General features: G+C 67.5%; 113 protein-coding genes, 2 tRNA genes and 1 pseudogene (2 of these 116 only partly in view). 48 read left to right on the top strand and 68 right to left on the bottom strand.

Going from position 1 to position 112,807, the window contains the following annotated elements; all coding sequences use genetic code 11:
• The 4 genes from P1L40_RS13730 to P1L40_RS13715 all read left to right on the top strand — a co-directional run.
• Positions 1-53 carry the 3' end of a hypothetical protein gene (locus P1L40_RS13730; RefSeq protein ID WP_284007794.1) on the top strand. 238 nt of this gene lie to the left of the window's left edge, so the window shows 53 of its 291 coding nt (coding positions 239-291); its start codon lies beyond the left edge, outside the window; it ends in the stop codon at positions 51-53.
• Positions 46-543, top strand: coding sequence for a hypothetical protein (locus P1L40_RS13725; protein WP_284007793.1), 498 nt, complete (start codon positions 46-48; stop codon positions 541-543). Before P1L40_RS13730 ends, P1L40_RS13725 begins: the two co-directional genes overlap by 8 nt.
• A gap of 207 nt (positions 544-750) precedes the next feature.
• On the top strand, positions 751-1,719 hold the full coding sequence (locus P1L40_RS13720; protein WP_379775910.1) for a tyrosine-type recombinase/integrase: 969 nt from the start codon (positions 751-753) through the stop codon (positions 1,717-1,719).
• 520 nt (positions 1,720-2,239) lie between these two features.
• Positions 2,240-5,986, top strand: coding sequence for a hypothetical protein (locus P1L40_RS13715; protein ID WP_284007791.1), 3,747 nt, complete (start codon positions 2,240-2,242; stop codon positions 5,984-5,986).
• Between the two features lie 125 nt (positions 5,987-6,111).
• On the opposite strand, the gene P1L40_RS13710 is transcribed toward P1L40_RS13715, so the two are convergent.
• The 9 genes from P1L40_RS13710 to P1L40_RS13670 all read right to left on the bottom strand — a co-directional run bounded on the left by P1L40_RS13710 (position 6,112) and on the right by P1L40_RS13670 (position 15,717).
• A complete protein-coding gene (locus tag P1L40_RS13710; RefSeq protein WP_284007790.1) occupies positions 6,112-6,864 on the bottom strand; it encodes a DUF7289 family protein in 753 nt (250 codons plus the stop codon).
• Positions 6,864-7,328: a DUF7266 family protein gene (locus P1L40_RS13705; RefSeq protein WP_284007789.1), complete on the bottom strand. Its 465-nt coding sequence runs from the start codon at positions 7,326-7,328 to the stop codon at positions 6,864-6,866. The genes P1L40_RS13710 and P1L40_RS13705 overlap by 1 nt, the downstream gene beginning before the upstream one ends.
• On the bottom strand, positions 7,325-8,221 hold the full coding sequence (locus P1L40_RS13700; RefSeq protein WP_284007788.1) for a hypothetical protein: 897 nt from the start codon (positions 8,219-8,221) through the stop codon (positions 7,325-7,327). The genes P1L40_RS13705 and P1L40_RS13700 overlap by 4 nt, the downstream gene beginning before the upstream one ends.
• A complete protein-coding gene (locus P1L40_RS13695) occupies positions 8,215-8,811 on the bottom strand; it encodes a DUF7288 family protein (RefSeq protein WP_284007786.1) in 597 nt (198 codons plus the stop codon). The genes P1L40_RS13700 and P1L40_RS13695 overlap by 7 nt, the downstream gene beginning before the upstream one ends.
• Entirely contained in the window at positions 8,805-9,320 is a 516-nt protein-coding gene (locus P1L40_RS13690; protein ID WP_284007784.1) for a DUF7287 family protein, read from the bottom strand. The genes P1L40_RS13695 and P1L40_RS13690 overlap by 7 nt, the downstream gene beginning before the upstream one ends.
• 16 nt (positions 9,321-9,336) lie before the next feature.
• The gene (locus P1L40_RS13685) at positions 9,337-11,382 is read right to left on the bottom strand and encodes a type II secretion system F family protein (RefSeq protein ID WP_284007783.1); all 2,046 of its coding nucleotides are present in this window, start codon (positions 11,380-11,382) and stop codon (positions 9,337-9,339) included.
• Positions 11,379-13,868 carry a type II/IV secretion system ATPase subunit gene (locus tag P1L40_RS13680; RefSeq protein ID WP_284007781.1) on the bottom strand — a complete coding sequence of 830 codons (2,490 nt, stop codon included), beginning with the start codon at positions 13,866-13,868 and terminating at the stop codon, positions 11,379-11,381. The genes P1L40_RS13685 and P1L40_RS13680 overlap by 4 nt, the downstream gene beginning before the upstream one ends.
• 212 nt (positions 13,869-14,080) lie before the next feature.
• The gene (locus P1L40_RS13675; protein ID WP_284007779.1) at positions 14,081-15,226 is read right to left on the bottom strand and encodes a pyridoxal phosphate-dependent aminotransferase; all 1,146 of its coding nucleotides are present in this window, start codon (positions 15,224-15,226) and stop codon (positions 14,081-14,083) included.
• Positions 15,223-15,717 (bottom strand): Lrp/AsnC family transcriptional regulator, encoded by a 495-nt coding sequence (locus P1L40_RS13670; protein ID WP_284007777.1) that lies wholly within the window; start codon positions 15,715-15,717, stop codon positions 15,223-15,225. Before P1L40_RS13670 ends, P1L40_RS13675 begins: the two co-directional genes overlap by 4 nt.
• A 127-nt stretch (positions 15,718-15,844) precedes the next feature.
• On the opposite strand from P1L40_RS13670, the gene P1L40_RS13665 reads away from it, so the two are divergent.
• The 3 genes from P1L40_RS13665 (at position 15,845) to P1L40_RS13655 (ending at position 18,134) form a co-directional block, all read left to right on the top strand.
• Entirely contained in the window at positions 15,845-16,195 is a 351-nt protein-coding gene (locus P1L40_RS13665; RefSeq protein ID WP_284007775.1) for a hypothetical protein, read from the top strand.
• A 57-nt stretch (positions 16,196-16,252) separates the two neighbouring features.
• A complete protein-coding gene (locus tag P1L40_RS13660; RefSeq protein ID WP_284007774.1) occupies positions 16,253-17,434 on the top strand; it encodes an MFS transporter in 1,182 nt (393 codons plus the stop codon).
• Between the two features lie 109 nt (positions 17,435-17,543).
• The gene (locus tag P1L40_RS13655) at positions 17,544-18,134 is read left to right on the top strand and encodes a thioredoxin family protein (protein ID WP_284007772.1); all 591 of its coding nucleotides are present in this window, start codon (positions 17,544-17,546) and stop codon (positions 18,132-18,134) included.
• 135 nt (positions 18,135-18,269) lie between these two features.
• On the opposite strand, the gene P1L40_RS13650 is transcribed toward P1L40_RS13655, so the two are convergent.
• Positions 18,270-18,644, bottom strand: coding sequence for a hypothetical protein (locus P1L40_RS13650; RefSeq protein ID WP_284007762.1), 375 nt, complete (start codon positions 18,642-18,644; stop codon positions 18,270-18,272).
• Between the two features lie 114 nt (positions 18,645-18,758).
• Here P1L40_RS13650 and P1L40_RS13645 point away from each other — a divergent pair, with 114 nt between their 5' ends.
• Positions 18,759-19,562 (top strand): BtpA family protein, encoded by an 804-nt coding sequence (locus P1L40_RS13645; RefSeq protein ID WP_284007761.1) that lies wholly within the window; start codon positions 18,759-18,761, stop codon positions 19,560-19,562.
• 72 nt (positions 19,563-19,634) lie between these two features.
• A complete protein-coding gene (dhaK, locus tag P1L40_RS13640; RefSeq protein WP_284007760.1) occupies positions 19,635-20,630 on the top strand; it encodes a dihydroxyacetone kinase subunit DhaK in 996 nt (331 codons plus the stop codon).
• Between the two features lies 1 nt (position 20,631).
• Here the strand turns inward: dhaK and P1L40_RS13635 are convergent, their stop codons facing one another.
• On the bottom strand, positions 20,632-21,999 hold the full coding sequence (locus P1L40_RS13635; RefSeq protein ID WP_284007758.1) for a bifunctional metallophosphatase/5'-nucleotidase: 1,368 nt from the start codon (positions 21,997-21,999) through the stop codon (positions 20,632-20,634).
• 71 nt (positions 22,000-22,070) lie between these two features.
• On the opposite strand from P1L40_RS13635, the gene dhaL reads away from it, so the two are divergent.
• Both dhaL and dhaM read left to right on the top strand, forming a co-directional pair.
• Positions 22,071-22,781, top strand: coding sequence for a dihydroxyacetone kinase subunit DhaL (gene dhaL / locus P1L40_RS13630; protein ID WP_284007757.1), 711 nt, complete (start codon positions 22,071-22,073; stop codon positions 22,779-22,781).
• Positions 22,781-23,161 carry a dihydroxyacetone kinase phosphoryl donor subunit DhaM gene (gene dhaM / locus P1L40_RS13625; RefSeq protein ID WP_284007756.1) on the top strand — a complete coding sequence of 127 codons (381 nt, stop codon included), beginning with the start codon at positions 22,781-22,783 and terminating at the stop codon, positions 23,159-23,161. The genes dhaL and dhaM overlap by 1 nt, the downstream gene beginning before the upstream one ends.
• Positions 23,162-23,166: 5 nt before the next feature.
• Here the strand turns inward: dhaM and ptsP are convergent, their stop codons facing one another.
• A complete protein-coding gene (gene ptsP, locus P1L40_RS13620) occupies positions 23,167-24,852 on the bottom strand; it encodes a phosphoenolpyruvate--protein phosphotransferase (RefSeq protein ID WP_284007754.1) in 1,686 nt (561 codons plus the stop codon).
• On the bottom strand, positions 24,849-25,136 hold the full coding sequence (ptsH1, locus tag P1L40_RS13615; RefSeq protein ID WP_284007753.1) for a phosphocarrier protein HPr: 288 nt from the start codon (positions 25,134-25,136) through the stop codon (positions 24,849-24,851). The genes ptsP and ptsH1 overlap by 4 nt, the downstream gene beginning before the upstream one ends.
• Positions 25,137-25,213: 77 nt before the next feature.
• Here ptsH1 and P1L40_RS13610 point away from each other — a divergent pair, with 77 nt between their 5' ends.
• The 6 genes from P1L40_RS13610 (at position 25,214) to P1L40_RS13585 (ending at position 31,415) form a co-directional block, all read left to right on the top strand.
• Positions 25,214-26,164, top strand: coding sequence for a mechanosensitive ion channel family protein (locus tag P1L40_RS13610; RefSeq protein WP_284007751.1), 951 nt, complete (start codon positions 25,214-25,216; stop codon positions 26,162-26,164).
• A 48-nt stretch (positions 26,165-26,212) separates the two neighbouring features.
• On the top strand, positions 26,213-26,887 hold the full coding sequence (locus P1L40_RS13605) for an O-methyltransferase (protein ID WP_284007750.1): 675 nt from the start codon (positions 26,213-26,215) through the stop codon (positions 26,885-26,887).
• 96 nt (positions 26,888-26,983) lie between these two features.
• Entirely contained in the window at positions 26,984-27,586 is a 603-nt protein-coding gene (locus P1L40_RS13600) for a chemotaxis protein CheC (protein WP_284007749.1), read from the top strand.
• 56 nt (positions 27,587-27,642) lie between these two features.
• Positions 27,643-29,298, top strand: coding sequence for a long-chain fatty acid--CoA ligase (locus P1L40_RS13595; protein WP_284007748.1), 1,656 nt, complete (start codon positions 27,643-27,645; stop codon positions 29,296-29,298).
• Between the two features lie 102 nt (positions 29,299-29,400).
• Entirely contained in the window at positions 29,401-30,555 is a 1,155-nt protein-coding gene (locus tag P1L40_RS13590; RefSeq protein ID WP_284007746.1) for an acyl-CoA dehydrogenase family protein, read from the top strand.
• 74 nt (positions 30,556-30,629) lie between these two features.
• Positions 30,630-31,415 carry an N-acyl homoserine lactonase family protein gene (locus P1L40_RS13585; RefSeq protein ID WP_284007744.1) on the top strand — a complete coding sequence of 262 codons (786 nt, stop codon included), beginning with the start codon at positions 30,630-30,632 and terminating at the stop codon, positions 31,413-31,415.
• A 19-nt stretch (positions 31,416-31,434) separates the two neighbouring features.
• Here the strand turns inward: P1L40_RS13585 and P1L40_RS13580 are convergent, their stop codons facing one another.
• Positions 31,435-32,154 (bottom strand): DICT sensory domain-containing protein, encoded by a 720-nt coding sequence (locus tag P1L40_RS13580; RefSeq protein ID WP_284007742.1) that lies wholly within the window; start codon positions 32,152-32,154, stop codon positions 31,435-31,437.
• A gap of 89 nt (positions 32,155-32,243) precedes the next feature.
• On the opposite strand from P1L40_RS13580, the gene P1L40_RS13575 reads away from it, so the two are divergent.
• The 3 genes from P1L40_RS13575 to P1L40_RS13565 are packed head-to-tail and all read left to right on the top strand — an operon-like array spanning position 32,244 to position 35,418.
• The gene (locus P1L40_RS13575; RefSeq protein ID WP_284007740.1) at positions 32,244-33,095 is read left to right on the top strand and encodes a DUF4129 domain-containing protein; all 852 of its coding nucleotides are present in this window, start codon (positions 32,244-32,246) and stop codon (positions 33,093-33,095) included.
• Positions 33,092-34,942: a DUF7269 family protein gene (locus P1L40_RS13570; RefSeq protein WP_284007738.1), complete on the top strand. Its 1,851-nt coding sequence runs from the start codon at positions 33,092-33,094 to the stop codon at positions 34,940-34,942. Before P1L40_RS13575 ends, P1L40_RS13570 begins: the two co-directional genes overlap by 4 nt.
• On the top strand, positions 34,939-35,418 hold the full coding sequence (locus tag P1L40_RS13565; RefSeq protein ID WP_284007737.1) for a DUF7519 family protein: 480 nt from the start codon (positions 34,939-34,941) through the stop codon (positions 35,416-35,418). Before P1L40_RS13570 ends, P1L40_RS13565 begins: the two co-directional genes overlap by 4 nt.
• On the opposite strand, the gene P1L40_RS13560 is transcribed toward P1L40_RS13565, so the two are convergent.
• Entirely contained in the window at positions 35,415-36,362 is a 948-nt protein-coding gene (locus P1L40_RS13560) for an AAA family ATPase (RefSeq protein ID WP_284007736.1), read from the bottom strand. The two genes, P1L40_RS13565 and P1L40_RS13560, sit on opposite strands and share 4 nt — an antisense overlap.
• A gap of 96 nt (positions 36,363-36,458) precedes the next feature.
• Here P1L40_RS13560 and P1L40_RS13555 point away from each other — a divergent pair.
• Positions 36,459-36,543 (top strand) — tRNA-Ser (locus P1L40_RS13555).
• A gap of 83 nt (positions 36,544-36,626) precedes the next feature.
• Here the strand turns inward: P1L40_RS13555 and P1L40_RS13550 are convergent.
• From P1L40_RS13550 to P1L40_RS13530, 5 genes are read right to left on the bottom strand one after another with little or no spacing between them, the layout of a single operon-like run.
• Entirely contained in the window at positions 36,627-38,489 is a 1,863-nt protein-coding gene (locus tag P1L40_RS13550; protein ID WP_284007734.1) for a DUF2070 family protein, read from the bottom strand.
• A 60-nt stretch (positions 38,490-38,549) separates the two neighbouring features.
• Positions 38,550-39,119 (bottom strand): GMP synthase subunit A, encoded by a 570-nt coding sequence (locus P1L40_RS13545; protein ID WP_284007732.1) that lies wholly within the window; start codon positions 39,117-39,119, stop codon positions 38,550-38,552.
• Between the two features lie 57 nt (positions 39,120-39,176).
• Positions 39,177-40,262: an ATP-binding protein gene (locus P1L40_RS13540; protein ID WP_284007731.1), complete on the bottom strand. Its 1,086-nt coding sequence runs from the start codon at positions 40,260-40,262 to the stop codon at positions 39,177-39,179.
• Positions 40,263-40,313: 51 nt separating this feature from the next.
• Positions 40,314-40,880: a DUF7097 family protein gene (locus P1L40_RS13535; protein WP_284007730.1), complete on the bottom strand. Its 567-nt coding sequence runs from the start codon at positions 40,878-40,880 to the stop codon at positions 40,314-40,316.
• Positions 40,881-40,906: 26 nt separating this feature from the next.
• On the bottom strand, positions 40,907-42,427 hold the full coding sequence (locus P1L40_RS13530) for a PAS domain S-box protein (RefSeq protein WP_284007728.1): 1,521 nt from the start codon (positions 42,425-42,427) through the stop codon (positions 40,907-40,909).
• A gap of 110 nt (positions 42,428-42,537) precedes the next feature.
• Here P1L40_RS13530 and P1L40_RS13525 point away from each other — a divergent pair, with 110 nt between their 5' ends.
• Together P1L40_RS13525 and P1L40_RS13520 are read left to right on the top strand one after the other, a co-directional pair.
• Positions 42,538-42,882 carry a DUF192 domain-containing protein gene (locus P1L40_RS13525; RefSeq protein ID WP_284007727.1) on the top strand — a complete coding sequence of 115 codons (345 nt, stop codon included), beginning with the start codon at positions 42,538-42,540 and terminating at the stop codon, positions 42,880-42,882.
• Between the two features lie 143 nt (positions 42,883-43,025).
• Entirely contained in the window at positions 43,026-44,570 is a 1,545-nt protein-coding gene (locus P1L40_RS13520) for a (R)-citramalate synthase (protein WP_284007725.1), read from the top strand.
• A 156-nt stretch (positions 44,571-44,726) separates the two neighbouring features.
• Here P1L40_RS13520 and tuf read toward each other — a convergent pair whose 3' ends face one another.
• The 3 genes from tuf to P1L40_RS13505 form a co-directional block, all read right to left on the bottom strand.
• On the bottom strand, positions 44,727-45,992 hold the full coding sequence (gene tuf, locus P1L40_RS13515) for a translation elongation factor EF-1 subunit alpha (protein ID WP_284007723.1): 1,266 nt from the start codon (positions 45,990-45,992) through the stop codon (positions 44,727-44,729).
• Between the two features lie 105 nt (positions 45,993-46,097).
• On the bottom strand, positions 46,098-46,754 hold the full coding sequence (locus P1L40_RS13510) for an HAD family hydrolase (protein ID WP_284007722.1): 657 nt from the start codon (positions 46,752-46,754) through the stop codon (positions 46,098-46,100).
• Positions 46,755-46,799: 45 nt separating this feature from the next.
• Complete coding sequence (locus P1L40_RS13505) at positions 46,800-47,252, bottom strand: bifunctional nuclease family protein (RefSeq protein WP_284007721.1); 453 nt, start codon at positions 47,250-47,252, stop codon at positions 46,800-46,802.
• 126 nt (positions 47,253-47,378) lie between these two features.
• Between P1L40_RS13505 and P1L40_RS13500 the strand changes: the two genes are divergently transcribed.
• Positions 47,379-47,681, top strand: coding sequence for a DUF8142 family protein (locus P1L40_RS13500; RefSeq protein ID WP_284007720.1), 303 nt, complete (start codon positions 47,379-47,381; stop codon positions 47,679-47,681).
• On the opposite strand, the gene P1L40_RS13495 is transcribed toward P1L40_RS13500, so the two are convergent.
• Genes P1L40_RS13495 through P1L40_RS13460 form a run of 8 tightly spaced genes read right to left on the bottom strand, consistent with a single transcriptional unit; the run spans position 47,678 to position 53,883 of the window.
• Entirely contained in the window at positions 47,678-47,914 is a 237-nt protein-coding gene (locus P1L40_RS13495; protein ID WP_284007719.1) for a DUF3194 domain-containing protein, read from the bottom strand. The two genes, P1L40_RS13500 and P1L40_RS13495, sit on opposite strands and share 4 nt — an antisense overlap.
• 4 nt (positions 47,915-47,918) lie before the next feature.
• Positions 47,919-48,308 carry a prefoldin subunit beta gene (locus tag P1L40_RS13490; RefSeq protein ID WP_284007718.1) on the bottom strand — a complete coding sequence of 130 codons (390 nt, stop codon included), beginning with the start codon at positions 48,306-48,308 and terminating at the stop codon, positions 47,919-47,921.
• 59 nt (positions 48,309-48,367) lie between these two features.
• A complete protein-coding gene (locus P1L40_RS13485) occupies positions 48,368-49,132 on the bottom strand; it encodes an aldo/keto reductase (RefSeq protein ID WP_284007717.1) in 765 nt (254 codons plus the stop codon).
• Positions 49,133-49,169: 37 nt separating this feature from the next.
• The gene (locus tag P1L40_RS13480; protein WP_284007716.1) at positions 49,170-49,577 is read right to left on the bottom strand and encodes a DUF7344 domain-containing protein; all 408 of its coding nucleotides are present in this window, start codon (positions 49,575-49,577) and stop codon (positions 49,170-49,172) included.
• Positions 49,578-49,635: 58 nt separating this feature from the next.
• The gene (locus P1L40_RS13475; RefSeq protein WP_284007715.1) at positions 49,636-53,109 is read right to left on the bottom strand and encodes a PAS domain S-box protein; all 3,474 of its coding nucleotides are present in this window, start codon (positions 53,107-53,109) and stop codon (positions 49,636-49,638) included.
• A gap of 41 nt (positions 53,110-53,150) precedes the next feature.
• Positions 53,151-53,417: a KEOPS complex subunit Pcc1 gene (locus tag P1L40_RS13470; RefSeq protein ID WP_284007714.1), complete on the bottom strand. Its 267-nt coding sequence runs from the start codon at positions 53,415-53,417 to the stop codon at positions 53,151-53,153.
• Positions 53,414-53,548, bottom strand: a complete 135-nt coding sequence (locus tag P1L40_RS13465) for a DNA-directed RNA polymerase subunit P (RefSeq protein WP_284007713.1) — start codon at positions 53,546-53,548, stop codon at positions 53,414-53,416. Before P1L40_RS13465 ends, P1L40_RS13470 begins: the two co-directional genes overlap by 4 nt.
• Positions 53,549-53,574: 26 nt before the next feature.
• Positions 53,575-53,883 (bottom strand): 50S ribosomal protein L37ae, encoded by a 309-nt coding sequence (locus P1L40_RS13460; RefSeq protein ID WP_379775907.1) that lies wholly within the window; start codon positions 53,881-53,883, stop codon positions 53,575-53,577.
• A gap of 185 nt (positions 53,884-54,068) precedes the next feature.
• On the opposite strand from P1L40_RS13460, the gene P1L40_RS13455 reads away from it, so the two are divergent.
• Positions 54,069-54,293 (top strand): hypothetical protein, encoded by a 225-nt coding sequence (locus P1L40_RS13455; protein WP_284007710.1) that lies wholly within the window; start codon positions 54,069-54,071, stop codon positions 54,291-54,293.
• Between the two features lie 38 nt (positions 54,294-54,331).
• Positions 54,332-54,973, top strand: coding sequence for a hypothetical protein (locus P1L40_RS13450; protein WP_284007709.1), 642 nt, complete (start codon positions 54,332-54,334; stop codon positions 54,971-54,973).
• A gap of 15 nt (positions 54,974-54,988) precedes the next feature.
• Here the strand turns inward: P1L40_RS13450 and P1L40_RS13445 are convergent, their stop codons facing one another.
• Positions 54,989-55,717 carry a DUF2103 domain-containing protein gene (locus tag P1L40_RS13445; RefSeq protein ID WP_284007707.1) on the bottom strand — a complete coding sequence of 243 codons (729 nt, stop codon included), beginning with the start codon at positions 55,715-55,717 and terminating at the stop codon, positions 54,989-54,991.
• A gap of 54 nt (positions 55,718-55,771) precedes the next feature.
• Positions 55,772-57,142, bottom strand: a complete 1,371-nt coding sequence (gene truD / locus P1L40_RS13440) for a tRNA pseudouridine(13) synthase TruD (RefSeq protein ID WP_284007706.1) — start codon at positions 57,140-57,142, stop codon at positions 55,772-55,774.
• A gap of 136 nt (positions 57,143-57,278) precedes the next feature.
• Here truD and P1L40_RS13435 point away from each other — a divergent pair, with 136 nt between their 5' ends.
• Positions 57,279-58,457, top strand: a complete 1,179-nt coding sequence (locus P1L40_RS13435) for an ATP-binding protein (RefSeq protein WP_284007705.1) — start codon at positions 57,279-57,281, stop codon at positions 58,455-58,457.
• Between the two features lies 1 nt (position 58,458).
• Here P1L40_RS13435 and P1L40_RS13430 read toward each other — a convergent pair whose 3' ends face one another.
• Entirely contained in the window at positions 58,459-59,802 is a 1,344-nt protein-coding gene (locus P1L40_RS13430; RefSeq protein ID WP_284007704.1) for an MFS transporter, read from the bottom strand.
• 138 nt (positions 59,803-59,940) lie between these two features.
• On the opposite strand from P1L40_RS13430, the gene P1L40_RS13425 reads away from it, so the two are divergent.
• Entirely contained in the window at positions 59,941-60,231 is a 291-nt protein-coding gene (locus P1L40_RS13425; protein WP_284007703.1) for a DUF7526 family protein, read from the top strand.
• A gap of 27 nt (positions 60,232-60,258) precedes the next feature.
• Here P1L40_RS13425 and psmB read toward each other — a convergent pair whose 3' ends face one another.
• From psmB to pth2, 3 genes are all read right to left on the bottom strand, one after another.
• Positions 60,259-60,951: an archaeal proteasome endopeptidase complex subunit beta gene (gene psmB, locus P1L40_RS13420; protein ID WP_284007702.1), complete on the bottom strand. Its 693-nt coding sequence runs from the start codon at positions 60,949-60,951 to the stop codon at positions 60,259-60,261.
• Positions 60,951-61,685, bottom strand: a complete 735-nt coding sequence (gene psmA / locus P1L40_RS13415; RefSeq protein WP_284007700.1) for an archaeal proteasome endopeptidase complex subunit alpha — start codon at positions 61,683-61,685, stop codon at positions 60,951-60,953. The genes psmB and psmA overlap by 1 nt, the downstream gene beginning before the upstream one ends.
• 78 nt (positions 61,686-61,763) lie before the next feature.
• Positions 61,764-62,102 carry a peptidyl-tRNA hydrolase Pth2 gene (pth2, locus tag P1L40_RS13410; protein WP_284007699.1) on the bottom strand — a complete coding sequence of 113 codons (339 nt, stop codon included), beginning with the start codon at positions 62,100-62,102 and terminating at the stop codon, positions 61,764-61,766.
• Between the two features lie 107 nt (positions 62,103-62,209).
• Here pth2 and P1L40_RS13405 point away from each other — a divergent pair, with 107 nt between their 5' ends.
• The 4 genes from P1L40_RS13405 to P1L40_RS13390 all read left to right on the top strand — a co-directional run bounded on the left by P1L40_RS13405 (position 62,210) and on the right by P1L40_RS13390 (position 65,121).
• On the top strand, positions 62,210-62,812 hold the full coding sequence (locus P1L40_RS13405; protein WP_284007697.1) for a Yip1 family protein: 603 nt from the start codon (positions 62,210-62,212) through the stop codon (positions 62,810-62,812).
• 66 nt (positions 62,813-62,878) lie between these two features.
• Positions 62,879-63,466 (top strand): dCTP deaminase, encoded by a 588-nt coding sequence (gene dcd, locus P1L40_RS13400; RefSeq protein ID WP_284007695.1) that lies wholly within the window; start codon positions 62,879-62,881, stop codon positions 63,464-63,466.
• Between the two features lie 111 nt (positions 63,467-63,577).
• Entirely contained in the window at positions 63,578-64,474 is an 897-nt protein-coding gene (locus P1L40_RS13395) for a thiamine-phosphate synthase family protein (protein WP_284007693.1), read from the top strand.
• On the top strand, positions 64,471-65,121 hold the full coding sequence (locus P1L40_RS13390) for a class I SAM-dependent methyltransferase (RefSeq protein WP_284007692.1): 651 nt from the start codon (positions 64,471-64,473) through the stop codon (positions 65,119-65,121). The genes P1L40_RS13395 and P1L40_RS13390 overlap by 4 nt, the downstream gene beginning before the upstream one ends.
• Positions 65,122-65,124: 3 nt before the next feature.
• On the opposite strand, the gene P1L40_RS13385 is transcribed toward P1L40_RS13390, so the two are convergent.
• The 7 genes from P1L40_RS13385 to P1L40_RS13355 form a co-directional block, all read right to left on the bottom strand.
• Complete coding sequence (locus P1L40_RS13385) at positions 65,125-66,387, bottom strand: glycosyltransferase family 87 protein (RefSeq protein ID WP_284007691.1); 1,263 nt, start codon at positions 66,385-66,387, stop codon at positions 65,125-65,127.
• A 36-nt stretch (positions 66,388-66,423) separates the two neighbouring features.
• Positions 66,424-67,185, bottom strand: coding sequence for a DUF7001 family protein (locus P1L40_RS13380; protein WP_284007689.1), 762 nt, complete (start codon positions 67,183-67,185; stop codon positions 66,424-66,426).
• 90 nt (positions 67,186-67,275) lie between these two features.
• On the bottom strand, positions 67,276-69,093 hold the full coding sequence (locus tag P1L40_RS13375) for a flippase-like domain-containing protein (protein WP_284007688.1): 1,818 nt from the start codon (positions 69,091-69,093) through the stop codon (positions 67,276-67,278).
• Between the two features lie 39 nt (positions 69,094-69,132).
• A complete protein-coding gene (locus P1L40_RS13370) occupies positions 69,133-70,872 on the bottom strand; it encodes a radical SAM protein (protein ID WP_284007686.1) in 1,740 nt (579 codons plus the stop codon).
• A gap of 23 nt (positions 70,873-70,895) precedes the next feature.
• Positions 70,896-71,252: a DUF4112 domain-containing protein gene (locus P1L40_RS13365; RefSeq protein ID WP_284007685.1), complete on the bottom strand. Its 357-nt coding sequence runs from the start codon at positions 71,250-71,252 to the stop codon at positions 70,896-70,898.
• A 39-nt stretch (positions 71,253-71,291) separates the two neighbouring features.
• Positions 71,292-73,193 carry an ABC transporter ATP-binding protein gene (locus P1L40_RS13360; protein WP_284007683.1) on the bottom strand — a complete coding sequence of 634 codons (1,902 nt, stop codon included), beginning with the start codon at positions 73,191-73,193 and terminating at the stop codon, positions 71,292-71,294.
• A gap of 59 nt (positions 73,194-73,252) precedes the next feature.
• On the bottom strand, positions 73,253-74,056 hold the full coding sequence (locus P1L40_RS13355; protein ID WP_284007682.1) for a DUF429 domain-containing protein: 804 nt from the start codon (positions 74,054-74,056) through the stop codon (positions 73,253-73,255).
• A gap of 118 nt (positions 74,057-74,174) precedes the next feature.
• Here P1L40_RS13355 and P1L40_RS13350 point away from each other — a divergent pair, with 118 nt between their 5' ends.
• Both P1L40_RS13350 and P1L40_RS13345 read left to right on the top strand, forming a co-directional pair.
• Positions 74,175-74,333, top strand: a complete 159-nt coding sequence (locus P1L40_RS13350) for a DUF7559 family protein (protein WP_284007680.1) — start codon at positions 74,175-74,177, stop codon at positions 74,331-74,333.
• The gene (locus P1L40_RS13345; RefSeq protein WP_284007678.1) at positions 74,330-74,803 is read left to right on the top strand and encodes an Hsp20 family protein; all 474 of its coding nucleotides are present in this window, start codon (positions 74,330-74,332) and stop codon (positions 74,801-74,803) included. Before P1L40_RS13350 ends, P1L40_RS13345 begins: the two co-directional genes overlap by 4 nt.
• A gap of 6 nt (positions 74,804-74,809) precedes the next feature.
• Here P1L40_RS13345 and P1L40_RS23405 read toward each other — a convergent pair whose 3' ends face one another.
• The 6 genes and pseudogenes from P1L40_RS23405 to P1L40_RS13320 all read right to left on the bottom strand — a co-directional run bounded on the left by P1L40_RS23405 (position 74,810) and on the right by P1L40_RS13320 (position 78,826).
• Positions 74,810-75,103 (bottom strand): FAD-dependent oxidoreductase, encoded by a 294-nt coding sequence (locus P1L40_RS23405; protein ID WP_336402192.1) that lies wholly within the window; start codon positions 75,101-75,103, stop codon positions 74,810-74,812.
• Positions 75,104-75,345: 242 nt separating this feature from the next.
• Positions 75,346-75,906, bottom strand: a pseudogene (locus P1L40_RS23400) (NAD(P)/FAD-dependent oxidoreductase); the annotation flags it as partial.
• A 6-nt stretch (positions 75,907-75,912) separates the two neighbouring features.
• Positions 75,913-76,530, bottom strand: a complete 618-nt coding sequence (locus P1L40_RS13335) for an NUDIX hydrolase (RefSeq protein WP_284007677.1) — start codon at positions 76,528-76,530, stop codon at positions 75,913-75,915.
• 48 nt (positions 76,531-76,578) lie between these two features.
• Positions 76,579-77,070, bottom strand: a complete 492-nt coding sequence (locus tag P1L40_RS13330) for an HTH domain-containing protein (RefSeq protein ID WP_284007675.1) — start codon at positions 77,068-77,070, stop codon at positions 76,579-76,581.
• Positions 77,071-77,182: 112 nt separating this feature from the next.
• Positions 77,183-77,647 carry a DUF7109 family protein gene (locus tag P1L40_RS13325; RefSeq protein WP_284007674.1) on the bottom strand — a complete coding sequence of 155 codons (465 nt, stop codon included), beginning with the start codon at positions 77,645-77,647 and terminating at the stop codon, positions 77,183-77,185.
• A gap of 42 nt (positions 77,648-77,689) precedes the next feature.
• The gene (locus P1L40_RS13320; protein WP_284011072.1) at positions 77,690-78,826 is read right to left on the bottom strand and encodes an MFS transporter; all 1,137 of its coding nucleotides are present in this window, start codon (positions 78,824-78,826) and stop codon (positions 77,690-77,692) included.
• Positions 78,827-78,943: 117 nt separating this feature from the next.
• Between P1L40_RS13320 and P1L40_RS13315 the strand changes: the two genes are divergently transcribed.
• Positions 78,944-79,114, top strand: a complete 171-nt coding sequence (locus tag P1L40_RS13315) for an HVO_0758 family zinc finger protein (protein ID WP_284007673.1) — start codon at positions 78,944-78,946, stop codon at positions 79,112-79,114.
• Here the strand turns inward: P1L40_RS13315 and P1L40_RS13310 are convergent, their stop codons facing one another.
• Genes P1L40_RS13310 through P1L40_RS13255 form a run of 12 tightly spaced genes read right to left on the bottom strand, consistent with a single transcriptional unit; the run spans position 79,115 to position 92,256 of the window.
• A complete protein-coding gene (locus P1L40_RS13310; RefSeq protein WP_284007671.1) occupies positions 79,115-80,200 on the bottom strand; it encodes an aldo/keto reductase in 1,086 nt (361 codons plus the stop codon).
• A gap of 36 nt (positions 80,201-80,236) precedes the next feature.
• Positions 80,237-81,433 (bottom strand): DHH family phosphoesterase, encoded by a 1,197-nt coding sequence (locus tag P1L40_RS13305; protein WP_284007670.1) that lies wholly within the window; start codon positions 81,431-81,433, stop codon positions 80,237-80,239.
• A 45-nt stretch (positions 81,434-81,478) separates the two neighbouring features.
• The gene (locus P1L40_RS13300; protein ID WP_284007669.1) at positions 81,479-82,366 is read right to left on the bottom strand and encodes an SDR family oxidoreductase; all 888 of its coding nucleotides are present in this window, start codon (positions 82,364-82,366) and stop codon (positions 81,479-81,481) included.
• Positions 82,363-82,791, bottom strand: coding sequence for a DUF5791 family protein (locus P1L40_RS13295; protein ID WP_284007667.1), 429 nt, complete (start codon positions 82,789-82,791; stop codon positions 82,363-82,365). Before P1L40_RS13295 ends, P1L40_RS13300 begins: the two co-directional genes overlap by 4 nt.
• Before the next feature lie 40 nt (positions 82,792-82,831).
• Positions 82,832-85,900, bottom strand: coding sequence for a DUF7286 family protein (locus P1L40_RS13290; RefSeq protein WP_284007666.1), 3,069 nt, complete (start codon positions 85,898-85,900; stop codon positions 82,832-82,834).
• Positions 85,900-86,784, bottom strand: coding sequence for a DUF7284 family protein (locus tag P1L40_RS13285; protein ID WP_284007664.1), 885 nt, complete (start codon positions 86,782-86,784; stop codon positions 85,900-85,902). The genes P1L40_RS13290 and P1L40_RS13285 overlap by 1 nt, the downstream gene beginning before the upstream one ends.
• Positions 86,781-87,170, bottom strand: a complete 390-nt coding sequence (locus P1L40_RS13280) for a DUF7285 family protein (protein WP_284007663.1) — start codon at positions 87,168-87,170, stop codon at positions 86,781-86,783. The genes P1L40_RS13285 and P1L40_RS13280 overlap by 4 nt, the downstream gene beginning before the upstream one ends.
• Entirely contained in the window at positions 87,151-87,618 is a 468-nt protein-coding gene (locus P1L40_RS13275) for a DUF7283 family protein (protein ID WP_284007662.1), read from the bottom strand. The genes P1L40_RS13280 and P1L40_RS13275 overlap by 20 nt, the downstream gene beginning before the upstream one ends.
• A gap of 31 nt (positions 87,619-87,649) precedes the next feature.
• Positions 87,650-89,332: a type II secretion system F family protein gene (locus P1L40_RS13270; protein WP_284007661.1), complete on the bottom strand. Its 1,683-nt coding sequence runs from the start codon at positions 89,330-89,332 to the stop codon at positions 87,650-87,652.
• Positions 89,329-91,173: an ATPase, T2SS/T4P/T4SS family gene (locus tag P1L40_RS13265; protein ID WP_284007659.1), complete on the bottom strand. Its 1,845-nt coding sequence runs from the start codon at positions 91,171-91,173 to the stop codon at positions 89,329-89,331. The genes P1L40_RS13270 and P1L40_RS13265 overlap by 4 nt, the downstream gene beginning before the upstream one ends.
• Positions 91,166-91,642, bottom strand: a complete 477-nt coding sequence (locus P1L40_RS13260; RefSeq protein ID WP_284007658.1) for a DUF7311 family protein — start codon at positions 91,640-91,642, stop codon at positions 91,166-91,168. The genes P1L40_RS13265 and P1L40_RS13260 overlap by 8 nt, the downstream gene beginning before the upstream one ends.
• A complete protein-coding gene (locus P1L40_RS13255) occupies positions 91,639-92,256 on the bottom strand; it encodes a DUF7310 family coiled-coil domain-containing protein (protein WP_284007656.1) in 618 nt (205 codons plus the stop codon). Before P1L40_RS13255 ends, P1L40_RS13260 begins: the two co-directional genes overlap by 4 nt.
• Before the next feature lie 118 nt (positions 92,257-92,374).
• On the opposite strand from P1L40_RS13255, the gene mre11 reads away from it, so the two are divergent.
• Positions 92,375-93,634 carry a DNA double-strand break repair protein Mre11 gene (mre11, locus tag P1L40_RS13250; RefSeq protein ID WP_284007655.1) on the top strand — a complete coding sequence of 420 codons (1,260 nt, stop codon included), beginning with the start codon at positions 92,375-92,377 and terminating at the stop codon, positions 93,632-93,634.
• Positions 93,635-93,647: 13 nt separating this feature from the next.
• Positions 93,648-96,317, top strand: a complete 2,670-nt coding sequence (gene rad50, locus P1L40_RS13245) for a DNA double-strand break repair ATPase Rad50 (protein ID WP_284007654.1) — start codon at positions 93,648-93,650, stop codon at positions 96,315-96,317.
• Here the strand turns inward: rad50 and P1L40_RS13240 are convergent.
• The 3 genes from P1L40_RS13240 to P1L40_RS13230 all read right to left on the bottom strand — a co-directional run bounded on the left by P1L40_RS13240 (position 96,314) and on the right by P1L40_RS13230 (position 97,487).
• The gene (locus P1L40_RS13240) at positions 96,314-96,739 is read right to left on the bottom strand and encodes a DUF7346 family protein (protein WP_284007652.1); all 426 of its coding nucleotides are present in this window, start codon (positions 96,737-96,739) and stop codon (positions 96,314-96,316) included. The genes rad50 and P1L40_RS13240 overlap by 4 nt on opposite strands.
• 25 nt (positions 96,740-96,764) lie before the next feature.
• Positions 96,765-97,208 (bottom strand): DUF7322 domain-containing protein, encoded by a 444-nt coding sequence (locus P1L40_RS13235; protein ID WP_284007651.1) that lies wholly within the window; start codon positions 97,206-97,208, stop codon positions 96,765-96,767.
• Between the two features lie 87 nt (positions 97,209-97,295).
• The gene (locus tag P1L40_RS13230; RefSeq protein ID WP_284007650.1) at positions 97,296-97,487 is read right to left on the bottom strand and encodes a DUF7331 family protein; all 192 of its coding nucleotides are present in this window, start codon (positions 97,485-97,487) and stop codon (positions 97,296-97,298) included.
• A 99-nt stretch (positions 97,488-97,586) separates the two neighbouring features.
• On the opposite strand from P1L40_RS13230, the gene P1L40_RS13225 reads away from it, so the two are divergent.
• Positions 97,587-101,621: a DNA polymerase domain-containing protein gene (locus tag P1L40_RS13225; protein WP_284007649.1), complete on the top strand. Its 4,035-nt coding sequence runs from the start codon at positions 97,587-97,589 to the stop codon at positions 101,619-101,621.
• On the opposite strand, the gene P1L40_RS13220 is transcribed toward P1L40_RS13225, so the two are convergent.
• Complete coding sequence (locus P1L40_RS13220; RefSeq protein ID WP_284007647.1) at positions 101,614-103,290, bottom strand: sensor histidine kinase; 1,677 nt, start codon at positions 103,288-103,290, stop codon at positions 101,614-101,616. The two genes, P1L40_RS13225 and P1L40_RS13220, sit on opposite strands and share 8 nt — an antisense overlap.
• Before the next feature lie 261 nt (positions 103,291-103,551).
• On the opposite strand from P1L40_RS13220, the gene P1L40_RS13215 reads away from it, so the two are divergent.
• The 5 genes from P1L40_RS13215 (at position 103,552) to P1L40_RS13195 (ending at position 108,182) form a co-directional block, all read left to right on the top strand.
• Positions 103,552-104,481: an ABC transporter ATP-binding protein gene (locus tag P1L40_RS13215; RefSeq protein WP_284007645.1), complete on the top strand. Its 930-nt coding sequence runs from the start codon at positions 103,552-103,554 to the stop codon at positions 104,479-104,481.
• Positions 104,482-104,517: 36 nt separating this feature from the next.
• Positions 104,518-105,948: a Fe-S cluster assembly protein SufB gene (sufB, locus tag P1L40_RS13210; protein ID WP_284007643.1), complete on the top strand. Its 1,431-nt coding sequence runs from the start codon at positions 104,518-104,520 to the stop codon at positions 105,946-105,948.
• A 2-nt stretch (positions 105,949-105,950) separates the two neighbouring features.
• Positions 105,951-107,165 carry a Fe-S cluster assembly protein SufD gene (gene sufD / locus P1L40_RS13205; RefSeq protein ID WP_284007641.1) on the top strand — a complete coding sequence of 405 codons (1,215 nt, stop codon included), beginning with the start codon at positions 105,951-105,953 and terminating at the stop codon, positions 107,163-107,165.
• A gap of 131 nt (positions 107,166-107,296) precedes the next feature.
• On the top strand, positions 107,297-107,602 hold the full coding sequence (locus P1L40_RS13200; protein WP_284007639.1) for a putative quinol monooxygenase: 306 nt from the start codon (positions 107,297-107,299) through the stop codon (positions 107,600-107,602).
• A 73-nt stretch (positions 107,603-107,675) separates the two neighbouring features.
• Positions 107,676-108,182 carry a GNAT family N-acetyltransferase gene (locus tag P1L40_RS13195; protein WP_284007638.1) on the top strand — a complete coding sequence of 169 codons (507 nt, stop codon included), beginning with the start codon at positions 107,676-107,678 and terminating at the stop codon, positions 108,180-108,182.
• Between the two features lie 14 nt (positions 108,183-108,196).
• On the opposite strand, the gene P1L40_RS13190 is transcribed toward P1L40_RS13195, so the two are convergent.
• Positions 108,197-109,831, bottom strand: a complete 1,635-nt coding sequence (locus P1L40_RS13190; protein WP_284007637.1) for an alpha-amylase family protein — start codon at positions 109,829-109,831, stop codon at positions 108,197-108,199.
• Between the two features lie 256 nt (positions 109,832-110,087).
• Between P1L40_RS13190 and P1L40_RS13185 the strand changes: the two genes are divergently transcribed.
• The 5 genes from P1L40_RS13185 (at position 110,088) to P1L40_RS13165 (ending at position 112,697) form a co-directional block, all read left to right on the top strand.
• The gene (locus P1L40_RS13185) at positions 110,088-110,570 is read left to right on the top strand and encodes a ferritin-like domain-containing protein (protein WP_284007636.1); all 483 of its coding nucleotides are present in this window, start codon (positions 110,088-110,090) and stop codon (positions 110,568-110,570) included.
• Entirely contained in the window at positions 110,567-111,001 is a 435-nt protein-coding gene (locus tag P1L40_RS13180) for a metal-dependent transcriptional regulator (RefSeq protein ID WP_284007634.1), read from the top strand. Before P1L40_RS13185 ends, P1L40_RS13180 begins: the two co-directional genes overlap by 4 nt.
• A gap of 53 nt (positions 111,002-111,054) precedes the next feature.
• A tRNA-Gln gene (locus tag P1L40_RS13175) sits at positions 111,055-111,158 on the top strand.
• A gap of 191 nt (positions 111,159-111,349) precedes the next feature.
• Positions 111,350-112,090, top strand: coding sequence for a hypothetical protein (locus P1L40_RS13170; RefSeq protein ID WP_284007632.1), 741 nt, complete (start codon positions 111,350-111,352; stop codon positions 112,088-112,090).
• Between the two features lie 55 nt (positions 112,091-112,145).
• Positions 112,146-112,697, top strand: coding sequence for a hypothetical protein (locus tag P1L40_RS13165; RefSeq protein ID WP_284007630.1), 552 nt, complete (start codon positions 112,146-112,148; stop codon positions 112,695-112,697).
• Here the strand turns inward: P1L40_RS13165 and P1L40_RS13160 are convergent.
• On the bottom strand, positions 112,694-112,807 hold the end of the coding sequence (locus tag P1L40_RS13160; RefSeq protein WP_284007628.1) for a DNA-methyltransferase. Its footprint extends 870 nt past the window's final position; only the last 114 of its 984 coding nucleotides appear in the window; the start codon falls outside the window, past its right edge; its stop codon occupies positions 112,694-112,696. The genes P1L40_RS13165 and P1L40_RS13160 overlap by 4 nt on opposite strands.

Here is a 112,807-nt window from a genome sequence, read left to right as displayed (position 1 = left end):
CGATTGTCCGGGCCGCGGCCTACGCCGAACAGCAACGGAGGAACGATGGCTGAGGACGACCGAACGATCACCCGCACTCGAACCGAACACCGCGTCGAGGAGGTCGAGGAGGAACTGCACCTGTGTCGGAACTGCGACCAGGCCTACCAGCCCGACGAGATGCTGACCGTCGGCGTCGATATCAGCAAGCACGATCGCGCCTACGCCAAGCGAAAACTCTGTGCTGGGTGTGCCGACTCCGTGCTGGACTACGCGGAGCCCCAGGACAGTCGCGACCACCTCGAAGCAACGTTGGTCGAGAACCGGCGGACGGTCTGGCTGGCCGGGCTACCGTGGCTCGCTGGCGGGGTCGCGATCCTGACCGCAGCGGTGTTCGGCGACGTGGTCGGCGTGTTCGAGGGGGCGGCGGCGATCATCGCGACTGGGTTCGACCAGAGTGTTGCGGCACTCACCGCGCCGCCGTTCGCGCTTATTTCATACCCGATGGGCATGCTCGGGTTCCTTTGGGCGATGCTGGTCGTCATGAAAGTTCTTGAACCGTAGTTTCAGACCCCCACAGTGGTGAAAAGCGGGTGCAAGTCCCGCTGGGTCCATCGGTCGCGTCCCGCGGCAAGGTACCAATCTCTCGCGGGGCGCGGCCAACTGTATCAGACCCATGTACGAGTTAGCAGACCCAGCAGTTGGGCTTTATGGCAGAGGTGTCGGGCCGTGACCGACCTCCGGCCGATCGAGCCGCGCCGGGCCGTCGAGATGTATCTGGAGTTTCGCGAGAGCGACGTATCCGAAAAGACACTCCAGAACCACCGCTACCGGCTGGATACGTTCATCGAGTTCTGTGAGGTCCACGATATCGAGAACCTGAACGAGCTTGATGGTCGCGATATCCACAGCTATCGGACCTGGCGCGGCGAGGACATCAAGCCACTGACGCTGAAAACGCATCTCGCCACGCTGCGCGTGTTTCTGGAGTTCTGTGCGTCAATCGACGCCGTCGAGGACGGCCTGCGTGAGAAGGTCGTGCTGCCGAACGTCTCGGCCGCAGAGGAATCGAAGAGCGTCCAGCTCGACGCCGACCGCGCGCGTTCGATTCTGGACTTTCTCGACGAGTATCGCTACGCGAGCCGGGATCATATCATCATGCTGATTCTGGCTTATTCCGGGATCAGGCTCGGGACGCTCCGGGCGCTGGACGTGGGGGACTGGGATAGCAAAGCGCTCCTCCTGAAGATTCGCCATCGACCAGACAGCGGGACTCCGCTGAAGAACCGCGAGCCCGCCGAGCGCTCGATCACGGTCAGCGAGGAATATGGGTCAGTTATCGACGACTACATCCGCGTGAACCGGGTGAACGTCACGGACGATCACGGCCGCGAGCCACTGATCTCCAGCCAGTTCGGTCGGATGTCCGAGGGTGCGATTCGGGAGACTGTCTATCGGCTCACCCGACCTTGCATCATCGACCAGGAGTGCCCGCACGATCGTGACCTGGCCGACTGCGAAGCGACCCAGGACAAGCAGGCTCGGGAGTGTCCGTCGTCGGTTTCGCCTCACGCCGTCCGCCGTGGCGCGATCACGCGGATGCTCCGCGACGGCACTCCTGAAAAAGTCGTCAGCAGTCGCAGCAACGCGACTTCAGATATACTGGAGAAGCATTACGACGAGCGGTCAGAACGCGAACGCGCCGAAATCCGACGTGAGTTCTTGGAGGATTCCCTATGAGCAAACCAGACTCCCTCTCCAGAGGGACCGACCAGACGCATCGACCTACTGACCAGCCAACGACCGATGGGATTTGGTCTCCCGGCGAGTCCATAATTCCTGTCGCTCGCAAACTCGCGAGCGACGTAATTTTGTCTGTTCGAGACGGGATTTGAGCCCTGGAAGTCGCAGCGTCGAGCGGAGCGAGACGACCGTCTTCCTCTGGTTCAAATCCCGGCGAGTCCACTCACATCCGTTCGTTTCCTCGCCGACTTCCCGCTCACTCCGTTCGCGGGAATCCCGGCGAGTCCATTTCTTCGATTCGTCGTTCCCAGAGAGTGTTCGGAGATCGAGCAGGGCCTGCAGGAATCTCACCCACCTCGGGACGGGAATCAAACAGGCGAGAATTACCGCCGAGAGATCGTTATGAAAGTTACATAAGTTTATCGAAAGAATTTACTTATCGCGTGTCAAGTATCAGATTATGAATTTAGAGGGGCGCAAAGGGGCCGATAAGCGTGGGGTATCGTCCGTCGTTGCGGTGGTGCTTCTCATCGGTGTCGTCACGGTCGGTATCGCTATCGTTTTGCTGGCTGGGTCGGCGGTGGTGGAAGACCTGAACACGGACTCGAACGAGGAGATCTCCGAGGAGACGATGCTGAAAGTCGACAGCGTCTTCCAGCAGGCCGACGAGGAGGGCCAGACCTTCGAGATCAGTGACGAGGTCGACAAGGATGTCTCGATCAACCGGAACGCGACGTACAACCTGACCCTCAACGACAACGGAGTGTGTTCGACCGGACCGCGGCAGATGGGGACGATCAGACACGACGGGGCAGAGACGGTGACCGCCTACGAGGCAGGCGGTGTCTGGAAGATGACAGAGGCGGGCGCAGTGATGAGCGCGCCGCCGGATCTGAACTACAACAACGGTTCGCTCTCCGTCTCGTTCACGAACGTCACCGGCAACATCACCTCCAGTGGAACCCTGAAAGCGACATCGAACGTCACGCAGGAACTGGACGAGCAACGTGAGATCACCGGCAAGCTCTACAGCGACCCCGCCTGCTCGCCGACGGCGGTCGACAACGCGTCGCTGAAGATCAGTAACAGCACGTTCGCCCGCGCCTGGGCGAGCTGGGCCCGTGACAACTACGACGACAGGCGTGTGAGCGTGAGCGTCGACGGCGGGGCACCTGCCGGCCCCTACGACAACGTCACGATCAAATTCGAACTCGGCGACGTGTCCGACCCCGATTTCAGGGCCGAGAACGTCACCGTGACACCAGGTCCCGGATCGAACTACGAGGTCACCGCCGAGGTCACGAACGTGGGGGGACTGAGTGGGACCGACGAAGTCACGTTCGATTATCACAACGGGACGGCCACGACAGACACCGACGTGACGCTCAACGGGAAGCAGACGAAGACAGTCACGTTCACGCTCGACAGCAGCGATATCGTCCCCGGGAGCCCGCACAACGTCACGGTCGCAGCAGATACGAACTCGACCGCGAAGGTCCAGTTCAACAGCCCCACGGCCACACCGAACGCCCAGTTCTCCGCGGAGAACATCTCCAGCGGGACGACCGTCGGAAATGCGTCCAACGGGCACGTCTGGGTCGAGAACACGGGCGGGATGACGAAGACAGCGACGCTCAGACTCGAGGTCACCGGCCAACCGGACACCACCTGGAACGCGACCATCCATCCAGGCGAGAACGTCAGCACCGACGTGAGCGATGCGCTCCCGATCGACCGTCCGGGTATGCATCAACTGAAGTTCAGCGTCGGGAGCGACTCGATGCAGCGACCGTTCGTCGTCGGCCCGCCCGGTCGGTTCGACATCACCAACGTCGTCTACGACACGCCGACACGGGGCGAGACGAAGGTGTTCTCGGCGACGGTCCAGAACGCCGGCAACCAGACGATGACCGGCTCCGTCAACGCGACGATCAAGAACGAGGACACCGACACAGTCGTCGCCACCACCAACGCGACTGAGACGCTGTCCGATTCGAGTACCGTCACCCGAACGGTCTCACACACGTTCCCCAGTACAGGGTCGTACAGTCTGACAGTCACGACGCCCAACCAGACCCAGCGGAGCACGTTCTACGTCAAAGCCGGCAACGCGGCGCCGAACTTCGTCATCCAGCGCCTGGAACTCGACCCCAGCAGCGTCAGACGGACCAACGATGTCGCGATCAACGTCACCGTGACCAACAGCGGCGGCACGACCGACGAACAGACGATCGATCTGGACAACGAGCGGACGAACACCGATCTCGAAGCGTGGGACGTGACGCTGAGCCCGGGCCAGACGACGACAGAGCGGTTCGTGACGACCGTCGAGAACGACTCGAGCCGGTTCGAGTTGGGCCAGAACACGATCGAGGTCGAGACCGACAACGGCAGCCTGGGCCAGATTCTGGAGGTGAGAGAGCAGGGGTCCGGTGTCGAGGAAAATCAAGACAGTGACGGCAGTGAGTTCCTGGAGTTCACCAAGAACGCCCGAATCAAGATCGTCGCAGGCGGTGCGGAACTCGAGGGACTGACCCGGGGCCCCAACGGGAACTTGTGGGAGTTCTCGGCCCCGACGACGGTCCGGACGTACGTCGAAAACGACACCATGTCCGAAGTCACCCCGCTATGGACGAGCGAGTACAACGGGAACATCAACCACCCACACGCGGAACAGCGGATGTACCAGCCCGATATACCGAACCCGTACGTCGAGCGGATGACCGTCAGCGCCGGGTCGGAACTCTCTATCTGGGGAACGTCGTACAACTGTAACGATTACGATTATTCCGACGATAACGGGAACTACTACACACACGACCGGAACGGCTACCGGTTGGGTGGCCAGGTGTGTGACGACAGAGGCCGCGAACGGATCGAGATTACGGATACGAAGAGTTCCAGCAACGTCGTCATCCTCGGCAACGGCGACCCGGCACCCGCGCCCGGACAGGCCGACTGGTACCAGCTCGAACTGAACCAGATGCTCGATACGGTCAACGCGAGCCTCGACGGCGACGGGAACCTCCAGCTCGCGGAAGACCAGTACATCTTCATGTACGAGCTCTCGAAGGAAAACGCGAGCGCAGAGAACGCCGCCGGACCGAACGATCCGGACTACAACGACGCCGTCGTGTCGCTGAAAGTCGTGAGTACGGAGCGTGAGAACGTCCAGCCCGCGACGTTCAACATCACCGACGTAGACGCACCGGCACTGGTCACAAGCCCCAGTGGCGCCGGCACCAACGTCGACGTGACCATCGAGAACACCGGCGAGAAGGCCGGCCAGGCGACTGTCTATCCGGCGTTTGCGGGCGCTTCACAGAGCCCGGTGAGCACGAGCGTTCTCCAGCCCGGCGAGGAGACGGACGTGACACTCACCCTGCCGACGACGAGCTACACTCCGGGCACCTACAACTGGGAGGTCGAGGTCGCAGGGACCGACGGAACTGTCGACGACGCACAGACACAGCAGCTACGGATCGGAAGTACCAGCGGTCCCTACTATCAGGTGACGAAACTCGAAGGCCCGGCAGCCGCCGAGATCAACGCCGGTTCCGACGACACCGACGACAGCAACCCAGTCATCAGGGCACGCGTCGACAACACTGGGAGCGAAGACGGGACCGACATGGACGTGACGCTGGTCTACGAGAACACCGACACCGGGACGAGCTACACCGTGACCGAGACTCACACGATTCCGTCGGGCAACAACAAGGAACTGGACTTCGAGATCACCGCGACCCCGGGCCGTGAGGGGACGTACAACTACTACGTGGTGACGCCCAACACGACGAGTGCGAACCAGTCGATCGAGATCGGCCACTCGCGTGTCACGCCCACGAACATCAACATCGGGACGAAAAACTACACGCCGGGGACACAGATCATCCGCCGCGGACGGATCTCCCGACTCAACGTCGGCGTCGAGAACGTCGGTGTCGTGAGCGACGAGCGGGAAGTCCGCCTGCGGATCACCGACGGCGGAGGGGGGACGGTCGTCGACGATTCGAAGACCGACACGGTGTACACCAGCGCGACCCAGCCGACGCAGTACGGCTTCGATGTCAGTGCGCTCTCGACCGGGAACACCTACGACTACGAGATACTCGTCTACAACGACACCCAGAGCGCACAGAGCGGGCCGACGGTTACCAGTAGCGGCGAGTTGTTCCTCCAGAAAGTCCCCGACGGCGTCAGTACGCGCGAGGACTCGCCGGTCAACGTCGACTCCGATCTCGTCAACGTGACCGCTACGTAGCGCGGTCCCGGCTCCGTCCTCGTCGTCAGTTCTCACAGTCTACCAGCACTATCAACAGCAGCGCTGCCGGACGGGACCGCCCGAAGGCGGGACGAAAGCGACCGATCGGACCCCAGGTGTGACGATCAGGAGATCGCCTGGATGTCGATAGACGTGTTCTCGACGACAGCCTGGTCGATCCCCGCACACTCGTACACGCCGGGCGTCCCGGTAGCGGACCACTCAAGATAGCGCTCGAACGTCCGCTCCCACGCGGTCCGGTATTCGGTCCCGGAGACATCCACAGTCACGCGAGTGGTGATCGCCGATCCGGAGGACGGGTCCGGGAAGTACAGCGACCGGTTCCGGAGTTGGCTCCGGAGAGTCACCCGCCCGGACGAGGACTGGTTGATGTCACCGGTCACGCGGACGAACGAGAGGTGGGCACCGGTGGTACCGCAACGAAACGGCGGGACACGAACGACGCGGACACCGCCGTTTTCGTCGGCTCGGAACACCGCGCCGCTCGTGTACACCAGGTCCGTATCACTGCCCGTCGTTCTGACGAGTGTCCCCGTCGAGATCGTCTGTGTGCCCGAGACGCCCGCGACATCGACGACGAACGACGACGATTGTCGGCTGAGCGAATGGCCCTGGAGCTTGATCGTCGTCTCGCGCCGCGGCGCACGCTCGTTTCTGTGGTCGGCCAGCGTCTCCGCGTAGCCGACCATCGTCGCTTCGGCGGTGTTCGTCTCGGCGCCGTCCCTGACGCCTTCCAGTGCGGTGAACCCACCGACGGTGAGAAAGCCGATCGAACTGATGATGATACTGAACACGAGCGTGAACGCGATCAGATCCGAGACCGCGCGCCGGGTGCTATCAGGCGTGTCTCCCAGCATTAGTCTTCGATCTCCATGCACTGTGCGCCACTCGACGTGTCGAACCGGACCGTGACCGTGCCGCCGTCGGCGGTCCCCGGGCAGACGCGGCTCTGGTTCTCGAAGCGGACGACCGTCGAGTAGTCTTCCACGGTCGAGTTGACGTAGATCTTGGTCTGACTGCTCGTCGGAACGAGCGTGATCCGGTACTGCTGGCCGGCGACCCGTTCGGGATAGCGTGACCGGAACTCGACATCGGCGTTCAGCGTCGACGTGTTGAACTGGTCGAGTCGAACCAGATCGGTCGCGACGCCGGACCCGATGTCGATCAGCCCTTCACGAGCGATGTCTTCGGTCTGGCCGTCGACGAGCGCCCCGCCACCGATCAACAGGCCGGTGACCAACACGGTCGAGATACCGATGGTCAGCGCCTGCGTGACCGCCGGCGAGACGCCACGACTGTCGGCGAACAGTCGCCCGATCATGTCTCGTTCTCCAGTACGATCGTCCGGTTGTAACTGGTCTGTGGACCGGTGTAGGTGAGGTCGACGGCCGGGGTGGCCGGGTAGCCACCTGTCTTTCCGTTCGAGAAGGTGCCCGTCGAGGCATACCAGACGTAGCCCCTGAACTTGTTGCCTTTTTGCACTGCGATCTCGTCGTACGGTTCGTCGACGCTGCTCTCGAAAGTCGCAAACGTCGACGTAGTGCCACCGACGGTACACGTCCCCGCGACGAGATCGACATCGATGTCCTCGCCCGGGCTGGTGCTGGAACAGACCGTCGTCGCGGTGCCTCCGGGCGGTGTGACGACGACCTCCCCGTAGCCGCTCGAACCGGTGATTTCGAGTTCCCACACGTCGCCGCTGTCACCCTCGACGGTGAGAACGAAGTCTTCGGAGTCACCCGTCGCGGTGAAGTTGAACACAGAGACGCTGTCGACATCTTCCGCGACGACCCAGTCGGAGGGGTTCGGTGGCGTCGGGGCGCGGAACCCGACCGGGGTGATAGACGGCGTCGACCTGATGTACCCACCGTTCGAAGCCGTCGCGTTCAACGTCGCGTTGATGTAGACGCCCGACTGTGAGCCGCTGACTCGCGTTCGATAACGCGTGTAGTTCTGTAGCGACGTGTTGAACGTCGAGTTGAAGTTCGAGAACGTCGTGTTGTTGCGGACCGCCGCGGCGACGGTCGTGAGATCCTGCCGGACGGCCGTCTCGCGGTCCTCGACTTCCTCGATCCGGTCGGCGCTCTCGGGAGTCGCCGTGTACGTGGTCACGACGAGGCTGTTGGTCAGGATGATCGACAGCAGGAACACGATCGCGATCGCGATCCCGCCGACGAGCAACAGCTGGCCCCGAGTATCGGCAGTGCTCACCATACGATCAGTCGCACCTCCACCAGATTGTACAGTCGTGTGTTGTTGTCGGCATCGGGGATGTAGAAGCTCGATAACGATTTCACGCGCGGTCCCGCGTTTCCGCAGGCGTTCGACGGCGAGTTAGTGCGCACCGACATGTTGTCGGTCAGGGCGACGGTCCGTGTCGCGACCGCGGCACCGGTCGACGGCCGGTTCGCGCTCGCGGGCGAGTTCTCCGAGACCAGTTCCGTCACACGCTGCTCGCCGGTCTCGTTGAGATAGTTGAAGTAGATGTTGTACTGCTCGCCCCGGGAGTCGAAGGTCAGGTTGAGCATCCGCTCGAACTCCGCGGGACGGCTGGAGTTGTTCCCGTTGATCCGCGTCCGACCGGAGTTGTAACACAGGATGGCGTTCTCCAGCGCGCCCGTGTTCTTACCGACCGTGAGGAGGTCGTCGGCCCGGGTTTCGAGCCGCCGGGTTTCCTCTCGGGTTCCGTCTTCCCACGCACGGGTGTCGATGGACGTGATCCCGAACACCGTCGCCGAGATCACGAGGATCGCCGCCAGGACGCCTTCGAGCGTGTACGCCTGGCCGCGGCGGCCGCTCACCATGCACGCACCACCAGCCAGCAGACCGGCTCACAGGTGACCCTGTCGTTCCGGAGCCTGATCACTCGCGTCGAGGTCGACGCGGTTTGGTTGTCGTACGCTTCACCCCACGCCAGCGTCTTGCTCCCCGCTCTGGCCGGCCGGAGTTGTCCGGACTGCAGCGTCGAGTTGTTCACGATACTCACGTTGAGCGTCGGGTCCGTCCGTCGGGACGACGAGACGTTGACCGCCGCGTGTGCGGTGAGGTTCGCAAGCTCCGTGTCGTTCGACAGCGTTCTATTGAGACCGCCGGACTCGTTGTGTAAGACGATGTTGCGCTGGTCTCCGACGCTGTAGTTCTCGACGAGATACGACGCGATCCGGTCTGCCTGTGGCTGTTCGATCTCCGTCACGGGATCTTCGTACACCGAGAGCGCGCCGCCCTGAATGAACGCGAACGCCCCGATAATCGTAACGAGCAGTATGCTCGCCCCCACGGCGAAGTCCTGTGGCGTTTGTCCCCTCTCGTTCATATGACCACCAGATAGGTTACCCCACCGCGATCCACACCGCGAGCGCGATCGTCTGGAGGACGACCGCGAACTTGACACCCGCCGCTATTTTCACCTCGCGTATATATCCGGCGATGAACGACGAGAGGAGCGCCTGCAGCGTCACCGCGTGGAAGAACAACATCGACAGCGCCTGCGTGTCGACGTTCCCGCCGAACTGCCCGCCGCCAGCGCCCGAACCGCTCGATCCCGACGCCTGGGTCGCCAGTCCCGACATCACGTCGAGGAACTGTGTCTTCAGCAGTGCCATCACGCCGAGCAGCGTGAGATACGTCATAAGAATGATGACAACTTGCATCCTGGTCCGGGACTTCCGATCGCGATCGATGTCGTCCTGGTTCTCGGAGGCCTGTGCGGCCGTCGACAGCACGTCCTGAATCTGGCTGGACGCCTCCTGTGCCTCGGCGATCAGTTTCACCGTGCGTGCCAGCCGCGGGACGTGGTACTTGTTGTTGAACTCCCTGAGCGACTGTTTCAGGCTGGTCCCGTAGTTGACCTTCGCGTGGATCGTCTCGAACTCCTCGGAGAGCTTTCCCGAAGAGGTCTCGGAGACGACTTTGATCGATTCGAGCAGCGTCATCCCCGTGTCGTTCGCCGAAGCCAGTTTGCGCAGGTTCTCCGAGAGGTTCTTGACGATGGCGTTGCGCGAGCGCTGGTTCCACTCGTAGAAGATCGTCAGCGGGACGAAGTTGATGTACATGGGCAGGTACACCCAGAAGAACGTCGCCCTGACCGGGTTCTGGATGAACCCCCCGGGGCCGTTCAACTGGAGCGGGGCGAACCCCAGCAACACCGACGCGACCACCGCGACGATCGAGAGCGGGATCGTCAGCCCCAGCACCAACAGCGGGTGGTCACGGAAGAAGTAGTGGGGCTCGGCGAGGATGTTGACGAGTTCGTAGGTCCCCTCCCGGCTCTTGATCCGGTCGAAGACGCTGAACTCGCCGGTGTAGCGCTCGACGAGACCGAGGTTGAACACGCCGACGCCCTCGTCGACGACGATCTCCTCCTCGCCGGCGTTTGGCCGGAGGTAGCCGTCCCCGATGGAGTCCTGGGTGACCGTCGACGTGAGGACGAGAAAACCGATCCCGACCAGCGGGATCAAGACGTACACCGTCCCGTAGATGAGCATCTGCTGGGCGTTGCCCATCATCGACATGATCACGAGGATGATGATGAGAAGCAGCGGGAACAGCGAGAGGGTCATGTACATCTCGCCGAACAGCTCCAGGGTCTCGAGCATCTTCTCCTGTTCCTGGCGGGCGGTTCGCATGTGTTTCTCCTTCTGATCTTCGAGGAATGAGGTCATGTCCCCACCGGAGTTGATGATCGAGAGCATGTCGGTGAGGAACTGCGAGAGCTCGTCCGACGGCGTCTCCAGCGCCTGGTTGCGGACGGCGGTCCGGTAGTCGGTGTCGAAGTACTCCGTCTCCAGAACGATCGACTGGAACTCACGGGCCACCTCGCCGTAGGTGTCGTCGGCCTGGGCCATCGCCTGGAGGATCTCCAGTTGGTTCAGTCCACCCACCGACAGCGCGTACATGAACGAGACGGCGTCGGACAGCAAGACGTTGATCTCGCGCTCGCGGGCGTTGGACCTGAAGTAGGGGATCGAGACCAGTGATCCGAAGCCGATACCGAACCCGATCGCACCGAACACCAGCCCGGTTATCAGGATCAACAGCGGGATCTTCAGCATGTTGATGACGCTGGCGACCGAGTCCGAGACCGCGATCCCGAGCAGTTCGAGTTCCTCACCGGTCAGCGAGAAGAACTCGACCAAGACGACGCCCAGAAAAGTTCCAAGCAGCCACAGCGCGATACCGGAGATGACACCGACAGCGAGCGCCCGGGCGAGGAACATCTCGACGTTGTCGGCCATCCTGGCCTGGGAGAGTTTCTTCTCGACGCTGCTGACGAAGTCACTCTCCTCGTCGAACAGCATCTGGTAGGCCGGATAGAACGTGTCCCCCAGCGTCCCGCTGTCGCTTATCTGTTGTTGCCCCCGGGTGTCGAGGCTCATCCGTCGTCAGCCTCCGTCCCGGCCTTCGGGACGAACTGGCCGAAGTCGACCTCGTCGTCCTCTTCTTCCTCCTCCTGGATCGCGTCGCCGTCCATCAGCGCCGAGACGATGTCTGGCGTCTCGCGGCTCATGAACTGGTCGAACAGCGGCTGTGCGTTGTCGAGGATCGTCTCGCTCTCTTCGAGCATCTCCTCGGGCGCGTCGGGCCGCGGGACCATCTCCTCTTTCTCGGGATCGATGTCGATCTGGACCGACTCCATCTCCCGGAGGTCCTCCAGCGACCGTTCGAGCTGGCCGTTGGCGATGAGCGTGAGGATGGTGTCGGGGTCGTTGATGAAGGCCTGGATCGTCGCGGCGACCTCCGTGTAGGTGTTCAGTCCCTGCTCGATGAGATAGGCCAGGACGACCTTGCGTTTGAACAGTTCCTCGTCGAGTTTCTCCTGGGTCCACCCGCGGTCGAACTTGACCTCTTCGAGGGTGTTGGAGTTGCCCATCTGGATGTACTCGTCGGTCTCGGCGCGCCACTCGTACACGTCACGGACGTTGATCTCGTCGTTCTCGGCGGAGTACTCGTTGATCTCGGTCAGGGACTTGTTCCGGCGGACCTTGTTGCCGTCGACACGGGTCTGGGTCTGGATCGAGACGAGATCCAGCGCCGTAAACAGCGTCTTCGAGACGTTGATCGGTTCGGTCGTGAACCGCTTGATCACCTCGCCGACCGAGTCGGCGTGGAACGTGGTGTAGGTGGTGTGGCCCGTCGACATCACCTGGAAGAGGGTCCGCCCCTCCTCGCCACGGATCTCACCCATGACGATGTAGTCGGGGCGCTGGCGCAGTGCGGCCTCCAGCAGGTCGAACTCGTCGACATCGCCCGTGTCGTCCTCGCCGAAGGACGGGCGGGTGACACTGGCGACCCAGTTGCGCTGGGGGAGTTCCACCTCGCGGGTGTCCTCGATCGAGACGATCTTGGAGTTCGACGGGATGAACAGCGAGACGGCGTTCAGGCTCGTCGTCTTCCCCGAGGCGGTCCCGCCGGCGAAGATGAGCGACTTGTGGTTCTCGATACAGAGCCAGAGGAACGCCATCTCGTCCAGGCTGAAGGTGTTCCAGTTGATGAGGTCGATCGGCGTGAACGGAACGTCCTTGAACTGCCGGATCGTGTAGTTGGTCCCGTGATCGGAGACCTCCCGCCCTAGCGTCAACTGGGCGCGTGAGCCGTCCGGGAGGGTCGCGTCGACCTGGGGCTGGCGCTTGGAGATCCCTTTCCCCGACCGCTGGGCGAGTTTGACCACGAAGTCGTCCAGTTCCTGTTCGCCGTGTTCGACGTTCGATATGATCTGCTCGTAGTCGGTGTGATACGCGAACACGCGGGAGTTGTAGCCGTCACAGGAGATGTCCTCGACGTTGATGTCGTGTTTGATCGGGTCGATCCGCGCGTAACCGACGAAGTTCCGTTTGAGTTCGTACAGCAGTTTCTCGACCTGATACTCGTTGAGCGTCGCCGGGTCGTCTTCGAGGATCTTCGGTTCCGGGCGGGTCGAGAGGCCTTCGAGTTCGCCGCTGGACTGCTCGGTGTCGGCTCCCATCCCGAGCAATTCCTTGAACTGGTCGAACATCCCACCGCCCTCGCCGGTCCCGCTGGAGACGCCGCCGCTGTAGAGGTCGTATCGGGAGAGCAGGTCTTCGGCCTCGCGCTGGATGACTTGGGCGCGGTCCTCGGTCGAGCCCTGGACGATCACGTCGTCCTCGGAGTATTTGATCGCGGTCTTGAGTTTCCCCGAGAGGAACTCCTTGAGATCGTCTTCGATCGGGTTGAGGTACGGCTCGACGACGTAGTACTTCTTCTCGTTTTCCTTCCGCGAATGGAAGATGACGACACACGCGTACGGCTTGTTCACCCAGTAGCGTTCGAGTTCCCGGAAGTGCTTCTTCTTGTTCTCCGGGACCGCCTTCTCCAGGTCGTACCGGTTGACGACGGTCGTGTACCCCTCCCGGGTCGAGAAGAACGCGTCCTCGTCCAGTTCCTCGTTGACATCGACGGTGTGTTCGTCGACGTAGTCGGCGAGTGCGGTAGCCACGCTCCCGGCCTCGCCGATCCGGGCTTCGGTGTCGGCGGGATCGAACTCCAGATACTGTTCGGCGTCGAACGGATCGGCGTTCGCCGTGTTCGCGGGCGGCTCGCCGCCCTTGTAGTGATACTCGCGTTTGAAATGCTCCCAACTGTATCGGTCTTTCGCGACCGGCGTAACCGCCGGGTCGAGCGAGGCGTCGAGCGGTTCCTGGACCGTCTTGGCGACGGCACCCCCGTCCTCGATCAGTTGTTCGAGATACCGCGGCTCGAAGCCGAGGTACTCGCTCCGATCGAACCGTCCCCCGCCGTGGTACTCCTGCCTGAAGTCGTCCCACGTGTACTCGCCCACGGCGGCGCCCCGACCGTCGACACGACCCATAGTGTCGACGGTCCCGTCCGTGTCATCAATTGCCATTGTAATTCATCCACCCCTGCGGGTGAAAAAACTTTACCGGACAAGACTGTAAAACGATTGACCGGTCGTCCGCGTAGCCGACACTCCCTGACATGGTTTAGCAACGATACAGTCCCATCTGTACTGAAGCTTTCGGGCCGTATTTTATTATTGATAACGGGAGGGGTAGCGGCAACGGGTGCGCACAGCAGGAACTCGAACGGGTGTTCCCTTCAGGCCAGAAACGTCTCGATGCGGTCCATCGCTTCCTTCAACTCGGCCATGCCGGTCGCGTACGACACCCGCAGGTGACCCTCGGCACCGGCGCCGAAGGCGGTCCCGGGAACGACCGCGACGCCCTGGTCTTCGAGCAGCGCTTCCGCGAACGCCTCGGCGTCGTCCCACGGACACTCGGGGAACGCGTAGAACGCGCCGGCCGCGGGGAAACAGTCCAGCCCCATCTCGTTGAACCGCGAGAGGATGAACTTCCGTCGGCGGTCGTACTGGGTGGTCATCTCGGTGACTTCCTCCCGGCAGTTGTCGAGGGCCTCGATCGCCGCGTGCTGGGCGGTCGTCGGAGCCGACAGCATCGTGTACTGGTGGATGCGGTTCATCGCCGTGATCGCCTCGGGCGGCGCCATCGCGTAGCCCAGCCGGAAGCCGGTCATGGCGAAGGCCTTCGAGAAGCCGTTGAACACGACCGTCCGTTCGCGCATCCCCGGCAGCGTCGCGATGGAGGTGTGTTCGTGTTCGTAGGTCAGGTCGGCGTAGATCTCGTCGGCGAAGACCATCAGGTCGTGCTCCCGGCAGAACGCCGCGACTTCCCGCAGTTCCTCGCCGGTCATCGTCGCGCCCGTCGGGTTGTTCGGGTAGCAGTAGATGAGCGCCTCCGCGTCGGCCGCGCCCGCGGCTTCGAGAACCTCGCGGGTGAGTTTGAACTCGTCGTCCGCACGGGTGGGCACGTCGATGACCTCGCCGCCGGCGAAGGTCACGCCGGGGACGTACGAGACGTAACACGGCTGTGCGACGGCGACGGCGTCGCCGGGGTCCAACAGGGCGCGAAACGCCAGGTCGATACCCTCGCTGGCGCCGGCGGTCACCAGGATCTCCTCGTCGGGGTCGTAGGTGAGGGCGTGTTCGGCCGCCTCGTAGCGCGCGATCCGCTCGCGGAGTTCGCGCTTGCCGCGGTTGGCCGTGTAGGCGGTCTTGCCCTGTTCCAGGGACGTGATCGCCGCCTCGCGGGCCGCCCACGGCGCCGAGAAGTCGGGTTCGCCGACCCCGAGCGAGATGATGTCGTCCATCTCCTCGGCCAGTTCGAAGAAACGCCGGATGCCCGACGGTGGCACCGACTCGACGCGAGCGGAGGGTTCGAACGTCATGGCGAGACCGAGAGCCGTTCGTCGTCGTCGTGATCGTCGAAGCGCATCCCCTGTTCCTTGTAGGAGTCCATCACGTAGTGCGTGACCGTCTGGGTGATCTCGGGGATCGGCGCGACCTTGTTGCTGATGAAGTGTGACACTTCACGCATGGAGTCGCCCTCGACCTCCATGTCGAAGTCGTAGTCACCGCTGATCAGCCGCAGCGAAGTCACTTCGGGGAACTTGGCGATCCGGTTCGCGATGTCGGCGTAGCTGGTCTCCCGATCGAGCGTGACGTTGAGTTCGACGATCGCTCGGACCCGCTCCTCGTCGGTCTCGACGGCGTTCCAGTCGACGACAGCCTGGTAGCCGCGGACGACGCCGGCCTCTTCGAGTTCCTCGATGGTCGACTCGATATCGTCGACCGACTCGCCGGTCATGTGCGCGATGTCTTCCGTCGTGTACCGGGCGTTCTCCCGGAGGAGTTCGAGAATCTCTCGGCGGCTGCTCATACACAGACCGCGCGCGGCGGTGGACAAAAGCCTTGCTCCGTCGTGTGAATAGCTGTCAGGGGCGGCGCGGACACAGCCGCCGAGGACGACGGAGGCTTTACTGTGGTCGGGTCCAACCACGCTGACGATGTACGACGAGGGTACCCAGCGACCCGACACAGATTCCGGGTGGGCACACGTCGCGCGCCACGACGAGTCGGCCGCTGTCATCGACGCTGCGCTCCGGCTCGACCCCGAGGAAGTGTACACGAAGACCGAACTGAGCGACGCCGCGGGCGTCCCGTTGAAGACGCTGTATCTCGACGGGACCCTGGAGGACATCGTCGACATCGGCCTCCTGGAGAAAGACGACCCCGAGGGCGAGGAAGCGACGTTCTCCGTCGACACCGACGGCGAAGTGTACCAGGCGGCGACCGCGTTCGACGACGCCGTCGTCAAACAGCTCCAGACCGCGGAGTCCAGCGCGGACGCGGACTGACCGCACGACGATCGAACCGCGACCGTTTTCACTGCCGCCCGGTCAGTGCCCACTACAGTGGCCTCGACCTCCCAGTCACGGCTGGTCGTCGGGCTCGTCGGCGGGTCCCACGTCGTCAATCACGCCTACTTCATGCTGTTGCCGCCCGTCTTCGGGCCGCTCCAGGCCGAACTGGGACTCACCGACCCACAGCTCGGCGTCGCGCTGGGACTCGTCGGTGTCGTCGTGACCGCGCTTCAGTTACCGCTCGGGTCGGTCTCCGACTCGCGGGGTCGAACACCGGTGCTCGCGCTCTCGTTGTTCGTCGGCGCGGCCGGTGCGGCGCTGACGGCCACCGCCGGGAGCTACGCACAGCTCCTGCTCGCGAGCGTCGTCGTGGGCGTCGGCATCGCCGGCCACCACCCGGCACACTACCCGTTGATCGGTGCCGCGACGACGCCGGCGACCCGCGGCCGGGCCTACAGCGTCCACGGGTTCACCGGCGCGGTCGGGTTCGCCGTGCCGCCCGCGGCCGTCGCCGCCGCCAGCGCCCTCGGGCTGGACTGGCGGCTGGCCATCGGGGCGATCGCCGCCGTCGGTGCGGTCTACGCCGTCGTCGCCGTCGGGCTCCTCGCCGCCCGTGTCGACGACGAGATTACCGGGCCGACGGCGACCGACGGTCCCAGCGGCGAGTCGCTGCTCGTCCGCGCCCGGCGCGAACTTCGCGAACTGGTCTCGGCGCCGCCGATCGTCGCGCTCACCGTCCTCTGGTTCGTCTCCTCGATGGCCGGGTGGGGGATCAAACAGTACACCGCGAGCCTCCTGACCGGCGGCTACCCCCTCGGGGAGGCGACGGCCAACGCCGCCGTCTCGGCGATGCTCGTCACGGGCGCGGTCCTGATCTTCGGCGGCGGCTGGGCGACCGACAGGTACAGCCCCGGGCCGGTGTTGCTCGGCGGCTACGTCGCGCTGGTCGCCGTCGCCGGGCTGCTGGCGCTGGGCACACTCCCCGTCCTCGCCGCGCTCGCACTGGTCCTGGTGTTGAGCGCGACCGTCGACGCCAGCCGCCCGGCCCGGGCGGCGCTGGCCGACGCCTTCTCTCCAGAGGGCGCCGCGGGGAAGAACTTCGGCCTGCTCACCATCGGTATCTCGGGGGTGGAGCCGTCGCGCCGCCGGTCCTGGGAGCAGTCGTCGAACGCGCCGGCGTCGAGGCCGCCTTCTGGGTCGTCGCCGGCCTCGGCGCGCTTGCGGCGCTCCTGACCGCCGGCGTCCTGGCGGTCGGGCGGACCCGCCTCGACGTGGCGCCCGACCCGGGCGACTGAACGGAGCCACGCGGTTTTAGTCGCTCAGTCACGTACCTCGACCCACAATGGTCGCGATGGACTCCGAGTCAGACGTACTCCAGCACGGCGACGCCGCACCGGACTTCGAACTGCCCGGCACCGACGGTGAGACGCACACGCTCGCGGACTTCGCCGACGCCGAGGCCCTGCTGGTCGTGTTCACCTGCAACCACTGTCCGTACGCCAAGGCGAAGTTCGACGAACTCAACCGCCTGGCCGCGGAGTACGACGATCTCGCCGTCGTGGGCATCAGCGCCAACGACCCCGGACAGTACCCCGACGACTCCTTCGAACGGATGCAGGAGCTGGTCGCCGACGGCACCATCGACTACGACGCCTACCTGTTCGACGAGTCCCAGTCGGTCGCGGCGGCCTACGGCGCCCGCTGTACCCCCGATCCGTTCCTCTTTGCCAGCGACGACGGCGTCTTCCGACTCGCGTACCACGGTCGCCTGGACGACGCCACCAGCCCCGACGACGAGCCGACCGACCGCGAGATGGCCGGCCACGTCGAGACGCTGCTTTCCGGCGGGGAGATCACTGCCGAAGAGAAGCCGTCCCGGGGCTGTTCGATCAAGTGGCGCGAAGGCAACGAGCCCGACTACTGGAACGCGTAGGCTCCCGCTGTCGTGGCGTGGTTCGTGGTACCGTGTGTCGACCGGCTCCGGGCGCCATGGCAGCAGCCTCGTCCCGGGCGTGGGGTCAGCGGGTTCGGGGCCGACCGAATGGGGCGCAGTCGGCGGGCACCCCAGTTAGTCCGGGCCACCACCGCCCCGGTCGCCGCCACCGCCGAGGGTGTGGCTCCGGGACCCACCCACCGACCCGCTCCCGGAGCCGTCGCTCGACGCGACGAGCACGAGCGCCGACCCGAGCCCGAGCACCGCGGGGTAGAGCACTGGAACGCCGTTCTGGACGGGCTGGACGCCGACCGCCGCCGCCAGCCCGAGGGTGACGACTGGGAGCCCGAACTGCGCCTCTACGAACGCGAACAGCAAGAACCAGACGATGCCGAAAAACAGCGCCGGGAGACCCACGACGAACGCGAGCACCGGGAGCGAGAGCACGACCTTGACACCGCGGCCGACGGTCCCGAGGACCGAGCGGCCGGACGCTCCGTCGTCGTTCACGTGACCTCTTTGTCCAGCCTGACTGATAAATCGGTCGCCGCGGTCGCACCGGTAGGTGACAGTCCGTTTCGTGCCGACCACGACGTTTTCATCCCCGAACGCGAACACCGCCGCATGGACACCGAGGAACTGTTCGGGACGGCGACGCCGCTGGTCGGGATGGTCCACCTGCCGGCGTTGCCCGGCGCACCGGACGACGGCGGGTCCCGGGCCGACATCCGAGAGCGGGCCGTCGCCGACGCACGGGCGCTCGAACGGGGCGGCGCCGACGCCCTGATCGTCGAGAACTACGGCGATACACCCTTCTACACCGACGAGGTGCCGGCACACGTCGTCGCCGACGTGACCGCGGCCACCCAGTCGGTCACGCGTGCGGTGGATCTCCCGGTGGGCGTCAACGTCCTCCGGAACGACGCCACAGCGGCGCTGTCGGTCGCAGCGGCGACCGGCAGCCGGTTCGTCCGGGTCAACGTCCACACCGGTGCCCGGGTGACCGACCAGGGGGTGATCGAGGGGGCGGCCGCCGAGACGATGCGGTTGCGAGAGCGGATCGACGCCGACGCGGCCGTCCTCGCGGACGTGGCGGTCAAACACTCGGCGCCGCTGGGCGAGCAGTCGCTGGCACAGCAGGTCGCCGACACCGTCGAGCGCGGGCACGCGGACGGCCTGGTCGTCTCGGGGCCGGGCACCGGAGAGGCGACCGACGAGTCGACACTGGCCGCGGTCGTCGAGGCCCGGGACGCCGTCGACCCGTCGGTCCCGGTGTTCGTCGGCAGCGGGGTCACGGCCGAGACAGCCCCGGACCTGCTGGCACTCGCCGACGGCGCCGTCGTCGGGACGGCCCTCAAGACCGACGGCGTGACGACGAACCCGGTCGACGAACACCGGGTCGAACGCGTCGCTGCCGCGTTCGGCTGACCGGCCGCTCCGTCACCGACACATCAGCGAAGCTAGCTTTATCAGCGTCTGCGACTATTGTCATCATGTACCATGAAGAAACTCATCAACGACCCGGACGACGTGGTCGACGAGATGCTCGACGGAATGGTCGCGGCCTATCCCGACCGTCTGCGCCGATTACCCGACACCGGGGTCCTGGTCCGCGCGGACGCGCCGGTCGACGGGAAGGTCGGCGTCGTCAGCGGCGGCGGCAGCGGCCACGAACCGACACACGCGGGCTATCTGGGCGAGGGGATGTTAGACGGCGCGGCCGCCGGCGAGGTGTTCACCTCGCCGACCGCGGACGAACTGGAGGAACTGGTCGCGGCCTGTGACAGCGGTTCGGGCGTCCTCATGGTCATCAAGAACTACGAGGGCGACGTGATGAACTTCGAGACCGCCGGCGAGATGGTCGAGATGGAGGGCGCCGACGTGGCCCAGGTCGTCGTCGACGACGACGTAGCGGTCGAGGACTCGCTGTACACCTCCGGCCGGCGGGGGGTCTGTGGGACCATCCTCGTCCACAAAGTAGCGGGCGCGGCCGCCCACCGCGGCGACGACCTCGAAGAAGTCCAGCGGGTCGCCCAGAAAGTGATCGACAACGTCGGGACGATGGGGACGGCGCTGACCTCCTGTGTCACCCCGGAGAAGGGCGAACCGACCTTCGATCTCGGCGAGGACGAGATCGAACTCGGCATCGGCATCCACGGCGAACCCGGCGTCGAGCGGACCGGGATGATGTCCGCCGACGAGATCACCGAGGAGTTGACTACTGCGGTCCTGGACGACCTCGATCTGGACGAGGGCCAGGAGGTCGTCACCATCGTCAACGGGATGGGCGGGACGCCGCTCTCAGAGCTGTTCATCGTCAATCGGAAGCTCCAGCAACTGATGGACGACCACGGGCTCGAGACGTGGGACGCCATGGTCGGGGACTACATGACCTCGCTCGACATGATGGGCTGTTCGGTGACCGTCTGTGCCGTCGACGACGAACTGACGGAACTGCTCTCTCACCCCGCGGACACGCCGGCGCTGAAACGCTGAGTCAGTGCTCCGCGAGGGTCGGCCGTTCGATCCGGCCGTCGACCGCGGGATCGATCCCAACCTCGCGGGCGTACTCGACGATCGCGTCCCGGGCGATCCCACAGCGGTCGACGATGTCCTCCGGGCCGAAGACGCCGACGACGTGGTCGGTCTCGACGAGGTACTCGGCGACCGCAAGCGTGTACGTGGCGTCGGGGTCGACCGGCTCGCCGCCGACGGTCGCCGACCGGAGTTCGCCGGCCGCGTCGTCGAAGACGATGCGAGCGCCGCTGACGTGGCTACAGAACCGGGCGGGGAACGAGTCGGCGTGCGCGCCGACCGGGACCGCGGCGAGGGCGGCGAGTAGCCGCTGGCCGGAGAGGGAAAGCAGCGTCAGGTCGTCCCGGTAGGGGGCGAGACCCAGCAGGTCCGCGACGGTCACGTCCCCGGCCAGCGGGTCGCCCGAGCGGAGCGCGCCCGTGGGGCTGATCGCAACGTCGGCACCGGCACGCCACCGGAGCGCGTCGGTGACGAAGTTCCCCGCCCTGCTCTCGGCGACCGTGACCGCCTCCTCGGTCAGTTCGATCGGGTCGGCGACGGTAGCGACCACCTCGTCCAGCCCCGTCGAGGCGAGGCGATCCCGAAGTGTCGCGGCCAGCGCGTCGTCGCAGTGGCCGTCGCCGACCTCGTGGACGGTCACGTCGGCGTCCGGCCCCAGCCGAACCTCCGAGAAGTACCGGGCGGCACGGCCCGGCCGGACGACGAAGGTGTCCGCGACCGTCTCGACGTGCACGTCGTGGACGTGCCCGCCCAGGACGGCGTCCGCGTCGGTCTCGCGGGCGATTCGGCCGTCTCCCTCGCCGCAGTGGGAGGCGACGACGACGAAGTCGACGCCCCGTTCGCGCAGCGTGGCGGCCGACTCCCGGATCGCCGGCACCGGATCGTCGAAGTCGACGGGCGCCGCGGCGGGGTTGATCTCGTCGGTCTCGGGGTGGGCGACACCGACGACACCGACCCGGTACTGGTCGGTCTCGACGACGGTGTGTGGGACCGTCTCGGCGTCGGCGAACCGCTCGCCGTCGACGGTCGCGTTCGCACAGAGCCACGTCTGTGGCGCGTCGTCGGCCAGTTCCCGAGCGGTGTCGACGCCGAAGTCGAAGTCGTGGTTCCCGAACGTGTCGACATCGGGCGCGACCGCCGCGAAGAACTCCAGCGCCACGCGCCCGTCGGTCGCCAGCGGGAGCGCGCCCGGCGCGGTGTTGTCGCCGGTGCCGACGACGACGGTGTCACCGTCGCGGCGGGCGTCGATCGCGCCGGCCAGCCGAGCACACTGCTGGGGGTCGTCGAGTGCCGTCTCGACATCGGAGTAGTGGAGGAGCGTGAGAGACACTGCCGGGAGGTACGCCAGCGCGGGTATGAATCCGTCGGAACTGTTTACTCCCCGAACAGCCATGGTACCACATGGCAGACGAAGCGACAGAGCGGGCGGCCGTCCTGGACGCCATCGAACGCATCGCGACACGGATCGAGCGCGAACGGAGCGCCCTCACCGAACTGGACTCCGCGATCGGCGACGCCGACCACGGCGGGAACATGGCGCGCGGCTGGCGGGCCGCGGCCGACGCGGTCGCCGACCTCGACGATCCGGACCCGGCGACGATGGTCAAGACCGCCGGCAAGACGCTGCTGTCGGAGGTCGGCGGCGCCTCCGGGCCGCTGTACGGCGGCTCGCTGGTGTTCGCCAGCACGGCGCTCGACGACGGGATCACCGCCGAGACGGCCGTCGCCTTCGCCGAGACCTACCTGGAGAAAGTCCAGGACCGCGGCGACGCCTCGGTCGGCGACAAGACGATGGTCGACGCGCTGGTGCCGGCGGTCCACACGTTCAAGAAGTCAATCGAGGTCGACGACCTCCCACCCGCCGAGGCGCTGGCCAAGGCCGTCGACGCGGCCGAACGCGGCGTCGAGTTTACCGTGCCGATCCGTGCGGCGAAGGGCCGGGCGTCGTATCTCGGATGGCGCTCGGTGGGCCACCAGGACCCGGGGGCGACGAGCACGCTGTTCATCATGGAGGAACTGCTGGCCGCCGCACAGGCGGAACTCGACACCGAGATCGAGGCGGTCGACGCCACCTCGCCGACGGTCCCCGAGGAGGAGGCCGCGGAGGACTGATGGTCGGACTCGTCGTCGTCTCCCACAGCCGGACCGCCGCCGAGGGCATCGCAGAGGTCGCGGCGGAGATGGGCGGGGACACGGTGATCGAACCCGTCGGCGGCGACGGCCAGGGGGGTCTGGGGACCGTCGCGGACGCCATCGCCGACGCCATCGAGGCGGCCGACGACGGGGACGGCGTGGTCGTCCTGGTCGACCTAGGCAGCGCCGTCATGAACGCCGAGGTGGCGATCGAACTCAGCGGCGTCGACGCCGTCATCGCCGACGCGCCAGTCCTGGAGGGCGCGGTCAACGCCGCCGTCGCCGCGACCAGCCCCACGGCGACCCTGGAGTCGGTCCGCGAGCAGGCGGAGGCGGCCCGCGATGTGAACAAGCGCTGACCCGCTCACTCCAGCAGGGCCGCGACCGCCTCGCGGGTCTCACACGCGACGGCGTCGCGTGCGAGGGTCGCGGCGGCGTCGCCGTCGATTTCACGGACCGCCCGCTTGACCGCCGGGACGGTCACCGCGCTCATACTCAGTTCGTCCAGCCCGAGGCCGACGAGCAGTTCGGTCAGTCCGGGGTCGCCCGCCATCTCGCCGCACATACCGACCCACGCGTCGCCCTCGTGGGCAGCGGTCGTGGTCCGGTCGATCGCCCGGAGCACGGCCGGGTGGAGGGGGTCCTGAAGCTCCGCGACGGCGTCGTTCTCGCGGTCGGCCGCCATCACGTACTGGGTGAGGTCGTTGGTCCCGAGGCTCAGGAAGTCCAGCCGGTCGGCCAGCGCGTCGGCGACGTAGGTCGCGGCGGGCGTCTCGACCATCGCGCCCAGTTCCGGCCGGGCGTAGTCGACGCCCTCGTCGTCGAGCATCTCGGCGACCGTCTCGATCCGCTCGCGGGCGGCGACGACTTCCTCGACGCGGGCGACCATCGGGAGCATCACCGCCAACCGGCCGCCCTCGTCGGTCGCGCCTGCCCGCAGGAGTGCACGCAGGTGCGTCTCGAAGAGGGCGGAGTGTGGCCCGAGCGACAGTCGGATCCCGCGCTGTCCGAGAAACGGGTTCGACTCCGTGGGCAGATCGAGGTACGGCACCTGTTTGTCACCGCCGATGTCCGGCGTGCGGACGACGACCCGGTCGTCGGGGAAGGCCCGTAGCGCGGCCGTGATCGCCTCGTACTGCTCGTCCTCGTCGGGCGGCTCCTCGCGATCCAGGAAGAGAAACTCCGTCCGGAACAGGCCGACGCCGTCCGCACCGCGGTCGCCCGCCGGGGCCAGCTCCGTCGGACTCCCGACGTTCGCGGCGACCTCGACGGCGCGGCCGTCGGCCGTCGTGACCCGCTCGGGGACCGGATCGGTGTCGACGGTACTGTCGGCCTTCCGGTGGTTCGGGCCGGGGTCGACGACCACCTCGCCGCGTTCGCCGTCGACGAGCAGTTCGGTCCCGTCGGTGACGACGCCCAGCGCCTCGCCGACGCCGACGACGGCCGGGATCGACAGCGACCGGGCGATGATCGCGGCGTGTGCGGTGCGGCCGCCCGTGACGGTCACGATCCCCGCGACCGACTCGGGGTCGAGTTGGACCGTGTCGCCGGGCGTGAGCCGGTCGGCCAACAAAACAGTGCCGTCCGGGAGCGCGGTCAGGTCGGCGCTCTCGACGCCGAGCAGCGCCCGGAGGAGCCGATCACGGACCTCGCGGAGGTCGTCGGCACGCTCGGCCATCCGCCCGTCCATCGCCTCGAACTGCTCGATGTGTCCGCCGAAGGCGTCGGCGACGGCGTGTTCCGCCGGCGTCCCGTCCGCGATGGCGGTCTCGATTTCGTCGGCCAACTGCGGGTCGTCGAGGAACTGCTCGTGGGCCTCGAAGACGGCCGCCTCGTCGGCCCCGACGCTGTCCGCCGTCCGGTCACGGGCGCGCTGGATGGCCTCCCTGGCGGTCGCACGCGCCCGGTCGAACCGCTCCCGCTGGGCGGTAGTGTCGACCGTCTCCGGGTCGGGTCGCTCCGGGAGTTCCGGCCGCGTCGGCCGGTACCAGCGGGCGGTCCCGACGCCGACCAGCGGCGTACTCCCGACGCCCGAGAGCGTGTCGGTCACGACTCCTCGCCCTCCCCCTCGACCGGTGTCGTCAGGACCGCTTCGAGCGCGTCGAGTGCGGCCGCGGCGTCCGTGCCCTCGGCGACGATCCGGACGGACTCGCCGTGTTTGACGTTGAGTCCCGTCACCGCGAGCATACTGCGAGCGTCGACGAGTGCGTCGTCGCCGTCGTCGGCTCGCCCCACCGCGATCTCGGCCGTGAACTGGCCGGCCGTCTGGACGAACTTCGATGCCGGTCGGGCGTGAAGCCCGGCCTCGGGGACGATCTCGACAGTGCGTTCCATACGCACATATCGCAGGCGACGGCTATTACCGTGTTGGCGCCCCCACCGTTTTGTACGGCCCACGCGAGGTCACTGGTGTGAGTCGTCCGCTCGGGTACCTGTCGCTCGTCCTCGCGCTGTGTTGCGGTGCCGCGGCGGCCGTCGTCCGGCAGCTGGGTGTAGAGGGGACGATCGGACGTGTCGCCGTCTCGTTCGTCCTCCTGCGAGCCTTCTCGCTGCTGGCCGTCGTGTTCACGACGTACGGCTGTTATCGGCTCGCCCTGACTGGCTTCGACCGGTACACGCCGGACAAGCGGCGGCGCCACGACGCGAAGAACGTCTTCCGGCTCGCGTTCGGGATCGCCGGCGTCGCCGCGGCGCTGGGCGTCGTCACCGAACAGTGGCTCGGGCTGTTGTTCTCGCTCGGTGTCGTCGGGTTCGCGGTGACCTTTGCCCTCCAGCAGCCGCTCTTCTCGCTCATCGGCTGGCTGTACATCATGATCAAGCGGCCCTATCAGGTCGGGGACCGGGTCGCTATCGAGTCCTCGAAAGGCGATGTCGTGGCGGTGTCGTTCCTGGTGACGACGCTCTGGGAGATCAACGGCGAACTCGTCTCCTCGAACCAGCCCTCCGGCCGGATCATCACGCTGCCAAACAGCGTCGTCCTCTCCTCGCACGTCAAGAACTACACCCGCGAGGAGTTCCCCTTCGTCTGGAACGAACTGACCATACAGGTCGCCTACGAAACCGAACTCGACTACGCGACCGAGACGATGCGCCGGGAGGCCGACGAGTTCCTCGGCGACGAGATGGCCACGCGCATCCAGCGCTACCGCGAGCGATTGGCCGAGACCCCGGTCGAACTCGAAGTGCGGGACCGGCCGACGGTCAACGTCGTCCAGGAGCAGTCTTGGGTGGAACTGCGACTGCGATATCTCGTCCACCCGAGACGGGGCCAGCGGGTCCGGAACGAACTATACGAGCGGATCATCGGGGCGTTCAACGACGAGCCGGAGCGCGTGAAGTTCCCGGTCGGGCGGAACCGCTGAGGCCGTCGGTCGCGGGGGTTTAACGGCCGTCGCCACGCAGTAGCGAACATGGACGAGGAGCCACTGCCCGCGGTCACCGAACAGTTCGCACGGACGCTCGCACCCGACCCGGACGAGGTGATCGCCGAGATGGACGAGAAGGCCGACCGCGAGGGGTTCCCGACGGTCGGTCCGGCCGTCGGCGGCTGGCTCCGGCTGCTGGCGCGCATGGTCGACGCCGAGCGTGTCTTCGAGTTCGGCTCGGGCTACGGCTACTCCGCCTACTGGATGGCCCCGGCGATCCCCGCCGACGGCGAGATCGTCCTGACCGAGATCGACGCCGACGAACTCGACGAGGCCCGCGAGTTCCTCGACCGCGGTGGCTACACCGACCGGGCCGTCTTCGAACACGGCGACGCCATCGAGACCGTCGAGGAGTACGACGGCCCGTTCGACGTGGTCCTGATCGACAACGAGAAACACCGCTACAGAGAGGCGTTCGAGGCCGTCCGGGACCGGGTGCCCGTCGGCGGCGTCGTCGCCGCGGACAACGCGATCGAGGCCGGTCCGCTCGACTTCGGGGACGTGCGCGCTCTGCTGGCCGGCGAGGAGATCGAGACCAACGAGTCCAGTCGGGGGATCGCCGACTACCTCGAACGCGTCCGGGACGATCCCGACTTCGAGACCGGACTGCTCCCGCTGGGCGAGGGCGTCGCCGTCAGCGTCCGCGTCCACGTCGGGTGAGACGGGCCGTCGCGAGGCTCATTCTCGCCTGCGAAAATCGGGGTGCATAGCTTATGTGGGAGGGCCAGCAACACTGGGCCAGTAGCTGTCCCAGTCATGAGTCTGATGATAGATATCCGGAAGCTCGGGTTGTTCAACAAGATGGCAAAAGAGGGCGGAAACACGGTCGCGAACCACCTGAGCCAGATGACCGGGATGGAGACGGAGATGGAGATCACGAAGATCAACTTCATCGATGTCCCGGACATCAAGACACACGTCGGCGATCAGAAACAGATCGGGATCAGTATCGAGATGATCGAACAGCCCCACGGGCACATCCTCTTTCTGTTCAACGCCCAGAGCGCCAAGGAACTCGCCCACGGGATGATCGGCGACATGGGCGAGACCGACCCCAATGCCAGCGGCTTCACCGACATGGAGCGGTCGGCGATCCAGGAGATCGGCAACATCATGACATCGGGCTTCATCGACGGCTGGGCGAACGTGTTGGATACGACCATCGACATCTCGACGCCGAACTTCACCTTCGGCCCCGGCAGCGGTATGATCGATCAGCTCGTCGGCGACCGGGACAACGAGATGGCGCTGATGTTCGACTCGCGGGTCCACGCCCTGGAGTCGAACATCAACGTCAAGGTCTACACGTTCCCGCGACTCGAAGAACTGGTCGACCTGATGCAACAGATCGAAGTCTGAGTCCGTCATCATTAATCGGGTAGGGTTTCTTGTGTGGGCGGCCCCAGTGTAGTGGCATGCCAGGTGGGACCGACCAGACCCTACAGCCGTTCGCGTGGCGTGCCGAGACACTGTATCCCGACACCGAGATCGTCTCTCGTACCCACGAAGGAATCGTTCGCTCCGACTACAGCGAGTACGCCGACCGGACGGCACAGCTCGCGAACGCGCTCGACGCCGCCGGTTACGGTGACGGCGAGCGTATCGGGACCGTCTGCTGGAACCACCACCGTCACTTCGAGACGTACTTCGGCGTGCCGGGGATGGGGGCACAGCTCCACACCATCAACCCGTTGTTACCGGACAAGCATATCCAGTACATCGTCGAGAACGCCGCCGACCGGACGATATTCGTCGATCAGTCGTTCCTGCCGAAAGTCGAGGGGGCCGTCGCCGACGACCCCGAGTCGTTCGCGTCCGTCGACCGGTACGTCGTGATGGGCGGGCAGGTCCCCGAGACGGAGCTGGACGCGGTGGCCTACGAGTCGTTCATCGAGGGTCACTCGACGACCTACGACTGGCCGACCCTCGACGAGGAGCGGCCGGCCGGGCTCTGCTATACGTCGGGGACGACGGGCAAACCGAAAGGCGTCGAGTACACCCAGCAGATGCTGTGGTCACACACTATGGCGCTCCAGACGCCCCAGGGCATCCCGGTCGCGGACGACGATGTCGTGATGCCGGTGGTTCCGATGTTCCACGTCAACGCCTGGGGGCTCCCGTTCTCGACGACGGCAGGGGGTGCCAAACACGTCTACCCCGGTCCACAGCCCGAGCCGGCCGATCTGGCGGCGCTCATCGAGGACGAGGGGGTCACCCTCACCGCGGGGGTCCCGACGGTGTGGCTTGGCCTGATGGAGTACGTCGAGGACAACGACGTGGACCTCTCCTCGCTCGATCGGTTGGTCGTCGGCGGCAGCGCCGCGCCCGAAGCGATGATCCGCTTTTTCGACGACCACGACGTGGAACTGATCCACGCCTGGGGGATGACGGAGACGGCACCGGTCGGCACGGTCGCCCACGTCAAGGCAGACCTCGAAGACGCCGACTACGAGACGCGACTGGACAAGCGGACCAAACAGGGACTGATCGTCCCGGGACTGGAGTTTCGCGTCGTCGACGACGCGGGCGAAGCGGTGCCACACGACGGCGAGGCGTTCGGGGAGTTACACGTCCGTGGCCCCTGGGTGACGACGGAGTACTTCGCCCGCCCCGAGGCGACCGAGGCGGAGTTCGTCGACGGCTATCTCAAGACCGGCGATGTCGTCACGGTCGACGGAGACGGCTACATCAAGATCGTCGACCGCGCGAAAGACGTGATCAAGAGCGGCGGGGAGTGGATCTCGTCGGTCGAACTGGAGAACGAACTGATGGCCCACGAGGCCGTCGCCGAGGCGGCCGTCATCGGCGTGCCCCACGAGCGCTGGCAGGAACGGCCGCTCGCGCTCGTGGTCCCGACCGAAGACGCCGACACCGGGACGCTCGAAGCCGGTCTCCGCGAGCATATCCTGGCCTCGTACCCGAAGTGGTGGGTGCCCGACAGCGTCGTCGTCATCGACGAGGTTCCAAAGACCGCGACCGGGAAGTTCAACAAACAGGCGCTGCGCGCGGAGTACGGCGACGAGTCGCTCGTCGAGGGCCGTGTGCCCGAGGACGCCGCCCCCGAGCGGTAGTTCCCACGGAGGTACACGCCCCGAGTAGCAGATAGAAACAACTGTCGAGGTGTTTCCGCTAGTTCCACGAGGTATATGATGACACCGTGCATGTGTGGGGCTATGGAGCTACTGTCCGACTATCCGGTCCCGGAACACGCCCGCGAGGTCAAACAGGAGGCCCGCGAGTTCGCAGCCGAACACATCGAGCCCAACGCGGCCGACTACTACGCGTCCGGGGAGTACCCCTGGGAGATCCTCGAAGCCGGGATGGACGCCGGCCTGGTCGCCCAGGATCTCGGCGAGGAGTGGGGCGGCAAAGGGTTCGACCTCCAGCAGGTGCTCGCGATCGCCGAGGAGTTCTACAAGGCCGACGCCGGCATCGCGCTGACGCTTCAGTTGGCGAGTTTCGGCGCCGAGATCGTCGAGGAACACGGCGCCGACTGGCAGAAAGAGGAGTTCCTGGAGCCGGTCGCGAACAACGACCAGATCACGGGCCTGGCCGTCTCCGAACCAGAGACCGGCAGCGACCTGGCCGGGATGACCACCGCCGCCGAGAAAGACGGCGACGAGTGGGTCATCAACGGCGAGAAGTACTGGGTCGGTAACGCCGTCGAAGCCGACTGGCTCACCCTCTACGCGAAGACCGGCGACGACGAGAACAACCGCTACGGCAACTACTCGATGTTCATCGTCCCGACGGACGCGCCGGGTTACCACGCCGAGCACATCCCCGAGAAGATGGGCTTCCGGGCGTCGAAACAGGGCCACATCGTGCTGGACGACTGTCGCATCCCCGAGGAGAACCTCGTCGGCGTCGAGGGCGCCGGTTTCTACATGCTCGCGGACTTCTTCAACCACGGCCGCGTCATCGTCGGCGGCCACGGCATCGGTCTCGCGGCGGCCGCCATCGAGGAAGCCTGGGAGTTCGTCCACGACCGCGAAGCCTTCGGCCGGACCGTCGACGAGTTCCAGGCCGTCCAGCACAAACTCGCGGACATGCACCTGGACTTCCAGACCGCTCGCTCGCTCACCTGGGACGCGGCCGAGCGGGTCGCGAACGACGAGAACGCCGGCTACTGGGCCGCGCTGGCGAAGACCTCCGCGACCGAGGCGGCGATGGACTGTGCCGAACGCGGGATGCAACTCCACGGCGGGCGCTCGGTGCTGACCGAGAACCGCATCTCCCGTGTCTACCGCGACGTGCGCATCCCGGTCATCTACGAGGGTGCAAACGACATCCAGCGCAACCTCATCTACCGGCAGGCCCCCCAGTAACCCCCCGTCCGGGCCGGATCGACACCCGACCTGTTTGGGCGACCGCTTATCTTGTCGGCTGTCGTACACCACGTATGGCAGACGTTGCAGTCACCTTCCTCGACCGCGGGCGTGTCATGGCCGACCGGAACTTCGTCGTCGACGGCACCAGCGTCGCGACGGCCTCGAACCGCGACCCCGCCCACGAGTACGAGACGTACGCCGTCTGGAACCTGGTGATCGAGACGCCAGAGATGACCGTCCTCTGGGACACCGGCTCCCACCCCGAGGCCGGCGACGGCTACTGGCCCGAACCGCTGTACGAGGCGTTCGCCCACGTCGACGCCGACGAGCACCACCTCGCGGACGACCTCGGCGCGGCCGGCTACGAGTTTGCCGACATCGACGCCGTGGTGATGAGCCACCTCCACCTGGACCACGCCGGCGGCCTCGCGGAGTTCGCCGGTACGGACGTGCCGATCTACGTCCACCGCGAGGAACTCCCCTTCGCGTACTTCAGCGCGAACACGGCGGAGGGATCGATCGCCTACCTCGCCAGCGACTTCGACCACGACCTGAACTGGCAGGTCGTCCACGGCGACAGCTACCACCTCGCCGACGGCGTCGAACTGCTCCACCTCCCCGGCCACACCCCCGGACTCATGGGCGCGCTGATCGACCGGTCCGACACCCCCCTGCTCGTCGTCGGCGACGAGGCCTACGTCGAAGCCAACTACGCCGGGCAGTCGATGGCGACGAGTCTCCTCTGGAGCAACGCCGCCTGGAAGGAGAGCCTCGAACGGTGTCGGAACATCCAGCGCGAGACCGGGGCCGACGTACTGTTGGGCCACGACCTCTCGGTGTTCGAGTCGCTGGCCTGAGCGGGGTGCCGTCCCGACATTAACGCTGTGATTCGGCCAGCCAGTACGTCGACTCCAGATGGTCGATGATGTAGTCGACGGTCCCCGGATCGTAGGTCCAGAACCCGTAGAACGCGCGTGGTTCGCGCTCTTCGGCGAGCAGGGCGCACTTCTGTTCGTCGTCGCCGTCCCCGTCGAAGACGACGAACCACGACTCGGCGATCTCCGACCCGCGGTCGACGTGGAGCGTGAACTCGCTGTGGGACGGTGACTCCTCGTCCGGGACGGCGTAGGCGTGTACGTCCACGCCGCGTTCGCCGAGGTGTTCGTAGAGGTCCAGTTCGCCTTTCAGCGTCGAGACGGTCTGGAACCCCGCGTGGAGCGTCCCGCCGCCGACGCGGGCGGCGCGGTCCTCGATCTCTCGGGAGGCCGCGACCAGTTGCGAGATCGACCACGAGGTGAACATCGTCTCGTCGAGGTTGTCCAGGATCGGGCGGTAGGACGCTTCCGACAGCGACATCTCGGGGCCGGCGACGGAGTCGCGAAACGACGCCAGTCCCGTGGCCGTCACCACCTCGCCGTCGTCGCTGAGCGTGACGAACTCCCCTGGCCGACCGCTCTCGGTCCGTTCGGCCCGGACGGTGACGTTCCGGTCGGCGAACTGCTCGCGGAGGTCCGCGACGACGGACTCCGCGGCGTTGAACACCGTCAGCGTCTGCTCGTAGTCCTCGACCCCAGCGATGAGCTCCGAGAGCGACATCTCTCGTAGAGGGACGGGATGGATCAGGTTAGGTGTTGTCCCGACGGGAGTGCGTAATCTTAACACGACCAGCACCGCAACAGCCTGTCGTGTCACGCCGCCTGTCAATCACACTCGTTACTGGACTGGTCCTCCTGGCGTTGGTCGTCGGTGCGTCGGCGCTCGACGCGCCGGCCCGGAGCGAGGCTGCGGGCACAAGCGGGGACGGGAGCACCACCCTCGGGGCGAGCAACGCCGGTACCGAGACGCCGGAGGCCGGACCGACGCTGCTCGCGATCACCATCGCGATTCTGGTGCTCACGCTTGCCTACGGGCTTCGACAGTACGGAACCGACGACCTGGTGCTTGCGGCGCTAACGTCCGTCGCGCTGTTCGTCGTCGTCCTGCTCATCGGGTTCAACCCGGAGACGGCGGGCGGTGCTCTCCCGGCCAACCCGGAGACGAGCCTCACCGAGGCCACCTCCGGCGCGGCAGCGGCGGCCGGATCGCCGTGGCTGCTCGGGCTTGTCGGCGCGCTCGCTCTGGTCGTCCTCGCCGGCGTGTTGCTCCGACGCGTGACCGGGAACGAGACGTGGGTCGAGACCGAGGACGACACCGAACCGGACGCCGGCGACGCCGAGACGGAGGACGCGACCGAGCTCGCCGACGCCGCGGGTCGGGCCGCGGACCGCCTGGCAGCCGACGAGAGTCTGGACAACGCCGTCTACCGGGCCTGGAACGAGATGACCGGGATTCTCGATGTCGACGACGAGGCGAGCTGTACCCCCCGCGAGTTCGCGGCCGAGGCCGTCGACGCCGGGCTCGAGGACGACGACGTGTCGACGCTGACGGAGCTGTTCGAGACGGTCCGGTACAGTGATTCGCCGGCGACCGACCGTCGCGAAGAGCGCGCGGAGACCGCACTCCGGAACATCGAGCAGTCCTACGGGAGGTCGTCGTGACGCTCCTCCGCCGGCTCTCACTCGGAGCGGGCGTCTGCCTGATCCTCGCCGGCTTCGGGGTCGCAGCGGGCGGGACCAGCGGCGTGACGATCGAGCGCGGGTTCGTCGTCTTCGTCGGGCTGCTCGCCGCCGGGCTCGCGGTCTACGCGGGGTATCGGCGGTACGCGACCCCACAGCGGACTCCGCGGCTCCCCGACCGGGGCGTGCGTGACGTGTCGCCGCCGGAGCCGGCCACCGACGGCGCCGGAGCGGCCTCGACGCTGACCCGGGACTACCGGGTCGCCGACGACCTGCAGGCGCTGCTCCAGCGAGCGCTCGTTCGGAGCCGGGAACGGGACGAGGCGGGGGCCGAGACCGCGATCCACGAGGGGAACTGGACCGACGACCCGACCGCGGCGGCCCTGTTTGCCGACGCCGTCGAGCGCACTCGACAGTACCGCGACCGGATCGCGGCACGGACCACCGGCCGGAGTCGCTACCGGTACCGGGTCGAACGAGTGGCGGCGGAACTCCGGTCCGTGCTGGGTATCGACGCCGTCGACGAGGCGCCCGCCGAACGTGCCACCACGCCCGCAAACGGGGTCGTCGAGACCGGGCGCTGGGCCGGCTTCTACACGGTCCCGCTCGGCCTCGTCGGCGTCGGTATCGTCGGGAAGCGACCGGCGCTCGTGCTCGCAGGCGCGGCGGCCGTGGTCGCACTGGCCGTCCGGGCCGGGGCGTCGACGCCGGACCCATCCGTGACTGTCGACCGGGCCGTCTCCGAGACGGCCCCCACCCACGGCGACGAGGTGACCGTGACGCTGACCGTCCGCAACGACGGCGACCGGACCCTGACCGACTGCCGGATCGCCGACGGCGTCCCGGACACGCTTGCGGTCACCGACGGCACGCCACAGCTGGCGACGGCGCTGCGCCCCGAGCGGACCGCGACCGTCGAGTACACCGTGCGAGCGACCAGGGGTGACCACGAGTTCGCCGCGCCGACAGTGGTCGCGACGGACGCCGTCGGCGCGACGGCCACGGTCGCCGACGCGAGCGTCACCGGCGTCACTGCGCTGTCGGTCTCGCTCCCGGCGATCGAAGCCGACGCACCGGTCCAGTCACAGACGACGCGACACCGCGGCCGGATCGACGCCGACCAGGGCGGGGACGGGATCGCCTTCTACGCGACCCGTGAGTACCGACCTGGCGATCCGCTCTCGCGCATCGACTGGAACCGCTACGCCGGGACCCGCGAGCTGTCGACCCTGGAGTTTCGCGAGGAACAGGCCGCGACCGTCGTCGTCCTCGTCGACGCGCGACCCGGAGCCTACGAGGCGCCCGCCGCGCCGGAACTCGACGCGACGGTCGACCGGTCGGTGATCGCGGCCCGGAGCGTCATCGAGTCCCGGCTCGACGCCGAGGACCGGGTCGGGCTGGCGGCGCTCTCGCCGGACCGGCTGTTCATCGGTCCCAGCGGCGGCCCGACGCACAAGAACCGCCTGGAGACGACGCTGGCCGCGGACCCCGTCTTCCGACCCTCGCCGCCCGACGGCGAGTTCTACCCGGGCCCGACGCTGCGGTGGCTCCGGCGGGAGCTGCCCGCCAGCGCACAGGTCGTCTGCTGCTCGCCGCTGGTCGACGACGATATCCGGCGGATCCTCCGGTACCTCGCGGCGTACGGCCACGCGGTCACCGTCGTCAGCCCGGACCCCGGTGTCGCCCCGACGGCCGACGGGACCGTCGCGGCGGCCGATCGGCTGTTCCGGATCAGCGAACTCCGCCGGGAGGGCATCCCCGTCGTCGACTGGCACCACGGGGAACCGCTGGCCGCGGCCTTCGAGCGCGCACGGGAGTGGTCCCGGTGAGACGGCCACGGCTGGTCGGGGTGGCGTCGCTCGTGGCCGCGCTCGTCGCGACGGCCGTCCTGGCGGCGACGGCGGGCGGACGCGTGGCCCTTCTCGGCGCGCTCGTGCTCGCCGCCGGCGTCCTCGATACCAGACGACGCCTCGTCACCCTCGGGACGGTCCTGCAGTGTGCGGGGGTCGTCCTCGCGGGGCTCACTGCTGCGGGGGCGATCGTCCTCGTACTGGCCGTGGCGGCGGCGCTGCTGGCGTGGGACTTCGGGCAGTACGCCGTCGACCTCGCCGAGTCGATGGCCGACGACGCGATCACGCACAACGCGGAACTGGTCCGAGTCGCCGGCGGAACGCTCCTCGCGGCGCTGACCGTGGGTGCGCTCTCGCTCGCCGGACTGGCACTCACCGTCCCGACCGTCGGGCCGGTAACGACCGGACTTCTGTTGATCGGGTCGGTGCTCGCGGTCGCCGGGCTGAGCGATTAGACCGTCGGGACGGGAACCTCGCCGAGGACGTTCTCGACGATGCTGGCCTTGTCGACGTTCTCGACGCGGGCGTCGGGGGTCAACACGAGCCGGTGGGCGAGCACCGGCTGTGCGACCCGCTTGATATCGTCGGGCGCGACGAACTCGCGGCCGGTGATGACCGCCATCGCGCGAGCGGCCTCGAAGAGGCGCTGGGTCCCACGCGGCGAGACGCCGACCTCGACGCGGTAGTCCTCGCGGGTCGCGCGGGCGATGTCGGCCATGTAGGTCAGCAGGTCGTCGTCGACCTGGACGGTCTCGGGGACCGCGCGCAGTTCCTCGACCTGTTGGGGGTCGAGCACCGGTTCGACCGTCGGACTCTGTGTGTCGCGGCCGGCCCGCCGGCGGAGGAGTTCGACCTCGCCGTCGCTTTCGGGGTAGCCGATAGCGGTCTTCGCGAGGAAGCGGTCGACCTGGGCTTCGGGGAGTTCGAAGGTCCCCTCCATGTCGACCGGGTTCTGGGTCGCCAGCACGAAGAACGGCTGCGGGAGGTCGTAGGTGTCGCCGTCGACGGTGACCTGGCCCTCCTCCATCGCTTCGAGCATCGCCGACTGGGTTTTCGGCGGTGCGCGGTTGATCTCGTCGGCCAGGACGACGTTGGCGAAGATCGGCCCGCGGGTGAACTCGAACTCGCGGGTCTGCTCGTTGAACACGTGCGTGCCGGTGATGTCGGCGGGCAGGAGGTCGGGGGTGAACTGTACGCGGGAGAAGGACAGGCCGAGGGCAGTGGCCATACTGCGGGCGGTCAGCGTCTTGCCGGTCCCGGGAACGTCCTCCAGGAGGACGTGCCCCTTCGAGACGACGCCGAGGAGGACAGTCTCGAAGAAGCCACGGTCGGCGATGACTGCGCTCCCGACCTCGTCCAGGAGTCGGCTCGACAGCTCACTGGCGTCAGTAACGTCCATGGTCGTCCCTGTCACGCGTGCGGTAAATGTGTGTCGAGAACATGACGGCGACCGAATCGAAACCCCTAAAGTGAAACCACCGGAATACTCGGGTGAGCCGAGGTAGCCTAGCCTGGCCAAGGCGGTTGCTTCGAGAGCAACTGTCCTCACGGACTCAGGAGTTCAAATCTCCTCCTCGGCGTTTCTCCGCGACCGACTTCGGTGAGAGCGTGATATCGCCGCCGAGCCACCTCTGCGACTGTCGAGACTCGCTCGGGCGACAGATCACAGCCCGGCCGCGATGAACACGAGGATGCTGACGGCCATCACCGCGAGGATGAACGCCGCGGCTAGCGCCCCGCCCAGCGAGACCATCGCGTTGGCCGTCGAGGCGAGCGTCTCGGTCCGATCGTTCCCGAAGACCGTGACCGCGGCGCGCTCGCTTGCCATCCCGGCCTCGACGGGTTCTAAGTCCTCGATGGCTCGGTTGACGAGGTCGGCGATCAGTGTCGACAGTTCCGTCTCGGGGATCGCCTGTCCGACCTGGTTCTCGGCCTCGACGGTGTTGACGATGTGCGTGTCACTTGTCATCACCTCGACTACGTCGACCCCGTCGATAGCGTCGATCACGTCGTCCCGGAGCCCCGGTTCCATGTTGTTGCCGTCGACGAGCACGTAGGCGGTCCGGTGGTCGCCGACCTCGAAGACACAGACGCGGATCCCCAGCGGGCCGATCCCGTCCTCGGGCTCCCAGGGCGTCTCGTCCCAGGCGACGCCACAGCGGAGGGCCCCCCGTTCGCTGTCGCCCAGCACGTCCCCGAGCCGGCCCGCGCCCTGGATCATGTCGAACGAGCGCTGGCTGCCCGGAACGACGTGGCCCAGGTCCTCGCCCTCCAGGCCGTCGTTGCAGTTGTGGGCGTCGACCAGGAGCACGTCCTCGATCGCGCCCGTTCGGGCTTCGGACATCGCCGAGAGTCCAACGGCGTAGTCCACGTCGTCTGCACAGCCGGGCGCGTACGTGGTGACGATCAGCGCGTCGTCGCCGAACGACTGGCCGGTCAGGGTCGCCTCCCCCTCGGTGAGTCGCTCGCCGACCGTCGCCTCGGTGTCGTACTCGATCCCCTCGTAGGCGTCTTCTGCCGCCGAGAGGATCGTATCGACTTCCCGTTCGGTGACGAGGTTGAAGTCGTGGCCGGCGGTGGCGTGTGGCGGGAACGCGAGCCCCTCGGCGTCGGTTGCCACCCGTTTTGGCAGATTCCCGCCGCCGATCTCGCCCATCGGCCCGGGGTGGATCATCGGGAGGACGAACCGCGCTTTCTCCGTCCCGTCGGGGCGTCTGACCGACAGCACCGTCACCGGGACGATCGCCTCCTCGCCGATCTCCTCGAAGAACTCCTCCAGTTCGCGGGTCCCCTCGGCGATGTGGCCGACGAACCCCCGGAGGAAGTCAAGCGCCGAGACGCCCAGCGACCGGCGCCAGGGCTGGTCGATCGCGACCAGGAACAGCCAGACCGCTAGCCCGTAGATGGCACAGATGACCGCGAGCACGACGAAGTCGGCCGGGATGAACCCCTGGATCTCCGGGGGCGCCTTCTCGGCGCGAGCCAGTACCTCCTGGAGCATCGGGTCTTCGAGGATGAAGGCGGTCGTCCCGCTGTAGATCGCCAGCAGGACCGCCGCCGTCACCGTCTGGACGCTGGCCGGCACGATCGCCCGGAGCAGCGAGTGCCGGGAAATCGCCATCATGATCAAGATGCGGAAGGCGAAGATCGAGGCCAGCGCGACGATGAGTGCGTCGAAGACGAAGTTCTGGCCCAACTGTGGGATCAGCAGGACGACCGCGCCGGCGACGGTGAGGATGGCGATGGTGATGACCTCACAGACGAGCGCCAGCAGCGACGCGTGGTTGTGTGTCAGTTGGCCGCCGAGTTGCTTGTCGACCCACGGTGTCACCGCGCCAGCGACGGCGGTCGGGATACCGATGAAGAACACGCCCTGCCAGGCGTCGTCCAGCACGAACCGCGAGTCGAAGGCGGCGACGCCGGTGATCGCAGCGATACACAGCGCGAAGACGAGACTGGAGTACCAGTTGGGCGCCCGGAAGATGAACCGGGAGAGACTCGCCAGGTTGCCCTGTGTCGCCGTCATTTATATATCACACTCCACCGACCGTACTAAAGCTATCCACTCGCGACCGCCTCCTGTCGGCTACTGTCGCGGCGCCGCGTTGCGCTCACAGACCGACAGGAAGTTCTCGAAGACTGCTTCGCCCTCTTCAGTGTGTGCGACCTCGGGGTGCCACTGGACGCCGTAGATGTCCGCGTCGGTGTCGCTCATCGCCTCGACGCCACAGACATCGGAGGTCGCGGTCCGTTCGAAGCCGTCGGGGACCGCCTTGACCTCGTCGGCGTGGCTGGCCCAGACCCGCGTCTCGGGGTACAGCGAACCGATCAGCGGATCGTCCTCGTCCAGAATCTCGACGGTCACGTCGGCGTAGCCGCCGTACTCGCCGCTGCCGACACGGCCGCCCAGTTCCGCCGCGATCAGTTGCATCCCGAGACAGATACCCAGGACCGGAACGTCCAGATCGAGGTACTCCGGGCAGTTACCGATGTCGTCCATGTCCGGGCCGCCCGAGAGGACGAGGCCGTCGGCGTCGATCTCCGCGGGCGGGGTCGTGTTGTCGACGAGTTCCACGTCGACGCCCATGTCCCGGAGCGCGCGCTGCTCCAGGTGGGTGAACTGGCCGTGGTTGTCGATGACTGCGATACGGGTCATTACTGGCCACGACGCCGCGGGGCCGTATATATGTCTTGGAACCGAGTGCTCCCGGGCTCAAAGCTGGTTCTGGACTGTTTGCGAGAAGCGGTCAAGTGGTGTCGCGGCCCGCAGTTCGAGGGTGACGACGTTGCCGTCCGTGACTCGGTCGACCCACACCGAGCCGTCGTAGCTCTCGATCACCCAGGTAACGAGCCACAGTCCCACGCCGCTTGCGTGATCCAGTTGCGTCTCGTTGGTCGCGGAAAACGCCGTCAGTTCCCGCTGCTCGATCGGTGGACAGTCGTCCTGGACGTGGACGTGGACACAGTCCCCGACCCGTTCGGCGGTAACGCCGATCCACGGGTCGCTCTCCGCGTGGACCACGGCGTTCTCCAGGAGGTTGTCCAGGACCGTCTCGAACTGCCAGTCGGCGTAGGCGACGGCCGTCTCCGGGAGCGTCACGTCGACTGTCACGGCGGGTCGGTCCTGCTCGATCGCCGCGACCCGGTCCTCGATGAGCGGCACGAGGTCCATCGGTGCCTGTGAGTCGCGGTCGGCGGCGACGGCGGCGTCGACCTGGCGTGCCTTCTCGGCGGTCGAGATCATCCGGTCGATCGTCGTCGCCATCCGGTCGACGCGCTCGGCGGCGTCACCGGTCGTCTGGTCCTCCAGAACGCTCAGGTGGCCGAGCACGACGTTGAAGTCGTTTCGCATGTTGTGCCTGAGGACGCGGTTGAGGACGGCGTTGCTCTGACAGAGCCGCCGGCGCGCTCGCCGGAGTTCGAGCAACGCCCCGACCAGAATCCCGACGAACCCGCCCATGGCGACGCTGCTCGCCAGCAACGCGGGCACCAGCGCCGTGGAAGGCGCACCGACGACCAGGATACCGAGGTTGACGAGCGTCAGGAGCGCGACCCCGAGTCCGCCCCACTCGGCGACCGTCCAGATCTGCTCGCCCTCCAGACCGCTGCGGGGCAGCCAGTAGTTCGCCGCCGCGAGCGACAGGGCGGGGACGAGCCCGGTCGCGACGACCAGCAGACCCGAGGGTCCAACGGCGAGGACAGACGCCGCGTGGCCAAGCAGCGCGAGCGTCAGCGTCACGCCGATGGCGACCAGATAGCCTGTCCCGAGTGTCCCTTTCGACACCGTCGGGGTCTTCACGAGTGTCCGTGCGTACCACGTGGGGCTACTTAGAGCCGCCCCCTTCGAGTTTCACGATTGATAACTGTCGCTGTCGTCCCCGTACCGGTCGGCCGCGGACTCGAAGCCCAGTTCCGACTGCTCCTTCGAGCGGCGGCCCTCGCGTTCGGCCAGCGCCTCGGGGTCCGGCCCGGCTTCGTCGTCGATCCGCGCCCAAGACTGGTGGACTTTCGCGTGACACCACCGGCAGAGGTAGACCGTGATCTCGTGGTCGAGATCCGCCCCCGTAGCGTCCCTGTAGGAGAGGTGGTGTTCCTCCAGCAGCGGCCGCTCCTCGGAGTGGGCCATCCGCCGCTCGGCCAGTCCACAGCGGACACACTCGCGGTCGTGCTGTCGACACCGGAAGTGCGGACAGTCGGCCCACTCCCACTCGGCATCCCCGGACCTCTCGCTGTCGGGACCCACTGCGGCCGGACACCGAAAGTCCTCGGCACTGCGGGCGTTCGCGAACGCGGGGTCGTGGTGACCGTGTTCACGCGCCCACCGACACTTGCCCTCGTCGGTGACGAAGTCACAGCGGTCGACGTGGTCGTAGGGGTCGTCGACACCGACACTCGTGCCGCCCGGTGCCTTCTCCATGCCGCTGTCTGTGGGTCGGACGCTATTCAATCTGTGCTGGCCGGCCCGTGTCGCTGCGCGCTTGCTCGTGGGAGTTGCATCGTCACGACCGCGCCCTGTGGTTCGCGGTCGGCGATCGTGACCTCGCCCCCGAGGCTCCTGACGAGCCAGAAGACCGCCCAGAGCCCGATACCGCTCCCGTGCTGGAGCGCCGTCTCCGTTCCCTCGCTCAGCGGCCGTCGCTCCCGTTCCGGGATACCGGGACCCGTGTCCGCGACGGCGAGGACGACGTGGTCCGACTCGACGCCGATCCGGACGCGCACCGCCGGTTCGATGTCCTCCGGCGTCTGGTGGTAGCCGTGTTCGACGGCGTTCTCAAGTACCTCGCGGACGGCGATCGCGAGCCGCTCGTCGCCCGCGACTGGAGCGATCTCCGGGGTATCGACGACGAACTGGCAGTCGGGATGCTCCGCCGCGAGGCGTCGCCGTTCCCGATCGAGCACCGAGACCGCGTCGACGGTCCGGTCGGGCGAGGAAGAGCGCAGGACATCGGTGACTTCCCGGGCCTTCTCACCGAGGCGGCCGAGCCGTCGGGCGCGGTCGACGATACGGGTGGCTGCCCTCCCGAGTTCCCCGTCGAGTTGCTCCGTGAGGGCCGCACCGTTGCCCTCGATGACGTTGACCGTGTTTCGGATGTCGTGACGCAGGACCCGTTCGAGGACGGCCAGTTGCTGCTCGCGCTGTCGGCGGTCGGTGACATCCGCGAGCGCGACCATGTGTCCGGAGACCGAATCGTCGACGGCGTCGGTAATCGGTGCCGACCAGACGCTCACGTCGACCAGCGCCCCGTCCTTTCGCTGACGTTTCGTCTCGACGCCCTCGATGACGTTCCCCGCGTCGACCCAGGCCTTGTGCCGCTGGAACTCGTCGGTTCGGTCCTCGGGGACGAGCGGGTACTGGCGGCCCCGGACCTCCGCCGCCGACCAGCCGAACAACCGCTCCGCACCGCTGGACCACGCCTGGACCGTCCCACCATCGTCGATAGCGACCAGCGCCACCGGGGATGTCTCGAAGATCGCTTCGAGCCGGTTCCGGGACCGCTCGCTTCGGCGGCGCTCGGTCGCGCGACGGACATCGTAGACACCGGTCAACAGCCCGCCGACCGCGCCGGTGCCGGCCACCCAGGCGGTGACGAGATACGGGTCGGCCAGCGCGACGCCGTGTGCGCGCTGGTAGGCGACGACGACGAGTGCCAGCGCGGTGATCGGGAGCGATCCGGCCAGCGACCAGGCGACGAGCCGTCGGACCGCGTCTGCCCCCCGCTCACTCGCGAGGAGCCGGTGGGCACCCGCGACCAGTGGGACGACAAGACAGAGCAGTGCCGCGCCAGCGACGACCTGTCCCCCGGTAGGTGTCGACCGACCGCCGAGCCTGATCGCCGTCACGGCCCCGACGACGAGCGCGGGCACGAGCAACACCGCGGCCCCGACGATGCGCCACTTACGGTCCGTGAGCCGGTCGACCGACCGAACCATCGCTGTCCGAACCGACCTGGCGCCTCCGTCCATGGATGGGATCACACCGTCCCCGAGTATGAAGCCGAGCGCGAGTTCCCACCGGATAGGAACGCGCCCCGGCGGACACAACAGCTATCTGTCTCTCTGCCCTGGGCTCGACAATGCGCGTCGTCCACGAGCCCGAGGGGGTCGCCCGAACGCTTGCGACGGAGGTCGACCGGGCCGAATCGGCCCTCGAACAGTCACGCGGGCTGATGTTCCGGCGGTCGATCCCCGACGACTACGCGCTGGTGTTTCCCTTCGACGGGGTCGGCCGTCGGTTCATCCACATGCTGTTCGTCGCGTTTCCGCTTGACGTGGTCTGGCTGGCCGACGGGGAGGTCCAGGCCACGAAGACGATGCACCCCTGGCGCTCGGTCGGCTGGGCGAGCGCGGATACGGTGCTCGAACTGCCTGCAGGGGCGGCCAACGGCGTCAGCGAGGGCGACACCGTCGTCGTCGAGTGACCGCTCCGCATCCGCCACCTTTTAGACCATGAAGGTTAGAGTACTCATCACTATGTCGGAACACCCGACGGAGGATAGAGGAAGTCGCCGCAAGGCGGCTGGCCGAGAAATTCGTCCCGCTGTGTGATGGAAGAGGATTTTCTGTGAGTCAGAACCCATTGTTCGGAGGGCACCCAGCGACGCGTGCCCTCACAGATGTCGGTGAGGTACAGTTCCTGGACACGACCCTGCGCGACGGCGAGCAGGCCCCCGGCGTCTCCCTGACGCCCGACGACAAGGCCCGTATCGCCCGCAAGCTCGACGACGCCGAGATCGACGTGATCGAGGCCGGCAGCGCCTGCACCGGTCCCGGCGAGCGCGAGACCATCTCGCGGGTCGCCGAACTCGACCTCGACGCGACGGTGACGAGTTTCTGCCGTGGCATCCAGAACGACATCGACCTCGCCCTGGAGTGTGGCGTCGACGGGATCAACCTCGTCGTCCCCGCCAGCGACAGACACGTCGAGCAGAAGGTCGGGACCTCACGCGAGGAGAACGTCGCCGCGACGATGGACCTCGTCGAGTACGCCAAAGACCACGGCCTCTGGGTCGAGGTCATCGGCGAGGACGGCTCCCGTGCCGACCTGGACTACCTCGAAGAGCTACTCGGGTCGTCCCTGGAGGCCGGCGCCGACCGTATCTGCTGGGCGGATACGGTGGGACACGCGACCCCCGACCGCGCACTGGAGTGTGTCGACCGGCTCGCCGACCTGGGCCCGGTCAGCGCTCACACCCACGACGACCTCGGGCTGGCCGTGATGAACGCGCTGGTCTCCGTGGCCGCCGGCGCCGATCTGGTCCACGGCACGATCAACGGCATCGGCGAGCGGGCCGGCAACGTCGCCTTAGAGGAGGTCGCCATCGCGCTGGACCACGGCTACGGCGTCGAGACGATGGACCTGACCGAGGCCTACGACCTGGCGGACCTGATCGCCAACCGGACCGGCATCCCGCTGGCACCGAACAAGGCCGTCGTCGGCCAGAACGCCTTCACCCACGAGAGCGGCATCCACACCGACGGCACGCTCAAAGACGACGCGATGTACGAACCGTACCCGCCGGAGAAGGTGGGCCGCGAGCGCCGCCTCGCGCTCGGGAAACACGCCGGCCGCGCCGGCGTCGAGGCCGCGCTGGACGAACACGACGTGGAAGTGACCGACGACCAGCTCGCGGAGATCGTCTCCCGCGTCAAGGAGATCGGCGACCGCGGCAAGCGGGTCACCGACGCCGACCTGCTGACCATCGCCGACGACGTGACCGGCCAGGAGCAGGACCGCCGCGTCGAGTTGCTCGGGCTGACGGCCGTCTCCGGTTCGGACACCCCGACCGCGAGCGTCCGGCTCTCGGTCGACGGCGAGGAGCGCAAGGAGGCCTCCGTCGGGTCCGGCCCGGTCGACGCCGCCATGAACGCCGCCGAGACGGCGCTCTCTCACGCCGCCGACGCGACCCTGGAGGACTACCACGTCGACGCGATCACCGGCGGGACCGACGCCGTCGTCACCGTCGAGATCGAGATGTCGCGCGGCGACAACCACGTCCGCGTCTCGGCCAGCGACTCGGACATCACCCGCGCGTCGGTGCGGGCGATGGTCGACGCGATGGACCGGCTCGTCGCCGACGACGACGAGCGGATCGTTGCCGACGACTGAGCGATCCAGACGGATCGCCCGGCCCTCGGCAACAGAACGGTGATCGTCGCCGACGACTGAGCGATCCAGACGGATCGCCTGCCCTTCGGCAACAGAACGGTGATCGTCGCCGACGACTGAGCGATCCCGACGGATCGCCCGGCCGTCGGCAACTGCTTAGCGCTCGGTGACGCTGAGGACCTTCCCGGCCGCGATGGTCTGGCCCATGTCCCGGACAGCGAACGAGCCGAGTTCCGGGATCTCCGAGGCCGGTTCGATACTCAGCGGTTTCTGCGGGCGGACGGTGACGACCGCGGCGTCGCCGTTCTCGATGAAGTCGGGGTTCTCTTCGGCGACCTCGCCCGACGCTGGATCGAGCTTCTGGTCCAGCGATTCGATCGTGCAGGCGACCTGGGCCGTGTGGGCGTGGAACACCGGCGTGTAGCCGGCGGTGATGACCGAGGGGTGTTGCATCACGACGAGTTGGGCCTGGAACGTCTCGGCGACCGAGGGCGGATCGTCGGCCGGGCCACACACGTCGCCGCGGCGGATGTCGTTCTTGCCGATCCCGCGGACGTTGAACCCGACGTTGTCGCCGGGCTCGGCCCGCGGGACCTCCTCGTGGTGCATCTCGATGGTCTTGACCTCGCCGGCGACATCCGAGGGCTGGAACGAGACGGTGTCCCCCGTGTTTAGCGTTCCCGTCTCGACGCGACCGACCGGGACCGTCCCGATGCCGGAGATGGTGTACACGTCCTGGATCGGGAGGCGGAGCGGCGCGTCGGTCGGTGGCTCTGGTTCGGGCAGACTGTTCAGCGTCTCCAGCAGCGTCTGCCCGTCGTACCAGGGTGTGTTCTCGGAGTGGTCGGCGACGTTGTCGCCCTCGAACGCCGAGATGGGGAGGAACGACGCGTCGTCGACGGCAAAGCGGACCTGCTTCAGCAGGCCCTTGACCTCCTCGACGACCTCGCGGAACCGGTCCTCGTCGTAGTCGACGAGATCCATCTTGTTGACCGCGACGATCAGCTCCTCGATGCCCAGCGTCCGCGAGAGGAAGACGTGTTCGCGGGTCTGTGGCTGGACGCCGTCGTCGGCGGCGACGACCAGGACCGCGTGGTCGGCCTGACTCGCGCCCGTGATCATGTTCTTCACGAAGTCCCGGTGGCCCGGCGTGTCGACGATGGTGAAGTAGTACTCGTCGGTGTCGAACTCCTGGTGGGCGATGTCGATGGTCAGCCCCCGCTCGCGTTCCTCGGCGAGGTTGTCCATGACGTAGGCGAACTCGAAGCCGCCCTTGCCCTTCTCCTCGGCTTCCTCGCGGTACTGCTCGATGACGTGTTCGGGTACCGACCCGGTTTCGAAGAGCAGACGCCCGACGAGCGTGCTCTTGCCGTGGTCGACGTGGCCGATGATGGCCAGGTTCTGGTGTGGTTTCTCACTCATGTGTCTCACTCGCTCGGGGTGGAGCGAGGTGCCGCAAAGTGATAGTTCACTTCCGTCAACAATAAAACGTGGCTCGCTGCTCGGTCAGAATCGGGGTCGACCGCGTCAGTCCGCGAGGTCGACGACCGTCTCCAGTCCGTCGACATCGTACGTGGGCGTCACCGAGAGGTCGGTGTCGACGGTGTGGGGCCGGCGGACGAACGCCGAGTCGATGCCCGCCCGCCGGGCCGCCTCGATATCTGACTCGCTGTCGCCGACGTACAGCGCGTCGGTCACGCCGAGATCGGCCAGCGCCTGCTCGATGTAGTAGGGGCGTGGTTTCTTGCGATGGATGCTCTCGACCGTCGGCGGGCGAGCGCGGACAGTCTCGAAATGCCGGTCCAGATCGAAGTGATCGAACGCGAAGTCGACGGTCGCCTGCTGGTTCGAGGAGACCACGCCCAGCGGCCCGTCGAGTCGGTCCAGCGCCCTGATATCGCCGTAGGGGCGTTTCTCGCCCGCACGGATCGCCGCGCGCTGTGCCTCGGAGATCGCGCCGTCGCGGGCCGTCCAGAACCGGTCGGGATCGAGGTCGTAGTGGCGACAGACCGCGTCGAGCCGATCGGGCGTGACACCGATCCGCATCGCTTCGAGGTGGTCGGGCTCGGGGTCGACGACGCCGACACGCTCGAAGGCCCGCCGGGTCCCCGCCTGGTGGGTGTCCATGCTCGTCAGCGTCAGCAAGACACCGTCGTTGTCGAAGATGACCGACTCGTAGCTCATCGAGAGTGGGTGGGAGGCCGGCCGACAGAAACGTTTCGCTCTCGGTCAGAAGCCGGGGTCGTCGTCCTCTGGTTCGAACTGCTCGGGCGATCGCCCCGCCTGGTCGACGACCTCGTCGGAGACGACGATCGGACAGTCGACCCGCAACGCGACGGCGATGCTGTCGGAGGGCCGGGCGTCGAACACCACGTCACGCCGGCGGTCCTCGGTGTACTGCTCGGCGTCGATCTTCGCGTAGAAGGTCCCGTCGGCCAGGTCGTCGATCCGGACGCGATCGATCGCACCGCCGAACTCCGCGACCATCTCGACCAGCAGGTCGTGGGTCAGCGGGCGTTCGAACGGTTCGCCGTCGATCGCCAGCTGCATCGACTGCGCCTGGTCGGAGCTGACGAAGATCGGGACGATCTCTCCACGCGCACGGAGGAGGACGACCGGCGTCCCCGTCCCCTCGTCGTCGACGCCGACACCGACGCCCTCGACCGTGGCCTCGTGTTCCATACCTCGAAGTTGTGGGCGGAGCTATGAAAATGTATACCTTGCTACCGAGGGCCACACTCCCGGGCGGCGGTGGTCGTTCGACCGTCGAACACGGTACTTTTGCCCGTCGCCGTCCAAGGCCGGTGTATGGACGACGCCGCCGGACGCGGGACGGGGGCCGAAGGGCACGCCCGCACGACCGCCGACCTCTTGCAGGACGACGACGAGCAGGACGAGACGGGTGTCGACCGCCGGCGCGCGGCCAAGTACGTGGCGCCGTTTCTCGCGCTGGGGCTGTTCGACCTCGTGTTGTTGCTCGGCTGGGGGCTGGACCCGCTGTGGGGCTTTATGATCCTCCCGCCGATCCTGTTCGTCAGCGTGCTCGCCTGGATCGCGTTCCGGACCGGGTTCGCGAGCGAGCGAACCGGCGAGGAACGCCCGCAGAACTAATCCCCGAACAGGTCGTCGACGGCCGCACGCGCGGCGAGCGCGGCGTCGTCGGCGACCCGTCCCTCGTCGAGTCGGGCGTCCGGTGCGTTGACGTAGACAGCCACGTCGAGGACGCCGTCCTCGAACGTGACGGTCACGTCGATGTCCTCGATTTCGCCGATGTCGAACCGCGAGAAGACGACATCTTCGGCCGCTTTGGCGGCCGTCTCGACGACTTCGTCGTCTGTCGGCATCGCCTTACGCGCCGCCAGCGCCGGGACCGCCGGCCGGGCCGCCGGCCGGGCCGCCGCCCAGCATCTGCTGGAGCTCGCCCTGGAGGTCCTCGAACTGCTCCTGGACGCGCTCTTCCTGCTTTTCGAGGGTCTCGACGCGGACTTCGAGGTTGCTGACCTTCTCTTCGAGGTCCTCTCGGGCCTCGTCGAGGTCCGTCTGGACGAGCAGTTCGCCGACTTCGCGGTACATCACCGTGTCGTCCTCGACATCGTCGAGCTCGTCCAGGGCTGTCTGGGACTCCTGGAGGTCTGTCTCGGCCTGCTGTTTCTGTGCGGCGACCTGCTGTGCGGTCTCCTGCAGGTCCTGCAGTTCCTCGAGCTTCTCCTGTGCTTCGGGCGGGAGATTTCCTTGCATACTCCGACGGTCGGGGTCCGGACTGTTAAACCCACGCTTTCACCCCGAGCGCCGTGACCCTACTCGGGGTAGAGTTCCTCCTCGCGGTCGATCGCGTCGATCCGGTCGATCTCCGCCGCGTCGAGTTCCAACGCGGCGGCTTCGCGGTTGGCTCGCAGGTGGGTCGGGGAGGACGCCTTCGGGATCGTGACGACGTTGTCGTGTGAGAGCACCCACGCGAGACTGACCGCGGCCGGCGTGGTGTCGTGGTCGGCCGCGATCTCGGTGATCGTCGGGTCCTCGAAGACGGCCCCGCCAGCCAGCGGCGAGTACGCCACGAGCGGATAGCCGTGGGCCTGGGCGTCGTCGAGCAACGCCTGGCGGGCGAAGAAGGGGTGAAACTCGACCTGGTGGGCCGCGATCGGCGCGTCGAGGTGCTCGCGAGCGGTTTCCAGTTGCGCGGGCTCGAAGTTCGAGAGGCCGACGTGGGCCGTCAGCCCGTCCGCTCGGACCGCATCGAGCGCGGGAAGCGTCTCGTCGGGCGCGTAGTCGTCGCGGGGTCGGTGGACGTACAACAGATCGACCCGGTCGAGGCCGAGCCGGTCGAGGCTCGCCTCGGTCCCCCGACGAACGTCGTCACCGGCCAGGCGATCGGTCCACAGCTTCGTCGCGACGAGCAGTTCCGACCGGTCGATCGACGCGGCGGCGATCCCCTCCCCGACGATACCTTCGTTCTCGTAGATCTGTGCGGTGTCGAGATGACGGTAGCCGAGATCGATGGCGGTCGTGACCGTCGACGGATCGGAAAGCCCCATCGTCCCCAGGCCGACAGGCGGCAGGTCCATACGCGGTGGTCGGCCGACACCCCGAAGTCGCTGTCGGTCAGAACTCGTTGTGGTCGGTGACAGCGTCGGCGTGTTCGGCCCACTTCTCGACGGTCGGCGATCCCCAGTACCGGACCGTCTCGCTTCGCTCGTCGAAGTCCAGGACACCGAGGTCGTGGAGTTTCGGGAGGTGTGTCTCGAGCAGTTCGGTCTCGACTGCGTCGACAGTCGCCTCGGCGTCCGGGACCGAACTGGACTGCCCGCGACTGCTGACGGCGACGGCGAGCGTCCGAACGTCCACGGCACACTGGTCGGCCGTCGAGAGGTGCCGACAGACGGCGCGTCGTCGCCAGTCCGCCAGGGCCTCGAAGACATCGTCAGCGATCGGCGTCGTGAATCCACGGTCCTGTGGCGTCATTCCCTGCCACTGCTCGCTGTCTGGACCGTCGCCACTCTGGTCGGACATACGCGCCTACACCAAAGACTGTCGCGGGTATCAACTGCGCACCTAGTCGACTAGGCGGTCAGTCATCGAACAGCGCCCCGAGGAGGTTCCGCTGTGCACGCCGGAGGTGCTGGTGGAGCGTGGGCGAGGCGATCCCGAGCCGCTCGGAGAGCTGTTCGGCGGTAGTGTCCCGGGGCCAGGCGTAGTAGCCCGCGAAGTACGCCGCTCTGAGGACCTCCTGCTGTCGATCGGTCAGGCCGTCGGTCACCGTCACGGTGTCGGTCAGCGACGCGGGCGAGCGCGTCCGTTCGTGTTTCGCCGTCAACTCGGTGCTCGGTGCGCGTCTCGCGAGGACATCCCGGATCGTCCGGGGATCGGCGTCCGTCGGTGCTTCCGTGGTGACGACGAGTTCGGTCGGCGTCGCGACGACGGACTGGAGCCGTGCCCCCACGTCGAGCAGTGACGCCTCGAAGCCGTCGGGCGTCGTGAGTTCGACGACACCGTGTGTCCCGTCGTCGGCGACGATCCGCCCGTCCACGGCGGCGCCCTCCTCCCGGACCGCGTCCAGCACCACCGCGGGGTCGCCGTCGGTGATCCGGAGGTACTGGAGGGAGCCGTCCTCGACCGCGACCGAGCCGGCGAGTTCGATCCGACAGTCCGCCCGGGCGGCCGCGGCGACGAGCGGATCGTCCCGGGCGCGGTAGGTCAGTTCCAGCGCGGTGTCGTGAGCCAGCAACTGACGGTTCTGAACGGCGGTGAGCGCGAACCCGACCATCTCACCCAGGACGGTGAAACTCTCGACGGCGCGGTCGCTGAACGCGTCCGGCCGCGTGGCGTACACGACGAGGACGCCGTGGACCACGTCGTTGTGGACGAGCGGGATCGCCGCGGCCGAGCGGTAGCCCCGCTCGGTCGCTTCGTCCCGCCAGTCGGTCATCGTGGGTTCCTCGGTCACGTCACGGACGACCTGAACTTCCCCGGTCGCGACGGCCACCGTCCCCGGCCCCTGCTCGCGGTCGGCTGCCGTCGCCCGCTCGCGGACGATGTCGAGGTAGCCGTCGTCGTCACCGGCCGCGGTCCGGGTCGCCAGCCGGTTGTCGCCGCCCTCGCGCTCGCCAACCCAGGCGAACTGATAGAGCGACGACTCGACGAGCTGGCGACAGACGATCTCCTCGATCTCCTCGCGGCTCGCCGCGGCCCCGAGCGCACGGATGACATCCTGGATCAGGGAGTGGATGCGTGCCAGTAGCTCCAGTTCGTCGCGCTGGCGTCGGAGTTCGCGTTTCTGCTCCTTGCGCGCCGTGATGTCCTGGTGGATGCCGACCGCACGGATCGGTTCGCCCGCGTCGTCCCACTCGAAGACCTTCCCGGAGTCCCGGACCCACCGATACTCCCCGGACTTCGTCTGCAAGCGGATGTCACACTGGTAGTAGTCGGTCTCGCCCTCGAAGTGGGCGGCAAGCTCCGCCTCGGCCCGGTCCCGGTCTGCCGGGTGGATCCGCTGGGCCCACTCGTCGAGTTCGTCCGCGATGTCGTCCGGGTCGTACCCGAGCATCGCCGCCCACCGGTCGTTGCGGGTGACCGACCCGGTTTCGAGGTCCCAGTCCCAGACCGCCAGCTCGGCACCTTCGAGCGCCAGATCGAGCCGTTCGGTCGTCTCGGCGAGTTCGCGCTCGTCCTGGACGCGGTCGGTGACATCCCGGTAGAGCCAGATCGTCCCCCGACCGTCCGTCAGCGAGACGGGGACGGCACTGCGCTCGAAGATGCGCCCGTCGTGCAGTTCGAGTTCCTGGTCGTGACGCGCGCGGTGCTGGGCCGGCACGGACGCGATCCCCTCGACGAACGCCGTCCCGTCGACGAACAGCTCACACACGTCCCGCGCCTGGGCCACGCAGTCGCGTCCGACGAGCCCCTCGGGTGTGCCCAGCAGTTCGAACATGTCCAGGAACTGTTGGTTGACGGCCGTGATCTCGCGGTCGCTGTCCTCGACGAGAATCCCCAGCGGCAAGGTGTCGAGCAGGGTCGAGAGCAGCGAGTTCGACCGTTCGAGCTCCCACTGGCGCTCGCGCTGTTCGGTGACGTTCTGTGCGACGGCCATCCCGGCAGCCGCGTCGTTGTCCGGAATCGGGATCGTCTGGACCCGGTATCGGTTCCCCTGATACGTGTCCTCGAACGACGAGTGTTCGCCCCAGAGTGTCGCCCGATAGCGTTCTTCGAGGACGCGCGCGTTCTCCGGGGGGAAGATATCCGCGGGTGTCTGCCCGATCATCGCCTCGTTGTCGAGCCCGAGCGACGGGAGTTCCTGGCCGCCGGCCTCGACGAACCGCAGGTCGTCGTCGAAGAGGAACACGCCGCCGTTGGGGAAGTGTTCGACCAGGCTCTCGAACAGCGCCCGTTCCTGTTCGAGCGCGTGCTCGCGTTCGCGACGCTCGGTGACATCGCGAACGGCCCCCATCAGCCCGTCGTAAGTACCGTCCGGCCCCAGCCGGAGCGTGTATCGGATCGACAGGAGGCGTTCCACGCCGTCGGCACAGCGAAAGCGCAACTCGACGGTCGCCTGCTCCCGTTCGGGGTCGTGTAACAGCCGTTCGACGGTTCGCTGGCCCTTCGTGAGTTCGCCGGGGGCGAGTAGCTCCGCGGCGTGTGTCCCACGCAGGCGCTCTCGGTCGTAGCCCAGTGTCGCCGCGAACGCGTCGTTACAGAAGTCGACCACGCCGTCCTCGTCGAGCGTGTACAGCCCGTCGCGGGCCTCGTCGACGAGCAGCGACAGTTGCTCGCTCTGTGTGACGGACTCGACCCGGTCGGAGACATCCGCGACGGCGACGAGGTTCTCCCCGTCCGTGCCCGGCGGGGCGTCGTGGGGTCGAATCAGCAGGTATCGGTCCCGCCGGGCCGTCCCGATCGGAACCACCACCGGTTCGTGGAGGCCGTCCCGAAGCCGTGCCAGTGCACGCCGGCCGGCATCGCCGTCGGGAACGGCCGGTTCGATCCGTCCGGACAGCGTGTCGGCAGCCGTGTCCAGGGTCGGCGGGAGGACGCTCGAAAGCCCGTCGCTCGTCCAGGTGATCCGCCCGTCGGCCGCCAGAGCCACCAGCACCTCGTCGGTCACGAGCGACTCTTCGGCGACCGCGTGGGCACTCGTCCGCTCGGGCCGCTCGCTGACGATGTTGTGGACCTTCTCGACGAGCAGTGTCGGACACGTCGTGTCGATCGGTTTCTCGACGATCGTCCGGACCCGATCGGAGAGCGTCTCCAGCGTCGGCGCGTCCAGCGCGGTGTAGAGGACCGCCGGGCAGTCCGTGGCGGCAAGAACCGTGTCGAGGGCGTCGAACCCGGCAGGGTCGACGACGAGACAATCGACCGAACCGGTCTCCAGAACGTCCCGGGCGCCATCGGCAGTGCCTGCAGTGACGACGGAGAGTCCCGCGTGTCGGCGTTCGAGGGGTGGGACGGCCGCCTCGCGGGCGTCCGGATCGGCGTCGGCGTACAGGACGACAGCGTCCGCTGCCCTGGCTGTCGGCGGTCGGTCGCTGTCGAGCGAATCCATCGTCATGTCAGACACATCGGTCGTACAGCACCAGCGCCGTGGATCCACTATAGTCCTTCGGCGTCACGGACGGCGTCGTCGGCGCGTTCGGCGGTTCCAAGCAGCGTCAGCCAGGTGTTACAGCCGGCCCGGACGGCGACGAGGTCGTCGGCACTGACGAGTACCTCGACGGTGTCGCCGTCGCGGGAGAGCGTCGCCGTCGTCCGGTCGCCGTCGATCGCGCCGATCTCGGGTCTGACGCTGCGCTCGATCCTGCGGGCGCGGTCAGAAGACTCGAAGGTGACGGAGAGAACAGTGCTGTGTGGCGCGCTCACTCGACTTCGATTTCTTTGATGTCGGGGGCGCGCTCCTTGAGCAACACCCGGTGCCCACAGTACGGGCAGCGGACGCCACCGTACTCGTCGAGCGTCACGTCGCGCTTACAGCGAGAACACTTGTAGCTCATACGTTGTGTGAATCGACGGAGCCTCTTTACTCCTCGTCTTCGGCCAGCGCGGCGCGGATCGAGCGGCGGACGGTCTTGCCACCGGGCGTCTCGGGCTTGTAGCTCCCGCCGGTGAACGTGTAGTCACAGTAGCTGCACTGCCAGATCCCGGTCCCCTGCCGGTCGACGCGCTTCTCGCCGCAGTTCGGGCAGGCGTGGTCCTCGTTCATCTCCGCTTCGATCTCGGCGACACGGCGACGGGAGACACGACCGTAGCGAGCGCCGAATCGGCCGGCACTTCCGGTACGTCCCTTGTTGTTGGCCATAGTGTTCTGCTGTCCGCCGAGCGTCCACATAAGCCCTTCGAGAACGAGTCCGGGCGAGTCGCGTTCGGCGACGGTACCGGAACGCCAGCGACAGCGCCTCGGCCGTTTCCGGGCTTGTGTCAATATATTTCTCCGGACGTTACCCTCAGTTAACGTCAGACGGGGTACAATCGCCCACAGCATCTAAACCACTGTAACGAGAACCGCTGCCCGCTATGGACGAAGCACTCGAAGTCGTCGACGTGCTCGCAGACTCGGGGTTCGAGGGCATCGTCACCTGGGCCCTGCGGCTTCTGGGGCTCGTTGTACTGCTCGCGGGCCTCGGGATGTGGCTGTTCACCGAGGCCGGACTGTTGGTCCTCCCGGCGCTGCTCATCCTCGGTGGCCTGGTGTTGCTCGCCGCACCGAGCGTGTTGCTCGTGCTCGCCGAGTTCGCCTGAGGCGACGACTTACGGTCGTTCGACCCGAACCGTCGGTGATGGCACCGACCGACGGCGTCCGGGCGTTTCTCCAGCGGATCGCTCCGGCGACGAGCGGCCGCCTCTCCGACGCCGGGTTCCTGCTGGCGGGCGCGACCGCCGGCGCGCTGGGTTGGGGCGGAACCCAACTGGTAGCCTGGTCGGCCGTCCCCCTGGCCCCAGTGGTGGCGACCGCGTGGTGGGTCGTGCTGATCGCCGGATTCGGGCTGCTCACCGTGTTCCACGGCCCGGCTTCGGTCCGGTTCTCCGACGCGATGTTCGTCTGGGGGAGCGCCAACGGGACGGCGATGCTGGCGACCGTCGCAGGCGTCGCCTCGGTGCTCCCGCCTCGTCTCGCGTTCTGGCACGCCTGGGCGGTCGCGTTCGGCGTCGGCTACCTCGGGACCGGGACCCTCCTGTTCCGTGCCGGCTTCCGGGAACGGGGTGTCGGCTATCTGTCGAGCGCCCTCGTGGCCTGGTCGGTGGTACTCGTCGGTGTCCGCTCGTTCGCCACCGTCGAACCGGTCGCGTTCGTGCTGTTGGGCGTCCTCCACGTCGTGCCGCTGGTCGTCGACGCGACGGTCGAGTGGAGCGGGGAGAGTCGGGCGATTCCCGTGATCGGTGCCGTCGCCGTCGTGCTCGTCGTCGGAATGGTGTCCTGAGCCGCGGGCCACCAATCAGTCCTGGAGTTCGGCTTCCCGCAGCGCCTCGTTGAGGTCCGCCCGGACGTGTTCTCCTAGCTCTCGGTCGCCGGCCGTCGTGACCACGCGGTTCTCCTGGACGCTCGACCCGTCACGGATCAGCACCCGGACGTTCCCGTTCGTGTCCGCCCGCGTGGCCTTCGCCCGGACGCCACCGCGAGCCCCGGACCCGCTGGCGTCGATGGGGCCGGGGATGACCTTCTTGACGTGGGGGTGGCCGGCGACGGTCTCTAAGGCCCGCTGGCCGGTCCGGCCGCCGATCAGCGTCGAGTGACTCCCGCCGAGTTTCTCGGCCAGCGACGCCTCGACGACCTCCAGGGCGGGTTCGCCCCGGCGGTCGAGGACGCGCTGGACGGGGTCGTCGCCCTCGACGCGGTAGAACTCGTGGTGCAGTTGGCCGCGGACGGCTCCGATGACGGCCCGGTCGCCGGTGACGTACACCTCTTCGGGCCGCTTGCGCCGGACCTCGTCGGCGATCAGCCCGGCGAAGTTCCGCAGCTCCGTGACGGCCTGCTGGTCGCTGCCGTCTCCCTCCGGCGTGGTCGTCACCGTCCGCTGGCCGACCACCTCCTCCTCGGCGATGCAGGAGACCGTCGCGCGGTCGCGCCCGAGATCCAGCACGACCACTTCGGTGTTGGCAGTGTGACAGACCAGGCAGTAGTCGCCCGGTCTGGCGAGCGGCGTGGCACACTGCCGACAGTCCATACCTGTCCGTAGGGGACCTGTCGCGGATAAGCGGGGCGGTTTCGCGTGTCCGCCCTACGCGTCCGGGTCGCCCTTGCGGAACTCCCGCAGGAGGACCGTCGCGTAGCTGCCTTTCGGCAGCGAGAACGAGAACGTCAGGTCGTCGCTGTCGCGGTCGACGGCCAGGTCCGTCCGAAGCAAGACCGCCCGGCGGGTCCCCGAGGAGTCGAACTCGCCGGGCAGATCGAAGTCGGCCGGCGCCAGCCCGATGTCGTCCAGCACCGCCCGCTCGATCTCGCCGGGCTCGCCGTCGGCCAGTTCCGTCTCGGTTCCCACGAGCGGCGCCGTGACGAACGCCCGCCCCCGTTCGCAGTGGCGTTCGACGGTCCGCAGGCGTCGCTCGGTCACCCGCTGGGTTCGGTCGGTGTCCGGCAGGCGGAGACCCTCGGGCGCGTCGCCGTCGGCGAACGCGACCACGTCGCCCTCGACGGGGCGGTCGAAGGGGAGCCCGCGTTCCAGCCGCGCCGAGAGGACCCGGTTGAAGACGTACGACTGGGCGGCGTTGACGAACAGCGTCTGGAGGTTCGACGGGACCGCCGCCAGCGCGTCCCTGAAGTCCGCGGGCGTCGCCGCACCGTTCTCGACCAGCCGGTGACAGATCGACCGCTCGTAGCCAAGCGCCCGGGGGAGACGCTCCAGCGCGCCGGCCCAGTCGTGGGTCTCGTCGACGTAGGCCCGCGCCTCGCGGGTGGCTTCGGGTTCCCGTTCGCTCGGGTTCCCGACGTAGGCCAGCACGGCACCCTTCCACTCGCCGCGGGCGATCGCCAGGCCGACCTCGTGGGTGACCGGCCGGCGCGACCCGAACCGTTGCTGGCCGAAGTAGTTCGGGACACCGACGGTCAGTTCGCCGTCGGGCAGCGACCCGGTCCGCTCGTCGGGCGGGCCCTCGCCGGCGCCGAAGGCCGCCAGATCCGCGACCACCGACGCGGCGTTTTCGGGGGCCTCGGCGTCCCGAACGGTGATCTCGAAGGCGTTGCCAGCCAGATCGCCGAAGAGGATCGGCCGCCCCGCGCGCCCGACCACGTCGATGTCGGCGTCGTCGATCACGGGCACGTCGGCGGCGTCGATCCCCTTCACCGAGAAGAGCTGTCGGGTGACCGCGCGCTTGTCTTTCGTCCCGGCCCAGGAGACCCGCTCGCGGGAGATTCCCAGCCGGTCCGAGAGCGCGCTCGCGAAGTCGTTGGTGTCCCAGTCCCGCAGTTCCACCCGAAACACGAGATGGGGGTACGCACCGGTGTCGGCGTCGACGGGTTCGGTGTCGAACGCCTCCAGTTCCGTGACCCGGAAGTCCCCCGGCGTCTCGCGGAGGTGTCCCCCGATCCCGTCGGCATCGCTGACGTAGTACTCCATGCCGACCGCCTGCTCTATCGGGTGAGCCTCGCGCATGTGCTACTGAGTTCTTCGGCGGGGCGGGTTTAGCGTTGGCGTTCCCGGCGTCGACGGCGCCGGCCGCGGTGTACGTTCGTGAAACGCGACGGGAGCAGGCACAAGCCTTTTTGACAGTCACACAGTATTTTCTGTCGTGGATGACACAAACACCGTGAGCGATAGCGCTCGCTCTCGGTACACGCTGTGGTCGCTGTACCTCCTCGGCCCGGCATTCGCCATCGTCGGTATCGTCCACGCAGCGGGGGATACGTCCGGACTACCCGTCCGTCTGATGGAGCTGGCGGTCGTCTGTGCGCTCTCGGCCGCCCTCGTCGTGTCGATCCGGTACACCGCCGACCGGGTCGCTCCCGCGCAGTTTCGGTACGTCGGCTACTCGACGGTCGGGCTGGGCCTGACGACCGCTGCGTTGTCGCTGCTCGCCTCGGGAATCCAGGTGCTACAGGGATACTCGCTGAACGAACCGCTGTACTACGCCATGATCATGGGCGCCGGTGGGACCGTCGCCGGGCCGTATCTGGGCTACTACTACGCGCGCCTCCGGCGCAGCAACACGGAACTGAACCACCGCTACGAGGAGATGGCGGTCCTGAACCGCCGGCTGTCGGTGACAAACCGGGTGCTTCGACACAACCTTCGGAACAACCTCACGGTGATCGACGGGGTCGCGACGGACCTCCGCGAGAACGTCGAGACGCCCGGAATCGGCGACCGGCTCAGTCTGCTCACCAGTCGCACCGACAGGCTCGTGGGCCTTTCCGAGAAGATGGCCGAGATCCGGGAAATCTGGGACACGACGGAACGCCAGACAGTGAACGTCGCGGCACTCACCGAAGAGGTGCTCGGGGACGCCAACGCTCAGTACTCCGGCGTGACCGTCCGGATGGACGCACCCGATTCGGTAGCTGTACAGGCTCACCCCCGGATCGAGACCGCGCTCCGGGAAGTCGTCTCGAACGCCGTCGAACACAACGACACGAACGCGCTCACGATCACCGTCACGATCGAGGAATCGACCGACAGCGATTCCGTGCAGGTCCGCATCGCCGACGACGGGCGCGGGCTCCCCGACATCGAGGAGTCCATGTTCGCCGAGGCGGGACCGAGCGAGCCAGCCCTCGAACACGGGGTCGGGCTCGGCCTCTGGCTGGTGTACTGGACCGTCACGGAGTCCGGTGGCGATCTGACGCTGTCGAACGACGACGGTGCGGTCGTCACGCTCACGCTTCCGGGGGCACAGGGAACGGCGGACGCGGCACCGATTCGGCCGCGACAGACACTCAAACAGCGCCACTCGGACGCCGCACCGGCCTGAGTCACTCGTAGGCCCGGAACTCCTCGCCGAACAGGAGGAAGTACACGACACCGAGCAGCCCGATCACCGAAGCGGTGAGAAAGGCCAGTTCCGGCCCTGCCCGGAGCGTCCGACCAGCGATGTCGAACGCCCACTCGCTGCCGTAGAGCCACCCGCCCAGCGCGGCGCTCGGGATGACGACGGTGTTGCGGACGAGGTAGTATGTGCCGGTGACGCGGCCGCCGGCGTCGGCCTCGGCGGGCCCGACGATCAGTGCCTTGTGGGCCGGCAGGCCGGCAAATCGCAGGCCCGAGTACGCAAAGAGCGCGACCATCAGCCACTGGTCCGCCGGCGCGAAGATCAGCGCCAGCGGGAACAGCGCGTACACCGAGAAGCCAAGCGCCACCGCGGGCTTGAGCCCGGCGTACTCGGTGAACTTCGAGACCGGCGCCATCGAGAGGATCGCGACGACCATCTCGACGCCGAGCAAGACACCGAAGAACGCGTCCGGGCGCAGCGACACGCCGAATCCGGAGAACCCCACCGACAGGAACTCCGTGACCACGATGACGAAGAAGACGTACACCATCCCGTTGGCGAAGCGGACGAGGGTGTCCGCGACCAGCAGCGGCCGCAGCGGTTCCGGCATCGACCGCAGGTCCGCGAGCACCTGTTGGAGTCCCTGGAAGGACTTGCCCAGCGAGTCCTCGCTGGCGTCGTAGAGGACGTGCTGGGCGACCGTCGCGACCAGCGAGAAGGCGATAGCTGCGAGCAGTATCAGCTGGAAGCCCCCGGCGAACGTCGGCGTCAGCGCCAGCAGCGCGGCCGCGAGTAGCGGGCCGAGCAGGAAGCCGATCCGGCGGAACATCTCCGTGCTGGCGAAGCCCATCGCCAGCCGATCCGGCGGGACGGCCTGTTTGACGATGGCGAAGGTGGCTCCGAGCCCGAACGACTTCCAGGCCTGCGCCAGGAAGAGCCCGACGAAGACGAGTCCCCAGGCGGGGACTGTCACCGGTCCGACCGCGACATCGCCGACGACGGAGGCGAGATACCACAGGCCGAAGCCAAGCGTCGCAAGCACGGCGAAGGCCGTCAGCGCCAGCCGCGAGCCGATCCGGTCCGAGATCGCACCGCCCGGGTAGGGGTAGACGGCGCTGATGAAGTTGCCGACGCTCCCGTACAGCCCGATGACGCCCGCACTCGCGCCGAGCACCCGCAGGTACTCGGGGACGTACCGGCCAGTCATCTGGAACGCCAGGCTAAAGGCGAGCATCGACAGCGAGAGGACGAGCACGTCCCGCTCCAGGGCGAAAAACTGCCGGAAGCTATCGAGCAGGTCGACGGATTCCTCCGTGTCGGTCGCCATCGATCAATCCCAGGTGTGGGAGCCACTTAACTCTCGGAAAAATACCCAAGCAAGGCCTATAGGACCTTTCCGTGTAAAATATTCACATACTGAGTCCGGACACGAGACACACATAGGTCTCCGGGCCAACAGATCGGTATGACCGAGCGGATCCGCGGCGAAGTCATCCACGTCGTCGAGCCGGCGGACCTGGACGACTACGACCTCCAGCCGGAACTGCGGGAACTGGCCGATTCCCAGTACGTCCTCGTCTGCCGGGAGGGCGGTACCCCTTCGTGGATCGAGCGGCTCAGATCCTTCCTCCTGCGACAACCGATCGAGCCGGTCACGCTCGTCGCCGAACGGGGCGCCGACGAGGGCGAGGAAGTGACTGCCCGGGTGCGAGAGACGGAGATGGCAGGCGTCTACGAGGCGACACGACTGGACTAAATCGCGCCGAAGCGAACGATCCCGTTCTCAGGCCGCCGACTCGTAGTCGTCGAACCGGTCGATCTCGACGCCGTCGTCGGTGATCTCCGCGAGGACGATCCCGTTGCCCGAGCCGGTGTCCCGCTCGGCGGCGGACTGGACGGCGCGGATCGCCAGCGCGCGGGCTTCTTCGAGGCTCATCTCGGGGTCGTACTCGCCCTCGATGGTCCCCGTCGCGACCATGGTCCCGGAGCCGGTGACGGTGTAGTCGTCCTCCAGAACGCCGCCGGCCGGGTCGACGCTGTAGACGTGGCTGCCCTCCTCGTCGACCCCGCCGATGATGGGGTTGATGGCGAAGAAGGGGCCGCCGCGGGCGAAGTTGCCCGCGAGCGTCGCCAGCGCGTGGATCGAAAGGGGTTCGTCACGGCGCACCTCGAAGAGGTTCGCCTCCGAACGCAGCGAGCGGATGAAAGACTGGGCACCGCCGACGCTGCCGACCAGCGTCATCGCCGCCGTCGGGTGGATCTGCTCGACCTTCTGGACCTGCTTGTTCGAGACGAAGCGGCCGCCAAGCGAGGCGCGCCGGTCCGTCGCGATGAGGACGCCCTCGTCGGTGCTGATGCCGACGGTGGTCGTCCCGGTCTTGGTCACCGTCTCCTCGTCGCGGTTGCTGTCGTCGGATGGGATGGTCCCGACCTCGGGCTCGTAGGCGTCGGTCAGGCGGTTGTCGGGGTCGTACATCACTCCTCACCTCCGAGTTCGAACTCGGCGAGGCGGTCGGCGATGTCGTCCTCCGAGAGCTTGGTGAACTGCTCGGTCTCGACATCGATCGTGGCGATGTCGACACCGGTCGCGTCGAGGCCGTCGTCGTTGACGGAGGCGAGCGAGCGCAGCGCCAGTTCGACGCCGGCTTCCAGATCCATCTCCTCGGCGTACTCGTCTTCGAGGAAGTTCTGGATCTCCTCGCGGGAGCCCCCGATGGCGACGGCCTGCCACTCGTAGGGCGTCCCCGAGGGGTCGGTCTCGAACAGGCGCGGCTCGCCGTTCTCGATACCGCCGACCAGCAGGGCGACACCGAACGGGCGTGCGCCGCCGGTCTGGGTGTACTGCTGGATGTAGTCGGTGATCTCCTTGGTCAGCGACTCGACGGATGCGGGCTCGTCGTAGCGCAGCCGGTTGACCTGGGCCTGTCGACGGGCCACGTCGATGAGCTGCCGGGCGTCGGCCACGTGGCCGGCGCTGGCGATCCCGACGTGGTCGTCGATCTCGTGGATCTTCTCGATACTGTCGCGCTCGATGAGCGGCGACCGGGCGCGCCGGTCGGCCGCCAGTACGACGCCGTCGGCGGTCCTGACGCCGACACTCGCGGTGCCTCGTTTGACCGCCTCACGGGCGTACTCGACCTGATAGAGGCGCCCGTCCGGCGAGAAGATCGTGATCCCGCGGTCGTACGCCTGCTGTTCGTTTCCTTGCATGATGTGTGCTCTCTGTTGTTCACCTGGGGTTAGTGGTACTTGTATATAACCATACCGGTGGTATGGTCGCCGCTGCCCTCAGTACAGCGACAGGTCGCCGGTGACCCGGTCGACGAGGTCGTCCTCGGCGGGACCGACCGCCAGCGCGGTGACGGTCCCGGGATCGAGCTCGGTGTGACCGGCGTCTCTGACGACCGCATGCGGCAGGCCCTCGCGCTCGGCGACATCGGCGAGTTCGAACAGCTCGTCCTCGCTCGTTGCCTTGAGCACGACCTTCTTCTGGCCCTCGCCCTTCCAGGCGTTCCGGGCCGACCGACCCGCGTCCTCGTAGGCCGACAGGGCAGCGTGTGCGACCTGGGCGGCGAGTTTCCCCTCGCCCATCCCGATGTCGGCACGAGCGACGATGGCCTGCTTCATACCTCAACATGGCGACCCGTACTTAAATCCCCCTCGGAGTCCCCGACCGGTTGCACGTACCACAGGGTACATACACCGTGGGCGTGGAGTCTCCCACGACTCCCCCGATGGCCCCGCGACTCCTGACCCGCCCCCGGCAGTTCTTCACCGACCGCGAGACGGAGCTGAACGGCGTCCTCGGCGCCGGGCTGGCGGTCCTGTTCTCGCTCGTCCTCACCAGTATCGTCGGCGCCTCGCTGTGGCTGTTCGGGCAGACCCTGGGCGCGGTCGGGGCCGAGTTCTGGCAGGCGGTGACCGACGCGCTCCCGCTCGTCTTCCTCGCGGTGCTCGTCCTCTGGTTCGTGCTGGGCGTCGCGCTGTTCCTCGGCGCGAAACTGGGCGGCGGCCGCGGGACCTTCGGGGCGACGCTGGAAGTGACCGCCTGGGGGCTGTTGCCGACGCTCCTCGGCGTCGCTGTCGTCTGCGCCGCCCTGGTCGTCTACGGCGCTCAGGCCGATCTCGCGGTCGACAGCCTGGCCGCGCTCGGAACCCGACTCCAGTCGCTCCAGACCGGGTTCTCGGGGCTCGCGGTCCTCCTCCTGCAGATCGGTGTCGGCGCCTGGCAGGCGTTCCTCTGGGCGGCCGGCCTGCGGGTCGCCCACGACCTCGACCGGTTTAGCGCGGTCGTGACGGCCGTCGTCGTCGCGGTGTTGCTCGTCGTACTGGTCTGATCTCGGGGACGACGGCCCGCCCCCGAGGCGGGACGTTTTAGGCGCCGCGTCGCGCTACGTCGGGTAATGATCCTCTCGGACGCGGACATCCTGCGGCGCCTCGAAGCCGGCGATCTGGTCGTCGAACCGCTCGACGACCCGGACATCCAGATCCAACCGGCCAGCATCGATCTCCGACTGGGACGGGAGTTCCTGGAGTTCCAGCACGCAAACATCCCGTGTATCCACCCCAACAGCGAGCAGGAGGTCGCCGACTACGTCGAGGAGACGGTCGTCGCCGCCGACGACGAGTACATCCTCCACCCCGGCGACTTCGTGCTGGGGACGACCCACGAGCGCGTCGAGATTCCGGACGACCTCATCGCCCACGTCGAGGGGCGGTCGTCGCTGGGTCGGCTGGCGATCGTGGTCCACGCGACTGCGGGACTGTGCGACCCGGGGTACCAGGGCCAGATCACCCTCGAACTGTCGAATCTCGGCACCGCGCCGGTCGCGCTCTCGCCGGGGATGCGCATCTCACAGTTGACGTTCACAGAGCTGAAGACCCCAGCCGATCGCCCCTACGGAGAGGGGCGGGGCTCGAAGTACCAGGACCAGAAGGGCCCGCAGGCGAGCAAGATACAGGGGGATCGCGAGTTCGGAGGCGACCAATGAGGACGCTCGTGTCCGAATCTCGGCTGGGAACGAATGAGTTCGGAGGCGACCAATGAGGACGCTCGTGTCCGAATCTCGGCTGGGAACGAGTGAGTTCGGAGGCGATCACTGATGCGGTTCATCGAGGAGGTCGTCGTCGAGGAGTTCCTCCCGACGTTCCGGTCGCTGCTGGCCGAGGCGCTCCGGGAGCGCGGGCTCACCCAGTCGGAAGTGGCCGATCACCTGGGGATCAGCCAGAGCGCCGTCTCGAAGTACGTCCACGGCGATGTCGACCGCAACGCGGAGCTGCTCGACCACCGCGGACTCGCCGAACTCGTCGAGCGGCTGGCCGACGGGCTCGCGTCCGGCGAGATGACCTCGGTCCAGGCGCTCGTCGAGACGGAGGTGTTCATCCGCGAACTCGAACGAGGTGGACTGCTGGCCCAGCTCCACGAACAGCGGGTGCCGGCGCTGGCCGAGTACGAGGGCGAGTTCGCGGTCCACGATCCGGACTCGACGCTGCGGGCGGCCGAGCAGGCCCTCTCGTCGGTCCGGCGGGGACTCCAGGTCTTAGAGAACACGAGCGGGTTCGCGACGCTGATCCCCGCGGTCGGCTCGAACCTCGTCGAGGCGCTCCCCGAGGGCGACAGTATCGAGGATGTCGCCGCGGTACCGGGCCGTATCCTGGACGTGAAGGGCCGGGCAACGATCCCCGCCGACCCGGAGTTCGGCGTCAGCGAACACGTCGCGTCGCTGTTGCTCGCGGCTCGTGCGGCCGGTAGCGACGCACGAGCGGCGCTGAACGTCCGCTACGACGAGGCCATCGTGACGGCGCTGGCCGAAGCCGGCTACACGACCGCCGAGTTCGACGCCGAAGCGAGCGTCGAGACGGGTGTCGCGGCGGCCCTGGCCGAGACGCCCGACGCCGACGTGCTCTACCAGACCGGCGGGATGGGTGTCGAGCCGGTCGTGTACGTGCTGGGACCGGACGCCGTCACCGTCGCCGAGCGCGCGCGTGAGCTGTTGTGACCGACGTGCAGGCGTTTTACGGCCGGTGGGCGCGCCTCTACGACGCCGTCGCCTCGCTCCCCTTTGTCGGCTCCTGGCGGGCCCGGGCCGTCGAATCGCTGGCGCTGTCGCCCGGCGAGACGATCGTCGAGATGGGCTGTGGCACCGGTGCGAACGTCCCGCATCTCCGTGAGCGGGTCAGCCCCGGGGGGACCGTCCTCGGGATCGACCTCACACGGGAGATGGTCGACCAGGCCCGACACCACCCCGACAGGGCCGGCGACGGCGTCCACTACGTCCAGGGCGACGCCGCGCGGCCGCCGGTCACCGACGCCGACGCGGTGCTGGCGACCTTCGTCGCGGGTCTGTTCCCCGACCCCGAACCCGTCGTCGACCGGTGGTGTGACACCGTCGGCCCCGGCGGTCGGGTAGCGCTGTTGAACTTCCAGCGCAGCGAGGCGGCCGCCGCCGCGCCGCTGAACGTCGCCTTCGAGGGGTTCGTCCGGCTCTCCTCGCCGGGGAGTCGGCTCGCCCGGGACTCGCAGGCGACCGCCTTCGAGCGGCGGGTCCGGGCCGCACGCGAGCGACTCGCCGAGCGGACCGTCGACCGTCGCTACGAGACGCTGGCCGGTGGCTACCTGGGCCTGCTGTCGGGCCGGGTCGCCTGACGATCAGTCGCTCGTCTCCGGCGCCGCGGTCTCCCTGGCGTCCGGGACCGGGTCACGCTCGACCCGGTAGACCAGACAGCCGATCAGCGAGAGGAGACAGCCGTACAGGACCGGCGTCCCGAGCGCGAAGACGGGGCGAAGCGCCGCAGCGACCTGCGTCGCCGTTTCGGGCGTCAGCGGGAGGAGCGAGAGCAGCCGCGGGACGGCGTTGAACGACAGCGACAGCGTCGCGAGCAGCGTCCCGCCGACGAACAGCCGTCGCCCCCACCCCTGCGGGAGGTCGTAGAGGAGGACGACCAGCGGAACCGTCAGGAAGACGTAGTACAGCAACAGCGACGGGAAAAAGAGGAGCATCGCGACGAGGGTGGCGTACAGCGCGACCAGCCGGTCGGTCACGGTACAAGCGCGCCAGTACAGCGCGGCGAGCACGGGCGCCAGCAACACGGCGGCGCCGACGGCGTACCACGTCGGATCGACCGCAGGGAACAGCACCGACAGCGGCCGCCGGAGCGTGACGTAGCTGACGCCGGGATCGAGGCCGCCGACGAACGCCTGCGTGTCGCGTCGCGCCAGGAGCACGTCGAAGACGTAGGTCCGGTACGTTCCGGGTCCGAACGCCGCGAGTCCGGCGGCAGTGAGCGCGCTCGCGGTCGCGACGGCAGCGGCGATCGTCCGCCAGGCACGGCGGTAGAGCAGCCAGAGGCCGACCGCCGCCGGGAACACCTTGACGAAGGCCGGCAGCGCGAGCGCGACGCCGGCCAGCCACTCCCGGTCCCGTTCGAGCCAGACGAGGCCGGCCCCGAACGCGGCCACGAGCAGGTGGTTGATCTGGCCGTACGCCAGCGACGGCACGGCGTGGACCGAGACGAGGACGTACGCACCCAAGAGGAGTCGGTCGCTTCGTGGGACGCGGTAGCCCAGCGATTCGACGTACCTCGCCAGCAGGAGCGTCAGCCAGCCGCTCGCGACGACCGTATGCAGCGTCAGGACCGCGTAACCGACGGGCCAGTCCCCCAGTCGCGCAAGCGGTACGAACGCCAGCACCGTCACCGGCGGGTAGAGGTAGTGAAAGCGGCTGTTCGGTGGGGTCACCGCGTAGAAGTCCGTCCCGGCGATAGCGGCGCGGGCGGCCGCGTCGTACACCCGGTAGTTCAGCCCGAACTTGACCGGCCAGGCGAGGACGTAGTAGCCCCCGAGACAGAGCCCGAGGAGGACGGCGCTCCCGAGGGCGAGCCAGACGTGGCGGCGGTTACTGGGGAGGGGCATGGGCGGATGGAAGGGTCCGGCGGGGCGTCCCAGCGGTCAACTCCGGTATCGCTCGGCGTGTCGTGGGCAGAACTCGGGCGTGTCGAGCTGTGCCGCGACGACACCGGGCTGTCGGTGCGCGTTGTGGAGGCGACAGCCCGACTCGTCACAGAACGTCTCGCCGGTCGACAGGTAGTGGACTGCTTGCAGGACATAGCCCTTCAGTGCGTCGGTCGTCCGCGGATCGTCGGCGACCAGGAACTCGCCGTCGATTGTCGACTCCAGTACTTCGCGGGGCGGGGCGTCCCCGGAGACCATCGCGTGTCGCTGTTTCTCCTTGTAGTACTGTTCGGGCTTCGCGGGCGCCTCGTACAGCCCCGGGACCGAGATCAGTCCGGGCTGGCCGAGGACGTTCACACGTTTGTGCCAGCGGCCGTCGTGATCGCCCCAGGTCCCGACCACGCGGTCGAGTACCGGGACGTGGAGGTGATCGAGCGTCCGCTCCTCGGCCGATAACTGGTCGTACAGCGCGCGCTGGACGGCCAGCCCGTCGTAGATGACGCCGCCGGCGCGCTCGGGGTCGTCCAGCGCCCGCTCCTCGTAGCGGACGATCCCCAGCATCGTGTTGCCCGTCTCGCGGTCGTACGGGTCGAGCACGCGCGCGTCGGCGAAGGCCTCGGCGAGCGGCTCGTCACCGTACAGCGCGCAGAACCGGTCTCGGACCCGGACGGTCGCGTCGATCCGGTCGTCGAGCCAGTCCCCGACGGCGTCGACATCGGCGGGAGTCGTCGGCGCCCGGTAGAGTGTGACCGTCTTCATCAGTTGGTCGTACAACTTGGTGGTACTTCGATCCAGCGATCGTCGTGGAGGCGACACGGAGAAGCAAGACGGACGAACGAAACGGCGAGCCTACGCCTCCGCTTCGGCGTCGACCTCGCTCGCCGTTCGTGACTCCTCGACGGCCTCGGTCAGCGAGACGTTGAGCCACCCCATCGAGGCGAGGCCGCCGACCACCGTGACGGCGTTTTTGACCGCGTGGTCGACGACCGCGATCGAGAGCGCGGCCGTCACGCCGACGGGGGTCAGCGGCGCGACGATGACGGTGAACGCGCCCTCGTAGAGCCCGACACCCCCCGGCGTGAGCGGGAGGACCTTCGCGAGGTTACCGACGCTGACCGCGAAGAAGCCGACGGCGATCAGCGACGGCGTCAGTGGCTGGCCGAACGCCACGAACACCGCAAGCGCCGTGAGTACGTCCAGCAACCAGATGAGGAGGCTCCCGACCCCGACGCGGACGAACGCCGAGCCGTCGGCGGTCACCGTCTGGATGTCGGCGACGAACCCCTCGATGACGCCGGCCACGTAGTCGGCGTAGGAGTCGTCGCTGAGCCGGCCGACCGCCCCGCGCACGAAGTTCCGGTCGGTGCGTGCGCTGGCGACGATGGCCGCGACAGCGCCGATGGCGGCGAGCCCGACGGCCGCGGCGACGACGACGGCCGTCTGGCCGCTGCTCGCGGTGTCGCCGCCGACGGCGTCGCCGGTCAGGGCCGCGACCAGGGCGTCGGCCGACCCGGTGACCGCCAGGCCGATCAGGACGACGCCGGCCAGCAGCGTGATCGTCAGCAGGTCGAAGACGCGCTCGACGGCCAGGGAGGCGAAGCCGGTCTGGTAGGGGATCGAGCGTCGCGCCTTGACGACGTAGGCGCGGACGGCGTCGCCGGCCCGTGCGGGGAACACGAGGTTGCCGGTCTGACTGATAAAGACCGCGCCGGTGAGAAAGCGCCACCGCTCGCGGTAGCCCATCGAATCGAGGATGTCGCGGTAGCGGACGCCCCTGAGCGGCCACGAGAGCGTGTAGACGGCGGCGCTCAACCCGACCAGCCGCGGGTCCGCGCCCGCCATCTCTTCGAGGACGGTGCGGGGGTCGAGATACTGGGTCATCAACAGCAGCGCGACCACGACCAGCAGCGTCCCGGCGCCCAGCGACACCCGGCGGGTGATCCGCGGGCTGACCGACAGTTCCCAGAACGTCCGGAGGACCTGGCTGCCCATCCCGAACACGTCCCGGACGATGTCGACCTTCGAGTCGCCCTTGGGCGTCCAGTCGACGGGGAACTCCTTGACGCGAAAGCCGTTTCGCTGGGCCTTCACGAGCAGTTCCGTGTCCCAGAACCAGTGTTCGTCCTCGACCATCGGTGCGAGCGTCTCGAAGGCGTCCCTGTCGATTGCCTTGAACCCACACTGGTGGTCCTGTAACTCCGAGCGCAACACCGTCCGAACCAGCGTGTTGTACCCCAGGCTCGGGACCCCGCGTTTGGCCGGGCGGTCGGCCCGGTTCTCGGGCAGCCAGCGCGACCCGGTCGCCACGTCGTAGGTTCCAGAGCGGACGCTCTCGACGAGTTCCTCCAGATGGCGCATGTCTGTCGCCAGGTCGGTGTCGAAGTAGACGAGTGTCCGGCCCGCGGCGCGTTCGAAGGCGTATTCGAGGGCACCGCCCCGACCGAGCCGTTCGTCGCTGTGGACGTGTCGGACGCGGTCGTCTTCGTCGGCCAATCGGGCAGCGATCTCGGGTGTCCGGTCGGCACAGCCGTCCTCGGCGACGATGACCTCGAAGCTCTCGGCCGGGAGGAAGGAGGCGAGCGTCTCAAGGGTGACCGTGACGGTCTCCTCGATGGTGTCCTCCTCGTTGTACGCGGGGAGGACGACGCTCACCTCGATGTCGCTCATTGCATCAGGGTAGACGCCACTGGGGCCAAGAAGTTTCTGTTACGGGCGCTCGGCGGTCGCAAACTTCGTCAGATCGGCGTCGGTGATCCCCTCCACGGAGTCGTACGGACGGTCGACGACGATGTTGCCCGCGGTCTGGGAGCCGATGCCGGGGATCGCCTGGAGTTCGTCCATCGAGGCGGCGTTGAGATCGAGCGGGTGCGGGACGCCGGTGACCGACCGGTAGCCGTGGTCGGTGACCGCCACGTCGAGCACCTGCCCGAGTTCGCGTTCGCCGGGGATCGCGACAAGCAGGGGGTAGGTGCCCAGTTGCCGACCGAAGGTCTTGCCGTCCTGGTGGTACTCCAGGTGGACATCGGGCAACACGGTGCCGGGCGGGGCGACCCGCTGGAGCATCGGGTTGTCGATCTCCTCGCGGACCTCGCGTTTGTACTGCTTGAACAGCTTCTTGTGGTCCTTGGCGATGTCGGCCCCGGTCTCGGCCATGTCGGTCCCCTCGAAGGCCATCACCTGCCGGATGTTCACCCGGCGGAGCATCAGGCCTTCGTCGTAGACGCGCTGGAGGAAGCGCTTGTTGTGCTCGAAGGTCTCCCGGCGCTCGCCTTTCAGTCCGTGGACGAGGTTGATCCCGGGCAGTAGTTTCGGGAGACGCGGTGCGGCGTCGTCCCCGAAGTTGGGCGCCGACTCCCGCGCTCGCGTGTCCGACCCGCGTCGCGGGTCGCCGTCGCCCCCGGGCCGCCAGCCCGCCACCTCGTTGACGACCTTCACGGCCTCGAAACACTCGTCGGCGGTGACGTTGAGGTTGTTGTCGCTCATCACCTCGGGATCGGCCGATTCGAGGCCGAAGGCGGCCGTGTCGCCGGGCGTGTTGTGCTCGGCGATTATCCGGATGCCCTCGCGGGCCTTCTCGGGCCAGTTCACGATGGTGATGGGGTTCATGTTGTCGAGGTGGAGTGTCTCCAGATCGGGTGCCACCTCGCGGATACCGCCGTAGAGTCGGCGGAGGGCGTCGGGGTTGGGAGCCTCGCCGTCGCCGCCGTAGGCGAGGATGTCGGCCTGGCGACCCAGCCGGAAGTGTCTCACCCCGCGGTCCGAGAGGGCGTCCACCTCGTCGACGACGCTCTCTGGCGGCCGGAAGTCCGGGTCGCCGTACATCGGTTCCGTACAGAACGAACAGCGGTACGGACAGCCCCGGGAGGTCTCCATCTCGCAGATGAGATAGTCGGGATGGTTGGGGTGTTGCTCGACGACGAAGGCGCCGGCCCGCGCCCAGCGGGTCTCTTCCGCGACGGAGCGATAGCGGTCGTTGAACCCCTCCAGGCCGGACTCGACGAGGTCGTAGACGGCGGCCTCAACGTCGGCCATCGCCAGGAAGTCGAAGTCCAGATCGTCGCGTGCCGTCTCGCTGGCGCCCTCGTTGGCCTCGCCGACGCCGAAGCGGACGGGGCCGCCGATGATCGAGGTCCCGTCGGCGGTCCAGGCCAGTTTCCGTACCTCGTCGGGTTCGGCGGGGGTGCCCCCGACGTACTTGCCGGGGACGGTCATCCCGCCCACGTAGACCATGAGGTCGGCCTCCTCGACGGCCTGCCAGTGGCGGCGCTCCTCACGGAGTTCGTCGATCGTGTAGTAGCTGATGCGCTCGCTGGGGACGCCGGCGTCGACGAGCGCCCCGGCGGCGTACCGGGGGTACGTCGAGACGTACGGCGGGACCCCGAAGTGGGCTGGCTCATCGACGTAGCCGTCGACGATCGTCACGTCGAGCGTCTCGGGGTCAGTCATAGCCCGGGGTTGACGCTCGACGCCTAAAACGGTGTCTGGTCGGACTGCGCGAGGTCGGCGGCCGCCAGCGCCGCGTTCCGTTCGTTGGCCGTCCAGAGCGCGTCGAAGAGACTGCCGATCACGGGGACGGAGCCGACCGCGAAGTCCAGGCCGACGTTCAGCAGCATTCGGGCGAGCGTCCGTCCGGAGATACCCAGACGGGCCGCTTCGGCGACGATGTACAACGAGAGCAGTGCCGCGACGGCGTCGCCGGCGACCGGGAGGACACCCAGCAGGGGGTCGAGTCCGATCCGGAAGCGGGTCAGCGGGAGGCGGACGCTGTCGTCAAGCAGGCGCGCGACCCGGCGGATGCGGACCAACCCCGGCGGTTCGGTCTCCATACGTGTCCGTCGGCCGCGGTGATAATAGCCGTTGCCCGCTCAGTCGTCGGCACTGACCGGCTGCTCGTCGGCCTGAGCCTGCCAGAGGTCGGCGTAGTCGCCGCCGGCGGCCAGCAGGTCGGCGTGTGTCCCTTCTTCGACGAGTTCCCCGTCGTCGAGGACGACGATCCGGTCGGCGTCCTGGATCGTCGAGAGCCGGTGGGCGATGACGAAGGCGGTCCGGTCCTCGACGAGGCGTTCGATGCTCTCCTGGATGCGCTCCTCGGTCTCGGTGTCGACATCGCTCGTGGCCTCGTCGAAGATGATGATCTCGGGGTCGTTCAGCAGCGCCCGGGCGATGGCGACCCGCTGGCGCTGGCCCCCCGAGAGCTTGATCCCCCGTTCGCCGATCTGGGTGTCGTAGCCGTCGGGCAGGTCCTCGACGAAGGCGTGTGCCTCCGCGGCCCGGGCGGCCTCCCGGACGTGTTCGCGGGCGCGCTCGTCGCCGTTGCCCTCGCCGTCAAGCACCGCACGGTCGCCGTAGGCGATGTTCTCGGCGACGGTCCCCGAGAAGAGGTAGGGCTGTTGTTCGACGACGGCGATGTCCTGCCGGAGCGACTGCAGGGCGTATTCCCGGACATCGGTCCCGTCGACCCGGACCGCGCCCGCGTCCACGTCGTGAAAACGCGGGACGAGCTTCAGCAGTGTCGACTTCCCGGCGCCGGTCGGCCCGGCGAGTCCGACGGTCGCGCCGGCGGGCACGGAGAGGGAAACGTCCCGGACGACCGGTCGGTCGTCCTCGTAGCCGAAGGTCACGTCCGTGAAATCGACGCGCCCCTCGATGTCGTCGGGCCGGTGTGGGTCGTCGGGATCGGTGATCGTCGGCTCCCGTCCCAGCAGGCCGAAGACGCGCTCGGCACTGGACTTGGCGAGCTGGTACTTGTTCGCGGACTTGCCGACCCGGCGCATCGGCGAGTAGAGCCGGCGGAGATAGAGGAAAAAGAGCGCGAACGTGCCGGTCTGGAGCGCCGCCTCCCCGGGCGCGCTCGTGACGAAGTCCATCCCCGCGACGTAGAGGATGCCGACGAAGACGACGCCGGTCAGCAGTCGCAGCCCCGCGAAGAAGGCCCGCCGGATACGCAACGCGCCGACCTTCTCGTCGTGGTAGGTCTGGCTCTCCTCGGTGACCCGCTCGCGTTCGAAGGCGTAGCGGTCGAACGCTTTGATGACGGGCGCGCCGCTGAGGTTGTTCTCCAGACGGGTGTTGAGCCGGGAGACGGTCCGGCGGATCGACCGATACCGGGGCTCGATCCAGGTGAGGAAGTAGCCGCTGGCGACGCCGATGATCGGGACCGGGGCCAGCGCGATCAGGGCCAGCGTCGGCGAGTGCCAGTAGAGGACGGCGGCGATCCCGCCGACCGTGGCGACCACGCGGACGAGCTGGCGGAACTCCGTGTTGAGAAACGACTCCAGGCGGTTGATGTCGCTGTTGAGGATCGACATCATCCCGCCGGTCTGGTGGTTGGCGAAGAAGTCCATCGAGAGGTGCTGGAGGTGGTCGTACGTGTCGTCTCGGAGGTCGCGCTGGATCTTCTGGGCGGTCGACTGCAACAGGTACCGCGAGGTAAAGCGCGTGACCGACCGGAGCAGGTACGCGACGGCGGCGATGACGACGAGCCGCTGGAGGAAGGCGATCCGGGCCGCTTCACCCGTGATCGAGCCGCCCGGGAGGAGCCCGGCGGCCGTCAGCAGGCCTGGCTCGCCGCTGTTGAGGATCACCCGGTCGATGGCGGCGGCGACGACGATCGGTGGGACGAGGCGGGCAAAACGGGTACAGAACGCGGACAACACCCCGGCCAGCAACCGGAGCCAGTAGGGGCTCGCGTACCCGACGAGGTTGACCATCGGGTGTCCGTCGACGTTCTCGCGGACGCCCTCGAACCCGCCGTGGTCGTCGGACATGGCCGGTGTTCCGGCCGCAGGCAGAAATATGCCGTGTTTGGACGCGGAGCGGCGGTTCCTTAGACGTAGATGCAGCCCTCGGTGACCGGCCCGGCGGGGGTCGGACGCGCGCCGTCGGCGACCCGAGCCGTCGTGACCGCCGCGGCGAGCGAGTCCAGCGCGTCGTGGTTGTCGAGGTACTGCCGCCGGTGGGCGCCGACGAGGACGCTACAGTCCGAGACGGCGTCGACGTTCTCGCTCCGTCGGTCGCGGGCGCCCTCGACGTTCTTGTACCCCTCGCGGTAACAGCCCAGCCAGCTAAACGTCGCGGCGGGGTAGACCTCACAGACCCGCGTCGTCGTCTCGCTCGTCTCCTCTTGCATCGGGACGACGGCGATGTCGTCACGCTCGGCCAGTCGGCCGAGTACGTCCCGAACCCCGTAGAAGGTCATGCTGCGGGTCCGGTTGGTGTACGGACAGAGCGCGCCCCGGCGGAGGTCCGTCTCCCGCCGAACGTCGCGTTTCTCGACGGCCATCTCGGCGGTCTGGCGACAGCGCTGGGAGAACGACCGGGGGTCGTTGGGGCCGTCGGAACCGCCGAGCCACGCGCACAGGCCGGTCCAGGTACCTCGACACTGGGCGTCGAGGACGGTCTGTGGGAGACTGAAGGGGAAATCCAGCCCGACAGTCCCGATGTCGTCGTCAGTGATCCGCTCGCGGAGGCCGGCGTGGGCGGCCTCGCGGTCGCTGCCCCAGCGGTCGCTCGCGCGGTAACACTCGTCGACGCGAAGCCCGCGCGGGGTCGGCGTCGCCTCGGTGACCCAGAGCGCGTCGCCGGCCGCGCTCGCGCCGCTGAAGTCGACCCCCAGTACGCCCTCGTTCATAGGCGCATATCCGGTGGCAGTGGCATGAAGCTTCTGCCCCGCAGTCCCGCGAACGGAGGCGACGGCCCCGAGCGCCCCGTCCGAAAGCGGTTTGTCCCCGACGAACCAACGGAACGGTATGCCCGCCACGATGGAAGTCGTCTGTACGGACGACGGCTGCGAACTCGACATGTTCGAGCTGCACTACACGTACGATATGCCGGACGATGTCGGGGTCACGGACTTCGCCTGCCCGTACTGCGGGGGGGTCGACTGTCTGGAGGCGGTCGAGTTATGATCCGGGAACTCGGCGAGACGATCGAGAACGCCGTCTTCGAGAACGTCGGCCGCGCCTCGGCGCGGGTCCAAGAGCGCAAGCCGCTGCCGGCCGACCTGCTGGAGTCCGACGACGCCTACCTCGTCGTGTTCGACGCCCCCGGGGCGACCGCCTCGGACGTGCAGGTTCGCTACGTCGACGACCGCGTCGAGGTCCGGATCGACCGGTTCCGCGAGTTCCACGACGGGTTCGACATGTTGTTCCCCGGCCGCGGCCTGTCGCTCGACGGCTCGCTGACGCTGCCGGAGGACGCCGCCGTCGACGCCGACGCCGCGACGGCGACCCTGAAAGCCGACGGGACGTTGCAGGTGACGGTCCCGAAAGTCGAGACGGTGGACGCGGACGGGGACGAACACGAGGACACCCACGCCGAGGCGGACGCCGCCGACCACGACGAGGACGACGGCGATGTCGACGACAGCGACGCCTGATCGGGCTCACCAGTTTTTCGTCGGATCACCCAGCGGAGCGAACGCCTCGTCACCGTCGAACCGGGTCGGTTCGGCCTGCGTACCGAACTGTTCGGGCAGTGGCGACGCCGTCCCCAGGACGGTGCTGGCGACGTGATCGCCGACCGCCGGCGCCCGCATGAGCCCGTGGCCGTGCCAGCCCGTCGCGACGTGACAGCCGTCGGCGACGGCGCCGACCAGCGGGTCCCGGTCCGGCGTCGCCGTACACAGTCCGGCCCACGAGCGGGTCGCCGCCGGCGACAGCGTCGTCGCGTCCGCCACCCGATCGAGCGCGCTCGCGACGAACGAGGGGTCCGCCTCGGCGCTCCAGTCGTCCGGGGTGGCCGCGTGGGCGCCGTCGCCGACGACCAGCCCGTCGCCCCGTGGTCGCCAGTAGAACTCAGCGGTCGCGTCGTACAGCGCGGGCAGCGTCGCCGGAACCGGGTCGGTTCGGAGGGCCTGCGCCCGGTACGTCTCAGCGCGAGCGAGACGCCGATGTCGGCGACCAGCGGTGCCGTCGCGTGGCCGGCCGCGACGACGACGGCGTCGACCTCGCGGGTCCCGTCCGGCGTCTCGACCGTCCGCGGGCCGGCGAGTGACACCTGGGTGGCGCTCCGGATCGTCGCCCCGGCGTCGCGGGCGCGGCCGGCCAGTCGCGCGACGACCGTGTCGGGCTCGACCAGGCCCGCGTCGTGTGCGATCCCGGCAGTGACGACCGTCTCGGTGGCCAGTGCCGGATACCGGTCGGCCAGATCCCCGGGAGCGAGCCGCGAGACGGCCACCCCGTGAGACCCCATCCGGTCGACCTGCCCGTCGACGGCCGCGGCGTCGTCCTCGGTCCGGGCGAGCCAGACGTACGGGCAGTCGGCCAGCAGTCCCCACTCGCGGTAGCGGTCGAGGGCGTGGTCCGCGACCGCGGCGTCCACCGGGTCGGCGAAGGCGTCGTAGCAGATGCCGGCGGCCCGGCCGGTCGCGCCGCTCCCGAGACAGTCGCGTTCGTACAGCGTGACCGACGCGCCCCGCTGTGCGAGCGAGCCGGCGGTAGCGAGCCCGACGGCCCCGCCGCCGACGACGGCGACCTCCATCGGCGCTCACTCCACTTCGTCGCGGACCCGCGGCGGGAGGGCGTCGTCCGGCCCCGCGTAGCGGTCCGGTTCGGGCGGCGCCCGCCAGTCGGTCCCGAGTTCGAGCAACTGGACGAGCATCCGCGCGGTGGCGCCCCAGACGGTGTAGTCCCCGACGTAGAAGAAGTGCAGTCGGATCTCCCCGTAGTGGGGGTGGTCGCGCTGCTCCGATTCGTAGTTGTCCAGATCGGTCAACTGGGCGACCGGGAGACAGACGATCTCGGCGACCTCCTGGTCGTTCGGGACGTAGTCCCGTTCGGGGATGCGGGCGACGAAGGGCCGCACCGAGTAGTGGGTGATCGTCCGGATGTCGTCGAGCCGTCCGACGACGTTTGCCGCCCGCGGGTCGAGCCCGATCTCCTCCTGTGCCTCCCGCAGGGCGGTCTGGAGCAGATCCGCGTCCTCCGGTTCGCGGCCACCGCCGGGGAACGACATCTGTCCGGGGTGGTCCTGAAGATGGTCCGCACGCTTCGTGAACAAAATCGATTCCGCGTCGCTGCTGACGACCGGAGCGACGACCGCGGCCTGGCGTGGCTCGTCGTCGACGACCAGCGGTTCGTGGTCTCCGATCCGGTCGAAGTCCATACTGTCTGTGAGTGATCGACCGCAATAAGTCGGCTGGTCGCCGTGCGGTCAGCCACCGTTTGGCGCGTGCGTCCCGCTCGCCGGAAGGCCACCGCTGGCTTCGTAGGCGTCCAGAAAGTCCGTGATCGTCGTCGTCCGGTCGCCGTCGGTGTACGGGTAGACGCCTGCCAGTCCGTCGTCGGAGACAGAAAGCACCATCACCGGCAGCCGTAACACCCGGTAGGACGACCCCAGCATCGGCGAGACCTGTCGGGTCTCGAAGGGCGGTTCGACGCTGACGCCGTGCTCGCTCGCCCAGTCCTCGAACCGGCCGAACGTCTCGACGACCTCGTCGTGGGTCGGCTCGCCGTCCAGCCGTATCTCGTCGGGCCAGGTCTCAACGTCGAACCCGTCGATGTCGCCCTCGGCACGCAGGCGCCCCAACCGATCGAGGACGCTCGTCCGTGTGCCACAGACCGGCTGCCGGGTCCACAGGGTCATCCTGACGGTCGTCCCGTCGGTCCGGTCGGTCCCCGAATCGATCGTCGACTGTCGTGGCATGAGTCGTGTGAACAAATGTCTCGAAACGACGGATAACCGTTTCGTCTAGACTATTATAGGTGTTTGTACAGCCACTACCGTCGAAAATATCGAAACGGACGGGCAGTGCCGGTTACGCGGCGTCCAGCCGGTCGCGCGCCTCGCCGAGGTCGACCGCACCCCAGGCGTCGAGGTCGTAGCTCACGTCCAGAAGGGCGGCGATGCGGGCCTCGTCCCCGGCGTCGATGGCCGCTGCGGCGTCGGCCCGGAACTGCCGTTCGACGGCCTCGACGACTCGGTCGCGGGCCAGTTCCCGGTCGGGAACGTCCATGATGTGTGGGAGGTCGCCCGCGCCCTCGGGGAGACTCGGGAACGCGGTCGGCCCGACGGCGAGCAGGTCCGTCTCGCCGTCCTCGGCAGCGACGGCGACGAGGTGGTACGACTCGACGGCGGCGGCGATGTCGTCGGCGTAGGCGGTCGGGTCGGTCTCCTCGCCGCGCTTGAACGCGAGTTCCGCACACGCCTGCCGGAGTTCCGCCCGGGAGAGCGCGCCGAAGAGGTCGACCACGCCGGCCAGTTCGTCCGCGGAGAGGTCCATACCGGCCGTCCGGGCGCCGGCGGCTTCAGCGTTTCCGCGGGGTCAGGCCTCCGCGCTGCTGGGGAGTCGGCCGTCGACGTGCAAGACGACAAGCGTCGTGAGGACGACCAGCAGCGTGCCGGCCATCAACTGGAAGATGACATCGAAGGCGACATCGCTGTCCAGGAGGACGCCGACGATGACGCTGCCGGGCGCCTGGAGGACCATCATCCCACCGCCGTAGGCCGCGTAGGCGCTCGCCCGGTGGCGGTCGGGCAGCGAGCCCAGGAGGTAGGTGTCGACCGCCGGGAAGATGCTGTGGATGACATAGCCCGTGACGGCGCTTGCGGCGACCAGCGGCCAGAAGCCGGAGACGGTGGGGAAGACGATGATACACCCCGTAAACGCGGCGAGGATCGCGAGCAGATACGGGACGCTTGGCAACCGGTCGGCGAGTCGGCCGCTGACGTAGAACGCGGGGACCCCGGCCCCGAAGACGACCTGTAACAGCGTCCGCCCGGCCGCCTCCGAGAGCCCCGTGGTCTTGACGTAGGTGACGTAGAAGTTGAACAGCCCGTTCCAGATCATCGTCGTGAGCCCCAGCGCGACGACCGCGGTCAGGATGATCCGCCACTGCGCCCGGATGGCACCGAGTACGTCGCGGTCCTCGCTGCCGGCCTCGGGGAACTCGGTCCGGCGGGCCAGGAGGGTGAACACGACCGTCGTCGCGCCGGCGCCGACGGCCATCCATTCGAGGACGAGCCGCCAGCCGCCGGCGGCGAGGGCCAGTCCGACCAGCCCCGGCGCGGCCAGCGCGGCGAGCTGGCTGGCGACCCCGTGCTGGCCCAGCGCGCGGCCGGGATTGGTGGGGTAGAGTTCGCTGATGAGGGTGTTGGCGGCGACGATGTAGACACCGCTCGCCAGCCCCATCGTCAGCGCCCCCGCGAGCAACAGTCGCGGCGTCGGCGCGTACAGGGTGAAGACGGTGCCGGTGGTCAACACGACGCCGGACCCGAAAATCGCCTGTGGTCGGCTCACTCTGGTGAGCAGGAAGCCCGTCGGGAGCCGCGGGAGGGCGCTCCCGACCCAGACCATCGTCGCAAGCAGTCCGAGGGTCGCGTCACCGGCCCCCGTGGTCGCCCTGATCGGTTCGATCAGCGGCGCGAAGACGACTCTCGCGAGGTTGATGAGGAAGACCAACCCGAGCAGCGATCCGAACACCGAACGGCGTGACACGTCCCGGCCTGGGCTACGGGGAGAGACAAGCCTTCCGAATCCGCCGCGGGCTTTTTACTCCCCGGTGACGACCGCCCACACATGGACTCGGTCAGGAAAGGGCTGCGGGCCGGCGATGTCGAGAAGGACAACTACGGACGACTCTCCTGTACCGCCTGCGAGGAGACGCTGACGACCGACAACAACCCCGACGACATCGGGAAGATCCGTCGCTGTCCCGAGTGTGGCAGCGAGTGGAAGGAACTGGGGTAGTCACTCGAAGACGGCATCGAACGCGTCCGCGCCCAGCGGTTCGTACCGACCGGCCTCGACGTTCTCGTTCGCGTGTTCGACCGAGCCAGTCCCGACGAGCGACGCGGTCACGCCGGGGCCGCTGCGCGCGAAGTTGATGGCCCGCTGGGCGTCGGTCGCACCGGACAGGCGCGCGGCCACCTCCTCGGGGATCGCGTCGGCGAGCTGTCCCTGCATGATCGAGGCGCTCGTGAACACGTCCAGGCCCGCCTCGTGAGCGAACCACAGCGCCGACTGGGCGCCGTCGGCCCCCTCGTGTGCCGCGACGGTGAACGCGTCGGCCATCCGGACGTTGAAGGGGAGCTGGATCGCCCGGAGATGTGTCGCCGCGTTGCCGGCGCTGTCGGCCGCGGCCCGGGCTCGCTCGACGACTTCCGGCAGTGAGAGGTAGCTGTCGTGGCCCTGGGGGACCCGAAACGCCTCCCAGGTCGCGACCCCGTAGTGCTCGATGTCGCCGGCGGCCGCCCGTTCCTCCAGGCGTTCGAAGGCCGCTTCGAGCTGGTCGTACACCGCCGCCCGGGAGTTGTCTGCCAGTTGCGTCTCGGGGTTGTGGACGTAGTAGAGGTCGATGGTCTCCAGCCCCAGGTTCGACAGCGAGCGGTCGAGCTGGTCGTCGAGGAAGGCCGGCGCGAGACAGTGCTGGCCGCGGACGAGCGCTTCGCGGTCGACGACGCCCGTGTCGAGATACTCCGAACGGACGAACGCGCCCGGGTCGGCGGGCCGCTCGCCGTCGAACGGGACGAAGCCGCCCTTCGTCGCGACGACGACGGCTTCCCGATCGACATCGGCGTCGGCGAGGGCGCGCCCGACGACCCGTTCCGAGCGCTGGTGGCGGTAGTTGATCGCCGTGTCGACGAGGTTGATCCCACCCTCCAGGGCCGTGACGATGGCGTCGTGGTACGCCTCGTCGCGCTCGTCGGTCGGGTCCCCGAGGTAGGTGCCAACGCCGATACTGGAGACGACGCCCTCACCGAATCGTCGGTAGAACGTGCGTGCGAAGTCGTCGTGGTCGTCCCGGTACGCCCAGGTCGCCTCCCGTGTTGCCATACCGGCGTTTGTCGCCTCCGGGGCAAAAGGGTCGCGTCACCGCTCGCCGCTCATCACGTCGAACAGCCGCTCCCGGAGTTCCTCTCGCGAGACGCCGTTGCTCGGCCCGATGCCGTTGAGGTGGTCGACGGATAGCTGCCCGCCGCCCATCCGCGCGTGGCCGCCGCCCTCCGCCATCGGGATGTCGTCCAGAACGGACTCGATGGCCCGACCGATGTGGACCCGGTCATCGCGGGACCGCCCGGCGAGCCGGAGCGTCCCGTCGCTCTCACCGACCACGACGACCGCCGAGACCCCCTCTAACGTCTCCAGTTCGTCGGCCGCCTGCGGGATGGCGTCGGTGTTCGACACCTCGCCGACATCGCTGTAGGCGTAGGGCGCCCGGACCACCCGGTTGGTGACCGCGCGCGCCTTCACGTCGAGGACTTCGGCGTCGACCTGCGGGTTCGCGATGCGGTTGAGCAGGTCCCCGTCGACCCCCTGATAGAGGAACGAAGCCGCCTCGAAGTCAGCCGGTGAACAGCCGTTTGTCAGCGACCGCGTGTCGGACTGGATGCCGTAAAGCATCCCGGTCGCGACGTGGGTCGGGAGCGCGCCGTCGGGGACATCCGTCCCGTCGAAGGTTCCGTTACCGACCCCCGTCTCGACCTCGTAGAACTCCCAGTCCAGTTCGTCAAAGTACTCCGCGAAGATGGTGGCACAGGCGCCGTCCTCGGTCCGCACGTCCGTAAAGCGCGACCCGGTCCCGTCGCCCGGGTGGTGGTCGACGACGGCGACTGGGTCGATCGTCTCGGCACCCGGGAACCCCCGGGGCTCGTTGTGGTCGACGAGAACCACGGAGTCCACGTCGATCCCCTCCGCGGACTCGATCCGTTCGAACTCCAGGTCGAGCACCGTCTCGAACGCGCGGTTCTCCGGGCGGCGGATCTCGCCCGGATACACCATCGTCGCGGTCGTATCGACGGCGTCAGCGAGTTCGGCCACCGCCAGCGAACACGACATCGCGTCCGGGTCCGGGTTCGGGTGCATCAGGACCGCTATCTCCTCGTAGTCGGCGATGACAGCCCGCAGTCGGGCCGCGGGCGACCGACGGAGGTAGCGCCAGATCAGCCAGCCCGCAAGCGCCAGCAGGACGACGAGGCAGACGACTGCCCCGGCGAGGACGGGCTGGTCCCTGACGGCCGCCACAGCGGCATCAGCCCGACCATCGAGCTGTGCCACGACCGATACCATACCACGTACATCCCTCGGGACCGGGTAAGAATGTTCCCCCAGTCGCTACTGGCCGTGGGCATCGATCGCCGCGCGATACCCCTCGCGGAACGTCGGGTACGCGAACTCGTAGCCCAGGCCCCGCAACAGCGCGTTCGAACACCGTTTGCTCGTCTGGATACGCCGACGCGCCGTCGCGGAGAGGTCGTCGTCGGCCAGCCGCTCCGCTTTCGTCTGTTTCGGCGGGAACGGGACCCCACACTGCTCGGCCAGCCAGTCGGCGAAAGCCCACTTCTCGACGGGTTCGTCGTCGACGACCAGCACCGTCTCCTCCCTGTGCTCTCCCTCCAGCAGGAACCGGACGGCCCCGGCAGCGTCGTCCCGATGGACCATGTTGAGATAGCCCGCCGTCACCGGCCCCTCCAGGTAGCGGTCGAGCCGGTAGCGGTCCGGACCGTACAGCCCGGCGAAACGGGCGACGGTCCCGTGGCCGCCCTGCTGTGCGGGGCGCTTGCGAGCGATTCGCTCGGCCTCCGCGAGGACCCGTGTCTTCTCTGTCTGTGGGGACAGCGGCGTCGACTCGTCGACCCACTCCCCGTCGTGGTCACCGTAGACCCCGGTGCTGGACGTGTAGACGAAGCGATCCGGCGGGTCCGCGCGACTCCAGAAGTGGTCGATAGCCGTCTCCAGTCCGTCGACGTACACCGCTCGGGCGGCCTCGGCACCGCGTCCACCGGAACTGGCTGCGAAGACGAGCCAGTCCGCGTCCGGGACCGCATCGAGCGACGCGGCGTCGGTTACGTCGGCTTCGACCGGTTCCAGACCGGCGTCGGCCACCGCTTCCAACCCCGCCTCGGAGCGGCGGACGCCGACGACATCGTGTGCCGGGAGCAACTGCCGACCGAGTTCGAGCCCGACGTAGCCACAACCCAGGATGACGACGCGTTCGGTCACTGTTGCTGGCTCTCGATGTACTGGTGGAGGCGGGCGTACTCGGCCAGCGTCACCGGGTAGCGGCCTTCGATCTTCTGCTGGATCTCCTTGGGGTCGAGTTCGCTGTCGATCCCCGAGGCCAGCGACTCTACGTCCATCACCGCCGTGGTCATCCCCATCAGGAGGATGTCCCGGGCCTCGGCCTCGATCGCTCCGGCGTCGGGGCGGTCCGGGTCGATCGCGAGGACGGCCGCCGCGTCCGCGAGTGTCACGTCGGCTGCCTCACCGTCGGCGATCGCCTCGATCACGTCCCGGTCCAGTCCCGTCTGTGCGGCGACGGCGTCGACACCGGCCGTCTCGATCGTCGCCGTCAGGAGCGACTCGTAGGCCGCGAGCAGGGCCGCCGAAGACTGCTCGGCTGCGTCGGGAAACTCCGCTCTGAGCATGGCCCGTGGTACGGCCGGGGGGTATTAGTGGCTGTCACTCTCAATCGCCCGCGTCCGGCCACCCGGGCGACCGTTCGACGGTGTTGCCGTCTTTGTCACCGACACCCCGCGGCTTGGGCGGGACGACCACGACGACACCGGTCTCGGCCGCGAACGAGATCCGGTCGGCGGTGCCGAGCCGTTCGGCGGTCCCGTCCTCGTCGACATCGACTGTGACGGCGTCGCCGTCCCGTGCGTAGGTCGTCATCCCGGCCGGGGCCGACGGCGGCCCGTGGTTCGCCGTGATCGCGAACCGGCCGTACTCACCGCGGACAGAGACCCACCAGACGTTCGTCGTCGCGTACCACGGCGCGACCGGCGGGGCGAGCGGCAGTCCCGCCGGGAGCATATCCGTCCCGAGTCGCTTCTTCGCGATCTGTTCGGCCCCGTATTTCCCTGCCTCGGTGAGTGCCGTATTGATGGCCGTTTCGGAGACCGACCGGGTGGCCGCCGCCGACGCGTTGACGAGTTTCGACCGCGGCCCGATATACGATCTGTTGAGTCGCGTGTGAAGTCGAGCCGACAGTCTGAGCCGGAGCCAGTCGCGTTCGGGCCGCGAGAGGTTCAGTCGACGCGCGGCGACGGCGCCGACGCGGTTGACCGCACGGCCATCCGTCAACGCCGCCGCCCGTTCGTGTGTCGTGTTCCACCGATCGAGCCCGTCCGCGACGATGGCCCTGCTCTCCCGCGTGCTCGCCCCCGTCTCGATCGCGACCACATCCGCCAACTCCGTTGTGAGGTGGTCGTTCGTCCATCCGATATCGTTCTGGAGCCGGTCACGCCGCGAGACCAGCGTCGCGTTGACCGGCTGGAACGTGACAGTCGTCGTGTTTGCCCCGTTCGTGGCGTTCACCGCGACTGTCGTGTTCCGCTGGGTGTCGATCGTCGCGTTCGTGGCCCGGAGCGCCGTCGCAGCCGTCGAGAGTCGGGTCCGATCTCTCGTCGCGAGGATCGCGTCGGTGAGCGTCGACGCGGCGTTACCGTAGGGGAGCGAGAACACGTTGACGTTCTCCGTGACCAGCGGGTGTTCGGTGCCGTTCAGCGCCGGATACCGCTGCTCGCTCAGTTTCGCCCGCGTCAGATACGGCGGGCGAGCGTCGACGCGCGTCCGGACGGGGCCGGCGATCCCCTCAGGGACCGGCCGAGAGCGCGGGACCGTCGTCTGTCGGGCCGTCAGCCCCCGCCGAAGGTCCCGGATCGAGCCACCCGCGCGTTTCTGTAGCTGCGACGCGAACGCACTCCGTTTGTCCGTCCGCGTTCGCATCTGGCTCGCGAGCCGGTTCTCGACCGCGTCCAGATACCGGATGCGGGCCGCGACCCGCGCACGCTGTGCCGTGCTGTTGTACGTCGCGGGCACGTCGGCCAGGGACGCGCGACGGGCGTCCAGACGCTGCAGCAACAGACCCGGTGGATTCGCCTCGAACGTTCCCACCTTCCCCCGTTCGACCGCCACGCTGACGTTCCGGACGCGCTCTCGGAGTTCCATGAGGTCGCGATACACCCACGACCGGAGACCCGCCGGCCGGGCCCCCTGAATCGTGATCGGCGCTGTCGAGAGCCGACCGGTCACGGCAGTGGCCGCGATCGTGCTGAACCCGCCCGCGTCCGTCACCAGCCGCTGTGTGGCTTTCCACTCGACATCCGCGAGATTCGGCCCGTTCAGCGGACTCCCGCTCGTGTCGTGAGCCGTCGAGACCCCCTTTTCCGGAGCGGCCGACCGACTGGCGTGTCGCCCGATCAGTGCGACACCGACGCGGTAGGTGGCGGTCCGGCGGCTGACCGTCGTGCGAGTCGCCGAGCCGTTGGACCACTCGGCCGTCCGCCGGTACTGGACCCGGACCTGGCGGACGACACCGTCGAACCGGTGCCAGCCCGACGGGACCGACACCGTTCCGCTGGCGTTTCGGACCGTCGTCGTGTCGGTCGTCCGGGCGTCGACGAGCGTCCAGTTCGCCCCCGGGGACGGTGGCGCCGGCGGTCTCCCGCCGCCGAGCCGACGAGTGTCGGTCACGAGGCGTGCCTGCACACGGTAGGCCGCGGCCGTCGTGGCACCCAGTTTCGACGGGCCGGCGACCCGACGGAAGGCCCTGTCTGCCGTCCCGTTGATCCCGACGCGCATCGTGTCGTTCGGTCGTGGAGCGCTCCAGTTCTTCGCGCCACGGCCGATGTCGCTGGCCGCCGGCCGGTAGTTCGCCCGGTTGAGCACTTGCTTCGTGACGAGCGACGGTTCGCTCCCGCCGATGATGTCTTTGATCCCGGTGATCGCCGTCGCTTCGGTGAGCGCCCGCCTCCCGGCCGGATCGCTCCGGCCGAATGTCGACCGCTGGACGCCAAGCAGAGCACCGTTGGCGGCCAGCGAGACGTGGCGGTTGCCGACGACGTTCGCGATCGGGACACCGCCGTACTGCGCGTACCCCCGGCCCCACGCAATCGGGTAGAGCCGCGCGGTGAGCCGCTGACTGAAGCCCGGTTTCCCGAGCCCGTTGTTCAGCCGCGTCTGGTAGGTCGACACCTGTTCGTGGAGGGCCAACACGGGCGTCGCGACCACGACGGTCGGCGAGACGGTCCGGCGATCGATCACGCGGCCACCGCGTCGGACCCGCAGCGTGACGTTCTCGACGGTGGCCCGGACCGCCGTTCCGTTCGGGCCGGCCCGCCGGATCTCGACCCGGCGTTTCGCTGTCCGGAGCGAATTTGTGTTGTCGACGCGCGGGAGCGACGCGGTCGTGGTGACGCCCTCGCGTTCGTACCCCACCCGTTCGAGGCGGCCCCGGACCTGGAGGTACACCCGGAGACGGAGCGAATCCCTGAACGGGGACGAGTCGTTCAGCGCACGTCCGGCGGTGGTGTTTGCCGGCGTCACGACGGGATCGGCGGCCGCCCGTTGGCTGGCCGTGGAGACGCCGTCTCTGATCGCCGTCTGTGTCTCGGCGGTCGTCCGGTCGACCGCCCGTTCGATCGTCGTCTCGCTGACCGGGGGCTGCACCGTCAACGACGGGGCCAGGGTGAGACTGCTGACGAGCAAGAGGACACCCAACAGCGCGAACGGGACCCGCCCGCGGTCGTCCATCACGGCGACCACGTCCTGACGGTCACACGGACACGGTGGGTCTCGGTCGCCCGCGCTGCTGCGGTCGGCGACCGGAACCGTGTTCGCATGTCCGCTTCGAGTGTGTCCGCGAGCGCGACGGTCAGTCGCCGGTTCAGTTCCGTCACGTTCCCCCGCTGGATCGGCAAAGAAGTGCCCGTGGCGTTGCCCGCCCGGCCGTACCGGGCCGCAGTCAGCACGTCGGCGGGGTAGTCCCCTCGGAGCGCGAGTTCGGTTCGCTCGGGCGGGAAGATCCCAGCGACGACGGCCCGTGCGACCACCGTCGCGACGCCGTCGTAGCCGGACGACCGTGCAGCCACGAGTGCACGAGCAGTCACGTTATCCACGCCGCTGGAGACCGTCACAGAGGCGGCTCTGACGCCCGCGTCACGCGGTGGTCGGTCACCGACGCGATACCCCCCGCCGATCGGTGCACCGGGATACGGTCGCCAGCGGACCCGGACGGCCGTCAGTCGTTTGCGCTCCCGAAGTCGCCGTCGGGTCGTCGCCGACAGGGCGCGCTCGAACTCTGCACCCGAACGCGAGAGGGGGCGACCCCCGATAGCGACGGAGCGCATGGCCGCATCGCCGAGCAGTTCCGCGACGGTGCCGTGGGCCGATCGCTGTCGTCTGGCGGTCCCGTTGGCGACCCAGTCCGGAGCCGTGTGGTTGGGTCCCAGCCCGCGCGTCGAGAGGCTGTACTCGACGGTCGCGGTGCTGGTCGCGAGGAGTTCGGCGTCGGCGGCGGCCGGGTTGCCGACACGCGGGGACTCGGCAGCCGTCCCGCTCAGCACCACTGCGACCGCAGCACCGACGAACAGGAGAAACACCGTCGCGTCGACGACGGTACTCGCGGCGCGGGTCATCGCCACACCGAGACACGGAGTGTCCCGCGCCGGACGATACCGGGCTCGGTTCGGACGCTCACCGTCCGTCGGACGCGATCACTGTCCGCTGGCGGCGTCGGTCCGGCGGCCCATCTCCCCCCGGCCCTGACCGTCACGTTTCCCGAGTAGCCGTCTGGGAGCGCCGTCAGCGAGTTCGCGAGCCCCGAAGGATCGAAGATCCCGGCCGTCGAGCGGTTGCGTTCGATCAGGTCCGCCGTCGGTGCTGCCCGGTTCCGATCGGTCTCGACACCGGCGAGTGCCTCGTCGAGCACGCCGGCGTACAGCGCGACGCCGGCCGTGACCGCGAAGACCGCGACGAGCGCGGCCAGGGGCTCAGCCGTCGCCCTAGCCGACGAGCGTGACATCGACACCCTCCCAGGAGACGTGGCGCACGGTCAGTCGATCCGGCGCGGGCCGCCAGGTCCGGTTCCCCGAGCGGTCCCGGCGCCTGTCGACCGCCCGTCGGAACGCCGTCGGCGACGAGAACACCGATTCCGGACGACCCTCGTCGAGGACCGGAGCGAGCGGCCCATCTCTTACCGGGACGGCCGTCCGATGGAGCGATGCGTGGCTCGCTCCGCCCGCGTTTTTCAGCCCGACTTGCCGGTCGTCGAGCAGCCAGTACTGCGCACGGAGCGGTCGCCGTTCGACCGACCCCGCCGGACTCGTCGCCACCTCGTCGACGGTCGCCGCGACGGCGGTCGCGTCCGGCGCTGCGGTCGTCGGTGCCTGGGCGACGACGGTCAACACGGCGAGGCTCACCGCCCCCACGCCGGCCCAGAGCGTGACTGTATCGATCGGTACGTCGAACATGGGCGGTCTGGTCCCGGTATCGGTCTTAAACCTACACCAGGAGCCCGGTGCCAGCGACGGCGGCGAAGTACGCCGCCGTGGCCGCGAGCAGTGCCAGTCCGACGCGGTAGCCGACCAGCGCGCGGTCGAGCCCACGGTGCAGACCGACAGACAGGGCAGTCAGGACGGCCCCGAGCACGAGGACGTACCAGCCGACGATCGGGCCGAGGACCGAGACGGGGACGCTCGACACCGGTCCGGTCGGGCCAATCGAGCCGGCGAGTGCGACCGTCGTCCCGCCGACGAGGGGTCCGAACAGGGCAGCGGTGTTGGTGAGCGTTCCGGTGATCTGTGCGAGGTCGCGTCGGGTCTCCTGTTCGACCTCACGGAGATCCGAGAGGTGATCGCCCATCTCCGTCAGGACCGAGCCCGCGGGTGGGCCGACGGTGGCTGCGACCGACAGCAGCGAGGCCGTGTCGCGGACGCGACGACTCGGGAGCGTCGTGAGCGGGCCGCACTCGCCGCAGAACGCTTCCTCGACGGTGACACCGAGGCGTCGCTGGCGGTTCGCTGCCGACTCTAGCACACCCGCGAGCGGGGCCTGGCTCTCGTCGGCGACGGCCGGCAGCGCCGATTCGACGGCCTCGCCGCGGTCGAGCCGTCGACCGAGTCCCTGGAGCGCGGCGGGGAGGCCGGACTCGACCGCGACGACGCGCTCCCGCACTCCGACGACCGGGCGGAAAACCCCGACGAGTGTCGTCCCGGCCCCGACGCCGACTGCGGCCACCGGGACACCCCAGGGAGGGAGGACTGGCGCTCCGATGCCTAGGCAGCCCACGCCGGCGACGAGACCGGCCAGAATGCCCATCCACGGACTGTCGGGGACATCGGGATGACTCCGGGAGACCACGACTGGCGGGAACGCGACCGGACGCCTGGCGAGAATCCAGGCGGCAGCGACGAGCACTCCGATCGGGAGGACGACGACGTAGGCGGCCACCAGCAGCGAACGGGTGACCGGAATCCCCGCCATCCCGGCGGCCGGGACGAGCGAGACGAGCGCGAGCGGGAGCAAGACGCCGAAGGCGTACAGCCCTGTCGTCGGAATCCGGAGCGATGCGGCGAAGGCGGCCATCTCCTCGCGTGTCCCTTCGAGCAGCAGTCTCCGGGTCGTCGCGAGGATCTCGTTCCGTTCGTCGGCCGGCGCCACGGCGGCGCGCTCGATGCCGGTGAGTGCACGTTCCAGTGCCGGAAACGTGGCGCCCCACTCCTCGGCGAACGCGCGCAATCCGCTCTGTGGAGTGTCACGCGCCCGCCGGTGGTGGGCGGCTAGACGTTCGGCGAGCAGCCCCGATCCCGTCTCGCTCGCGAACGCGGCCGCCCGTTCGGTCGTCGGCCACAGTTCGACGGCGAGGACGAGCCTGGTGACGAGCGACGGCGCGGTCCCCAGCGCCCGAACACGGCGGGCCTGTGCCGCCAACTCGACGCCGTACCGGCCGCCGGCCAGGCTCAGCCCCGCCAGGGAGAACGCGGTGATCGCCCCGACCTGGCTGCCCCCGAGGACACTCGCTGTGACACCGGTCCCGAAGAGCAGCGCCGTGAGCACGTAACTCGCCGCCAGCAACGACTCGGCGGTCACGTCCAGGTCCAGCAGTCGACAGGCACGCCGATAGGACTCGGGAACCGACACAATGAGGGGCCACGCCGATGCGAGCGCGACAACCGCCCCGCTCACGCCTGCTCCCGCGTGCGGTGTCCCGGCTCCCGGCTGGTCGTCTCGTTCGGGATCGCCGCCGACCGGTCCTCGATACGGGACCTGATCGCCGCATACGACTCCGACGGCCGTGCGAGCGTTTCGAGCAGTCGGCTGTTCCCACGGTCGATCGTTCCGGTCGGCTCGGTCGTGTCGCCGGTCCGCCTGAACAGTGGTTCGAACGTGACACCGGCCTCGCAGTCCCGAACTTCGTCGACGCGGCGGACGAACCGGTCGCCGGTCGCGTCCGACTGGCCGAGCGTCACGACGAGATCGGTGACGGCGAACGACGACTCGGGTACGCCGAGGTCGGTCACCAGTCGTTCGCTGACGGCCTCCGGGCCGCCGCCGTGGATCGTCCCCAGGACCGCGTCGTCGCCGTCGCCGACCCGCATCGCTTCGTACAGCACCGCTGCCTCCTCGCCGCGGATCTCGCCGACGACCAGCGATCCGTCCCCGAGACGGAGCGCCGTCCGGAGCGCTTCGGCCGGCTCGACCGCCGGACCATCGGAAGTGGTCGTCCGGAGCGCCTGGACATCGCGGCCGTCGGCCTGGAGCTGTTCGACCGGAAGCTCCGGCGTGTCCTCGATGAGGACGGTCCGCACGGACTGTGGGAGTTCCCACAGCAACGCACCGAGCGTCGTGGTCTTGCCGGCACCACGCGGGCCGGCCACGAGGCACGCTCCGCCACGCTCGACGGCGACAGACAGCAGTCCGGCCACGGCGGCGGGCATGGTCCCGTTGGCGACGAAGTCGCCCAGTCGCCAGCGATCGCTGTCGTGTGCGCGGAAGGCGAACGCGAGGCCGTCGCTGACCGGGTCCGCGACACCGGCGACACGAACCCGTCGTCCATCGACGGTGGCCGTGGCATCGAGCGTCGGCTTCGCCCGGGAGAACGCGCGACCGCTCGATCGGCGGAACTGCGAGGCGAGCGCCCGGGCTCCGTCGGCGGAGAGCCTGACGTTCGTCGCCATGGTCTCGCCGTCGACGCGGACCCGGAGGGGCGTCTCGGCGACCGGTGCCGTCGCGAACACGTCCGAGACCCGCGGGTCCGAAAAGAGGTCTTTCAGGACGCCCAGCCCCTCCGTGTGTTTCGCCAGGACGGCCCCGACGGCCGCGGCAGTCGCCCCGTCGTCGGTGACCGTGCCGGCGGCCTGATACGGCGTCGACGCGGCGCCGGCACTCGCCAGACGGTCGTACGCGCCTGCCAGCCGTGCGGTCGTCTCGTGGTCGAACCGCGCCTCGCGCGGTTCCAGGTGGTAGCTGTCCGTCCCCTCGCTGTGCTCGTACTGGCGGACGACCGCCTCCGTGTCGGTGGTCCACCGATCGACGAGCGTGGCGGCCGCTGGCAGCGTCGTCGCGATCCGCGCGTCGCTGACCGCCGGGCCGACGTACGCACGCAGCACGGTCTCGTAGTCGTCGGTCTGCTCGCTCGCGAGGGCGAGCCCCGTCTCCGCCGCCATCGTCGCGACCGGGCCGGCTCGCCCGACAGCCTCCTCGGCGGCGGCCAGTGGATCGGTCCGTGCGCGGTCGGCCAATCGCTGGTCGACCGTCGACACGCGGGCCGCGAACCGACCCGCTGCACACAGTAGTGCGGCCGCTCCGTCGATGTACACCCGTTCCAGTCCGCGCTGGCTCGTGACGATCCGCTCGATCGATCCCCCGCCCAGCGACTCGACGACGGTCCGTCGACAGGGTGCCTGGGCGGCGAGGTCACCACCGCCCGGGCAGTCGCTGGCGTCGACCCGAAGCAGCGCGTCGTCGACTGCCACCCGACAGCGACAGTCGGGCTCGTCGGTCGAGCCCGGTAGCAGTTCACACATAGCCCGTCGTGGCCGCGGCATCCGACTTAAACCGCCGGACGGTCACCACTCGACTCCCGTTGTGGTGACGGTACCCGAACACGAGCCGGTGTGTTCCGGCCGCCCGGAGCGTGAACTCGGTCCCGGCCGTCCGAAGCGGGAAGTCGACCAGCAGACGACGTGTTCGCCCGCCGTCGCTGACGCGCCAGGTCGCCACGGTCGTGTCGCCGTCGCTGAGAAACGACAGCGCGGTGATCCGACTCCGGGTGAACGAGCGGCGCGGGAGCCGTACGTCGGCCCGCAGTTGGGCACCGGGGCCAACGGTGGGGTCGTCGCGCTCGACCATGGCCTGGAGCCGTGTCGACAGGGTCTCCAGTTGGCGGGCGACGGTCGCGTCGGCGTGGTCCGCGCGGACGGTCCGTACGCCGGGCATGCTCGCCCCGATCAGCGCCGCGGTGACGACGACCGCGAGGACGAGACGGACGATCACAGGAGCGAGCGGATGCGGGCTAACACGCCGGCCCGTCGCTCGCCGTCCCCGGTTTCGCGGGCATCACCCGACTGCTGGGCGTCGTCACCGACGGTCCGTGGCGGTCTGATCCCGTCGGCGGTCTGGCGGTCGGTGGTCCCGTCCGCGTTCTCGCGGTCTGCCACCTCCCGGCCCGCGTCGGACCGTCCATCGGGCCGGGTACCGAACGGTTCTGGCTCCAGACCGGTCGACTGGGCGGGTCGTGCCGACTGGCGACCGTCCTCGTGCCGTGGCCGCTCTCGTGTCGCTTCCCGGTCGGCTGTGCCGTCGTCCGCGCGTGACTGCCGGGAGTCGAGCCGGTCTTCGATCCGATCGACGGCCGCCAGCGCGGCGTCCGCGCGCTGTTCGACATCCTCGTTGACCGATTTGATCGAGCCGACGTACCCGCGGAGCGCCTGTGTCGCTGCCTCCAGTTCGGTGACCCGCTCGTCGAGGTCCGCGAGTCGGGTCTCGATGTCGGCGACCCTGGGCTCTACCTCCGCGACCGCGCCGGCCTCGGGAAGCGTCTGTTCGCCGTCGGTCATCGCTCGCTCGACGGCGCTGACTCGTTCCGACAGTGTTTCGCTGTCCGCCATGTCGGCCGTTGGTCCCGTGGTGATACTTGAACCCTCGTCCGGGACCGTCCGGCGCCGGCGACCACTTTCACCGCGGTCGCAACACCTCTTTAGGCGGGGACGGCATACGCCAGCACGAATGACACGGGTGATACATACGGGCGACACCCACCTGGGGTACCAGCAGTACCACGTCCCCGAGCGTCGCCGGGACTTCCTCGACGCGTTCCGACAGGTCGTCGAGGACGCCATCGACGACGACGTGGACGCGGTCGTCCACGCCGGGGACCTGTTCCACGACCGTCGGCCGTCGCTGACGGACATCATGGGAACACTCTCCGTGCTGGAACAGCTCGACGACGCCGGCATTCCCTTTCTCGCCGTCGTGGGCAATCACGAGGCAAAGCGGGACGCGCAGTGGCTCGACCTCTACGAGTCGCTCGGGCTCGCAGTCCGGCTGGACGACGAGCCGACGGTGATCGACGACACAGCGTTCTACGGGCTCGATTTCGTCCCGCGGTCACAGCGGGACGACCTCGAATACGAGTTCGCCCCCCACGACGCCGACCACGCCGCGCTGGTCACCCACGGCCTGTTCCAGCCGTTCGACTACGGCGACTGGGACGCCGAGGAGGTACTGACAGCGTCGTCGGTCGCGTTCGACGCCCTCCTGCTGGGCGACAACCACGCGCCCGGCAGACAGGAAGTCGCCGACGCGTGGGTCACCTACTGTGGGTCCACCGAGCGCGCGAGCGCGAGCGAGCGCGGAGACCGCGGCTACAACATCGTCACCTTCGACGGCGAGGTCCGGATCACCCGCCGCGGGCTCGATACCCGCGAGTTCGTCTACGTCGACATCGACCTCGGCCCGGAGGAAGGCCTCGACCGCGTACGGAGCCAGGTCGGCCAGTACGACGTGGAAGGCGCGGTCGTCGTCGTCGGCATCGACGGCGACGGCGACCCGATCGCCCCGGCCAGCGTCGAGGAGTACGCGCTCGACGCGGGCGCACTGGTCGCCCGCGTCACCGACCACCGGGAGTTCGCGGCCGAGACGGGAGAGACCGACGTGAGCTTCGCGGACCCGGACGACGCGGTCACCGAGCGGGTGCGGGAACTGGGCCTGAGCGAGGCCGCCCGCGACATCGACGAGACGATCCGCGCCTCGAAAGTCGCCGACGCGAACGTCACGTCCGCGGTCGAGCAGCGGGTCCGCGACCTGATCGAAACAGAGCCCGAATCGCTCTCCGCGGGCGACGGGGCCGACCAGCCAGCGTCCGGGACGGCCGAGGGGAGCGAATCGACGGAGACGGCCACAGACGAACCGCCGACCGACAGTTCGCCGGCGGACGCCGAGGCCCGAGACGGCGAGGATCAGTCCAGCATGGAGGAGTTCATCTGATGGAGGGGTGGCGATGAGGTTCCAGCGCGTCCGCCTGGAGAATTTTAAGTGCTACGACGACGCCGACCTGCGACTGGACCCCGGCGTGACCGTCATCCACGGCCTCAACGGGAGCGGGAAGTCCTCGCTGCTTGAGGGGTGTTTCTTCGCCCTCTACGGCGCGACGGCCATCGACGAGACCCTCGGGGACGTGGTCACGCTCGGTGCCGACGACTGTACCGTCGAACTCTGGTTCAGTCACGCCGGCGAGGAGTACCACCTGACCCGGCGAGTGCGGGCGACGGGCGAGCGCCCGACCACCGCCAAGTGCGTCCTGGAGACGCCGACGGGGACCTTCGAGGGCGCCCGTGACGTTCGCGCCCGGGTCACCGAACTGCTGCGGATGGACAGCGAGGCGTTCGTCAACTGCGCGTACGTCCGCCAGGGCGAGGTGAACAAGCTCATCAACGCCACGCCGAGCGACCGCCAGGACATGCTCGACGACCTCCTGCAACTCGGGAAGCTGGAGACGTACCGTGAGCGGGCCAGCGACGCCCGCGTCGGGGTCGGCCGGGTGCGGGACGACAAGCAGGGGGCGCGCTCCCAGCTGGAAGACCAGATCGCCGAGAAGGAGTCACAGGACCTCCACGAGCGGCTCAACGGGCTGGAGACGGAACTCACCGAGGTCCAGTCCGACATCGAACACGTCGAGGAGCAACGGGCCGCCGCCGAGCGGACCCGCGACCAGGCCGAGTCCGTCCTCGACGAGTACGAGGAGAAACAGGCCGAACTGGCGGAGCTGACCGACGACATCGAGTCCCTGGAGTCGACGATCACCGAGGCCGAAACCGAACGAGAGCGGCTGAAAGACCGACTCTCCGAGCGGAAGGACGAGCGCGAGTCGCTGCAGGCGACACTGGAGGAGACGGTCGCGGCGACCGATCTGGACAGTCCGGACCGGGAGGCCGTCACCGCCCGCCTCGACGCCCTCGACGAGCGCGTCGAGGAACTGCGATCGCGCATCGAGACCCAGAAGGTCGAGGCACAGAAACACGGCGGCGAGGCCGAGAGTCTGAGCGAGCAGGCAGAGGAACTGGAAGCGCGCGCGGCGGACCACCGCGAGACCGCGACACAGTTGGAAGCGGACCTCGAAGCCGCGCGCGAGACGATCGCCGACCGGCGCGAGAAGCTCTCTGAGATCGACGCCGAGATCGAGTCCCTCGAAGCGACCTTCGAGGCGGCCGAGATCGACCGGGACGAGGTCGAATCCCACCGGGAGTCGGTCGCAACCGCACTGGCCGACGCCCGCCAGCGGGTGACCGAACTGGAGACCCGCCTGGAGAACGAACGGGCGTCGCTCGCCGAGGCCGAGGCACTGCTGGAAGAGGGCAAGTGTCCGGAATGCGGCCAGGACGTGACCGGGTCCCCCCACGTCGACTCCATCGAGTCGGACCGCGAGCGGATCGCAGACCTGGAAACCGACCTGTCCGAGGCCAGAGAGCGGGTCGAGACACTGGAAGCTGACCTCGAAACCGCCGAGGAACTGGCCGAGGCCGCCGATCGGCTGGCACAGCTCCGGGACACCCGGTCGACCGTCGTCCAGCTGATCGAGGAGAAAGAGTCCGGGCTGAACGCCGACGAGGAACGTATCGAGGAACTCCGTTCTGACGCCGCCGAACTGGACGCGGAGGCCGAATCGAAGCGCGAGGCCGCCACGGCGGCCGAGGAGCGGGCCGCGGAGTGTCGGTCGATCATCGGGGAATGCAACCAGGAGCGGCAGTCGGTCAAACGGTCGATCGGGCGGCTGGAGGAGATCGAAGACCTGCTCGACGAGGTCGAGGACTGCGAGAGCGACATCGAGCAGCTCCGCAGTCAGCGATCGCAGCTCGCCGAAGTCAACGACGAGCGCCGCCAGCGGCTGGCCGAGAAGCGCGAACGGAAACAGGAGCTCGCGGCGGCGGTCGACGAGTCCCGGATCGAAGACGCCCGCTCGGAGAGAGAGCGCGCGGCGGCGTACCTAGAGCAAGCCGAGGCGAAGCTGACGGAACTGCGTGAGCGCCGCGACGAACTCCAGAGCGCGATCGGCGGCGTCAGAACGGAACTGGACGAACTGGAATCGCTGCGCGACCGGCGGGCAGAACTGGCCGAGACGCTCGACCGACTGGACCGGCTGTACGACGAGGCCGAGCAGCTCCAGGAGATGTACGGGACGTTGCGAGCCGAGCTCCGCCAGCGCAACGTCGAGACGCTCGAACGGATGCTCAACGAGACCTTCGAGTTGATCTACCAGAACGACTCGTACTCACACATCGAACTGGACGGGGAGTACGAACTCACCGTCTACCAGAAAGACGGCGACGCCCTCGAACCCGAACAGCTCTCGGGCGGGGAGCGCGCACTGTTCAACCTGAGTCTGCGGTGTGCCATCTACCGCCTGCTCGCGGAGGGGATCGAGGGATCGGCGCCGATGCCGCCGCTGATCCTCGACGAGCCCACCGTCTTCCTCGACTCGGGTCACGTCACGCAGCTGCTCGATCTGATCGAGTACATGCGCGACGAGGTCGGCGTCGAGCAGATCCTCGTGGTCAGCCACGACGACGAACTCGTGGGCGCGGCCGACGACCTGGTCCGGGTCGAGAAAGACGCCACGTCGAACCGTTCGCGCGTCGAACGGGTCGAGGCGACCGTGGCGGAGTTAGTTTAGCGGCCGTCGAGCGCCGCCAGCGCGTCGGCCGTCGTCTCGGTGGCGTCGTACCCGGGCTGGCCGGCCACGGTCGCCTCCGTGACGAGCCCGGCGGCGCGGAACTCACCGAGTAAGCCGTGGAGGTCGCTCTCACAGAGGTCGTAGGCGGCCAGCAGGTCCGTCACCGCCAGGGGGCCACGGTCGTCGAGTTCGACGAGCAGGCCCAGCGATCGGTCGTCGTGGACCGCCGTCAGTAGCCGACGGACCGGTTCGGAGACTGCCGCCGCCGCGGTCTCTAACGGCGACTCGCCCTCGACCGGTTCGAGTCGGTCGTTCGCGACGTGCGTTCGCTCACCGGTCTCGGGGTCCCGGACCAGGCTCGACTCGCTGGACCGTTTGAGCAGGAGGTATCGTGTGCCCGACTCGTCGCGGACGGTTCGCATACGCCTTCGTAGCCGGGCTCGACAATTAGCCGTTGTGTTCCGCCGAGTCGGAAGGGGGTGGCGTGTCCGCGGAGGTGGTCCCCTCGCTCTCGCCGTCGTCGGTCGTCTCCCCGTCCTCGTCCTCACGGGCGTTCACGAACCGGTGATAGCGGAAGTAGCCGTACGCGAACGCGATGGCGCCGACCAGAAACACCTGGACGCCGCGCTCGACCTGTCCCTCGAAGTAGACGAGCATCGGCCCGACCGACAGTCCCAAGAGCGCGACGTTGAACACGATGACGAGCTTCCAGAACAGTCCGGTGGCCTCGCTGGCGGAGCCGTCCCGCGGCGGCTCCGGTGCCGACGGCGCCTCGGGGATCGACGGCCCGAGGCTGTCGGGGTCGAACTCGTCGGGTTCGTGGACGCTCTTCTCGTTGACGACGCTCGGGCCGGCGTCCGGGTCGTCGTTCTCGTCGGGGGGAAAGACCACGACTGGGCTACGGGAGCCGAGCGAAAAAGCGTTCCCGGTCCATCGCGGCGGCCGGATCGGCCGGCGGGCGACGCCGAGTCGGCCCGCTCAGTTGATCTCGTCGAGTGGCATCGTCACGTCCGACTGGAGCCACGCGAGCGGGTTCTGGGCGTCGTAGAACACTGTCCCGTTGTCCACCTCGTAGGTCTCCGTCGTCTGGACCGCGTCCGGAAGGGCCGGCTCCGAACGCAGTTGCTCCGACCGGTCCGCCTCGCCGTCAGGGGATGCGTGGTGCGACATGGGACTTCGTCGTTCGGTATGACACAGCATGACATATACTTTCTGCCCACGACAAATTCGACCGCCGGTGTTTTCATCGGGCACCTCGAAGGGGGGCCAATGAGTGACGAGAGCCAGCGAGCCCTCGGGGATTTCACGGGAGGGAGCGCCAGCGACGGCCGGCCGGCAGACGAGGCGGCAGCGGTCGCCGGCGGCGACGATAGCCACGCGGCGGTCGTCGACATCGACGAGCGGCAGTTCCCGCCTGTCGAGGACACTGTCGAGTTCGTCGTGACCCAGGTCGACTACACCGTCGAGGGGCGAGGTGACGACGAGTTCCCGGTCGTCCACGTCTTCGGCCGCACCGACGACAACGAGCCCGTCCACGCCGAGATATACGAGTTCAAGCCGTACTTCTACGCGCCGGCGTCGTCGGTCTCGCCCGATCGGCTCCGGGGGTACGACCGCATCACCGGCTGGGAGGAGACCGACGCCGACGGGGAGCCCTACGAGTCGATCCGGGGCGAGCGCCTGGTCAAGATCTTCGGCCAGACCCCGCGGGACGTGGGCCAGATGCGTGACGACTTCGACCACTACGAGGCCGACATCCTCTTTCCCAACCGGCTGCTGATCGACAAGGACATCACCAGCGGCGTCCGCGTGCCGGCCCGCGAGAGCGAGGACGGCTCCCTGACCGTCCACCACAGCGAGATCGAGGCCGTCGAGGCAAGCGCCGATCCGCGGGTCAACACCTTCGACATCGAGGTTGACGACCGCTCGGGCTTCCCCGAGGACGGCGAGGAGCCGATCGTCTGTCTCACCTCGCACGACTCCTACGACGACGAGTACATCCTCTGGCTCTACCAGTCGCCCGCGGGCGTCGACGGGCCCGATGCGCTGGCCGGCTACGACCCGATCGGCGACGGCGACCTCGACGTGGACGTGCGGATCTTCCAGAAAGAGGAGGCGATGCTGGAGGCGTTCGTCGACTACATCGTCGACACCGATCCCGACGTGCTGACCGGCTGGAACTTCGACGACTTCGACGCGCCGTACCTGCTCGACCGCCTGGAGGAACTCCAGAGCTTCGACCACGACTACGACCTGGACATCGACCGCCTCTCGCGGGTCGACGAGGTCTGGCGCAGCGACTGGCAGGGCCCGGACATCAAGGGTCGTGTCGTCTTCGATCTGCTATACGCCTACAAGCGCACGCAGTTCACCGAACTCGAATCCTACCGGCTGGACGCCGTCGGCGAGCAGGAACTCGGTGTCGGGAAGGAGCGCTACGCCGGCGACATCGGCGACCTCTGGGAGGACGACCCCGAGCGCCTGCTGGAGTACAACCTCCGGGACGTGGAGCTGTGTGTCGAACTCGACCGCGAGCAGGACATCGTCGACTTCTGGGACGAGGTCCGCACGTTCGTCGGCTGCAAGCTCGAAGACGCCACCACGCCCGGCGACGCCGTCGACATGTACGTCCTGCACAAGCTCCACGGGGAGTTCGCGCTCCCCTCGAAGGGCCAACAGGACAGCGAGGATTACGAAGGGGGCGCCGTCTTCGATCCGATCACCGGCGTCCGGGAGAACGTCACGGTGCTCGACCTGAAGTCGCTGTACCCGATGTGCATGGTGACGACCAACGCTTCACCCGAGACGAAGGTCGACCCCGAGCGCTACGACGGGGAGACCTACCGTGCGCCCAACGGGACCCACTTCCGGAAGGAACCCGACGGCGTCATCCGGGAGATGGTCGACGAACTCCTGACAGAGCGCGAGGAGAAGAAGGAACGCCGGAACTCGTTCGATCCCGACAATCCCGAGTACGAGCGCCTGGACCGCCAGCAAGCGGCGGTGAAGGTGATCATGAACTGCTTCACACCGGACACCGATGTGTTGACGCCCGACGGCGTGCGGAACATCCGGGACCTCGCTGTCGGCGACTCGGTGTACTCGCTGGACCCCGAGACGATGAAGATGGAGGTCAAACCGGTCGTCGAGACGCAGGCCTACCCCGAGTACCGGGGCGACCTCGTCGACATCGAGACGAGCAAGATCGACTTCCGGGTGACGCCGAACCACCGGATGCTCGTCCGGAAGAACGAGACGAACGGGATTACCGAAGACGGATACCGCTTCGTGGAGGCTGGCGATCTCGACGACGCGACCAACTACGAGCTCCCGCACGACTGGGACGGCCCTGACGGCGAACGGCTAGACGAGGTGGACCTCGTCGACATGCTCGACGGTGCGTTCGAGGTGTGGTGTGACAACGACGACCACGGACACACTCTCGCCGCGGAGGTGGGGTATCGTCCGGACAAGATGCAAAAGCAGGGCGAAGACGGGACCGGCTACGTGTTCGACGCCGAGTCGTTCCGGGAGCATCGTGCGTATCTCGACGGGAACTGTTCGGAGTTCTACGTACACGCCGAGCGCGGTCGCAAGTGGGTGCCACGGTTTTACGACGGCGACGACTTCCTCGAACTACTGGCGTGGTACATCACCGAAGGGAGCACCTACACGTCCGAGGACAAGCAGTTCGGTGACCAGTTCCGGGGAAGTTCGACGACGGTGAACATCGCACAGGACGCGGTCCCGGACGGCGGGTCCGGTGACGACCACACGCGGATCGGTACGCTCCTCGACAGCATGGGGTTCGGCGCGTCCGTCGACGAGAAAGGGTATCAGTTCACCTCGAAACTGCTGGGTGATCTCCTCGAACGGCTCTGTGGCAGCGACAGCTTCGAGAAGCGGATTCCCGAGTTCGTGTTCGAAACGACCCAAGCACAGAAACGGGCCTTCCTCGATACGCTCATCGCTGGCGACGGGGACTGGCAGACCAACAGTTGGCGCTACAGCACCGCGAGCGAGCGACTCCGCGACGACGTCTTGCGGCTCTGTGCCCATCTCGGACTCACCGCCAGCTACAACGAAGACAGTGGCACGTACCGCATCTACGTCACCGAGGAGAGCAAGAACACACTCCGGATGCACCGCTCGGGCGGTACCAGCGCCGCCGACGACGGCGTCTACTGCGTCACTGTCGAGGACAACCACACGCTCATGGCCGGCCGCAACGGCAAATTCCAGTTCGTCGGCCAGTCGCTCTACGGCGTTCTGGGATGGGATCGGTTCCGCCTGTACGACAAGGAGATGGGCGCGGCCGTCACCGCCACCGGTCGGGAGGTCATCGACTACACCGACGAGGTCGTCGCGAACGAGGGGTACGAGGTCGTATACGGTGATACCGACTCCGTCATGCTCCAACTCGGCGACATCGGTCCCGAGGATGTCGACGGCGACGTCGAGGTCTCCGACGCGATGCGGGAGAAACATCCCGAGATGAGTGACGCGGAACTCGAACTCATCGCGGCGACCGTCCAGAAGGGGTTCGAACTGGAGGAGACGATCAACGCGTCGTACGACGAGTTCGCGATGGAGCGGCTCAACGCGCAGTTCCACCGGTTCGAAATCGAGTTCGAGAAACTGTACCGACGGTTCTTCCAGGCGGGCAAGAAGAAACGCTACGCCGGCCACATCGTCTGGAAGGAGGGCAAGGATGTCGACGACATCGACATCACCGGCTTCGAGTACCAGCGGTCGGATATCGCACCGATCACCAAACGGGTCCAGAAGGAGGTAATCGACCGGATCGTCCACGGCGAGGACGCCGAGTCGATCAAAGACTACGTCGGTGAGGTCATCGAGGACTACCAGGCCGGTAACGTCGACCTGGACGACGTGGGCATCCCCGGCGGCATCGGGAAGAAACTGGACAACTACGACACCGACACCGCACAGGTCCGGGGCGCGAAGTATGCGAACCTGCTGCTGGGGACGAACTTCCAGAGCGGGTCGAAACCCAAGCGACTCTACCTGGACCGGGTCCACTCGGACTTCTTCGAACGAGTGGAGGCCGAGCGGGGACTCGATCCGGCACAGGACCCGCTGTACGGGGAGTTCCGCCGGGACCCCGACGTGATCTGTTTCGAGTACGCCGATCAGGTCCCCGAGGAGTTCGAGGTCGACTGGGACAAGATGCTCGACAAGACGCTGAAAGGGCCGATCGCCCGGATCCTCGAAGCGCTAGACATCTCCTGGGACGAGGTCAAGAGCGGCCAAGAGCAGACCGGTCTCGGCCAGTTCATGTAGTCACCTCGAAGCGGGCGCCGCCGGCCTCGCCGTCGGTGGCGACGACCGTCCAGCCGTGGGCCTGGACGATGTCACGGACGATAGACAGGCCGAACCCAGTGCCGTCCGAGTTCGTCGTATACCCTTCCTCGAAGATCTCGTCCCCTCTGTCGGAGGGGATGCCACTGCCCGTGTCCTCGACGTAGAACCCCGTCACGTCGTCGACCGAGCCGACGGTAATCGTCACCGGGTCGTCGTTGTGGTCGATGGCGTTCCGGAAGAGGTTCTCGAAGACGTGGAGCAGCCTGTCCCGGTCGGCTTCGACCGTCGGGAGTCGGTCGGCGACGACGACCTCCGAGTCGGCAGTCGAGACGTGTTGTGACGCGTCGGTAGCGACCGCCTGGAGGTCGACCGGGGCGGGGTCGGTGACCTCCTGCCCGACCCGTGCGAGCAAGAGCAGTTCGTCGATGATATCCTCCATTCGTTCGAGCGCTTCCTCGGCCCGCTGGAGGTCGTCGTCATCGGACGCACGGGCCAGCTCCAGCGAACCACTGGCAATCTGAAGCGGGTTCCGGAGGTCGTGGCTCACGAGCGACGCGAACTGGTCGAGGCGCTCGTTCTGTCGTTTGAGCTGTGCGGTCCGCTCGCGGAGTCGGCGCTGGCGGTCGATACGGTCCGTGTCGTCGGTGAAGATGACTACACGGCCGAGATACGCGTCCAGCGAGTCGTAGATCGGTGAGACATCCACGTCGAAGTGCCTGACGCCGTCGTTCGTGTCGACGGAGACAGTCTGACTCGTCTCGTGTGCGCCGGACAGTTCGATGTCGACGCCTGCACTGTCGAAGACGGACTCCAGAGCGGTTCCCCGGATGTCCGGCATCTGGATTATCTCACGTGCACTGCGGTTCAGATCGACGATCGTGTCGTCGCGGTCCAGCACGAGGACGCCGCTGTCGACGTTGTCGAGGACGATGTCGCGGGCGATCGGCGTGACATCGAGCAGCCGGTATCGGAAGATCGCGGCCGCGAACGTCAGTCCCATCACGGCGAACCCGATGGGTGACGGGTCGAACTCGAGCAGTCCGACGATGAACAGGAACGTCGTCGCGCTCGGAACGAGCGAGCCAACGAGGAGCAGTCCGAGCTGGTTCCGGTAGATCCGGGACTGGTTCCGCTGGAGGAACTCCCTGAACAGCAGATACAGCATCGCCAGGGCGAGCGCGTAGACGTGTATCGCCCAGACGTACCACAGCGTCCCCCGGTGTTCGTCGAGTACCGGCGGGGAACTCTGTGGTGTGACCGTCTCGCCGGCCCGCCACAGCCCGTGCCACTGGTTGGTCAGCACGACGGCCAACGCCAGCACGGAGATGCCCGCCAGGAGAACGACCGTCCGCCGTCGGAGCCACCGCTCCCGGTTCGTCGCCGCCAGGACGAACGTGACGAACGCCGGCGGGATCATCACGATACCGACGTACGCCACCCGGTTCCAGAAGAGTATCTCCGATGCGGTCGGGGCACCGAGACGGAGCGCGTCGGCGGCCGACCAGATGCCGACGCCGAGCATGAGAACGGCGAGCGACACTGCCTCCCGCTTGGGCCGGTGGCGAATCGCGACGGCCGCGACCGTCACCGAGAAGACCGCCGTCAGGAGGAAGACGACCGGATAGAGACCCCACAGACGGTAGGCCATGCGTACCCATCTTTGTATCAATCACCCTAAACTTTGGTGTGAGATCAGGAACCGATAACTGGGGCCCACCGAATCCGAGCGCGACCGCGCCACGTGCTCGCGGTCCCGTCGAGACGCGGCGCGCGAGCCACGAGGGGGTCGGGTGGAGAGTCGGTGTTTCACAGATGCGAATATCGCTTTCCGATTCGAAAACCGAAGCGTCGAAACTCGAAACTATTATCAGCGCCACGGCCCATGTTTCGGGTGACCTAAGAGACTACCATGGCAGTACTCGAAATCAACAATCTCCACGCCGAAGTCGCCGAAGAGGACGGTGAGACGATCCTTCGCGGTGTCGATCTCGAAGTCGAGTCGGGCGAGATCCACGCGCTGATGGGCCCCAACGGCTCCGGGAAGTCGACGACAGCGAAGATCATCGCCGGACACCCGGCCTACGAAGTCACCGACGGCGAGGTGCTCATCCACCTCGAAGACGACGAGTTCGGTGACGAAATCGACATCCCCGAGGACCTGCGGACCTGGGACCTGCTCGACCTGGAACCCAACGAGCGCGCGGCGCTGGGTATCTTCCTGGGCTTCCAGTACCCCGCCGAGATCGAGGGGGTCACGATGGTGAACTTCCTCCGGACGGCGCTGAACGCCAAGCTCGAAGAGCGCGAAGAGCTGTTCGAGGAGGACGAGGAAGACGAGCCCGAAGCCGAGGAGGCGACCAACGAGGACGCCGCCGGCTACGACACCTCGCCGATGGAGGGCAACGTCGAAGAGGGCGAGATCGGCGTCGCCGAGTTCCAGGAGATCCTCCAGGAGAAGATGGAGCAACTGGACATGGACGAGAAGTTCGCCTCCCGCTATCTGAACGCCGGCTTCTCCGGCGGGGAGAAAAAGCAAAACGAGGTCCTCCAGGCCGCGATCCTCGAACCGTCGATCGCCGTGCTCGACGAGATCGACTCCGGGCTGGACATCGACCGACTGCAGGACGTGTCCAACGGGATCAACGCGCTCCGTGACGAACAGGGCGCGGGCATCCTCCAGATCACGCACTACCAGCGCATCCTCGACTACGTCGAGCCCGACCACGTTCACGTGATGCTCGACGGCGAGATCGCCAAGAGCGGCGGCGCGGAGCTGGCCGAGAAGCTCGAAGACGAGGGGTACGACTGGGTCCGCGACGAGGTCTACGAGGCCGCGTAACGCCCATCACCCTACACCACTAACCTACACCAAACCATGAGCTCAGATCAAGACCACCTCAAAGAGACCGACACCGAGAAGCGCTTCGAGTTCAAGAAGGAGGAGAAGTCCGCCTTCGAAGCCGAGAAGGGCCTCACCGAGGAGACCATCCGGGTCATCTCGGAGGACAAGGACGAGCCACAGTGGATGCTCGACCGGCGACTCCGCGCGCTCGAACAGTACCACGAGATGCCGATGCCCGACGACTGGCCGGGTGCGCCCGACCTCTCGGCGGTGGATGTCGACGAGATCGTCCCGTACATCCGCCCGGACATCGAGACGCGCGGCGGCGTCGACGACTGGAACGACCTCCCCGAAGAGATCCGGGACACCTTCGACAAACTGGGCATCCCCGAAGCCGAGAAGAACGCCCTCTCGGGCGTCGGCGCCCAGTACGAGTCCGAGATCGTCTACCAGAACATGCAGGAGCGCTGGGAGGAGAAAGGCGTCATCTTCTGTGACATGGACAAGGCGGTCCAGGAACACGAAGAGATCGTCAAGGAGTACTTCATGACCAAGGCCGTGCCGCCCAGCGACAACAAGTTCGCGGCGCTGCACGGCGCCATCTGGTCCGGTGGGAGTTTCGTCTACGTCCCCGAGGACACCACCGTCGACATGCCCGTCCAGGCGTACTTCCGGATGAACTCCGACGGGATGGGCCAGTTCGAGCACACGCTCATCATCGCCGAGGAGAACTCCGAGGTCCACTACATCGAGGGCTGTTCCGCCCCGAAGTACTCCGAGTTCAACCTCCACAGCGGCGGCGTCGAAGTGTTCGTCAAGGAGAACGCCCACGTCCAGTACTCGACCGTGCAGAACTGGTCGAAAAACACCTACAACCTCAACACCAAGCGCGCCATCTGCGAGGCCGACGGAACGATGGAGTGGGTCTCGGGCTCCATGGGCTCGAAGGCCACCATGCTCTACCCGTCGACGGTCCTCAAGGGGCCGGGCGCGACGGACAACCACATCACCATCGCCTTCGCTGGCGAGGGCCAGGACATCGACACCGGCGCGAAGGTCTACCACAACGCGCCGGAGACGAAGTCCACCATCGAGTCCAAATCCATCAGCAAGGACGGCGGCCGCACGAACTACCGCGGTCTGGTCCACATCGCCGACGGCGCCGAGGACTCCTCGACCTCCGTCGAGTGTGACGCGCTGATGTTCGACAACGACTCCACGTCCGACACCATGCCGTACATGGAGATACAGGAGTCGAAAGTCGACGTGGCCCACGAGGCGACCGTCGGCAAGATCGGCGACGAGGACGTGTTCTACCTCCAATCTCGTGGCCTGGACGACGACGACGCGAAACAGATGATCGTCGCCGGCTTCATCGAGCCGATCACGGAGGAGCTGCCGATCGAGTACGCGGTCGAACTGAACCGCCTCATCGAACTGGAGATGGAGGGTTCGCTCGGATAACAATGAGTACGCAGGTACACGCAACACTGACAGCAGAGCAGGTCGAGCAGATCTCGGCCGATCTGGACGAGCCGGAGTGGCTGCTAGAGACACGCTTAGAGGCGTTCGAGGCGCTCGACTCCCTGGCGATGCCGGATGTCATCCGGACGCCCGGCCGCAGGTGGACGAACCTCGACGCGCTCGACTACGAGACGCTGGTCGACCCCCTGGAGTACGCCCAGGACAAGGACCGCATCGACGCCGAGGGCGTCGACGTGCTCTCGTGGACCGAGGCGCTCGACGAACACGGCGACCTGATCGAGGAGCACTTCGGCAGCGTCGTCGACCCCCAGCGGGACTACCTCACGGCGCTGTCGACCGCGCTGTTCTCGGCCGGGACCGTCGTCTACGTCCCCGAGGGCGTCGACGCCGAGGACGTGAAGATCCGGACGACGATGAACAGCCGATCGCTGTTCAACTACACGCTGGTCGTCGCCGAGGACTCGTCGTCGGTGACGATCCTCGAACGCCAGCAGACCGGCGACAGCGATGTCGACGGCGAGCGGTACTACTCCGGCGTCGTCGAGGCCGTGACCGGGGAGAACGCCTACGTCCAGTACGGCACGCTCCAGAACCTCTCCGAAGAGAGCTACAACTACCAGGTCAAGCGCGGCCACGCGAACACCTACAGTACGGTCAACTGGATCGAGGGCAACATCGGCTCGCGGCTCACGAAGACCAGCGTCGAGACGCGACTGCTTGGCGATTCCAGCGAGTCCCAGATCGTCGGCGCCTTCTTCGGCCACAACGACCAGCACTTCGACATCGGTTCCCGGGTCTGGCACGAGGCCGAACACACCGTCGCCGACCTGGTGACCCGGGGCGTCCTCGACGACGAAGCCCGCTCGGTCTACGAGGGGGTCCAGGATGTCGGGACAGAAGCCTGGGACACCTCCTCCTACCAGCGTGAGAACACGCTGATGCTCTCGGACGAATCCGAGGCCGACGCGTCGCCGAAGCTCATCATCAACAACCACGACACCGAGGCCTCCCACTCCGCGACCGTCGGGCAGGTCGACGAGGAGGACATGTTCTACATGACCTCCCGCGGCGTCAATCCGGAGGCGGCGAAGAACATGCTCGTCGAGGGCTTCTTCGTCCCCGTCCTCGACGAGGTCGAGGTCGACGAACTCCGCGAGGATCTGGACGACCTGATCGTCCAGCGCCTCACGCAGTAACCGCCGGGTTTCGCGTTCGCAGTACCTTCTTGTCTCGACGGCTTCGCCGGCGATCCGTGGCCCGATCGAACCACCGGCACAGCCCGTTAGGGTGCCCCCTTATTCACCTCCGGCCCCAGTTACCTGATGCGATGACCGAATCCAACTACGCGCTCCAGGCACGGTTCGAAGCCAAGCCCGACAAGACCGAGGAAGTCGCCGAGTTCCTCGAATCCGCGCTCCCGCAGGCCGAAGCCGAGGAGGGGACGACGACGTGGTTCGCGCTCCGCCTCGACGAGACGACGTTCGGCATCTTCGATACGTTCCCCGACGAGGACGGCCGACAGGCCCACCTCGACGGCGAGATCGCGGCCGAACTGATGGACCGGGCCGACGAACTGTTCGTCGAGGGGCCACAGATCGACGAGATCGAAGTCCTCGCGGCGAAACACGCCTGATCGACGGTTCTTCCAGGGGAAGGACGACACACCGACCGCAACGGCGATACCCGTGCCGCGTGTCGGTCCAGTCATGCCGTTCGAGACGCCGGACCTGCTCGACCCATCCGCGGCCGTTCCGGAGCGACTGTCGACCGACGAGTTCCTGCTCCGGCCGCTGGTGCCCGAGGACGCCGACATCGACTACGAAGCCGTGACCGGGAGCGGTGACCGACTACACGGGATCTTCGGCCCCGACGACGAGTGGCCGACGGGCCTCTCGGAGGCGCAAAACCGGGTCGACGTGTGCTGGCACTACAAGGAACACCAGCGGCGGGACGCGTTCACCTACGGGGTGTTCGACCCCGGCGAGACGGTCGAACTGGGCTGTCTGTATGTCCAGCCGACGCGGGTCGAGGGGTACGACGCCGCGGTGTACTACTGGGTGTCCGACCACGCGATCGAGCGTGGCCTGGCCGAAGCGATCGGGACGGCCTGTCGAGACTGGATCAGGACCGAGTGGCCCTTCGAGCGGGTCGCCTACCCCGGCCGGGACGTATCCTGGAGAGAATGGCCGCCAGCAGGGACCGCGGAGGACTGAGACAGGGCCGTCGCTCAGTCCCAGTGGGACTTGTCGCCGTGGAGCCAGACGTAGTCGTACGGGTCAAGCAGGAACGTGACGCCACCGTCCTCGACGTGGTAGCCGCCCGGGCCGACCTCCGTCGTGGTGTCGGCGTCGGGGACCTCCCACTGGAGGACGGACTCGCGGTAGTCGTCGGCGAAGTTGTGCGCGAAGATGTAGGCGTGGTCGTCGGTGTCGACCCGGTGGACCAGCACGTCCTTGTGACCGGTGTCGGTGATGTGGAAGTCGCCGTCACTGATGGCGGGGTTGTCCTGGCGCGTCTCGACGATGCGCTGGACCTGTGAGAGCAGCGAGTCCGGGTCCTCGCGCTGGTCGGCGACGTTGATCTGTTCGTAGCTGAACTCGTTGCCGACCATCGAGGGGTTGTAACAGTCCTCGCGGTCGGCGGTCGAGAAGCCGCCGTTCTCGCTGTCGTCCCACTGCATCGGCGTCCGGACGGACTCGCGTTCCTCCAGCCAGAGGTCCGAGCCCATCCCGATCTCGTCGCCCGAGAGGATCACCGGCGTCCCCGGATACGAGAGCAGGAGACTGTGAGCCATCGCGATGCGGTCGTGGTCGCCGTCGAGCAGGTCCGCAAGCCGGAGCCGGTGGCCCCGACCGAAGATCCACGAGGAGTCGTCCTCGGGGCCGAAATACTCCCGGGCGTGTTCCAGCGCCTCGTTTGGCAGTTTCAGCAGGTTCCACTCGTCGTGGTTGCGCAGGAAGTTCGCCCACTGACCCACGTGGGAAATATTCGGGAGGAGCTCGTCGGCGTGGTGGAGCGGCCAGGTGTCCCTGACGCCGAGCCCGTACACCATGTGGGCGTTCAGGACGAAGTTGAACATCAGGTCGAAGGCGTTGCCGTCCGCGAAGTAGTAGTCCAGTTCGTCGGGCTGGTCGTCGGCCTCCGCCAGCAGGATGGCGTGGTCTTTCTCGGCGCGGACGACATCTTTCATCTCCTCGAACATCCAGACGCCCTCGGTCGTGGCGTTGTGCCCTTTCGCCTGGAGCATCGGGTGGGCGGCGTCGATACGGAAGCCGTCCGCGCCCTGATCGAGCCAGAACCGCAGGACATCGTGCATCTCGTCGCGGACCTCGGGGTTCGCGACGTTGAGGTCGGGCTGGTGGTGGTAGAACTGGTGGAAGTAGTGTTTGCCGGCGGCCTCGTCGTAGCTCCAGACGCCGTCCTCGTACTCGGGGAAGATGTTGATCGTGTTGTAGGCGTCCTCGACGTGACTGGTCCAGAGATAGTAGTCGTGGTACTTCGAGTCGGGGTCCTCGCGGGCCTGCTGGAACCAGTCGTGCTCGATCGAGGTGTGGTTGAACACGAGGTCGGTCAGGACCTTGATACCCCGGTCGTGGGCCCGGTCGGTGAACTCCCGGAAGTCCGCCAGCGAGCCGAGTCGGTCGTCGACATCGCGGTAGCCGGCCACGTCGTAGCCGTTGTCACGGAGCGGACTCGGGTAGAACGGACGTAACCACAGACAGTCGACACCCAACTCGTCGATGTAGTCTAGTCTCTCGATGAGGCCCTGGAAGTCCCCCCAGCCGTCGCCGTCGCTGTCGTTGAACGTCTTCACGTCGAGCGTGTAGATAACGGCATCCTCGTGCCAGCCTGGGTCAGTCATCTCTTGGCCTACATCACCGTGTCCCGGGTAGTGAGCGTTTCGACTCGGGAGGGCGGCCCCTCCCCCGATAGACGGTACGAGCCGGGATCCCGCCGGTTTCGGGCCATAGCGTTCACTCACGGCGAGGTGCGATCGTCCCCAGCGTCCGTGGAACCGTCCACGTCTCGGGCCGGAACAGGGAACCGCTTAAGTCGACGCCTCCCCGAAGGGCGATTATGACCGTTTCGGCACGTGACCACCGGCCGGAGGGATCAGTGTGAGTCTGCAGGCGCCGATCGCCTCGGACCACCAGCTCACCCGACTCCTCCAGATCGGCGTCGTCCTCGAAGAGGTCGTCGAGGCCCGCTCGCAGAAGCACGCGCGGGCCAGCGACGAGCCACTGGAGCCGGCAGTGGCCGAGTTGCTGGACCACGCCGCCGCCGAGTCGGCCGACCACCGCGAACGCCTCGAAGCACTCGTCGACGAGCTGGACGCCGATACCGTTCCGTTCGACGAGATCGAAATGCTCGTCGAAGCCCAGTACGAGACCGACGAGGACTTCGACGGGATCCTCTACGACCAGTTGTGCAACGAGGAGACCGCCTACAAGTTCTACGACGATCTCATCGAGGCGATCGAGACCTCCGACGCCGAGTTCAGTATCGACCGTGAGCGGTTGCTGACGGTACTCAGAGAGATCCGCGAAGAAGAAGCCGACGGCGTCGAGGAGGTCACCGAACTGATGGAGGACCACGGATGAACACACAAGCCCAGTATCTGAAAGCGATCTACCTCGTCCAGGACCAGTCCGACGGCCCGGCGTCGACCGGCGACGTGGCCGACCTACTCGACGTGAGCCCCGCCAGTGCCAACGAAATGATCGGGAAGCTCGAAGACCGGGGCCTCCTGGAGCACGAGAAGTACAAGGGCGTCGATCTGACCGACGACGGCATCAAACAGGCCAGAGACGCGCTTCAGAACTACTGTATCATCGAGCGGTTCCTCGTCGAAGTGCTCGAAGTCGAGGAGTTCCGCACCGAAGCCAAACAGCTGGAAGGCGTCATCGACGAGACCGTCGCCGAACGCCTCGATACGATCATCGACCGGGAGCCGCAGTGTCCGGACTGTTTCGACGCGGAAGACGATGTCTGTGGCCTGCTGGAGACGGAAGCCGAAGTAATCAGCGACTGATACTCGAAGCGTTCAAGTGCGTTCCGGGGATTTGTGTTTCTGTCGAACGACGGAGTCCCGTGGTGTAGTGGCCAATCATAAGGGCCTTTGGAGACGGTCGGGATCACCCGAGCGTCGAAGACAGCCCTTGACGGCGGTTCGAATCCGCCCGGGACTACTTCTCCCGAACGAAAGTGAGCGGGAGTCGTCCCTGCGGATTCGAACCCTACGAGAGGAGCGAAGCGAGTCTCGCATCGGTTCGAATCCGCTCGGAGGGACGAGTTCCCCGTTGCACTCCGCAAGAGAGTGTAAATAAATCGAATTATTCCGTATTACGGTACATGTTTCAACGATCAATCAGAGAGATTTGTGCAGCATCCTAAGTTCAACGAGGATTGGTTCAATCCGAACGCGGACCTCCCGTACGCTGTTGAACCGGGCGAGGTCCGAGCAGCTATCAAGGAGTTCTACGACTTCTACGGCGACCTGAATCAGTTCCTGCTGCGGGAAGGACACGGACGCATCGAAACTGTTCTGCGGGCGAACAACGCACTCTCGGACTTCATCGGTAACGTAGCGACCGAGGAACTGGCACAGGCCAGCGATACACTCATAATCAATCAGAAACAGGATGGGTTCCCCGACATCCTCCCGGTAGACAACGAACAGTACGCTGAACAGGACTACGAGGTGCACCACGGTGAGGAGGGTATCGAAACGAAGTGTTCGAAGTCGAACGGCGGCTGGCAGGCCCACAACAACGAGGAGGCGTGGTTCATCGTGTTCCGCTACGAGCGCGGCGACCCTGAAGACGACGTTGACGAAATGGATCCGATCCGGTTGGTGCAGGTTCTCGCCGGGAGTTTGAACGAGGACGACTGGTCTCATTCGGGCCGGAACGATGACTCGCGCCGGACGATCACGTCGTCTATCATCTCGTCGGGGATGTACAAGCTCCGGTCGAATCCGGTGTACGAAGATCCCGCGGCTATCACGGGCCGCGGTGAGGAATTAGTCGAATACAAGCAACGGCACGCGCAGTTCGATCCGACCTTCGCAGACGAACACCCGGAGTACGTGACGGAGCAGACGACACAGGGTGAGAACTGATGGAAGGACCGCAGTTCCATGAACGGTAGCAATGAACGGGAATGATGACGGACGAATGTTTGGCGATCAGTTCGACGAGGCGCGTTTCAAACAGGGTCAAGCGGCAGACGAGATCGTTCGGTCGGTGCTGAAAGACGCATTCAAGGCGAGAAACGTCACGGCTGTCGAAGGCGAGGAAGCGTTCGACAACTTCGCCGAGAACAAGGCGATACGCCAGATCATGGACTACTCCGGCATAGATTATCTCGTGGACACGTTCGACTCTCCTGCTTTTGGGGTGAATCACCGGAACCATTTCAACGAGCGGGCGTCGAGATTCGACATTCGGGTGGAGACGGGTTCGACAGCTCCGTCAGAGTTGGACAAGCTGCGAAAAGCTGACCCGTGGGACATCGTGCCGAAGTACGCCACTCGGATGAAGATACCCGATGACGACGTGGAGTGGTTCCGGATCGTCGATTTGGCCGCGTTCGTCGACGCCATCGAGAACGACGGATTGGAACCAGATATGGAGTGGGACGACTGGGACAGTGGCGTGACAGCCTGGATGTATGACTACGAGGACCTGCGTGAGCGAGAGATAGTCGTCGCCGAGTTCGAACCCTAACTGAAATCGGAGAGTGATTGCGACTCGGTACGGTGTGCCGTCACGTCGTCTCGCTGTTCGATCTCTGTCGGCACTTTTGTGAGTTCAGGGATAGCCTCCTCTGCCATCTG

Origin of the sequence: Haloarcula pelagica, assembly GCF_030127105.1 — an archaeon.
In the GTDB taxonomy this organism is placed as follows: domain Archaea; phylum Halobacteriota; class Halobacteria; order Halobacteriales; family Haloarculaceae; genus Haloarcula; species Haloarcula pelagica.
This window is presented reverse-complemented; position numbering and strand designations above follow the sequence as displayed.

Coding starts and splice junctions, on each gene's coding strand:
- P1L40_RS13685 (WP_284007783.1), bottom strand. CDS start 11,382: ATGAGCCTCGACACCCGGGGGCAACAACAGATAAGCGACAGCGGGACG.
- P1L40_RS13495 (WP_284007719.1), bottom strand. CDS start 47,914: ATGCCGACAGACGACGAAGTCGTCGAGACGGCCGCCAAAGCGGCCGAA.
- P1L40_RS13240 (WP_284007652.1), bottom strand. CDS start 96,739: ATGCGAACCGTCCGCGACGAGTCGGGCACACGATACCTCCTGCTCAAA.
- P1L40_RS13505 (WP_284007721.1), bottom strand. CDS start 47,252: ATGGAACACGAGGCCACGGTCGAGGGCGTCGGTGTCGGCGTCGACGAC.
- P1L40_RS13545 (WP_284007732.1), bottom strand. CDS start 39,119: ATGACCCGTATCGCAGTCATCGACAACCACGGCCAGTTCACCCACCTG.
- P1L40_RS13380 (WP_284007689.1), bottom strand. CDS start 67,185: ATGAAGACGGTCACACTCTACCGGGCGCCGACGACTCCCGCCGATGTC.
- P1L40_RS13595 (WP_284007748.1), top strand. CDS start 27,643: ATGCCAGGTGGGACCGACCAGACCCTACAGCCGTTCGCGTGGCGTGCC.
- dhaM (WP_284007756.1), top strand. CDS start 22,781: ATGGTCGGACTCGTCGTCGTCTCCCACAGCCGGACCGCCGCCGAGGGC.
- P1L40_RS13600 (WP_284007749.1), top strand. CDS start 26,984: ATGAGTCTGATGATAGATATCCGGAAGCTCGGGTTGTTCAACAAGATG.
- P1L40_RS13485 (WP_284007717.1), bottom strand. CDS start 49,132: ATGGACCTGCCGCCTGTCGGCCTGGGGACGATGGGGCTTTCCGATCCG.
- P1L40_RS13700 (WP_284007788.1), bottom strand. CDS start 8,221: ATGGTGAGCACTGCCGATACTCGGGGCCAGCTGTTGCTCGTCGGCGGG.
- P1L40_RS13310 (WP_284007671.1), bottom strand. CDS start 80,200: ATGGCAACACGGGAGGCGACCTGGGCGTACCGGGACGACCACGACGAC.
- P1L40_RS13445 (WP_284007707.1), bottom strand. CDS start 55,717: ATGGACTGTCGGCAGTGTGCCACGCCGCTCGCCAGACCGGGCGACTAC.
- P1L40_RS13490 (WP_284007718.1), bottom strand. CDS start 48,308: ATGCAAGGAAATCTCCCGCCCGAAGCACAGGAGAAGCTCGAGGAACTG.
- P1L40_RS13375 (WP_284007688.1), bottom strand. CDS start 69,093: ATGAGCGACATCGAGGTGAGCGTCGTCCTCCCCGCGTACAACGAGGAG.
- P1L40_RS13430 (WP_284007704.1), bottom strand. CDS start 59,802: ATGGCGACCGACACGGAGGAATCCGTCGACCTGCTCGATAGCTTCCGG.
- P1L40_RS13695 (WP_284007786.1), bottom strand. CDS start 8,811: ATGGTGAGCGGCCGCCGCGGCCAGGCGTACACGCTCGAAGGCGTCCTG.
- P1L40_RS13180 (WP_284007634.1), top strand. CDS start 110,567: ATGAACACACAAGCCCAGTATCTGAAAGCGATCTACCTCGTCCAGGAC.
- P1L40_RS13215 (WP_284007645.1), top strand. CDS start 103,552: ATGGCAGTACTCGAAATCAACAATCTCCACGCCGAAGTCGCCGAAGAG.
- P1L40_RS13200 (WP_284007639.1), top strand. CDS start 107,297: ATGACCGAATCCAACTACGCGCTCCAGGCACGGTTCGAAGCCAAGCCC.
- P1L40_RS13450 (WP_284007709.1), top strand. CDS start 54,332: ATGGCACCGACCGACGGCGTCCGGGCGTTTCTCCAGCGGATCGCTCCG.
- P1L40_RS13455 (WP_284007710.1), top strand. CDS start 54,069: ATGGACGAAGCACTCGAAGTCGTCGACGTGCTCGCAGACTCGGGGTTC.
- P1L40_RS13355 (WP_284007682.1), bottom strand. CDS start 74,056: ATGAACGAGGGCGTACTGGGGGTCGACTTCAGCGGCGCGAGCGCGGCC.
- P1L40_RS13315 (WP_284007673.1), top strand. CDS start 78,944: ATGGACTCGGTCAGGAAAGGGCTGCGGGCCGGCGATGTCGAGAAGGAC.
- dhaL (WP_284007757.1), top strand. CDS start 22,071: ATGGCAGACGAAGCGACAGAGCGGGCGGCCGTCCTGGACGCCATCGAA.
- P1L40_RS13345 (WP_284007678.1), top strand. CDS start 74,330: ATGATCCGGGAACTCGGCGAGACGATCGAGAACGCCGTCTTCGAGAAC.
- P1L40_RS13670 (WP_284007777.1), bottom strand. CDS start 15,717: ATGAGCAGCCGCCGAGAGATTCTCGAACTCCTCCGGGAGAACGCCCGG.
- P1L40_RS13385 (WP_284007691.1), bottom strand. CDS start 66,387: ATGCCCCTCCCCAGTAACCGCCGCCACGTCTGGCTCGCCCTCGGGAGC.
- P1L40_RS13425 (WP_284007703.1), top strand. CDS start 59,941: ATGACCGAGCGGATCCGCGGCGAAGTCATCCACGTCGTCGAGCCGGCG.
- rad50 (WP_284007654.1), top strand. CDS start 93,648: ATGAGGTTCCAGCGCGTCCGCCTGGAGAATTTTAAGTGCTACGACGAC.
- P1L40_RS13705 (WP_284007789.1), bottom strand. CDS start 7,328: ATGATCGGGCGACTGTTCGCCGACAGTCGTGGCGTCTCGCCGGCGGTC.
- ptsH1 (WP_284007753.1), bottom strand. CDS start 25,136: ATGGAACGCACTGTCGAGATCGTCCCCGAGGCCGGGCTTCACGCCCGA.
- P1L40_RS13305 (WP_284007670.1), bottom strand. CDS start 81,433: ATGGTATCGGTCGTGGCACAGCTCGATGGTCGGGCTGATGCCGCTGTG.
- tuf (WP_284007723.1), bottom strand. CDS start 45,992: ATGAGTGAGAAACCACACCAGAACCTGGCCATCATCGGCCACGTCGAC.
- sufB (WP_284007643.1), top strand. CDS start 104,518: ATGAGCTCAGATCAAGACCACCTCAAAGAGACCGACACCGAGAAGCGC.
- P1L40_RS13295 (WP_284007667.1), bottom strand. CDS start 82,791: ATGCTCAGAGCGGAGTTTCCCGACGCAGCCGAGCAGTCTTCGGCGGCC.
- sufD (WP_284007641.1), top strand. CDS start 105,951: ATGAGTACGCAGGTACACGCAACACTGACAGCAGAGCAGGTCGAGCAG.
- P1L40_RS13645 (WP_284007761.1), top strand. CDS start 18,759: ATGGACACCGAGGAACTGTTCGGGACGGCGACGCCGCTGGTCGGGATG.
- P1L40_RS13360 (WP_284007683.1), bottom strand. CDS start 73,193: ATGTCCGACGACCACGGCGGGTTCGAGGGCGTCCGCGAGAACGTCGAC.
- P1L40_RS13680 (WP_284007781.1), bottom strand. CDS start 13,868: ATGGCAATTGATGACACGGACGGGACCGTCGACACTATGGGTCGTGTC.
- P1L40_RS13725 (WP_284007793.1), top strand. CDS start 46: ATGGCTGAGGACGACCGAACGATCACCCGCACTCGAACCGAACACCGC.
- P1L40_RS13280 (WP_284007663.1), bottom strand. CDS start 87,170: ATGTCACGCTCGTCGGCTAGGGCGACGGCTGAGCCCCTGGCCGCGCTC.
- P1L40_RS13370 (WP_284007686.1), bottom strand. CDS start 70,872: ATGACTGACCCCGAGACGCTCGACGTGACGATCGTCGACGGCTACGTC.
- P1L40_RS13590 (WP_284007746.1), top strand. CDS start 29,401: ATGGAGCTACTGTCCGACTATCCGGTCCCGGAACACGCCCGCGAGGTC.
- P1L40_RS13710 (WP_284007790.1), bottom strand. CDS start 6,864: ATGCTGGGAGACACGCCTGATAGCACCCGGCGCGCGGTCTCGGATCTG.
- P1L40_RS13285 (WP_284007664.1), bottom strand. CDS start 86,784: ATGACCCGCGCCGCGAGTACCGTCGTCGACGCGACGGTGTTTCTCCTG.
- P1L40_RS13225 (WP_284007649.1), top strand. CDS start 97,587: ATGAGTGACGAGAGCCAGCGAGCCCTCGGGGATTTCACGGGAGGGAGC.
- P1L40_RS13230 (WP_284007650.1), bottom strand. CDS start 97,487: ATGTCGCACCACGCATCCCCTGACGGCGAGGCGGACCGGTCGGAGCAA.
- P1L40_RS13655 (WP_284007772.1), top strand. CDS start 17,544: ATGGTCGCGATGGACTCCGAGTCAGACGTACTCCAGCACGGCGACGCC.
- P1L40_RS13395 (WP_284007693.1), top strand. CDS start 63,578: ATGCGGTTCATCGAGGAGGTCGTCGTCGAGGAGTTCCTCCCGACGTTC.
- P1L40_RS13465 (WP_284007713.1), bottom strand. CDS start 53,548: ATGAGCTACAAGTGTTCTCGCTGTAAGCGCGACGTGACGCTCGACGAG.
- P1L40_RS13690 (WP_284007784.1), bottom strand. CDS start 9,320: ATGAACGAGAGGGGACAAACGCCACAGGACTTCGCCGTGGGGGCGAGC.
- mre11 (WP_284007655.1), top strand. CDS start 92,375: ATGACACGGGTGATACATACGGGCGACACCCACCTGGGGTACCAGCAG.
- P1L40_RS13665 (WP_284007775.1), top strand. CDS start 15,845: ATGTACGACGAGGGTACCCAGCGACCCGACACAGATTCCGGGTGGGCA.
- psmA (WP_284007700.1), bottom strand. CDS start 61,685: ATGCAAGGAAACGAACAGCAGGCGTACGACCGCGGGATCACGATCTTC.
- P1L40_RS13330 (WP_284007675.1), bottom strand. CDS start 77,070: ATGCCACGACAGTCGACGATCGATTCGGGGACCGACCGGACCGACGGG.
- P1L40_RS13220 (WP_284007647.1), bottom strand. CDS start 103,290: ATGGCCTACCGTCTGTGGGGTCTCTATCCGGTCGTCTTCCTCCTGACG.
- P1L40_RS13530 (WP_284007728.1), bottom strand. CDS start 42,427: ATGGACGGAGGCGCCAGGTCGGTTCGGACAGCGATGGTTCGGTCGGTC.
- P1L40_RS13550 (WP_284007734.1), bottom strand. CDS start 38,489: ATGACGGCGACACAGGGCAACCTGGCGAGTCTCTCCCGGTTCATCTTC.
- P1L40_RS13480 (WP_284007716.1), bottom strand. CDS start 49,577: ATGTCCGACCAGAGTGGCGACGGTCCAGACAGCGAGCAGTGGCAGGGA.
- P1L40_RS13560 (WP_284007736.1), bottom strand. CDS start 36,362: ATGGACGTTACTGACGCCAGTGAGCTGTCGAGCCGACTCCTGGACGAG.
- P1L40_RS13290 (WP_284007666.1), bottom strand. CDS start 85,900: ATGGACGACCGCGGGCGGGTCCCGTTCGCGCTGTTGGGTGTCCTCTTG.
- P1L40_RS13350 (WP_284007680.1), top strand. CDS start 74,175: ATGCCCGCCACGATGGAAGTCGTCTGTACGGACGACGGCTGCGAACTC.
- P1L40_RS13265 (WP_284007659.1), bottom strand. CDS start 91,173: ATGTGTGAACTGCTACCGGGCTCGACCGACGAGCCCGACTGTCGCTGT.
- P1L40_RS13460 (WP_379775907.1), bottom strand. CDS start 53,883: ATGTGGACGCTCGGCGGACAGCAGAACACTATGGCCAACAACAAGGGA.
- P1L40_RS13405 (WP_284007697.1), top strand. CDS start 62,210: ATGGCCCCGCGACTCCTGACCCGCCCCCGGCAGTTCTTCACCGACCGC.
- P1L40_RS13720 (WP_379775910.1), top strand. CDS start 751: ATGTATCTGGAGTTTCGCGAGAGCGACGTATCCGAAAAGACACTCCAG.
- P1L40_RS13510 (WP_284007722.1), bottom strand. CDS start 46,754: ATGAGCTACGAGTCGGTCATCTTCGACAACGACGGTGTCTTGCTGACG.
- P1L40_RS13275 (WP_284007662.1), bottom strand. CDS start 87,618: ATGTTCGACGTACCGATCGATACAGTCACGCTCTGGGCCGGCGTGGGG.
- P1L40_RS13255 (WP_284007656.1), bottom strand. CDS start 92,256: ATGGCGGACAGCGAAACACTGTCGGAACGAGTCAGCGCCGTCGAGCGA.
- dhaK (WP_284007760.1), top strand. CDS start 19,635: ATGAAGAAACTCATCAACGACCCGGACGACGTGGTCGACGAGATGCTC.
- P1L40_RS13580 (WP_284007742.1), bottom strand. CDS start 32,154: ATGTCGCTCTCGGAGCTCATCGCTGGGGTCGAGGACTACGAGCAGACG.
- dcd (WP_284007695.1), top strand. CDS start 62,879: ATGATCCTCTCGGACGCGGACATCCTGCGGCGCCTCGAAGCCGGCGAT.
- P1L40_RS13365 (WP_284007685.1), bottom strand. CDS start 71,252: ATGGAGACCGAACCGCCGGGGTTGGTCCGCATCCGCCGGGTCGCGCGC.
- P1L40_RS13605 (WP_284007750.1), top strand. CDS start 26,213: ATGGACGAGGAGCCACTGCCCGCGGTCACCGAACAGTTCGCACGGACG.
- P1L40_RS13325 (WP_284007674.1), bottom strand. CDS start 77,647: ATGGACCTCTCCGCGGACGAACTGGCCGGCGTGGTCGACCTCTTCGGC.
- P1L40_RS13190 (WP_284007637.1), bottom strand. CDS start 109,831: ATGACTGACCCAGGCTGGCACGAGGATGCCGTTATCTACACGCTCGAC.
- psmB (WP_284007702.1), bottom strand. CDS start 60,951: ATGTACGACCCCGACAACCGCCTGACCGACGCCTACGAGCCCGAGGTC.
- P1L40_RS13335 (WP_284007677.1), bottom strand. CDS start 76,530: ATGGACTTCGACCGGATCGGAGACCACGAACCGCTGGTCGTCGACGAC.
- pth2 (WP_284007699.1), bottom strand. CDS start 62,102: ATGAAGCAGGCCATCGTCGCTCGTGCCGACATCGGGATGGGCGAGGGG.
- P1L40_RS13585 (WP_284007744.1), top strand. CDS start 30,630: ATGGCAGACGTTGCAGTCACCTTCCTCGACCGCGGGCGTGTCATGGCC.
- P1L40_RS13675 (WP_284007779.1), bottom strand. CDS start 15,226: ATGACGTTCGAACCCTCCGCTCGCGTCGAGTCGGTGCCACCGTCGGGC.
- P1L40_RS13475 (WP_284007715.1), bottom strand. CDS start 53,109: ATGACGATGGATTCGCTCGACAGCGACCGACCGCCGACAGCCAGGGCA.
- P1L40_RS13525 (WP_284007727.1), top strand. CDS start 42,538: ATGCGCGTCGTCCACGAGCCCGAGGGGGTCGCCCGAACGCTTGCGACG.
- P1L40_RS13500 (WP_284007720.1), top strand. CDS start 47,379: ATGGACGACGCCGCCGGACGCGGGACGGGGGCCGAAGGGCACGCCCGC.
- P1L40_RS13195 (WP_284007638.1), top strand. CDS start 107,676: ATGCCGTTCGAGACGCCGGACCTGCTCGACCCATCCGCGGCCGTTCCG.
- truD (WP_284007706.1), bottom strand. CDS start 57,142: ATGCGCGAGGCTCACCCGATAGAGCAGGCGGTCGGCATGGAGTACTAC.
- P1L40_RS13535 (WP_284007730.1), bottom strand. CDS start 40,880: ATGGAGAAGGCACCGGGCGGCACGAGTGTCGGTGTCGACGACCCCTAC.
- P1L40_RS13165 (WP_284007630.1), top strand. CDS start 112,146: ATGTTTGGCGATCAGTTCGACGAGGCGCGTTTCAAACAGGGTCAAGCG.